Below are 115,343 nucleotides of genomic sequence, written 5' to 3' on the forward strand. Positions count from 1 at the left end.
GACGGTGTCGGGGACGAAGGACTCTGCCGGGAACTATGTGTCGAGCGCGACCGTCACGGTGACTGCTTCGGACGCGGAGTCCGGTGTGGCCGGGATCGAGTATTCCCTGGACGGTGCGTCATACGGTAGCTACACAGCGCCAGTTGTGGTGAGCAGTGTGGGCCGGCACACGCTGAGCTATCGAGCGACCGATAAGGCGGGTAATACCTCGCCGGTGAAATCGGTTGAGTTCACCGTGGTAGCGGCTCCGCCGGAGGACAGGACGCCGCCGCAGGTGTCGGCCTCCGTCTCCGGCACGAAGAACGACTCCGGTGCCTACGTCGGCAGTGCGACGGTGACGGTGACGGCTTCGGACACGGAGTCGGGTGTGGCTGGGATCGAGTACTCCCTCGACGGCGGCCCCTACCTGCAGTACTCCGCACCGGTGGTGATCGACAGGGCCGGGAGCCACACCTTGCTCTACCGGGCCACCGACAAGGCCGGCAACACGGCCACGCCGCAGTCGCTGTCCCTCACCATCGCCGACAGCAAGCCGCCGACCGACTGTCCTGAAAGGGACGACCGCTCCACCGTGTTCCTCGGCTCGATCAACACCGGTGTCCCGAACCGCGTCACGACCAACGGCTGCACGGTCAACGAGCTGATCGAGGATCACCGGGCCTGGAACAACCATGGCGCGTTCGTCTCACACGTCGGGGAGATCGTCGCGACGCTGCGGAAGGAAGGAGTCCTCGACCAGCGGGAGGCCGCGCTGATCAAGAAGGCGGCCGGCCAGTCCGACGTCGGCATGCCGAACCGCGGTCGCGCCGGTCACTGAGTCACGGCCGGGCGGTGACGCCGCCTGAGCCGTGTGCCTCGGCCGGCCTCGGCAGCGGCCCGCCGAGCGAACCGGACAGCGCACAAAACCGATGGGGTGGAGAGCTGGACGGCTCCACCCCATCGGGCCTGGCCGCCTTTGCAAGAGCATGGGCGACAACGAGACTGTGCTGCTTCGAACCGGCTTTGTCCATCTGCTGATGAAGGTCCTGTAACGGCCTGATCCACTCTCTATCGTGCACCAGGCCGTAACTCGGCGCACAGGTTTCTTTTGCCGTCGACGGCACGGTGCTACGGTCCGGTGGAAGTCGCGCCCCCAAGCACCGGGCATGCGAACGGCTCTGACCACGACGGGGGCGGCGTGAGGAGTACGACGGTTCGACCGGCCAATATGCATCAGGCCCGGCTGCTCCGCCTCCTGCGCGACCTCGGCCCGCAGTCCCGGGTTGCCCTGGGGGACCTGGTCGAGCTGTCGCGCTCCAAGCTCGCGTTCGAGATCGACCGGCTGCTGGAAACCGGCCTGGTCGTCCCGGACGGCCTCGCCGCCTCCCGCGGCGGCCGCCGCTCGCACAACGTCCGGGTCGCCCCGTCGCTGCGGTTCCTCGGCGTGGACATCGGTGCCACCTCCGTGGATGTCGCGGTCACCAATGCCGAGTTGGAGGTCCTCGGCCACGTGGCCGAGCCGCTGGACGTGCGCGACGGCCCGGTCGGGGTCTTCGAGCGGGTGCTGGAGTTGGTCCGCACGCTGCGCGAGGCCACGTCGGCGGAACACTTCGACGGCGCCGGGATCGGCGTGCCGGGACCTGTCCGGTTCCCGGAGGGTGTCCCCGTCGCGCCGCCGATCATGCCCGGGTGGAACGGCTTCCCCGTCCGCGAGGCGATGAGCCAGGAGCTCGGTTGCCCTGTCCTCGTCGACAACGACGTGAACCTGATGGCCCTGGGTGAGCAGCAGGCCGGCGTCGCCCGGTCCGTACGGGACTTCTTGTGCGTGAAGCTCGGGACCGGCATCGGCTGCGGCATCGTCGTCGGCGGCGAGGTCCACCGCGGTATCACCGGCAGTGCCGGCGACATCGGCCACATCCAGGTGGACCCGGACGGGCCGCGGTGCGCCTGCGGCAACACCGGTTGCCTGGAGGCCTACTTCGGCGGGAACGCCCTCATACGCGACGCGACCGCGCTCGCCCAGTCCGGCCGCTCGACGGAACTGGCCGGACGGCTCGCATCGGCCGGGAGGCTGACCCCCGAGGACGTGTCGGCCGCCGCGGGCGTCGGGGATGCCGCGGCCCTGGATCTGATCCGCTGGGGAGGCAACCGTACCGGTCAGGTCATCGCCGGCCTGGTCAGCTTCTTCAACCCCGGCCTGGTGGTCATCGGAGGAGGGCTCACCGGACTGGGCCACAACCTCCTGGCGAGCATCCGCACCCAGGTCTACCGTCAGTCGCTGCCATTGGCGACCGGCAACCTGCCGATCGTGCTCGGTGAACTCGGCCAGGTCGCCGGCGTCGTCGGCGCCGCCCGGCTGATCAGCAACCACGTCTTCTCACCGGCCTGACGCTTCGATACGCGGCCGGGACCCGTGGTGAGGCGGGCCCCGCGACGTACCGCGCCTTGAAAGCGGGGTCGACCGGAGCGCTACTGAATCCTGCGTTCCGCCCCGGCCCACGCCCGGTCGCGCAGGACGAACTTCTGGATCTTGCCGGCGGGGTCTTGGGCCGTTCCCCGAACACCCACCGACGATCACCGCGTGGACCCCGGACGTCTGACGGCCTCCCCCCACGACGGGGAGACCACTCCCTGTTGCGAGGAACTCCCCTCCTGGCGCCGCACCCAGCCGTTCTTCCGGAGCGCAGGAGAGCGGACTACCAGCCGCATCGTCGATTCCCAGCAGTCCGCACGCCGGCCTGACGGACGGTCGGGCACCGCAGAGCAAGTGCTGTCAGGGGCTGGGGGTCGTGGCGCTTCAGCTGCGCCGGTACCTGGCCGCCATCGTGTGGAATACCTTCTTCGGTTCCCAGCGGGCCTCGTCGAGCATTCGGACGACGCCGTAGGAGCCAAGGTCTTGCTCCCCGGGCCTGCTGTAACCGGCGAAGGTGAACCAGAGCGCGGTGTCCACGCCTTCTTCCTCGAAGATGTCCAGCAGCTCGGTGCAGTAGCGCACCTGCTCTTCCTCGTCCGGTACCGCGCCGTGCGGCACCTGCCAGGCCATGCCGCCGCGCTCTCCCGCGTCCCGGTATGCGCAGGTTCCGTACTCGGTCACCGCGACGGGCTTGCCGTGGGCAAGGTGCCCACGCAGCTCGTCCCGGAAGCTGTCGGCGTTGTAGGCGGCCCGGTAGGCATCGATACCGACGAGGTCGAACGGATGCCAGTCGACGAACTCCCAGGGAGCGGACGCGTACGTGACTTGCCCGCCGAAATGCGTGCGGACGGTCGCGGCGACTTGGGCAAGGAAGTCGTTGAGGCGCTCCTGTACGGGGCCGAGGGAGGACCACCACTCCATGTCGGCGGCAGCCATGGCCCGCAGGCGGTCGCCGTAGGTGTCGCCCGGGATGAAGCCGCCGCAGAACGCACTGATCTCGCAGCCGGCAACGAACACCACATCGGCGCCGGCGTCCCGTACGACTTCGGCCCGACGGGCGCAGTCGGCGAAGAACGGCAGCAACTGGTCAGGGGGAAGGTCCACGGGAAAGGGGGCGAACCAGATCTCAAGGCCGGCGTCTGCAGCGTGTCGGGCAGCGATGCTCAGCCGTTCAGGCTCTCGCCCGGAGATACGAACGGCGTCACAGTGAAGCTCCCGGGAGATCACCGCCATGTCGTGCTGGACCGTCTCAGGCGTGAAGCTCTTGCGGGAGAGTTCCTTCCCAGGGAGAAACCCGGTGTCGTAGTTGATACCCCGTGCGCGCACGTCATTGTCCCTTCACATAACCGTTGCCATGTTCCAGCAAGTCAAAGACCTGCTCGGCACCTTGGCCAGAGGGGGAACGGTCACCGAAGGTGTCGGCGAATCCGGAAGAACCCAGGAGCGGACCTGACAGACAATCACCCCGGCACGATCAAGACCCCACCCGCACGCCACCTGCAGCCCACACCAGACTCGTGACCAGCCACTTCAGGGTGCAACGAGCACCAGCCACCAAGGTCACCCATTCGGCCCCAGAACCTCCGTTCCCACCCCCGCCAACCCACCAGCAGGACTCACTCCCGCTCACCACAACTCACTTCAGCGCAGCAAACCGGCAACAGCTCGCCCCCTCGTCCAGGCATCCGACACCAGAACCGGCCTCCGCCTCGCCGGGACCCACACCTTCGGCAACGGAGTCGTCCTCCTCCACCACCGGCGCGCCGACCCCACCCCACCGGAAACCACCCCCCAGGACACTGACCCCGCGACCCCGCCTCGTGGAACCGCCCCACGACCCCGCGCCGCCGACCCCGCCCCGCGCACACGCACCGTCTCAGCCCTGCGAGAACCCACCTGTGCACCCCCCACCCCATGCGGCAGAGTGGATCCATGTCCGTACTGACGCGCGACGAAGCGCAGACCCGAGCCCAGTTCCTCGACGTGGACAAGTACACGATCGACCTCGACCTGACCACGGGAGAAGACACCTTCGACTCCCGCACGGTCATCCAATTCACCGCACTCGCGGCCGGAGACACCTTCGTCGAGCTCAAGCCCGCCACCCTGCGCTCCATCACCCTCGACGGACAGCCCCTCGACCCCGCCGACCTCACCGAGAACCGGTTCCCCCTCACCGCACTCACCCCCGGCGCACACGAACTCCGCATCGACGCCGCCATGCGCTATTCCCGCACCGGCGAAGGTATGCACCGCTTCACCGACCCCACCGACGGCGAAACCTACCTCTACACCCAGCTCTTCATGGGAGACGTCCAACGCGTCTTCGCCGCATTCGACCAGCCCGACCTCAAGTCCGTCTTCGCCCTCACCGTCACCGCCCCCGAAAACTGCACCGTCCTCGGCAACGGCATCGCCGAACACACCGGAAACGGCCGGTGGACCATCGCCCCCACCCCACTGATCTCCACCTACCTCGTCGCCGTCGCCGCCGGCCCCTGGCACACCGTCACCACCCAGCACGCCGGACTGCCCTTCGGTATCCACTGCCGCCGCTCCCTCGCCCCCCACCTCGACGCCGACGCCGACGAAATCCTCGACATCACCCGCGCCTGCTTCGACCGCTTCCACGAAAAATTCGACGAGCCCTACCCCTTCGACTCCTACGACCAGGCATTCGTCCCCGAATTCAACGCCGGCGCCATGGAGAACCCCGGACTCGTCACCTTCCGCGACGAATTCATCTACCGCTCCGCCGTCACCGACACCGAACGCCAAGTCCGCGGCATGGTCATCGCTCACGAAATGGCCCACATGTGGTTCGGCGACCTCGTCACCCTCGCCTGGTGGGACGACATCTGGCTCAACGAGTCATTCGCCGAGTACATGGGCTACCAGATCCTCGCCGAAGCCACCCGCTTCACCGACACCTGGGTCGACTTCGGCGTCGCCCGCAAGGGCTGGGGATACGACGCCGACCAGCGTCCCACCACCCACCCCGTCGCCCCCGACCCCGCCGCCGTCCCCGACACCGCATCCGCGATGCTCAACTTCGACGGCATCTCCTACGCCAAGGGCGCATCCGCCCTCCGCCAGCTCGTCACCTGGCTCGGCGAAAAAGACTTCCTCGCCGGCATCAACACCCACTTCGCCCGCCACAAATTCGGCAACGCCACCCTCGCCGACTTCATCGACAACCTCGCCTCCGCCACCGACCGCGACGTCCACGCCTGGGCCGACCAATGGCTCCGCACCACCGGCGTCGACACTCTCACCCCCCACGTCGAAGAAACCGACACCACCTGGTCCCTCACCGTCGACCACCACGGCACCCGCCCCCACCGCATCGCCGTCGGCGCCTACGATCACACCCTCGACACCCAGCAGGGCACCGACCAACTCGTCCTCCGCGACCGCTTCGAACTCGACATCCCCCAGGACGGCACCCGCACCACCCACCCCGGCCACCGCCCCGCCCTCCTCGTCCTCAACGACGGTGACCTCACCTACGCCAAGATCCGCCCCGACGCAACCTCCTGGAACACCGTCGTACGCAGCCTCTCCGGCATCCCCGACCCCCTCACCCGAGCCGTCATCTGGAACAGCGCCCGCGACATGGTCCGCGACGGCGAACTCGACCCCACCACCTACCTCGAAACCGCCCGCACCCACCTCCCGTACGAAACCGACCTCGCCCTCCTCCAAGGCGTCCTGACCTTCGCCGGCACCCAGATCGCCGCACGCTACGTCACCCCCGAAAACCGCCCGGCAGCCCTCGCCACCCTCACCGCCCTCTGCCGCGACCTCATCCGCCGCACAGAAGACGGCACGAACCCCGGCCTCCGCCTCACCGCCGTACGCCACCTCATCGACGCCGCCACCCAGCCCGACACCATCCGGACCTGGCTCACCGACGGCACCGTCCACGGCGGACCCGAACTCGACCCCGAACTCCGCTGGCGCATCCTCACCCGCCTCGCCACCCTCGGCGCCACCGACGAAACCACCATCGCCACCGAACTCGAGAACGACCCCAGCGCCACCGGACAGGAAGGCGCCGCCCGCTGCCGCGCCGCCCTCCCCACCCCCGAAGCCAAAGCCGCCGCCTGGGACAGCCTGTTCAACGACGACACCCTCTCCAACTACCTCTTCATCGCCACCGCACAAGGCTTCTGGCAAGCCGAACAAACCGACCTCACCAGCGACTACGTTCCCCGCTACTACACCGACGCCACCCGACTCGCCACCCGCCGAGGCTCCGCCATCGCCGAAGCCGCCGGCCGCCACGCCTTCCCCACCTTCGCCATCACCGCCGACAACCTCCACCTCGGCGAACAAGCACTGAACGGCAACACCCTCACTCCCGCCCTGCGTCGCAAACTCGCCGACCAGATCGACGACCTCCGCCGCGCCCTCGCCGTACGCAACGCCCACTGACCCCACAACCCCGCACCACCCCCACAACCACACACCGCACCACCCGTGCCCGGCCCACCCTCACCGAGGGGAGGCCGGGCACACCCATACCACCACCACCCCCCACCACCACCCCCACAGGCACCACTCGTCCCCCTTTCGAGTTCAGATCACCGAGCTCACCGGCCACGCCACCAGAAACCCGGACAAGCTGACACGTCCACCCACGCGCACCCGAAGGACCCCACCACCATGCCCACCCCACCCCTCGCCGGAGGCACCACCGGCCCCGCCGCCCTACGCCCCCTCCTCGACACCGTCCTCACCGCACTCCACGACGGAGCCCAACAACGCCACGGCCCCCTGCCCGCCGGCGGACCCCAAGCCGTCACCGACCAGATACACCACACCACCCACCCCCTCATCCCCGACCACGGCACCGGCCCCCACCACGCCCTCCGCACCCTCGTCACCGCACTCACCCAAGGCGCCGCAGACCCCGCACACCCCCACTGCACCGCCCACCTCCACACCCCACCCCTCGCCCTCGCCGCAGCCGCCGACCTCGCCGCCTCCGCCCTCAACCCCTCCATGGACTCCTGGGACCAAGCACCCGCAGCCTCAACCCTCGAAACCGACACCACCACCGCACTCGCCGCCGAGATCTACCCCCACCAACCCCACCCCGACGCCCTCATCACCACCGGCGGCACCGAAGCCAACCAACTCGCCCTCCTCCTCGCCCGCGAACGCCACGGCCCCGTACAGACCCTCACCGGCGCCAACGCCCACCACAGCATCACCCGCGCCGCCTGGCTCCTCGGCCTCCCCGAACCCCACACCATCCCCGCCCCCACCGGCGTCATGGACCTCACCGCACTCGAAGAAGCCCTCACACGGCTCCACAGCCCCCACCGTGCCCTCTTCGTAACCGCCACCGCAGGCACCACCGACACCGGCCAGATCGACCCCCTCGACGACATCGCCGACCTCTGCACCACCCACGGCGCCGAACTGCACATCGACGCCGCCTACGGCGGACCACTCCTCTTCAGCCCCACCCACCGCACCAAAATCCACGGCCTCGACCGCGCCCACAGCGTCACCCTCGACCTCCACAAACTCGGCTGGCAACCCGCATCAGCCGGCATCCTCGCCGTCCCCGACCACCACCACCTCCACCCCCTCCACCACCACGCCCCCTACCTCAACGCCCACGACGACACCCACGCCGGCCTCCCCGACCTCCTCGGCCGCTCACTGCGCACCACCCGCCGACCCGACGCACTCAAAATCGCCGTCACCCTCCAAGCCCTCGGCCGCACCGGACTCGCCGACCTCATCGACCACACCATCAACACCGCCCACCAACTCGCCGACCTCATCACCCACAACCCCACCCTCGACCTCTACCAACCACCCACCATCACCACCGTCCTCTTCCGCCCCACCAACGCCACCGACCACACCGTCGCCACCATCCGCCGCACCCTCCTCACCACCGGCCAAGCCGTCCTCGGCCGCGCCCACGCCGACAACCGCCTCTGGCTCAAAGCAACCCTCCTCAACCCCCACACCACCCGCCACGACCTCCAAACCCTCCTCGACCTCATCACCCACCTCACCCACACACTCCAGAAAGGCAACCCACCCCGATGACCGACCGACCCACCCCCGACCCCGGCCAGCCACACGACCTCGTCGGCATCGGCATCGGCCCCTTCAACCTCTCCCTCGCCGCCCTCGCCCACGGCATCCACCCCCTCGCCGCGACCTTCTACGAACAACGCCCCGCCTTCCACTGGCACCCCGGACTCCTCATCGACGGCTCCAGCCTCCAAGTCCCCTTCCTCGCCGACCTCGTCACCCTCGCCGACCCCGCAAGCCCCTGGACCTTCCTCAACTACCTACGCAGCCGTGACCGTCTCTTCCCCTTCTACTTCGCCGAGCGCTTCCACATCCAACGCGCCGAATACGACGCCTACTGCCGCTGGGTCACCGACCAACTCCCCGGACTCCACTTCAGCCACCAAGTCGACGCCATCCGCTGGAACCCCGAACGCACCCTCTACGAAGTCGACTTCACCCAACTCGACACCCAGGGCGAAGTCGAAGCCCTCGGCCGCGCCTACGCCCGCCACATCGCCCTCGGCATCGGCACCGAACCCTTCATCCCCGACCCCCTCAAACCCCTCGCCCAAGCCGAATCCGTCCCCGTCATCCACTCCGCCGACTACCTCCACCACCGCGAACAACTCCTCCAGGCCGAACACATCACCGTCATCGGCTCCGGCCAGTCAGGCGCCGAAATCTTCCTCGACCTCCTCCGCGCCCGCCCCGCCGGACACGAAAAAATCCACTGGCTCGCCCGCACCGGCGCCTTCGCCCCCATGGAGTACTCAAAACTCGGCCTCGAACACTTCACCCCCGACTACAGCCGCTACTTCCACGCACTCCCCGAATCCGTACGCGACGAACTCGTCCCCCACCAATGGCAACTCCACAAAGGCATCGACGCCGGCACCATCGCCGCCATCCACGACGAGCTCTACCGACGCACCCTCCACGGCGGCTGGCCCGACACCACCCTCACCCCCGGCGTCCACGTACGCACCGCAGGCCGCCTCGCCAACACCCGCGTCGAACTCCACCTCGAACACACCCAGCAGAACACCCGCACCCGCCTCACCACCGACGCCGTCATCCTCGCCACCGGCTACCGCGAACGCCCCCTCGACCGCCTCCTCGCCGGCCTCACCCCCCACATCCGCCGCGACGCCGCCGGACGACCCCGCATCGACAACCAGTTCCGCCTCGAACTCGACCCAGCCGTCACCGGCAACATCTACGTACAGAACGCCGAACGCCACACCCACGGCGTCGGCGCCCCCGACCTCGGACTCGCCGCCTGGCGCAGCGCCACCATCCTCAACAACCTCACCCGCACCAACGCCTACCCCCTCCCACAACGCACCGCCTTCACCACCTTCGGCCTCACCCCCCAGAACACCCCCCACATCCCCCACCAGCACCCCGCCCTCATCCCCCTCACCCACGGCAACTGACCCCCGCACCCACAACAAAAGGCGGCCGCCCCCTCAAAGAGGAGACGGCCGCCCTATTCATCCAGCCGCTAGAACACCGGCACACCATCCCGCGTCAGCCGCCAGTCCACCGAAGCGAACTGCGCACCATCCACCGAACCCTTCGCCTGCACCCAGCCAATGATCGTGTTCCGGATCTCCTCCGAATTCGCCCACAGCTGCTTCGCACCCGGCACATGCGGGAAGTTACCCCCACCGCTCGCCCGATAATTGTTCACCGCCAGCACGAACTCCGCCGCCGGATCGATCGCCTTGCCCTCGAACGACAGATTCACAATCCGCGAACCATTCGGCTTCGCAATGTCGATCTCATACGTCAGACCCGACACCGCGTCATAGTTGTAGTCCGGCGTATTGCCTGCATTCGTCAACTTCGCCGTGTCCACCGGAGCGCCCGCGGCCGTCTGCACGTAATACCGCGCCGAGAACTCCAGATAATCCTTGATCTGCGCACCCGTCAGCAACCTCGCCTCAAGCGTGTTCTCGAACGGATACAGCCCCGCAGCATCCTTGATCGTCACATTCCCCGCCGGAATCTGCGCCGTACGGGAGAAACACGACGCCTGCGACAGCACAGGCAGCGACGCATACGCGCCACCCGCCAGAGCCGCCTTCACCGTCTCCGCCTGAACCACATTGATCAGATCAATGATCGGCTCGTCCTTCCAGGCCGCCTCCGCCGTCGTCATCGCCGCCGTCGACGTACCGATCACCTGATTGACGTACGCCACAACCTTCTTGTGCTCATCCGCCAACAACCCTGTGATCTTCGGATCCTCCGCCACCGTGTTCGAGTTCAACACCCGCGAACCCGCACGCTCCACCACCCAGCGGCCCTTCTCCCACACCAGATCGAAGTCGAACAGCGTCAACCGCTGCCCCCACTTCAACGGCTCGGAGAGCACCACCTTCTTGCCCGTCTCCTTGTTCTCCACGAAGTACTCGGGGATCTCCAGGTGAGCATGACCGACCAGAATCGCATCGATACCCGGCACCTGCTCCGCCACCAGCGCCGCCGCGTTCTCCACGTACGGAACCTGATCACCGTACGACGACGTCCCACTGGTCCCCGAGTGCGCCGACACGATCACGACATCCGCCCCCATGGACCGAAGCCGCGGCACGAACTTCGCCGCCTGCTCCTCCAACCCCGGGAACACCATCCTGCCGCTGACATTCGCCTTGTCCCAGATCGCGATCCCCGGGTTCGTCAGGCCCAGAATCGCCACCTTCACATCCGGACCGTGCGGCGTACGCATCCGCTTGATCACATACGGAGCGAACGCCGGCCGCAACGTCTTCGCATCCAGCGCGTTCGCACCCAGCAGCGGAAAATCACACTGCTCCTCGAACTTCCGCAGCACCGGAATGCCGTAGTTGAACTCATGGTTGCCCAGCGCCGCCGCGTCATACCCGATCGCGTTCATCGCCTGCGCCATCGGATGCACCGGACCACGCTTCGCCGTGATCGGATCGACCTTCGCGTAGTAGTACGACAGCTGCGTGCCCTGGATCGTGTCACCCGCATCGATCATCAGGGTGTTGTGACGGCCCTTCTCCGCACGGACCTGCTCCACCAGCGTCGAGATCTTCGCCAGACCCACATCGTTGTGCGCCTTGTCGTCGAACTCCTTGTCCGTGAAGTAGTCCCAGTTGAAGACGTTCCCATGCAGATCGGTCGTCCCCATCACCGTGAACGCATACCGCTTCGGCGGACGCCCAGGACCACGACTGTCAGCCTCGGCAGGCACAGCCACACCCCCAGCCATCGCCACACCGGCACCGGCCGCAGCGGATGTGCCCAGGAACGTCCTACGGTTCAGCGGCATTTCGTCTCCCACAGATCAGATCTCGCACTACACAACGCGCGTAGATAATGACCCACCGGCCGCGCCACGCAACACCCCTTGCAGGTTTCTATCTGATGACCACACGGGTCACACCCCGATGCGACAGTGGACCCATGAGCAACACTCCAGCTCCCTACGGCACCCCCGACCACCCCCGCGTCGCCGTCCGCGGCGAAGCCCGCCTCGACGTCGACCCCGAAACCGCCCACATCGCCATCACCGTCACCGCCCGGGGCAAAGACCGCCGAACAGCCCTCGACGACCTCACCCGACGCAACACCCACGTCCTCGAACTCGCACGCACCTACGGACAAGCCGTCGAAAAACTCGAAACCGGCACCTTCTCCATCACCCCCGAACTCACCGCACGCGGACGCGACGAAAAAATCCACGCCTACCACGGCCGCGTCCACATCACCGCCGTACTGGGCGACTTCACCGCACTGGGCGAACTGACCACCCGCATCGCCGACCTCGACATGACCCACATCAACGGCCCCTGGTGGAACCTCCGCCCCGACTCACCCGCCCACGCCCAAGCCCGCCGCCAAGCCGTACAAGAAGCCCTCCAACGCGCCCGCGAATACGCCGACGCTCTCGGCACCCACCTCACCGCCCTCCTCGAAATCGCCGACCTCGGCGCCGAGAACACCGCCCCCCTCCCACCCATGCCCGCCGCACCCGGCAGCTTCCGCGGCCTTGCCGCATTCGGAGGAGCGGAACCCGAAACACCCCCCACCCTCGACCTCGAACCCCAACGGCAGACCGCCTACGCCCAGGTGAACGCCCGTTTCACCATGGCACCCCCAAAACTCTGAAAACAATGCTCATCAGAGCGCCCCGCTGCACAATTCAACACTTGTCAATAACCCTTCACCCAAAGGTTGTTGAGACGACACGCAGACCCAAATCGCTACCCGCAGGTAAGGTCTAGGGTCAAACCATGCGCCGAGCAAAAATCGTCTGCACCCTGGGCCCAGCCACCGACACATACGAGCAGATCAAGGCACTCGTCGAAGCCGGAATGGACATCGCCCGCTTCAACCTCAGCCACGGCTCCTACGTCGAACACGAACAGCGCTACCGCCACGTACGCAAAGCCTCCGACGAAACCGGACGCAGCGTCGGCATCCTCGCCGACCTTCAAGGCCCGAAGATCCGCCTCGGCCGCTTCCGCGAAGGCCCCGTACTCCTTGAACGCGGCGACACCTTCACCATCACCGTCGAACCCATCGAAGGCGACCGCGACACCTGCGGCACCACCTACGAAGGCCTCCACACCGACGTCACCACCGGCGAACGCATCCTCGTCGACGACGGCCGCGTCACCCTCGAAGTCACCGACGTCGACGGCCCCCGCGTCCACACCACCGTCATCGAAGGAGGCATGGTCTCCGACAACAAAGGCCTCAACCTCCCCGGCGTCGCCGTCTCCGTTCCCGCACTCTCCGACAAAGACATCGAAGACCTCCGCTGGGCCCTGCGCACCGGCGCCGACGTCATCGCCCTCTCCTTCGTACGCAGCGGACGCGACATCGACGACGTCCACCGCATCATGGACGAAGAAGGCCGCCGCCTCCCCGTCATCGCCAAAGTCGAAAAACCCCAGGCCGTCGAGAACATCGACGACATCGTCGCCGCATTCGACGGCATCATGGTCGCCCGCGGCGACCTCGGCGTCGAAATGCCCCTCGAACACGTCCCCATCGTCCAGAAGCGCGCCATCAAGCTCGCCAAGCGCAACGCCAAGCCGGTCATCGTCGCCACCCAGATGCTCGACTCGATGATCGACAACTCCCGGCCCACCCGAGCCGAAGCGTCCGACGTCGCCAACGCCGTCATCGACGGCACCGACGCCGTGATGCTCTCCGGCGAGACCAGCGTCGGGAAATACCCGACCGAAACGGTCAGCACGATGTCCCGCATCGTCGAAGCAGCCGAGGAAGACATCCTCGCCAAGGGCCTGCCCCCGCTCACCGACCGCAACAAGCCCCGCACCCAGGGCGGCGCGGTCGCCCGGGCGGCCGCCGAGATGGGCGACTTCCTCGGGGCGAAGTTCCTCGTCGCCTTCACCCAGAGCGGCGACACGGTCAAGCGCCTCTCTCGCTACCGCTCACCCATCCCACTCCTGGCCTTCACCCCGGACCCGGCCACCCGCTCCCAGCTGACCCTCACATGGGGCGTCGAGACCTTCCTCGGCCCGCGCGTCGACTCCACGGACGCGATGGTCGCCCAGGTCGACGAGGAACTCCTGCGGATCGGCCGCTGCGAGAAGGGCGACGTCGTGGTCATCACGGCCGGCTCCCCGCCGGGCGTCCCTGGATCGACGAACCTGGTGCGCGTGCACCACATCGGCGAGGACGACAGCCCCAAGTAGTTCGGTCGTCAGTGCTTCGGCCCGACGTGAGCGTCCATGAGAGCGACGGACGCCCGTCGGGCGACGGAGATGTTGAGCGGGCTGCTGCCTCGTGCGAGGGTCGTCCACTCGACCCCGACAGCGGTGAGCGTGTCGCTGAACAGCTTGCGGATGTCGTCCGACTTGTTGGTGAAGAAGTACCGGGGGTACTCGTAGCGCTTCCGTTCACCACCGACGAGGCGAGTGGTCCGGTTGATGATCCGGCATCCATCGGAGTGGATGAGGCCGCGGATGAATTCCCATGGGTGGGCATCCACGATCCTCTGTTGCCAGGGTTCGAGAGCGATCTTGCGGTCGTGCTTCCTGCCTGGTCCGTGCTGAGGGAAGAGGCAGGGCCAGTGCTTGCTGTGGCACGTCACGTACTGGCAGCCCTGACGCTGAACCCGGAACACCTTGTTTCCGGGACGCACGATCTGCATGGCCTCGGCACAGGCGTCGATGAGGCCGGGCCAGGCATCGGCGCAGGCGATGCGGAGGAAGTACACACCTCTTTTGGCGGAGCTGATACAGCCGTCCCCGAGATAGAGGCCCAGTAAGTAGGCGTACGCGGCGGGGTCTTCAGGATTGCTCGGCATGTCGCCGCACCGCGGACAGTCCGCAGCGCGGCTCCAGCCGAGGGGCTCTATTCGTGTCTGCCACGAACGGATGGCGGCGCGCGAGATGCCGGTCTGCTTGCTTACGGAGTTCTGGCTGAAGCCTTGGGCGAGGAGTGCCAGAGCGCGCTTGCGCGTATCAAGGTCGTACACCTGGTCGAGTCTGGCCGGATCATGGGGTCCGGAGGCGGAAATCGTGGGGTGATCACACGATCAAGTGAAGCCAAGCTATCTACCCGCGACCTTGGAATCGAAGGAAAAGTGCCCCAGGTGGGATTCGAACCCACACTGTCGGCTGTTTGAGAGCCGCCTCTCTAACCAGTTGGAGTACTGGGGCCTTAGAAAGGAAGGGCAGCGAGTGCCCCACGTAGTGACACCATATCGCAGCTAGGTAGTCTCGTGGGTAGTGCCTTCCCTGAACGAGGAGCCCCGTGACCACGCCCGAGTCGCCCCAGCCCGTCGCCGACGACGACAAGTCGCACGTCCCGCCGCTGACGACCCGCGTCGTCATCGCTGAGGACGAGGCTCTCATCCGCCTCGACCTCAAAGAGATGCTCGAGGAAGAGGGCTACGCGGTCGTCGGCGAGGCCGGTGACGGCGAGAAGGCGGTCGAGCTCGCCCGTGAGCACAGGCCCGACCTCGTCATCCTCGATGTGAAGATGCCGATCCTCGACGGCATCTCCGCCGCCGAGCGCATCTCCGAGGAGTCCATCGCGCCCGTCCTGATGCTCACCGCGTTCTCGCAGCGCGACCTGGTCGAGCGGGCCCGGGACGCCGGTGCGATGGCGTACCTCGTGAAGCCGTTCAGCAAGAGCGACGTGGTGCCGGCCATCGAGATGGCCGTGTCGCGGTTCGCGGAGCTGAAGGCGCTGGAGTCCGAGGTGGCGGACCTCGCACAGCGGCTGGAGACGCGGAAGCTGGTAGACCGGGCGAAGAGCATTCTGCAGACGGATTACGGGCTGTCGGAGCCGGCGGCGTTCCGGTGGATTCAGAAGACGTCGATGGATCGTCGTCTGTCGATGCAGCAGCTTGCCGAGGCGTTGATCGAGGATGCCGAGGAGAAGAAGCGGGCGGCGAAGGACGGCGAGTAGCCGCGTAGGTACGTAGGGATGAGGCCCGCACCCCGGATCGATCGGGGTGCGGGCCTCATCCGTATGGAGCGGTGTCGGTCAGTCCTCGCCGAGGTACGCCTTGCGGACGGATTCGTCGTGGAGGAGGTTCTGGCCGGTGCCGGAGAGGACGATCTTGCCGACCTCCATGACGTGGCCCTGGTCGGCGAGTGAGAGTGCGGCCTGGGCGTTCTGCTCGACGAGCAGGATGGTGGTGCCCTGGGCCTTCAGCTCGACGATGGTCTGCATGATCTTCTGCATCATGATCGGGGAGAGGCCCATGGAGGGTTCGTCGAGCATGAGCAGTTTGGGCTGGGACATGAGGGCGCGGCCCATGGCGAGCATTTGCTGCTCGCCGCCCGAGAGGGTTCCTGCTGCCTGCTTCCTTCGTTCTCCGAGGATGGGGAAGAGGTCGTAGGCGCGCTGGATGTCCTTTTCGATGCCTGCTTTGTCGTTGCGGAGGTAGGCGCCGAGGAGGAGGTTCTCGGTGATCGTCAGCCGGGGGAAGATGTGGCGTCCCTCGGGGGAGTGGGCGAGGCCCAGGGAGACGATCTTGTGGGCGGGGATGTTGGTGAGTGGTTTGCCCTCGAAGAGGATGTGGCCGCCGATGGGCTTGAGGAGGCCGGAGAGGGTGCGCAGGGTGGTGGTTTTGCCTGCGCCGTTGGTGCCGATGAGGGTGACGACCTGGCCGGCTTCGACGGTGAAGGAGATGCCTTTGACGGCTTCGATCTTGCCGTAGGCGACGCGGAGGTCTTCGACCTGGAGCAGTGCGGTCATTGGGTGTCCTCCTCTTCGGTGCGGGTGGTGCGGGTGGTGCTGGTGGTGCTGGTGCCGTCGTCGGTGGTGGCTTCGGCGTGTGCTTCGGCTTCCGCTGCTTCGACTTCGGCGACTTCTTCGGCGCCGGGAGCGCCTTCGAAGGGGGTGCCGAGGTAGGCGGCGACGACGCGTTCGTCGCTCTGGACGACGTCGGAGGTGCCTTCGACGAGCTTCTCGCCCTGGACGAGGACGGCGACGCGGTCGCAGAGGTTGAAGATGAACCGCATGTCGTGCTCGATGACGAGGACGGCGATGCCCTGGTCGCGGATGGCGAAGATGAGTTCTTCGGTGACGCGGGTTTCCTGCGGGTTCATGCCGGCGGTGGGCTCGTCGAGGAGCAGGAGTCCGGGGTCGCTGGCGAGGGCGCGAGCGATTTCCAGCTTGCGCTGGTCTCCGTAGGGGAGGTTGCGCGCGAGGTGGTCGGCCTTGTCCTGGAGGCCGATGAATTCCAGGAGTTCCATGGCGCGTTCCCGGCTGGCGTTCTCGGCTTTGGTGTAGCCGGGGAGGCGCAGGAGGGCGGACCAGAGGCCTTCCTTGGTGCGGGTGTGGCGTCCGACGAGGACGTTTTCCAGGACGGTCATGTTGGCGAAGAGCCGGATGTTCTGGAAGGTGCGGGCGATGCCTGCCTGGGTGACGAGGTGGGGCTTGGGCGGCAGGACGGTGCCTTTGTAGCTGACTGTGCCTTCGGTGGGGACGTAGAGCCCGGTGAGGCAGTTGAAGAAGGTGGTTTTACCGGCGCCGTTGGGTCCGATGAGGCCGACGATTTCACCTGTGTTGACGGTGAGGTCGACGTTGCGTACGGCGGTGAGGCCGCCGAAGCGCATGGTCACGCCGCTTGCGTCGAGGACGGTGGTGGCGGTTTGTGTGGTGGTGGTCATGGTGGTCACGCCCCCGCCTTGGCGATGCCGGCGCCGGTTTCTTCGGACTGCCGTGGTTCCGGTACGTCGATGGGGTCGTTCTCGTGGAACTCGAGCTGTTTCCTGCGGTCGGCGACGAGGCCTTCGGGACGGAAGCGCATCAGGAGGATGAGCGCGATGCCGAAGAGGAACAGCTGGTAGTCCTTCATGAACTGGAGTTTGGCCGGGATGAGGTAGAGCAGTGCCGCGCCGACGAAGGGTCCGCTGAGGGTTCCCATGCCGCCGAGGATGACGGCGGCGAGGAGGAAGGCGGAGTTGGGGGGTACGGAGCCGGCGAACTGGTACTGCTCGGGCGTCACGGTGTAGTTGACGTGTGCCTGGACGGTGCCGGCGAGGCCGGCGAGGGTGGCGCCGAGGGCGAAGGCGAGCAGCTTGAGCCGGAAGGCGTTGATGCCCATGGCGGTGGCGGCGGTTTCGTCTTCGCGGATGGCGACCCAGGCGCGGCCGATGCGGGATTCTCCGGAGCGGCGGAAGACGAGGACGACGACGGCGGTGACGACGAGCATCAGCAGGTAGTAGTTGGCGGGCCTGCTGAGGGTGAAGGGGCCGATGTCGTGGCTGAGTCCGAAGTCGATCCCGAGGAGGTTGAGGTCCGGGATGCTGGGGATGCCTTGGGAGCCGTTGGTGAGGTCGGGTCCGCTGTTGCCGTTGAGGTTGTTGACGGTGACGCGGAAGATCTCTCCGAAGCCGAGGGTGACGATGGCGAGGTAGTCGCCGCGCAGTCGGAGGGTCGGGGCGCCGATGAGGACGCCGAAGACGAGTGAGACTGCGGCTCCGGTGAGGACGGCGGCCCAGAAAGGGAAGTGGACGCCGATGGCGGAGAGTGGTGCGCCGGAGACGAGGGCCGCGGCGTAGGCGCCGACGCCGAGGAAGGCGACGTAGCCGAGGTCGAGGAGGCCGGCGAGGCCGACGACGACGTTGAGGCCGAGGGCGACGGTCGCGAAGATGAGGATGTTGACGCCGATGAGGGCGTATTCCGCGGTGTCCTGGGTGAAGGGGAAGCAGAGTGCGGCGACCAGGGCTGCGGTGAGGGCGACGTTGCGGTGCTTCGTGGTCAGCGCGGTGATGCGGGAGATGAGTCCGGCGCGGGTGATGGCGGTGAACGCGAAGGCCGCGGTGATGAGGAAGCCGATGAACTGTTCGGATTCGTCGGTGGGGATGTCGATGCCGTAGGTGAAGACGTACAGCATGGCGCCGAAGGCCGCGGTGATGATGAGGATTTCGGCCCAGGCGGGGAGTGCTTTGGCGCGGGGTGCCGCGGGTGCGGTGAGGCTGTTGCGGAAGCGCTGCCAGGCGCCGGGCCGGGGTTCGTGCTCGGGGAGTGGTTCGTCGCTGGGGAGTGCGAGTGCGGCGATGGTGGTGATGAGTGCGCCGATGCCGCTGACCCATGCGCCGGGTTCGAGGTTGACGACGCCGCCGAGTTCGTAGGCGATGGCTCCCATGGTGTAGCCGGTGGTGCCGAGGGTGCCGAGGGCGAGGAGTCGGACGGGGCTGTTGGTGCCGCCGGGGGTGAGCCAGCCGAGTCCTCGGATGCCGTATCCGCTGAGTACGAAGAGGAGGGTGAGGGCGGCGCTGGTGAGGGTGAGGATCTGGAGGCCGCCGGGGTAGCCGGTGACGGTGAGGTCGCCGGGGAAGTCGCTGGTCCAGGTCCAGGCGAGGAAGGTGCCGGCGAGGGCGATGGCGGCGCCTGCGGCGGTGAGGGCGCGGGCGACGGGGGTGGGCAGTGGGATGAGCGTGTCCCGGGCCGGTGTGGTGTGGGTGGTCATCCGTATCACGCCCGATCCGCGACGCGTTCGCCGAGCAGACCCTGGGGGCGGAGCAGCAGGACGACGATGAGGAGGACGAAGGCCCATACGTCCTTCCAGGCGCCGCCGCCGAAGAGGTCCATGCCGGGGACGTCGCTCATGTAGCCGGTGGCGAGGGATTCGGCGACGCCGAGTACGACTCCGCCGAGCATGGCGCCGTAGATGTTGCCGATGCCGCCGAGTACGGCTGCGGTGAACGCCTTGAGGCCCATGAGGAAGCCCATGCGGAAGCCGATCTGGCCGTTCTTGAGCCCGTAGGCGACGGCTGCGACGGCTGCGAACGCGGCGCCGATGGCGAAGGCCATGACGATGATGCGGTCGGTGTTGATGCCCATGAGCTTGGCGGTGTCGGGGTCCTGCGAGGTTGCCTGCATGCCGCGGCCGGAGCGGGTTTTGGAGACGAAGAGGCCGAGGGCGATCATGCAGACGGGTGCGGCGATGAGGACGAAGAGGTCACCGCGTTGGATGTTGGCGCCGAGGATGTCGAAGGCGTCGCCCTTGAACTGGGGGAAGGGGTGGTCCTTCGTGGCGTCGGGGTACCACTTCCAGATGGCCTGCTGGAGTGCGAGGGAGAGTCCGATCGCGGTGATCAGCGGGGCGAGTCGGGGGGCGGTGCGCAGGGGCCGGTAGGCGAAGCGTTCGGCTGCGACGCTGATGGCGACGGAGCATATGACGCCGCCGATGATCATGAGGGGGACGATTGCGAGGAGGTTGGAGCCGGCCGGCATCCAGAGGTACACGGTGAGAGCTCCGAAGCCTCCGATCATGAAGATCTCGCCGTGGGCGAAGTTGATGAGCTGGATGATTCCGTAGACCATCGTGTAGCCGATCGCGATGAGACCGTACATCGCGCCGAGGATGAGTCCATTGGCCAGCTGTTGCGGCAGTTCGTTCACCGCAGGGCCTCCGTGGAGTGGTTCGGATATGGCACCGCGCGGGAGCGCTGGTAGCGCTCCCGCGCGGTCTGGTTTGCTTTGTTCTGTGTGACCGGGAGGGCTTGGTCAGTCCTTCTTGTAGGCCTCGCTGAGCTTGGAGACCCACTTGCCGCCGTCGACCTGGTAGGCGGTCATCATGGTGTTGGTGGTGTCGCCGAATTCGTCGAAGGCGACGGGGCCGGTGACGCCGTCGAAGCTGACCTTGCCGACGGCCTCGAGGACCTTGGCGCGGGCGTCGTCGGGAAGCTTGCCGTCGTTGGCGGCGACGACGGCCTTGACGGCCTCGATGATGGCCCAGGTGGCGTCGTAGGTGCCGCCGCCGTAGGCCTCGTAGGCGTCCTTGTAGCCGGCCGCCTGGTAGTCCGCGATGAACTTCTTGGCGGAGTCGAGCTCCTCGACGGGCTTGCCGACGGAGGTGGCGATGTCGCCCTGGGCCTTCTTGTTGAGCTTGATGAAGTCGGCGCTGTACATGCCGTCGCCGCCCATGAGGGGGATCTGGACGCTGTCCTTGAGCTGCTGGCTCAGGGGTGCGCCGGCGGGGTACTCACCGCCGTAGTAGACGGCCTTGGCGCCGGACTTCTTGACCTTGGTGACGACGGCGTTGAAGTCGCGGTCGTCGGGGTTGACGTGGTCGGAGCCGACGATCTTGCCGCCGAGCTCGGTGAACGTCGCCTTGAAGGAGGCGGCGAGACCGGCGCCGTAGGGCTTCTGGTCGTCGATCAGGTAGACCTGCTTGATCTTCGCGTTGTTGAAGAGGTACTTCGCTGCGAAGGCGCCCTGGATCTGGTCCGTGGTGGCGGTGCGGAAGTAGGTCTTGTAGGGGCGCTTCTTGTCGCCGGTCTTCCAGTTGTCGCCCTGGGTCAGCTCGGTGCCCGTGTTGGCGGGGGAGATCTGGGTGAGGCCGGCGTCGTTGAGCGGCTTCTGCATCGACTGGGAGACACCGGAGTTCAGGGGGCCGACAACGCCGACGACCTTCTTGTTGTCGATGAACTTGGTGGCGTTCTGCTGGCCGACGGAGGGCTGCGCCTGGTCGTCGAGCGGCTGGACCTCGAAGGTGATGCCGGGGACGGTCTTGTCCTTGTTCGCCATCTTGGCGGCGAGGTCGGCGGAGTTCTTGATGCCGAGGCCGAGGGCGGAGAGGTCGCCGGTCAGGGGCGCGTCGACGCCGATGACGACGGTCTGGTTGTCGCCGCCGCTGCTGCTCTTCTTGCCGTCGTCGCGCGACCCGCAGGCGGTGAGCGTCAGTGCTCCTGTGGTGAGCACTGTGGTGAGGATGAGCAAAGAACGGTGTCGCACGAAAGGTCCTTTCCCTGGCGCGGCCTCCTCTGCTTGAGGTGCCGTGTCGTTCGCCGGGCCGTACTGGGTTGGTACAGGGCCGTGCTGCAGACGCGCCCGGCGGCGCGGTGACTGGCCGTGACTCTAGGCGTAGGTGGCGGAGTCGGGGATGGGTCGGCGGAGGATGTGACTGTCTTGTTATGCCGTTGAGGAAGGCTTGAGGTGGCTGTGGGGACATGTACGGCTTTTTACTGGACGACGAAGTGACCGCATTCTGAGAACGCGCAGCTCTGCTAAGGGGCTTGAGGCGATCTTGGTGCTGTCGCGTGGTCGGGGGCGTGGGAGCGCGACGGGGTGCCCGGTGTCTGCGGGGCCGGGTTCTTTGTGCTGCCCGGCGGCGCTTCGGTTTTGCGCGTTTGTTACGCAGTGTGACGCCGGGGGGTGTGTGGTCCACGCCCTGTGTTGTCGGTGGGTCGTGTGTGGCTGCTGAGTGGGCCATACAACGAGTTGTGGGGTCAAGAGTGTTGGGTGTGGAGGTTGTTCAACGTTCTTGTGTGGGTGGCTTGTTGTGGGTGGATATGGCTCTGCCCGGCCGGATTTTCCATCCGGCCGGGCAGAGGTGTGTTTTTTGGTGACGGCGGGTCAGGCGGCGGCAGTCTTGGGGGCGTCGCGGAGCAGACAGGTCAGCCGGGCGGTGCAGACCCGCTTGTCGTGCTCGTCGGTGATGACGATCTCGTAGGTGGCGGTGGAGCGGCCGCGGTGTACGGGGGTGGCGGTGCCGGTGACGAGTCCGCTCCGTACCCCTCGGTGATGGGTGCAGTTCAGGTCGACGCCGACGGCGATCTTGGTGGCGCCGCCGTGGAGCATGGTGCCGACGGAGCCGAGGGTTTCGGCAAGGACGGCGGAGGCGCCGCCGTGCAGGAGTCCGTAGGGCTGGGTGTTGCCTTCGACGGGCATGGTGCCGACGACGCGGTCCGCGGAGGCTTCGACGATCTGGATGCCCATGCGTTCGCCGAGGTGTCCGGCGGAGAAAAGTGCGGGCAGGTCGACACCGAGGGTGGCGTACTCGTCGATGATCTCCTGGGGGAACTTGGGTGCGGTGTGCTCGCCCATGGGGTCCGGCTCCGATCGTCTGCGGTGGTTCGTCGTTCTCTTGCTGTGTGCATTGTTCTTATCAGACGACTGAGCGAACGCTTAGTGGGTTGGGTGTGCGGATTGTCTCCGGACGCTCTGGTCCCGGACGTCCTACTCCTTGATGTTCTCGAAGCGGACGACGACGGACTTGCTCGCGGGGGTGTTGCTGGTGTCGGCGGTGGAATCGAGCGGGACGAGCACATTGGTCTCGGGGTAGTAGGCGGCGGCGCAGCCCCGGGCGGTGGGGTAGTGGACGATGCGGAAGCCGGGGGCGCGGCGTTCGACGCCGTCCTTCCATTCGCTGACGAGGTCGGTGTAGGCGCCGTCGGTGAGGCCGAGGGTGCGGGCGTCGTCGGGGTTGACCATGACGATGCGGCGGCCGCCCTTGATGCCGCGGTAGCGGTCGTCGAGGCCGTAGATCGTGGTGTTGTACTGGTCGTGGGAGCGCAGGGTCTGCAACAGCAGTCTGCCTTCGGGGAGTTCGGGGTATTCGACGGGTGCCGCGGTGAAGTTGGCCCTGCCGGTGGCGGTGGGGAAGCGGCGGGAGTCGCGCGGGGGGTGCGGGAGGGTGAATCCGCCGGGGTGGGCGATGCGGGCGTTGTAGTTCTCGAAGCCGGGGACGACGCGGGAGATGCGGTCGCGGATCGTTGCGTAGTCCTTCTCGAACTCTTCCCAGGGGGTGGTGGATCGGGGGCCGAGGACGGCGCGGGCGAGGCGGGCGACGATGGCGGGTTCGGAGAGCAGGTGGGGGCTTGCGGGGGTGAGGTTGCCGCGGGAGGCGTGGACCATGCTCATGGAGTCCTCGACGGTGACGAACTGTTTGCCGCTTGCCTGGACGTCCTTGTCGGTGCGGCCGAGGGTGGGCAGGATCAGGGCGCGGGTGCCGGTGACGGCGTGCGAGCGGTTGAGCTTGGTCGATACGTGGACGGTGAGGCGGGCGCGGCGCATGGCGGCCTCGGTGACGTTGGTGTCGGGGGTGGCCGCGACGAAGTTGCCGCCCATGGCGAAGAAGATCTTGGCGTCGCCGTCGCGGAGGGCCTGGATGGAGCGGACGACGTCGTAGCCGTGGTGGCGTGGTGAGGTGATGCCGAATTCCTTGTCGAGGGCGTCGAGGAATGCGGGGGCGGGGCGTTCGAAGATTCCCATGGTGCGGTCGCCCTGGACGTTGGAGTGGCCGCGGACGGGGCAGACTCCGGCGCCGGGCCGTCCGATGTTGCCGCGGAGCAGGAGGAAGTTGACGACTTCGCGGATGGTGGGGACGGAGTGTTTGTGCTGGGTGAGGCCCATGGCCCAGCAGACGATGGTGCGCTTCGAGGCGAGGATCATGGTGAGGGCCTGCTCGATGGTGGCGCGGTCGAGTCCGGTGGCGGTGAGGGTCTCGTCCCAGTCGGCGGCGCGGGCGGCGGCGGCGAATTCCTCGTACCCGTGGGTGTGTTCGCGTACGAAGGTGTCGTCGACGGCGTCTTCGGTCTCCAGGATCATCTTGTTGAGGAGCCGGAAGAGTGCCTGGTCGCCTCCGATGCGGATCTGCAGGAAGAGGTCGTTGAGGGCGGTGCCCTTGATCATGCCCTGGGGTGTCTGCGGGTTCTTGAACCGTTCCAGGCCGGCTTCGGGCAGTGGGTTCACCGAGATGATCCTGGCGCCTGCGGATTTGGCCTTCTCCAGGGCGGAGAGCATCCGGGGGTGGTTGGTGCCGGGGTTCTGTCCGGCGACGATGATCAGGTCGGCCTGGTGGAGGTCCTCGAGGGAGACGCTGCCCTTGCCGATGCCGATGGTCTCCGTGAGGGCGGAGCCGGAGGACTCGTGGCACATGTTGGAGCAGTCCGGCAGGTTGTTGGTGCCGAATTCGCGGGCGAACAGCTGGAGCAGGAACGCGGCCTCGTTGCTGGTGCGGCCGGAGGTGTAGAAGAGCGCTTCGTCGGGGGAGCGGAGGGTGCGCAGTTCCCCGGCGATGATCTCGAAGGCGTGTTCCCAGGTCACTGCCTCGTACCGGTCGGCGCCTTCGGGCAGGTACATCGGCTGGGTGATGCGGCCCTGCTGGCCGAGCCAGTAGCCGCTGCGGGTGGCCAGGTCGGCCACGGGGTGGGCGGCGAAGAAGTCGGGGGTGACGCGGCGCAGGGTGGCTTCTTCGGCGACGGCCTTGGCGCCGTTCTCGCAGAATTCGGCGGTGTGGCGTTTGTCGCCCTCGGGCCAGGCGCAGCCGGGGCAGTCGAAGCCGTCCTTCTGGTTGACCTTGAGGAGGGTCTGGGCGGTGCGGCGGATGCCCATCTGCTGGTGGGCGATGCGCAGGCTGTGGGCGACGGCGGGCAGTCCGGCGGCGGCGTGCTGGGCCGGTTCGACGTGTGGTGCGTCCTGGACCGGGTCACCGGTGGGCGGTTTGGTGGCCATGTCTGCTCCCCTTTGAGCCAGCTGCGAACCTGCGCGGTGTCGCTTCGGGTGTTTCCGTGTTCTTCTGTCTCCGGCGATCGTGTCACGCGGCGCGGGGCGGGTGCCGGGCGAGTGGTGTGCGGTCCGGATTGTCGGTGGTCCGTGGCAGGATCGGGGGCGTGGCTGAGACGGCATCGAAGAAGACGGCAGACAACCGACCGCGCCTGCTCCTGATGGACGGGCACTCCCTGGCGTACCGGGCGTTCTTTGCGCTGCCTGCGGAGAATTTCACGACAGGGGCGGGGCAGCCGACGAACGCGGTGTACGGCTTCGCATCGATGCTGGCGAACACGCTGCGTGACGAGGCGCCCACGCATTTCGCGGTGGCATTCGATGTCTCGCGCAAGACATGGCGGTCGCAGGAGTTCCCGGAGTACAAGGCGACCCGTTCGAAGACGCCGGACGAGTTCAGGGGGCAGGTCGAGCTGATCGGCGAGCTGCTGGACGCGATGCATGCCGATCGTTTCGCGGTCGACGGTTTCGAGGCGGACGATGTGATCGCCACGCTGGCGACGCAGGCAGAGGCGGCCGGGTTCGAGGTGCTGATCGTCACCGGTGACCGGGATTCGTTCCAGTTGATCACCGACAACGTCACGGTGCTGTACCCGACGAAGGGTGTGTCGGAGCTGACGCGGTTCACCCCGGCGAAGGTCGAGGAGAAGTACGGGCTGTCACCGCAGCAGTACCCGGACTTCGCGGCGCTGCGCGGGGACCCGTCGGACAATCTGCCGGGTATTCCGGGGGTCGGTGAGAAGACGGCCGCGAAGTGGATCAATCAGTTCGGTTCGTTCGACGAGCTGGTCGCGCGCGCCGACGAGGTCAAGGGGAAGGCCGGGCAGAATTTCCGGGACCATCTGGAGTCCGTGAAGCTGAACCGGCGGCTGACCGAGATGGTCCGGGATGTGGAGTTGTCGAAGGCTCCGCAGGATCTGGAGCGTGCGCCGTACGACCGCTCGGCGGTCAAGGGTGTGCTGGATGTGCTGGAGATCCGTAACCCGAGCCTGCGGGAGCGGCTGCTGGCCGTGGACCCTGGCGCTGCCGAGGACGAGTCCCCGGCTCCTGCCGCGGGCGTCGAGCTGGACGGTGCGGTGCTGGGTGCCGGTGAGCTCGCGCCGTGGCTGGCCGAGCACGGCGGGCAGCCGCTGGGTGTCGCCTCGGTGGACACGTGGGCGCTGGGCACCGGCAGTGTCACGGAGATCGCGCTGGCCGCGGGGGACGGGGCGGCGGCGTGGTTCGACCCGGCGCGGCTCGACGAGGGGGACGAGCGGGCGTTCGCCGCCTGGATCGCGGATGCCGGGCAGCCGAAGGTCATGCACAACGCGAAGAGTGCGATGCGGGTCTTCCCGGAGCACGGCTGGCAGGTCGACGGCGTCACGATGGACACGGCGCTGGCCGCGTATCTGGTCAAGCCCGGCCGGCGGTCCTTCGCGCTGGACGCCTTGTCGGTGGAGTATCTGGGCCGGGAGCTGGCCCCCGCGGCGGCGTCCGACGGGCAGCTGGCGTTCGGTGCGGACGACCAGGCGGAGGCCGAGGCGCTGATGGCGCAGGCCCGTGCGGTCCTTGATCTGGGCGAGGCGTTCACCGTGCGGCTGCAGGAGGTCGGCGCCGCCGGGCTGCTGCACGACATGGAGCTGCCGACATCCGCGCTGCTGGCCCGCCTGGAGCGGCACGGCATCGCAGCGGACCGGGAGCATCTGGAAGGCATGGAGCAGCAGTTCGCCGGTGCGGTGCAGCAGGCGGTGAAGGAGGCGCACGCCGCGGTGGGCCGTGAGTTCAACCTCGGGTCGCCCAAGCAGCTTCAGGAGGTTCTCTTCGGTGAGCTGGGGCTGCCGAAGACGAAGAAGACGAAGACGGGTTACACGACGGACGCGGATGCGCTGGCGTGGCTGGCGGTGCAGACGGAGCACGAGCTGCCGATCATCATGCTGCGCCATCGCGAGCAGGCGAAGCTGCGGGTGACGGTCGAGGGCCTGGTCAAGACGATCGCGGCGGACGGCCGCATCCACACGACGTTCAACCAGACGGTCGCGGCGACCGGCCGGCTCTCGTCGACCGACCCCAATCTGCAGAACATTCCGGTCCGCACGGACGAGGGCCGGGCGATCCGGCGCGGTTTCGTCGTCGGCGACGGGTTCGAGACGCTGATGACGGCGGACTACAGCCAGATCGAACTGCGGGTGATGGCCCACCTGTCGGAGGACGCGGGCCTGATCGAGGCGTTCACGTCCGGTGAGGACCTGCACACCACGGTGGCCTCGCAGGTTTTCGGTGTCGACAAGTCCGCTGTCGACGCGGAGATGCGCCGCAAGATCAAGGCGATGAGTTACGGGCTCGCGTACGGGCTCTCCGCGTTCGGTCTGTCGCAGCAGCTGAACATCGAGGCGGGCGAGGCGCGCGGTCTGATGGACACGTACTTCGAGCGGTTCGGCGGGGTCCGTGACTATCTGCACCGGGTGGTGGAGGAGGCCCGGGCCACCGGCTACACGGAGACGGTCTTCGGTCGCCGCCGCTACCTCCCGGACCTGAACAGCGACAACCGGCAGCGCCGCGAGACGGCTGAGCGGATGGCGCTGAACGCACCGATCCAGGGCACGGCGGCGGACATCGTCAAGGTCGCCATGCTTCAGGTCGACCGGGCGCTCACCGAGGCGCAGTTGAAATCCCGGATGCTGCTCCAGGTCCACGACGAAATCGTGCTGGAGATCGCCAAGGGCGAGCGGAAGCAGGTGGAGGAGATCCTGCGCCACGAGATGTCGACGGCGGTGCAGCTGCGTGCCCCGCTGGATGTGTCGGTCGGTGTGGGTGCGGACTGGGAGTCCGCCGCGCACTGACGTGAGCGGGACGGTCCCGACGGTCGTACGGTGCTCAGTCGCCGGGCGGGCTCGATACGAGGTCCGTCCGGCGGCCGGGATCCGCGGCCCCGGTGGGCGGCCGGTTCCGTCTCCGTTCGCGGAGACGGAACCACACCCCGTACAGCACCAGTCCGGCGGCGAGGCCGGCTCCGGCGCCGAAGCAGGCGGTGGGGATGATGTCCAGTGGTGTGTCGATGTGCCCGAAGTACGTGTACCAGCGGGTGCACCGGTGGACGATGCCGAGCAGCACGCAGAGGCTCAGCAGGGCGCCCGCGTACCACCGGTCCCGGTGGTCGAGGGCGGGTAGGGACGGCGGGGCGGGGCGGGCCCCGGTCCGTCGCAGCCCTGACACGGTGAACCAGGTGAGGACGGTCAGTGCCGCGGCCGAACTGCCGTACTGCACGTACTGGAACACCGGAAATCCGCCGATGCTCTCGCCCAGCACCGGCACCAGCCGGGTGCCCCACCGGTCGTGATGGGTGAATGCGTCCCACACCACATGGCTGCCCGCCCCGAGGATCGACGACAGCACGAACCACGCACCGTCGCGCACCCCCCACGGGCCGCGCCGCTCTCCCCGTACGAAGGTGTACACGCGCCCCTGCCGGCGTCGCGGGAGCAGTGCCACCAGTGGTTCGCGCAGCAGCAGCCACAGGGCCGTCACGGCCGCGGTGATCAGGACGTCCACCGTGAACACGCCCCCTGCCGCGTGGGTGACCGCTCCGAACTCCATCGCGCCCGGGATCGCCGTGTCCGCGTAGTACGTCATGTCAGGGGCGAACGAACCGGCGACGAGCGCCGAGGCAAGGAGCGGTCCGCGCGCGGTGCCGTTCCGGCGGATCACCGGGAGGACGGCGGCGGCATGGCTCAGGGTGAACGGCATGGCGGCAAGTATGCGTGAGCACGCCGGCGCTGATCCGGGTGTTCATGCGATGTACAGGCGACGCCCGTCGTACAACTTGCGGTCCACAACGTGAAATACCGGTAAGAAGCGGTCAGGTCACTGTGTTCGAGCGGCACAAGTTGCCGTAGGGTCGCCTGAGTCCTTGCGCTGGGGAGCGCGGGCAGCCGTCGACGGGGAGGGATCAGACGTATGGCAGCGCAATTCGGCCGCCGACTGCGCCGAGGGGCGACCACCACTGCGGTGGCCGCAGTTGCTGTGGCGGCGCTCGCCGCCTCGCAAGGCCCCGGTGCGGTACTCGCATCGGCCGGCGGTGACACCGGTGGTGACCAGCCGGCCGCCGGTTCCATACCGTCCGACGACCCCGCGGCCACCGGCAACTCGCCGTACTACACGGACCTGCCCCCGCTGGTCAGCCCCAACAAGCCCAGTGCGTCGACGAATCTGCCGATCACCGGCAGTGCGCAATCGGGCATACCGGCTTCGGTTCTGGCCGCGTACAAGAAGGCCGAGCGGTCTCTCGCGGACACCGACGCGGCCTGCCGGCTGCCGTGGCAGCTCCTCGCCGCGATCGGGAAGGTCGAGTCCGGCCAGGCCCGTGGCGGCCGGGTCGACGCGAACGGCACCACGTTCTCCCCGATTCTCGGTCCGGTCCTCAACGGTCAGGGCTTCGCCATGATCAAGGACACCGACAACGGGGTGTACGACGGGGATTCGACGCACGACCGTGCGGTCGGCCCGATGCAGTTCATCCCGTCGACGTGGGCGACGTGGGGACAGGACGGCAACGGCGACGGCCGCAAGGACCCCAACAACATCTACGACGCGGCGCTCGCCGCGGGGCACTATCTCTGCGCCGGGTCGCGCGACCTGGCGGTGGCGGCCGATCTCGACCGGGCGGTCCTCAGCTACAACCACTCCAACGAATACCTCCGTACGGTCCGTTCCTGGTTCGACTACTACAGGCGCGGCACGCACGAGGTCCCCGACGGCAGCGGCGTCGTCCCGCCGCCCCTCGGCGGTGGTACGGACCCGAGCCCGCACCCCGGCACGTCGCCGTCGCCGACCCCGCCCCCGAGCCGAAAGCCGGACCCGAAGCCTTCGAAGCCGGGCGGCGGTTCGACGAACCCCCAGCCGAGCCCCAAGCCGACACCGGCGCAGACCCTCGGCGCCGTGGAGAACGCGGGAACCGGCAAGCTGACCGCCACCGCGGGCGACGCGTTCGCCGAACGGATCAAGGTGCGGGCGAAGAACAGTCTGGGCGGCCCGCTCGCCAAGGTGTCCGTCACCTTCACCATCGCCGGTGACACCGACGCCCGCTTCGAGGGCGGGAAGAGCTCGGTCACCCTGACCACCGGGGCCGACGGCACGGTGACGGCTCCGGTGCTGCAAGCGGGCGAGAAGACGGGCCGGTTCACGGTCCGGGCCATCGCCACCGGACGGTCGCTGCCGGCCGTCCCGTACACCGCGACCGTGACGGCCCGGCAGGCCGACGCGATCGCCAGGACCGACGGCAAGGCACTGACCGCCGCCCCCGGCGCCGAGTTCGCCGACACCGTCGCGGTCAAGGCGACGTACCGGGGTGCGGTCGCGTCCGGTGTCGCCGTCACCGCGACGATGATCACCGACGGGGGCACGCCGGTGGAGAACGACAAGGGCCCGTACTTCAAGGACGCGGGCGGCAACCCGGTCCGCACCCTGACGGACCTGAAGACCGGCGCCGACGGCACGCTGACGCTCCCGAAGATCTACGCCGACGACACCACGGGCACGTACCGGCTCCGCCTGACCACCGAGGGCGGCGCCACCGTCGTCATCGAGCTCGACGTCGAGGCGCCCGCCGCCTGACGACAGCCCCGGAGCCGTACGGCGTCCTCAAGCAGCCCCTGTGCCACCACCCGGCACAGGGGCTGCTTCACGTGTTCTCATCTCGCGTCTCCGTTGCTACCGTGCCCCAACCCTGACGCCCTGTCAGATCCGCGCTCTCCGGGAGGCCGAGCATGCGTGCCGTCATCGCCGCCGCCATCGGGCTGGCCGCGGCCCTCGCCCTCGTGTTCACGGTCACCGCGATCGGTGCACCACCCGGCGAGACCTCGCCCAAACCCCTGCTGACCACCATCCCCGGACCCAAGAAGTAGAGGGAGGGCGCCATGCGCCGCCGAGCCGGACTCGTACTCCTGGCCTTCGCCGTGTTCTTCGCCGCGCTGTCGCCACTGCTGCGCTGGTACGTGTTCCCTCGGCTGGCGAAGGTACCGCCGAGCCAGTACCAGGAGATGGTTCTGGAGGCGAAGCCCGCCACGCTCCTCGACTACAACGACGGCATGAAGGTCAAGCAGGTCCCCAAGGTCACCATCGTGCAGACCCTCAAGGGCAATGTGGAGGAGGCCGAGAAGATCGAGCGCAGCGCCGGCCGCGACGTCGTCGTCTGGGACACCCTCAGCTACATGGTCGGCCCGAACGGCGCGATGGTCTCGCAGATCCCCGAGCGCTACATCTTCGACGCGCACAGCCAGGCCCCCGTCCACGCCACCGGCGAGAGCGTCGACGGCGACCCCGTCGACCGCGAGGGCATCGAGTTCAAATGGCCGTTCCTCACCGAGAAACGTGACCACGAGTACTTCGACGCCCAGACCCGCACCAGCTCGCCGATCCACTACCGGGGCACCCGGACGTTCCGCGGTATGGACGTCTACTACTTCGAGCAGACGATCCCGTGGACCAAGGTCCCGATGCCGAAGAAGATGCCGATCGAGGGCGTGACCGCCGCGCAGGTCGCCAAGACGGGCATGACCCGCTGGTACACCACCAAGCGGATGTTCTGGGTCGACCCGGTCACCGGCGCGCCCGTCAACGGCGAGGAGATCCACAAGGAGGAGCTGCGCAACGCGAAGGCGATGGGAATGCCCGAGGACACGGTCACCGCGTTCGCCGGACACGTGAAGATGCGCGAGGACTACATCGAGTCCACCGTCGCACTGGTCTCGTCCCAGCGTGTGCTGATCCTGCTGCTCACCTCGTACCTGCCCAGGGGTTTCCTGATCCTTGCCGCCGGGCTGCTGGCGCTCGCACTGTGGCTGGAGGCACGGTCCCGGCGGCCGGGAGCCGGAGGCGGCGGCCGCACCCGCCCTAGTCCCGCCTGAGCCGCGCCGAGGTGTACCGGGTCGCCGCGACCGTCGTCGGGTCCTCCGGCCACGGATGCTTCGGATAACGGCCGCGCAGCTCCGCCCGCACCGCCTGGTAGCCGTCCTGCCAGAAGGACGCCAGATCGGCGGTGACCGCCGCCGGGCGGCCGGCGGGGGAGAGCAGGTGCACGAGGACCGGCACCCCGGCCACCTCCGGTGTCTCGGTGAGACCGAACAGTTCCTGGAGCTTCACCGCGAGCACGGGCTGCGCCCCGCCGTACTCGACCCGGATCCGGGACCCGCTCGGCACCTCGATCCGCTCGGGCGCCAGCTCGTCCAGCCGGGCCGCCTCGCCCGTCGCCCACGGCAGGAGCCGCCGCAGCGCCTGCCCGGCGTCGATGCGGGCCAGGTCGGAGCGGCGGCGGGCCCGTGACAGCTCGGGCTCCAGCCATTCCTCGGTACGCGACAGCAGCGCGACGTCCGACACATCGGGCCACGGGACCCCCAGCTCCCGGTGCAGGAAGGTGAGCCGCTCGCGCAGCTGCTCGGTCTCCCGGGTCCAGCGCAGCAGGCCGAGCCCCTCGCGCCGCAATCCGTCGACGAGCGCTGCCCGCACCAGTGCGGGGTCCGGCTGCTTCAGCGCGCGCACGGACAGTTCGACAGCGCCCAGGCGTTCCACGGAGCGGGCAACCACGTCCTGGCCGTCCCACCTGACCTCCTCGCCCGCGAACCGCAGATGCCCGGCGGCCTGCCGCGCCGTGTCCTCGTCGATGACGGCTGCGAGCCGCACCCGTGCGGACGCCGCGTGCGCCGGGCGGTCAGCGACCGCGACGGCCAGCCAGGGTGCGCTGCGCAGCCGCGATCCGTCCCGAAGCTCCGCGCCCGTCCCCGACGCCATCAGGAACGTGCCTTCGCCGCGGGCCCGCGCCACCCGCTCCGGGAACGCCAGCGCGGCCACCAGGCCGACGGCGGCATCATCCGTGCCGGAACCCGTGCCGGAACCGTCGCGGGCGCCTTCCAGGGACGACGACAGCCGCCGCACTTCCTGCCGCCAGCGCGCCGCGTAGCCGTCGCCGCCCCGCCGGGCGGTACGCAGCGCCACCGCCAGGTCGTCCCCGTACTCCCGCGGCGGCTCCTCGCTCAGCAGCGCCACCACCTCCGCCGCCCGGCGCCCGCCCGCCTCGGCCGCGCCGTCCAGCAGCGCGCGGGCGAGCCGGGGATGCAGGCCGAGCCGTGACATCCGTACGCCCCGGTCGGTCACCCGGCCGGCCGCGTCCACCGCTCCGACGGCTGTCAGGACCTCGCGGGCCGCCCCCATCGCACCGGCGGGCGGGGGGTCGAGCAGCGCCAGCCCCGACGCGTCCGGATCGCCCCAGCAGGCTGCCTGCAGGGCGAACGCCGCCAGATCGGCCACCTTGATCTCCGCTGACGGGAACCGGGCGAGCCGCCCGTCCTCCGCCTGTTCCCAGCACCGGTACACCGCGCCCGGCGCCTCTCGTCCCGCCCGGCCCGCCCGCTGCCTCCCGGTGGCCTGCGAGGCCCGCACGGTCGTCAGCGCACTCAGTCCGCGGGCATGATCGGTACGCGGCTCCCTGGCCAGGCCCGAGTCGACGACGATCCGCACCCCCGGCACCGTCAGCGACGACTCCGCGACGGAGGTCGCCAGCACCACCCGGCGCCGCTCGGACGAGCCCGCCAGCACCGCGTCCTGCACCGCCGCCGGTGCCCGCCCGTGCACCTGCAGCACCTCCGCGGGCACCCCCGCCAGCTGTCCCGCCACCCGGCCGATCTCCCCGACCCCGGGCAGGAAGCAGAGCACGTCGCCGTCCCGCTCGGCGAGCGCCCGGCGCACCACCGAGGCGACATGCGTCAGCAGCGCCGGGTCGACCCGCATCCCGTGCGGCGGCCCGACCGGCCTCACCGGCGGCGCCCACACCACCTCCACCGGGTGCGACACGCCCTGCGCCTCGACCACCGGCGCATCGCCGAGCAGTCGCGCCCACCCCTGCGCGTCCGTCGTCGCCGACGCGGCGACCAGCCGCAGATCGGGCCGGATCGCCTCCCGTACGTCGAGGAGGAAGGCGGCGACCGTGTCCGCGTCCAGATGCCGTTCATGACACTCGTCGATGATCACCGCATCGACCCCGGCGAGCTCCTGGTCGCGCTGGAGCCGTTGCAGGAGCACACCGGTGGTCACCACCTCCACCACCGTGCCGCGCCCCACCACACGCTCCCCGCGGACCGTGAATCCCACCCGCTGCCCGGTCTGCTCCCCGAGGAGCCACGCCATGCGCCGCGCCGCCGCGCGGGCCGCGATCCGGCGCGGTTCGGCGACCACCACGCGGCGCGCGGGGCCGTCGCCGACCAGGCCGGCGAGGACCAGCGGGACCAGCGTCGTCTTGCCCGTGCCGGGCGGCGCGCAGAGCACCGCGACACCCCGGTCGTCGAGCGCCTGCCGGAGCGCGGGCACGGCGGTACGGACGGGCAGCCGGTCGAGGGCGTCGGTACGGATCACGCCCCCAGTGTCGTACGAAGGGTGTCCGGGGCCGTACGGCGGGAGCGGCCGGTCGCGCACGACCAGGGCTGAGAGCCTGTCGGGTGACATCCGGCCGAAGGTCACCCGACAGGCTCTCAGCCGAGCCGGCCGGAGATCAGTCCCGTACGCAGACGAAGATCGCCGTGCCCGGGATCAGGTTTCCGCGCAGCGGGGACCAGCCGCCCCACTCCTGGTGGTTCCAGGCGGGCCACTCCGGCTCGACCAGGTCGACCAGGCGGAACCCGCCGGCCACCACGTCCCGCACCCGGTCGCCCATGGTCCGGTGGTGCTCGACGTACACGGCGTTGCCCTGCTCGTCCTGCTCGACGTACGGGGTGCGGTCGAAGTAGGAGGCCGCGACGGACAGGCCCTCGGGCCCGGGCTCGTCAGGGAACGCCCAGCGGATCGGGTGCGTCACCGAGAAGACCCAGCGGCCCCCCGGGCGCAGCACCCGGTGCACCTCGCGGAAGACCCGTACGGGGTCGGCGACGAACGGCACCGCGCCGTAGGCGGAGCAGGCCAGGTCGAAGGAGCCGTCCCGGAACGGCAGCTTCCCGGCGTCCGCCTCCACCAGGGGCACTTCGCCGCCGATCCGCAGCGCGTGCTGGAGCTGGCGGTGGGAGAGGTCGAGGGCGACGGCACGGGCACCCTGGGCGGCCAGCCAGCGCGAGCACTGCGCCGCGCCCGCCCCGATCTCCAGGATGTCCAGGCCGCTCAGCGACTCCGCGGGGCCGAGCAGGCCGGCCTCGGCCTCGTCGAGACCCTCCGGGCCCCAGACGAATCGGTCGTCGCCGAGAAAGACGCCGTGGTCGCTCTGGTACTCGTCGGCGTTCCGGTCCCACCAGCCGCGACTTGCCCGGCTGCTCTCCGCTTCGCCGGCGCTGCGGCGGGTCGCTTCCGGTTCGGTGGCGCAGATCTCTTGGCTCATCGTGTCCGTCGTTGTAGTTTGCCTTCACCCCGCCGCACGCGGTACGTACCTGGGGGTACCCCTGAGTACGGAACCGTACTCACGCAACGCGGCCGGGACCGATGTGGCCTCGGAGAACAGGAATTGTGCCCGGTATGGGCCCTTGTGTCCGCCGTGTCCGCCTTCGCGCATTGACCCTGCCCGGCTGCCCCCGTATGCTACAAGTTGCGCTGCGAGCCTGCGCGCCTCAGACCTAGCAGGCCGCGCTTGCGTCTGTTGCATGTCCCCTCGGTTCACGAGGCGCCTCCCGCTCGCCGGGTCGGGTGCTTCCTCGGCTGTCCGGCTTCTGCAGAGGCGATACGGGCTCTCGGCGTAGCAGTACCTACGACTCACTGTCCGTACCGGAGCCCTTTCCCACATGACGAGCAGCACCGAGACCACCGCCACCACTCCGCAGGTTGCGGTCAACGACATCGGCGACGCCGACGCGTTCCTTGCGGCGATCGACGAGACGATCAAGTACTTCAACGACGGCGACATCGTTGACGGTGTCATCGTCAAGGTTGACCGGGACGAGGTTCTCCTCGACATCGGTTACAAGACCGAAGGCGTCATCCCGAGCCGCGAGCTCTCGATCAAGCACGACGTCGACCCGAACGAGGTCGTCAAGGTCGGCGACGAGATCGAGGCCCTGGTTCTCCAGAAGGAGGACAAGGAAGGCCGCCTGATCCTCTCGAAGAAGCGCGCTCAGTACGAGCGTGCCTGGGGCACCATCGAGAAGATCAAGGAAGAGGACGGCATCGTCACCGGTACCGTCATCGAGGTCGTCAAGGGTGGTCTCATCCTCGACATCGGCCTCCGCGGCTTCCTCCCGGCGTCGCTCGTCGAGATGCGTCGTGTCCGCGACCTCCAGCCCTACGTGGGCAAGGAGCTCGAGGCCAAGATCATCGAGCTGGACAAGAACCGCAACAACGTGGTCCTGTCCCGCCGTGCCTGGCTCGAGCAGACCCAGAGCGAGGTCCGTCAGACCTTCCTCACGACCCTGCAGAAGGGCCAGGTCCGCTCCGGCGTCGTCTCTTCGATCGTCAACTTCGGTGCCTTCGTGGACCTCGGTGGCGTCGACGGTCTCGTGCACGTCTCCGAGCTGTCCTGGAAGCACATCGACCACCCCTCCGAGGTTGTCGAGGTCGGCCAGGAAGTCACCGTCGAGGTTCTCGACGTCGACATGGACCGCGAGCGCGTCTCGCTGTCGCTCAAGGCGACGCAGGAAGACCCGTGGCAGCAGTTCGCCCGTACGCACCAGATCGGGCAGGTCGTTCCCGGTAAGGTCACGAAGCTCGTTCCGTTCGGTGCGTTCGTGCGCGTCGACGAGGGCATCGAGGGTCTGGTCCACATCTCCGAGCTGGCCGAGCGCCACGTGGAGATCCCGGAGCAGGTCGTCCAGGTCAACGACGAGATCTTCGTCAAGGTCATCGACATCGACCTCGAGCGCCGTCGCATCAGCCTCTCGCTGAAGCAGGCCAACGAGGCGTTCGGCGCCGACGCCGCCTCGGTCGAGTTCGACCCGACCCTGTACGGCATGGCCGCGTCCTACGACGACCAGGGCAACTACATCTACCCCGAGGGCTTCGACCCCGAGACCAACGACTGGCTCGAGGGCTACGAGACCCAGCGCGAGGCGTGGGAGACGCAGTACGCCGAGGCGCAGGAGCGCTTCGAGCAGCACCGCGCCCAGGTCATCAAGTCCCGCGAGGCCGACGAGGCCGCTGCTGCCGAGGGCGCTGCCGCCCCGGCCGGTGGCGCCCCGGCTGCCTCCGGCGCCGGCGGCTCGTACTCCTCGGAGTCCGCGGACAACTCCGGCGCCCTGGCGTCGGACGAGGCCCTGGCTGCCCTGCGCGAGAAGCTGGCGGGCGGCCAGAGCTGACGCTCTGACCCTCCGGCCGGTCATCGGCTGCAGTAGTTGACAGTGAGGCCCGCTCCCTTCGGGGAGCGGGCCTCACTCGTATGCGCGGCCGGGCGGAAGGCGGTCACCGCACTGCACAGGCGCGTTCTGGCGTAACCACCCTGTGAAAGGGCACAGGCCGGGAATGCCTGTGTCCCGCCGGGCGTTCTTCCCCAGGAATACGAGGAGGAGCGGTAACCGTGCCTGATCCGCAGAGTTTGTACGAATGGGAGCCGAAGGGCCTGGCCGTCGTCGACATGGCGCTCGCCCAGGAGTCGGCCGGCCTGGTCATGCTCTACCACTTCGAGGGGTACATCGACGCGGGTGAGACCGGCGAGCAGATCGTGGACGGCCTCCTCGAGACACTGCCGCACCAGGTCGTGGCCCGCTTCGACCACGACCGGCTCGTCGACTACCGCGCACGGCGCCCGCTGCTGACCTTCCGGCGTGACCGCTGGGCGGCGTACGAGACCCCGACACTGGACGTCCGGGTGGTCCAGGACGCCACCGGGGCGCCCTTCCTGCTGCTCTCCGGGCCCGAGCCGGACGTGGAGTGGGAGAGGTTCGCCTCCGCCGTCGAGCAGATCGTCGAGCGGCTGGGGGTGCGTCTCGCCGTCAACTTCCACGGCATCCCGATGGGCGTCCCGCACACCCGGCCGGTCGGCATCACGCCGCACGGCAACCGCACGGACCTGATGCCCGGCCACCGCAGCCCCTTCGACGAGGCACAGGTCCCTGGCTCCGCCGAGGCACTGGTGGAGTACCGGCTGATGGAGGCCGGACACGACGTCCTCGGCGTCGCCGCCCATGTGCCGCACTACGTCGCCCGCTCCGCGTACCCGGACGCCGCGCTCACCGCACTGGAGGCGATCACGGCCGCGACCGGCCTGGTTCTGCCGGCCATCGCGCACTCCCTGCGCACGGAGGCCCACCGCACGCAGACGGAGATCGACCGCCAGATCGACCAGGGAGACGAGGAGCTCGTCTCGCTCGTCGAGGGGCTTGAGCACCAGTACGACGCGCTCGCGGGTTCCGAGACGCGCGGCAACCTGGTCGCGGAACCGGTCGACCTGCCGTCCGCCGACGAGATCGGCCTCGAATTCGAACGGTTCCTCGCCGAGCGGGAGGGCGACGGCTGACCGCCGGCCCGGACAGCGTGACCGGGCCATGACGGCGCGCGGAGGCGGCGCTACTCTCTCGACCATGCTGAAAGTGGGCCTGACCGGCGGAATCGGCGCCGGCAAGAGCGAAGTGTCACGGCTGCTCGTCTCGTACGGAGCGGTACTGATCGACGCCGACCGGATCGCGCGCGAGGTCGTCGAGCCCGGAACCCCCGGACTCGCGGCCGTCGTCGAGGCCTTCGGCGACGGCATCCTCACCGCCGACGGCACCCTGGACCGGCCGAAGCTCGGCTCCATCGTCTTCTCCGACGCCGACGGGCTCGCCACGCTCAACGCGATCGTCCACCCGCTGGTCCGCGCCCGCTCCGCCGAACTGGAGCAGGCGGCGGGCCCCGACTCCGTCGTCGTCCACGACGTTCCCCTTCTCGCCGAGAACGGACTCGCCCCGCTCTACGACCTGGTCGTCGTCGTGGACGCCACCCCCGGGACCCAGCTCGACCGGCTCGTACGGCTGCGCGGCATGACAGAGGCCGAGGCCCGCGCCCGGATGGCCGCGCAGGCCACCCGCGAGCAGCGACGGGCCGTCGCCGATCTGATCGTCGACAACGACGGACCGCTGGAGGCGCTGGAGCCACAGGTCCGCAAGGTCTGGGAGGAACTGACGCAGCGGGCCGCTGCCGCCTCCGGGCGGGGCTGATACGGCCGGCCGCCACGGACCGGTCCACCGACCGGAATACCGGCACCCGGCCGGACGTTGGAAACGGGTTGACGAAGGGAAGGATGCGACCGTGCCCGAGAGGACCCCGGAAACCCATGTCATCGACTTCCGCGCGGCCGAACGCCTGCTGGCCGCGCGCGACCCGCGGGGCGCGGTCAAACTGCTGGACTCGGTGATCGCGGCCCATCCGGAGAACACGGCCGCCCGTCTGCTGCGCGCACGCGCCTTCTTTGCCGCCGCCCAACTGCGCCCGGCCGAGCTGGAATTCGAACTCGTCCTGGAGCGCGAACCGGCCAACGCGTTCGCGCACTTCGCGTTGGCCCGTACCTTCCAGCGCTCCGGCCGTTCGGAACAGGCCGTGCGTCACTTCCGGCTGGCCGCCGCACTCGACCCGAACCCGGAGTATCTGCGGGCGGCCCGCTTCGGCACGGACGACTGACGCCACGGTCCCGTCCATGAGGATCACGGCTCCCAGGACGGGCACTCCGCGGCTCCGACCGGGGCCGGGTCCAGTCCCGCCCGAGCGGTGACGGAGGTGCGCCCGCGCGGGCCGGGGGCTGTGTGGCATCGACGTCTGCCCTGACTGACCTGCCCACGATTCCAGTCCCTGACGACCGAGCCCCGCGCCGGGACCCGGAGCTCAGTGCCCGTACCGGCCGTGTCCACCGTGGTCCGGTTCGTACGGGGGGATGTTGCGGCCCGGCTGGTAGTGCGGGCCCTGGTGGATGTGGTGGAGGATCACTGCCATATCCACCAGCGTCAGCAGCAGGAGCAGACCGCAGGCCGCGGCCCAGCCCGGGCGGTCGACCAGGCTGAAGGCCGTCAGGCCGAAGACCGCCCAGGCCATGCCCCATAGACTCAGGCACAGCCGCAGGCGCAGCGGGCTACGTGCGGTCATCGGTTCATTGCCGGTACGCATGGTGATCGCCTCTCCTCCCAGGATGGACCCGCGACGGCGGTTTTGAGTAACGACGACGACAGAATGTGGGGCACCGTCCGTGAACGGCACACCATGGGGGCACAGCGCCACCCGCCGGGCCCGGGTCCGCGGGTCGCTGCTCGGCGGCGCGATCGGGGACGCCCTGGGAAACCCGGTGGAATTCCTGTCGCTCTCCGGTATCCGCCGGGCATACGGGGAGCAGGGCGTCCGGGAACCTGTCGGGGACGGGGACGGGGTCGCCGGCCGGGTCACCGACGACACGCAGATGACCCTGTTCACCGCGGAAGGGCTGATCAGGGCGCACTCCCGGGCCGTGTCGAAGGGGATGGGCGGCGCCGAGACCGCGATGGTCCGCAACGCCTATCTGCGCTGGCTCGACACCCAGAACCATCCGGCACCGCCCGCCCGCGGCGGAGACGACCTCGTACGGACCGGATGGCTGCGGCAGCAGCGCTTCCTGTACGCCCGCCGGGCCCCCGGCAACGCCTGCCTCACCGGACTCGCGGCCGGCCACATCCCCGACCCGACGGGACCGATCGGCCTGCCGGGTCCGGTCAACACCGGGTCCAAGGGATGCGGCACGGTGATGCGGTCCGCGCCCTTCGGCCTGATCGGCGAGGGAGCGGCGACCGGCTTCGCGCTCGCCGCCCGCTGCGCCCAGATCACCCATGGGCATCCGACCGGTGCGTTGGCCGCCGGGGCCCTCGCCGCGATCATCGCCCATCTGCTGGAGGGCGACTCGATGGCGGGCGCTGTGCTGCGCGCCATGGAGCTGCTGGCCCGCCACCCGGGGCACGAGGAGACGACGGCGGCGCTGCGCGCGGCCGTCGACCTGGCCGCGCAGGGGGCGCCGACCGCCGAGAAGGTGGAGTCGCTGGGGGCGGGCTGGGTGGCCGAGGAGGCCCTCGCCATCGCCGTGTACTGCGCCCTGGTGCTGCCCGGCGCCGACGAGGTGGCGGAGTCGCTGTTGCTGTCGGTCAACCACTCGGGCGACAGCGACTCCACCGGCTCGGTCTGCGGCAATCTGCTCGGCGCCCACCACGGTGACGTGCAACTCCCGTCTTCCTGGCTCGTGCTGACGGAGGGACGGGCCGTGATCACCGAGCTGGCGGATGATCTGTGCCTGGAGTTCGAGCAGGCGGTGGCGTGGCCGCAGGAGCGCTATCCGGTGTGCTGACGGACGCCGGGCGACGAGGAGCCCGGCGCACGAGGGCGCCGCGTGCCGGGAACCGCGCCCAACGTCCGTTCGTTCGGGTGTATATGAGCGGACGACGGGTGCGTGAAGGATATTCAGGGACGGGACCCGGCTCGATCACTCCGGACGGTTGTGCGGTCGAGCTGTACAGACGGCTTTCCGCCGATGGTGAACCGGATGTGATCCAGGCTGCGGTACCCGCCGGTGCGAGCATTCTCGAACTCGGCTGCGGGGCGGGTCGCGTGACCCATGCGCTGGTCGAGCGCGGCTTTGAGGTCACGGCCGTGGACGAGTCGCCGGAGATGCTGGAACACGTACGGGGCGCGCGTACGGTGCAGAGCCCCATCGAGTCCCTCGACCTCGGCGACGAGACCTTCGACGTGGTGATGCTGGCGTCGTTCCTGGTGCATGCGAGCGAACACCGGGTGCGCGACGGAATGCTGCGCGTCTGCCGACGGCACGTCAGGGAGGGGGGCGTCGTGCTGCTGCAGCGTGAGGGCATCGACTACCACACCGATCTGCCGCGGGAGCGTGTCGACGCGTCCGGCTGCACCGTACGGATCGTCTCGGCGGACCCCGTCGGCGACGAGGTGCGGGCGGTGCGCGCGGAGTATGTCTTCGACGATGCGCGATGGACCCAGACCTTTCTGTCGCGCCGGCTGACGAAGGAACAGTTCGAGGGGCATCTGGAGGCGGCGGGACTGACCGTCGACCGGTATCTCACGGCTGACGGGGTGTGGGTGCGGGCTCTGCCCATGTAGGGCCTCTCGTTTGGATCATGCCGGGTTCGCGGGGTCTGATCCGGCCTGTTCCAAACGAAAGGCCCCAGGCGGGGCAGGAGCGATGAGTTTCGGACGGCGGTGGGGTCTACCCCTGTGTACGCGACGCTGCTTCGAGGAGACCCCGATGTCCGAGACCACGACGGTGACGAACACGACGACCGCCGACGCCACGACGGAGAACACGGCACGCAGCCGTGGTGCGGTCGCGCTGACCGTCGCGCGGGTTGTACTTGCCCTGTTCTTCGCCTTCAGCGCGTTCGCCAAGCTGATCGCCCATGAAACCGCGGTCGAGTCCTTCGACCGCATGGGCTGGAGCCATGGTGCGATGTACCTCATCGGTGCCCTGGAGATGGCTGGCGCCATCGCCCTGCTGGTTCCCCTGCTGTCCGGCGTCGCAGCGATGGCCTTCGCCGGACTGCTGGCCGGCGCCTCCATCGTCCAACTGACGCTGCTCGACCCGGTGAACGCGATCATGCCCGCACTGCTCATCGGGCTGGTCGTCCTGATCGCGCGGGAGCGGCGGGACAGAACGGCACGACTGGTCGCGCTCATCCGCAGGCGCGCGTAGGGCGAGCGGCCTCCGTGCGTGCACCGCCGCAGCCCGGCATCGAACAGCGTCCCGCGGATGCGCCCCGGTGCCGGGCTGCGGCGGCTCGCCGCCACCGCGGTCAGTGGACCGTGCTGAAGCTGCGCCAGGGGAGGGAGGTCGCTGCGTTCACATCGGTGAACGTGGTGGCGAGATACGTCGTCCCCGGGCCCGTGCAGTCCTGTGTCCGGTACAGGATGATGTCGATCAGGGTCCCGTTACGCACTGCTTTGGCCCCGGGGAAGAGCCGGTGGCAGCCCTTCACCAAGGGGCTGTTCAACATGACCACGGCATTCCGCTCGGTGACGTAGGTGACCGGCCCGGCCGCGGTGCGACCGAGGCCGGAACAGCCGGCGACGGTGAGGGTCAGCAGCGCGGTCCCGGCTGCGATGCCGAGACGGCGGCGTCGTTGATCGATCACGGGCATGGGCGCGTCCTCGTCTGTTCGTCCGGCTCGTCCGTACATCAGGTGCTGACGATGGTCACCCTGCCCGCTCCCGGCCACCCCGGCATCCGGTGCAGGGCCTGCCGGGTGATCACCGTGCGGGTCGAGGTTCGCCCGGTGCACTTAATGGGCATAACGTGATAATAGGTGCGCAAATCGGGCGTTTCCGGCTTCAGGGGTCCGTCATGGTCGAAGAACTGGTGGTCGCGATAGCGGCGACGGCGTCCGCGGGTGTGGTCTACGCATTGGCCGCTGCGCGGATCGTGAAACAGTACGAACGGGGCGTCGTGCTGCGGCTCGGCAGGCTGCGCAACGATGTGCGCGGCCCCGGATTCACCATGATCCTTCCCGGCATCGAGCATATGCGGAAGGTCAATATGCAGATCGTGACGATGCCCGTGCCCGCACAGGACGGCATCACGAGGGACAACGTGACGGTGCGGGTGGATGCGGTCATCTACTTCAAGGTGGTCGACGCCGCGAGCGCGGTCGTGGAGGTCGAGGACTACCGGTTCGCGGTGTCGCAGATGGCACAGACATCCCTGCGGTCGATCATCGGCAAGAGTGACCTCGACGACCTGCTGTCCAACCGGGAGAAGCTGAACCAGGGACTGGAGCTCATGATCGACAGCCCTGCGGTGGGCTGGGGCGTCCAGATCGACCGGGTGGAGATCAAGGACGTATCGCTGCCGGAGACGATGAAGCGCTCCATGGCGCGCCAGGCCGAGGCCGACCGCGAGCGGCGCGCGCGGGTCATCAACGCGGACGCGGAGCTGCAGGCATCGAAGAAACTGGCCGAAGCGGCCGGCCAGATGTCCGCCCAGCCGGCCGCGCTGCAGCTGCGACTGCTGCAGACCGTGGTCGCGGTCGCGGCGGAGAAGAACTCCACACTGGTGCTGCCGTTCCCGGTGGAACTGCTCCGCTTCCTGGAGCGGGCGCAGCAGCCCGGACAGCTGCAGCAGCAACCGGAGCCGCAGCCGCAACAGATCCCGCCCGCGGTGCCTGCGGCCGCGCCTCCGCCTGCACCGGCCGCCGCGCCGGTGGCCTCCGGGCCCACGCGGGTCACCCGCCCGAAGCCACTCGCCAGGCACTGACCGGAGCGAATGCCGGCCGAGGACCGGTTGTCAGACCCCCCGCCTAGACTCGCGGAGTCAGTGAGATCAGACGATCGAGCGCGGGACGGGAGGGGTGCGATGACCTCGGCAGGACGTGCGCAACAGGACGCGCAGGACGCGGCCACGGCTCGCTTCCTGCGGTGCGCTGCCGTCTTCCTGCCCGCCTCGCTGCCGCGGGACGGGCGAGTCGCCTTCTGGGACCCGGACGGCGGTCCGCTTCCGGAGGCCGCGCCGGCCGAGGGTTCTGAGATCACCGTCGTGCGACGTCACGGGCAGCAGGGCGAGGTTCGTGTCCGTGCCGTGCCCGCCGTCCTGCTGCCCGTCGCCGACGCCCTGCCCCTGCTGGTCCGGGCCCGGCACCGGCAGTCCGCCCATCCGGCCGCCCGCTGCTGGGGAGCGGCCGCACTCCATGGGCTCAACCTGGTGGCGCGCGGCCGGCTGGTCCCCGGTCTGACGGCCGAGGACCACGACGCCTGGCGGGCCGGTCCGCGCGACGCCGAGGACATCGCTCATCTGCGCGCGATCGCCGCGGCCATGCCGCCCGAGGCACATGCCGTCCCGCTCCCGGACCGCACACCGCTTCAGCTCCCGGACCCCGAGTCGCTGCTCGGTGCGTTCCTCGACGCGGTCGCCGACACCCTGCCCCGGACACCCGCGGCGGCGTACGCGATGGGGGCCCCTTTCGCGGCCTGCGAGGCCCAGCATCTGCCCCGCGCCCGCGACTGGGCCGCCGAGGTCGCTGCCGGTCTGGACGCGGGGGTGCGGGTGTCGCTCCGGCTCGACCTGTCGGCGTACGAACTCTTCGACACCGCCGACACCTACGGCGGCCCCGACGCCGGCGATTCCACCGAAGACGCCGCGGACATCCACCGCGGCGCCGCGCGGCATGCCGCCGCGGCGATCACGCAGGTGCACAGCCTGGCCGACCCGACGTACGTCATCGACGCCGCCGCACTGTGGGACGGCGGTGGCGGAGAACCGTTCGGGCCGCGGGCCAGGATCGACGCCGTGCTCGCACTGCGCCGCGCCGCCCGGGTCTGGGCGCCGCTGGACCGGCTGCTGGACCAGCCGGTCCCCGACGTGCTCGCCCTCACCGAGGACGAGTTGTACGAGCTGCTGAGCGACGCCGGGGCGCGGCTGGCGGCGGCAGGCGTGAGCGTCCACTGGCCGCGCGAACTCGTCCGCTCCCTCACGGCCGCCGCTGTCGTACGGCCCGCGCCCGACTCGGCCACCGACGGCACCTCGTTCTTCGACGCCGAGCAGCTCTTCTCCTTCAACTGGCAGCTGTCGCTGGGCGACGAGCAGCTCACCGAGCGGGAGATGGACATCCTCGCGGAGGCCCACCGCCCGGTGGTGCGCCTGCGGGACCAGTGGGTCGTCGTCGACCCCGCGCTCGTACGCAAGGCACGCAAGCGTGAACTCGGCCTGCTCGACCCGGTGGACGCCCTCGCCGTCGCGCTGACCGGCAGCGCGGAGGTGGACGGCGAACAGGTCGAGGCGGTGCCCGCCGGTGCCCTCGCCGAACTCCGCACCCGCATCCTCGCCGACGACGACGCCATCGAGCCGCCGCCCGGGCTGGAGGCCACGCTCCGCGACTACCAACTGCGCGGCCTGGCCTGGCTCGACCGGATGACATCGCTCGGCCTCGGCGGCTGCCTCGCCGACGACATGGGACTCGGCAAGACCATCACCGTCATCGCCCTGCATCTGCGCCGCGCGCACCCCGCACCCACCCTGGTGATCTGCCCCACCTCCCTCCTGGGCAACTGGCACCGGGAGATCAACCGCTTCGCCCCGGGTGTTCCCGTCCGCCGTTTCCACGGCACCGACCGCACGCTCGACGACCCCGACGACGGCTTCGTCCTCACCACGTACGGAACGATGCGGTCCAGCGCCGCCGAACTCGCCCGGCACAGCTGGGGACTTGTCGTCGCCGACGAGGCGCAGCATGTGAAGAATCCGCACTCGTCCACCGCGAAGGCGCTGCGCACCATCCCGGCCCCGGCCAGGATCGCCCTCACCGGCACCCCCGTGGAGAACAACCTCTCCGAGCTCTGGGCCCTGCTCGACTGGACCACCCCCGGGCTGCTCGGCCCCCTCAAGGCGTTCCGTGCCCGGCACGCTCGGATCGTCGAGAGCACCGGCACCGCGGCAGGACTCGGGAACGAGGAAGCGGTCGAGCGTCTCTCCCGGCTGGTCAGGCCGTTCCTGCTGCGCCGCAAGAAGTCCGATCCGGGCATCGCCCCGGAGCTGCCGCCCAAGACGGAGACCGACCACCCCGTCTTCCTCACCCGCGAACAGGCCACGCTGTACGAGGCGGCGGTACGCGAGACCATGGCGTTCATCGAGGCCTCCGAAGGCATCGCCCGCCGCGGACTGATCATGAAGCTGCTGGCCTCGCTCAAGCAGATCTGCAACCACCCCGCGCAGTACCTGAAGGAGGAGCCGACCCGCCTCGTCGGCCGCTCCGGCAAGCTCGCCCTGCTGGACGAACTCCTCGACACGATCCTCGCCGAGGACGGCTCCGTGCTGATCTTCACCCAGTACGTGACGATGGCCCGGATCCTCTCCGCCCACCTCGCCTCGCGCGCCGTCCCGTCCCAGCTCCTGCACGGCGGTACGCCGGTGGCCGAACGGGAACGGATGGTGGACCGCTTCCAGTCCGGCGAGGTACCCGTCTTCCTGCTCTCCCTCAAGGCGGCGGGCACCGGACTGAACCTCACCCGCGCCGCCCACGTCATCCACTACGACCGCTGGTGGAACCCGGCGGTCGAGGAGCAGGCCACCGACCGCGCGTACCGCATCGGCCAGACCCAGCCCGTTCAGGTGCACCGGCTGATCGCGGAAGGCACCGTCGAGGACCGGATCGGCGACATGCTGGCGGCCAAGCAGGCCCTGGCCGACGCGGTGCTCGGCACCGGAGAGACCGCGCTGACCGAACTCAGTGACCGTGACCTTGCCGATCTCGTCTCGCTCCGGAGGCCGTCATGAGCCCCCGCTCCCGGCCCCCGTCGTATGTCCGCGTCCGCCCGGGCCCCGACGACCTGCGGCGCACCTTCGACGCCGTGCCGCCCCGCACGCACGACGGCGGCGCACCGTTCGCGGACAGTTGGTGGGGCCGGTCCTGGGTGGCGGCGCTGGAGTCCCTGTCGATGGACGAGGGGCGCCTCGCCCGCGGCCGTACGTACGCCGACAGCGGCCATGTCGCCGCGATCACCGTGACTCCCGGCCGCGTCGTCGCCTACGTCCAGGGCAGCCGCCCTCGCCCGTACCGGACCGAACTGCGGCTGCGGACCCTCAGCGACACCGGCTGGGACACCTTCCTCGATGCCGTCGCCGAGCGGCCCGGCCATCTCTCCGCGCTGCTCGCCAAGGAGATGCCGCACGGACTGGTCGACACGGCGGCCGAGGCCGGCGTCGGACTGCTGCCCGCCGCGGACGACCTCGAACCGAGCTGCTCCTGCCCCGACCACGGCTGGCCCTGCAAGCACGTGGCCGCCCTCTGCTATCAGATGGCCCGCCTGCTCGACACCGACCCGTTCGTCCTCCTGCTGCTGCGCGGCCGGGGCGAGCGCGAACTCGTCGAGGAACTGGGACGGCGCAACGCCGCGCACTCCGCCCGGGAACGGCCCGCGGCTGCCGCCACCCCTTCCGTGCCGGCGCGTGACGCGTTCGCCGACCGATTCCTGCCGCCGCTGCCCTCCCCGCTCCCGGAACCCGCGCATCCCGGCCAGCCGCCCTCGTACCCCGAACTGCCCGGCGCCCGCGACCCGCTCGCCCTCGACCACCTCGCCACCGACGCGGCGGCCCGCGCGCTGACGCTCCTCACCACCGGACACGATCCGCTCGCCGGGCTCACCGCCTGGCAGGACGCCGTCCGGCTGGCCGCCGCCCGCCCCACCGCCGGGCTCACCGCCACCACCCGCGCCCTCTACCGCGAGCTCGCCTACGCCACCGGCCGTACCACCACCGACCTGGCCCGCGCCGTCGCCGCCTGGCGCCAGGGCGGTGCCGAAGGGCTGGACGTCCTGGAGACTCCCTGGGACCCCCCGGCCGGTCCCTTCGACCGGGCTCGCCCCGCGCTCGCAGCCACCGACTTCCCCCGCTTCCACCCCTGGCGCAACCGCCTCACCCACCCCGGCGGTACCCTTCAGCTCCGCTTCGGGCACGACGGCCGTTGGTACGGCTACGAATCGGACCGGGACAAGGACGACTGGTGGCCACGCGCGATGCCGGACACCGACCCGGTGGGCGCAGTCATGGCTCTGCTCGGTCGCTGACACCGTGCCGGGACCGCACTCAGCGAGGCAGTACGGCATCGACGGCATCGCGGGCGAAGTCCGGCGGTACCGGTTCGCGGCGGAGCAGCACCCGCATCCAGACCGCCCCCGCGATCAGGTCCATCAGCAGCATCGGGTCGGCGTCCTCCGGGAGTTCACCACGGGCGATGGCGCGGGCGAAGACCGGCTGCTCGCGGGAGAACCGGTCGGCGAAGAAGTCGCGGGTGAGCGCGGCGAGTTCGTCGTCCGGCAGGCCGGTGCCCGCGGTCATGGCGCGGGCGACCGGTTCCGTACGCCCGTCGGTGAGCAGGCCGACGATCTGTTCGGTGAGGGCGATCAGGTCACCGCGGAGACTGCCCGTATCGGGGATGTCGAAGTCGAGGACCCGGGCATGGAGCATGGCCGCCCGCAGCAGTGCTGGTTTCGAGGGCCACCAACGGTAGATCGTCGTCTTGTTGACCCCGGAGTCCTGAGCGACGGCCTCCATGGTGAGACGGGCGTATCCGCGTTCCGCGAGATGGCGCAGTGTGGTGTCGAAGATCGCTTCGGCGGCACGGGGGCCCTTGCCCGGGCGGCGGTTCACGGTCTGATCGGCGGCCATGGGCACTCCAGAGAAAAGCAACGCAACGTTGCGTTGTGTTGTAAGGTGCTGTCATCGTACTGCGACGCTGGGGGCTGGTATGGCGGAGACCGAGGTTTCCAAGGCGGTGACCTGGGGGCTGCTCGCCGCCTGGGTGGCCAACGATCTGGAGGAGCTGGCCACCATGGCCGGCTGGGCGCAGTCCGCCCGGCCGCGGCTCCAGAAGCGATTCCCGAGAGTGCCCGAACGGGTCTGGGCGCGAATGGAGCTCTCGCAGCGGGATGTCAATGTCGCCATCGGCCTCATGGGCACAGTCATGGCGGCAGCGTCGGCGGACGGGGCGCGCACCGGCGGTCGCAGCCCGTTCTTCCGGACCGTACTGGTCGGATTCGGGGTGCACGGCGTCGTGCACATGGCGCAGGCAGTGGCGTACCGCGGCTACACACCGGGGGTCGCCACGGCGCCGACCGTTGTCGTCCCGTACTCGCTGTGGGCCCTGCGGCGGTTGAAGGCGGCCGGTATCGACAGTGGCGGCGCCGGCACGGCGGCTGCGGCGCTGGCGTTCCTCCCGGTGGCCGTCGCGGGAGTGCACGGGCTGGCGCGCCGGATCAATCGACCGCACGGGCGCGGGGCCCGTACGGCCACCTGAGCGGGGTGCGGCGCGGCAGGGTGTCGGGGCGGGGTCAGAAGTCGGCGTTCGCGCGCTCCTCGATCCGGGCCACCGATTCCTGGGCGTACGCCTTCTCGTAGGCGTTCCGGATCCGCTCGATCTGCACGTCGCGCACGCGTGCCTCGGACGCCGGGTAGAGCAGGGTCAGTTCGTAACTGCGTTCACGTTCGATCACCCCGTGGGAATCCCGCCACTGGCCCCGGCCGTCCTGGATGGTCAGCCCGTTCGGGAAGCGCGGCGTGACTTCCTCGTCGATGAACACCAGAAATTGTCTGTCCGTCACATCAGGTCCGCCGTCGGGGCGTTCGGTGCCGAAGAACAACCGGGTCTCGATGTACGCCTTCCCGCGCGTTGCGCCGACCGATGTCGACGCCTGCGGGACGGATGGGGCGCCGTTGCCGAGTGTGGCGTAAGCGACGGGTGTGCCCACGGCCAGTACGGCCAGGGCCACGGCGGCCGCGGTGAGTCCAGAGTGCTGCTTCGGGCCGGTGAGGCCCTTCGTACTGGTGAAGTGAGGGAAGCGAGGCACGGCGGTGTCCTCCGTTCGGAGCCTGTGAAGGCGGAGCCTGTGTAGCCGGTGTCTGCGTGGGCCTGCGACGCGGATGCGCGCGGCCCACTGTGGCAAGCGGCCCCCGCCGGACAGCGGCAGGACATGGGCATCCGCCGGAAACCACCCGTACGGATCGGCCTGCGGGCCTGCCGAATTCCCGGTGAGCCCCGTGGCCCGGGCCGTCAGACTCATCCACATGACTGGGGAGATCAGACGGATCGATCCGGACCAGCTGCACCCCACACCCGGCTGTCACCACATCACTGTGGTGGAGGCGGGCCGGACCGCGTACCTGGCCGGGCAGTGTCCGCTCGACCGTTCCGGCGTGCTGGTGGGACCGGGCGACCTCGACGCCCAGATCGATCAGATGGCGGCCAATGCGCTCGTCGCCCTGGCGGCCGTGGGCGCCGAGCCCTCCTGGGTCGTCAGGTCGGTCATCTACGTGGTCAGCGACGACGTCACGGACCTTGGAGCCACCTGGCGCCGGCTCACCGGCTCGGTCATCGGGACCGCGTTCACCACCGCGAGCATGCTGCTCGGCGTCGCGCGGCTCGGTTTCCCCGGACAGCTGATCGAGGTCGACCTCACCGCGGCACTGCCCGGCTGAATTCCGCTGCGCCCCGTGGCTCGGGCGTCTGCTGCGGCGGCGTCCGGCGCACGTCGTGACGACTCGTCCAGCGGGTCTTTCTTTGGCTGGCTACGCCCCCCGGGCCTGCTTCCGTCCGTGGCCCCGGTCGAGCGCTGTTGGCGAGCGATACCCCGCGCCCGGCGAAGAACCGCTCGAAGTCGGTCAGGGGCAGTTCCGCGGCCCGCGTCGTGGCCGTCGTGCCCGACGGGTTGTGGAAATGGACTCCCCTGCCGTCCGGCGTGCGGGATGTCAGCAGCACCAGATGGCCGCCCCGCCCCGGAGCGGGCTGCTCCGGATGCCGGATCGCGTAGTGCACCGACGCCATCACCGTCCACCCCTCGTCCAGCAGGGCCACGATCCCGTCCGTCGACAAGTGGCGGTGGACGGTGGCATCGAGGCCGTGCACTTCCCGCACGTACTGTGCGAAGGGCGCGTAGACCAGGCCCCGGATCGCCCCCTCGGCATCCTCCGTGTACGCGCCGTACGCGAGCGCTCCGTCACGCAGGGCGAACAGCGGCGGGGCGCCGGCACCGAGCGCCATGCGCAGACAGGTCACACCGCACAGGTGACCTGCCCAGCGCGCGTACTCGGCGGGCGATTGCGCCCCCGAGTCCGCCCAGCCCGGGTCGGCGGCCGGATCGAATCCGCCCTCGACGATCGGGCCCACGAGTTCGGGCGAGGCGAACTGCGTATGGACGGCGAACCGGCAGGCGGGGCAGGTCACTGGCGGTATCCGTTCAGGAAGCGGCCGATGCGGCTGATCGCCGCGTCGAGATCGTCGGCGTACGGGAGGGTCAGGATCCGGAAGTGGTCGGGACGCGGCCAGTTGAAGCCCGTGCCCTGAACCACCTGGATCTTCTCCCGCAGCAGCAGGTCGAGAACGAACTTCTCGTCGTCGACGATCGCATGCACCTTCGGGTCGATGCGCGGGAACGCGTACAGCGCTCCCTTCGGCTTCACGCACGACACTCCGGGGATCTCGTTGAGCTTCTCCCAGGCCCGGTTGCGCTGCTCGTACAGCGTCTCAGATTGGCTTGGGTTTCCTGGGTGATCCTGGTGTTGCGGGATCGCCCGGGAGATGACTCGGTTGTCCCCGGGTGGGGGTGGTGTGGGCGTGGCGGTGGAAGCCTGCCCCGAGTCGTGCCCCGTCCGGCTGGTGCCGGGCGGGGGTGCCGATCGTGGTCGGTTCCTGCTGCCGTCGTCGCCGCTGGGTGCGGTGGGTCGGGTGCGTGGGGTGCCGCCCCGCCGGACGCTTTCCTCCCGGTGTGGACGCGGGTGGGGCGGGGGCCTGGTGCCGCTTCCCGGGCACCGGGCGTCTTCTCAGGGTGGGACCGCTCTTGGTGCGGTCCGCCCTCTGGTACTGGACCGGACGGTCCAGAGCCGCGACCACGCTGCGCACCACGAGGGTGCTACTGGTGCGGTCGGGGCTGGTCTTGGTCTGGTGGGACAGGCCGCGGGCGCCGATCCGCTGCCAGGCGGCGTTGTCCCGTCCCGTGCCGTACCCGCACGCGGGGTTCGGGCAGGTGGCCCACGCCCACCCCGATGTGCGGTCGTCGGGCGCCTTGTGGTGGCGGAACGCGGTCAGGCAGCGCGGGCAGTACTTGGAGGTGCCCCGGGGCGGGACGATCACCACGGCGATCCTGGAGGCTGCGGCCTGGTGGCGGGTGTGGGTGACGATCTGGCCGCGGACTGTCTGGGAGAGCCGGAGGTTGAGGGTGCGGCCCTTGCCGCGGGCCTCCATGTCCCGCAGGTCCTCCAGGTAGATCACCGTCGCCCCGGCCGCCACGGCGTGATCGACCATGAACCGGGCTGCAGCCCGGGCCAGGCCCGCGTTCAGCCGGGACCGCCGACTGGCCACCCGTACGCGTTCCTGTTCCAGGACGGCGAGCTTCGCCACCACCCACGGGTCCGGGCGGAGCCCGCGGGCGCGGCGGGAGTTGACAAGGGTCTGGAGGCGGTCGATGCGTGCGCTGATCCGCTCCCCGTTAAGGCGGAGCCGGTCGGCCTTGGCGAGGGCGCCGTTCACCCGCAGGAACAGGGGCTGTCCGTCCGTCAGGGCGCGGGGCTGGGGTTCGTCGGTGAGGCGGAGGGTGCCGCCGGTCAGCAGGGTGTTCAGGCCCCAGTCGAACGCGACCGCCACGCGATGCCCCGTCCTCGCGGGCTTCGGCACACTGACCGCGTACGGGACGTCGAGCAGGAGGCGGCTCTCGCGGACGCGGAGGGTGGGTGCGCACAGTGCGGCGTGGGCGGGTATGTGGTCGGGCAGCCGGAACCGGACGTGTACCTCGTGCCAGTCCTTACGGGAGGCCGGGTTGGGCCGGACGGGCAGTTTCACCGTCAACGCCGCGTACCGATGCGGGTCTTCGGGGCAGCGGGTCAGGGTGGCGAGCTGCCGGTCCACCGCCGCGAGTACCACCTGCCCACCCACCCCGGGCGTCGGCTCCAGTTCCGTCACCCCGGCCGGGAACCGGCCACGCACACGGCGGAAGTCCGCGATCTGTTTCGTGCGGGCCCGCAGTACAGACGCCACGGCCCCGCTTCCGCCGTCGGGCAGCGCGGCTCGCAACGCCTCCCACTCCGCTTCGGTCCGCCGCACGGGGTCGGCGGGCCAGGTGACCAGGACCGCGTCCACGACCTGGGCCCGCCACCAGGCCGAGCGCAGCACCCGCCCCGCCTGCTCTTCCGCGATCCGCCCCACCCGATCGGGGACGTACACACCCGCAGGCGTCTTTGTCCGCCAGCCCAGACGTCGTAGCGCCATCCACGCCTGCGACGGCAACGACACCCCGGCCGCGTCCACCCCGGACGCCAACCGGGCCAGATCCGGCCCGCTCCAGTGCCCCCGCACCACACCCGACGCCAAGCCCTCCACCAGCGAGGCCAGCCATCGCACCCGCTCCACCAACTCCGTCTCCGGCAACGCCTGTCCGGTCACGGTGTCGACACCCCGGAACGCGCGGGCACACGCGGCAGCGACCTGCTGCACCTCACCCTCACCCAGCATGATCCTCCGCCGCACACCCCTCACCCCCTCCAGCGTTCCAGCCCGACGACCACATCAACGAGCGAACCAGCATCCGAGTTACGCACGCACACACGACTGCGGTGCGGGCGCACTGGTTCGCGCTGCCGCTGCTGCGCGCGCTGGACGGGTTGACCCACGCGGGAGTCGTCGAAGTCCGCCTCGATGAGGGGGAGTTCCACGTGCGCGTGGGCGGATCGAGTGGACCGGCCGACGGTACGGGGGTGTACGGGGACGGGCCGGCCGCTCACGCGGACGCCCGGATCGTGCTCGACGACGAGGTCTGTCTCGCGCTCGGGCGAGGTGAATTCACGCTCGCCGAGGCCGTGAAGGACGGACGCATCGAGGTCACGGGCGAGGGGGCGCTGGCCGCTGAGCTGCGCGGCGCGTGACCATCACGAGGGCCATCGCGGCGACCTTGGTGAGGACCTTCGTGGCGGCCTTCTCGAAGACCGCTGCGTCCGGGTGATTCCGAGGATCAACTCCCGGGTAGCGTCGGGTTATTTGGGATGTCCGGGGCACCGAGGCGGAGGGAATTCGCGTGAGGATCGGCAGACGGCAGGGGCAGCAGGAACAGCTGGAATGGCAGGAACAGCAAGGGCCGCAGGGGCGAGTGGGTAAGGCTCTGGTCATCGGCGGCTGTGTGGCGGCGCTCGGCCTCGTGCCGTCGGCGGCACTCGCCACCCCCGGGAGCGGGGTGAGCGGCACGGTTGTCGCGAAGGGCACATCGGTCGGCAAACTGAAGGTGAAGACGCCGAAGGGCCGTACGGACGTGACCTTCCGGACGATCACCCTGGAGCCGGGAGGCTCCACCGGCTGGCACACCCACAGCGGCCAGCTGATCGCCGTCGTCAAGTCGGGGACGCTGACGCGCACACTGGACGACTGCTCGGTCGAAGTGACGCCTGCGGGTACCTCCTTCATCGAACCGTCCGGGGCCAAGCACCGCCACATCGGACGGAATCTGGGCACCGAGCCGGTCGTGCTCTGGGTGACCTATCTGCTGCCCGAGGGAAGCGCGCTCTCCGACGACGCCGAAGCGGTGGACTGCGGCGCGCAGAAGTGACGTAGCGCGTGACGCCCGCCCGCGACGACGCCGGCCCGGCGAGCACTGGCGGTCTCCTCCCGGCGCGCCGTGCGGCCCTCGCGCAGCACTTGGTGCGGGCGCTCGGCGCAGGGTGCCCCGGCTCCCGCTCCGGACCAGAGGGAAGGCATGCCGCCCCCGCCCGGCGATGACGAGGTAACCCGCTGGCGGGACGGCCGACGCCGACGCGCCGACGCCGGGGCGATGATGGTCGGGTGCGATTCGAAGCGATCACCTGGGAACGGCTGGCCGAAACCGTTGCCGCGTACGCCGACGGGCTGAAGCCGTCTGACGGTGGACCGTGGCTCAAGATCGGCATCGACGGCGCTCCGGCCGCCCGCACCGGGGAGCCCGCCGAGCGTGTCGCGCAGGAGCTGAGGATCCGCGGCCGTGCCGTGCTCGTCGTGTCCACCGCGGGGTTCCTGCGCCCCGCGAGCCTGCGCTACGAGTACGGCAAGCGGGACCCCGACTCGTACGTCGACAGCTGGTTCGACACGGGAGCTCTCTGGCGTGAGGTCTTCGGGCCGCTGGAGCTGGGCGGCAGCGGGCGGGTGCTGCCGGACCTGTGGGACCCGGTGACGGACCGGGCCACCCGCAGCCCGTATCAACACCTTCCTGAGGGCGGCGTGCTGGTGATGCACGGGCCGTTGCTGCTCGGGCACTGGTTCCCGTTCGACCTGAGTCTCCATCTGCGGCTCTCGCCGGGTGCGCTGCGGCGGCGCACCGAGGAGAGCGAGCGGTGGACTCTGCCCGCTTTCGCGCGGTACGAGGAGGAGGTGGAGCCCACTGGGCGTGCGGACGCGGTCGTCCGGGCCGACGATCCGCTCCACCCCGCCTGGACCGGGTTGCCCAGGGGCGGGTAGATCACCCACCGGGCCGGCCGCCGACCGTTGCGACCGCCTCGGCCCCCGACCGGCAGCCCGCCGCCGCGGCCGTGGCCTCGTCCGCCCCCGCCAGCCGCGCCGCGAGGAACCCTCCGGTGAACGCGTCGCCCGCCCCGGTGGAGTCCACCGCTGCGCGCACCGGAACGGCCGGAACGTGTCCGGTCACCGTGCCACCCGCGGCGAGCAGGGCGCCCTCCTCGCCCAGGGTGACGACGACCTGAGGGAACATCAGGCTCAACTTGGCGGCGGCGTCAGCCGGTTCGGGGAGTCCGGTGAGCAGCCGGGCCTCGTCCGCGTTCGGCAGCAGCAGCTCCGCTCCCTCCACGGCCGTCAGGAAGGTGTCGGCGCCGAGTTCGGCGAGGAAGCCCGCGGAGGCTGGATCCACGCTCGCCGGGATGTGCCGCCGCCGGGCCTCCCGCAGGGCGAGCAGGGCCGTCGCGCGGCTCGTCGCGGCGAAGAGGAGATAGCCGGAGAGATGCAGATGTGCGATGCCGTCGAGCAGCGACGGCGACCAGTCGGCGGGGGAGAGGCGCAGCACGGCGCCGCTGTCGGTGAGGAAGGTACGTTCGGTCGCGGAGTCGACGAGTGCGACGACCGTGGCGGTCGGCGCCCCGTCGTCCACCACCAGCAGAGGACGCACCCCCGCCCGCCGCAGCGCATCCTCGTGCCAGGCCGCGGAGTCCGCGCCCACCCGCGCCACCAGTCGTACGTTCCGGCAGCCCGAACGCGCCGCCCAGCAGGCGGCATTGGCGCCGGCCCCGCCCGGCAGCGTGCTGATCCGGGCCACCGTGTCCGTGCCATGGACGAGTGGCGAGACATGCCGGGCCACCACATCCGTGACCACGTCCCCGACGACGAGAAGGCCGCCGCCGGTCACTGGGATCCTGCCGGGTCCCGCTCCAGCGGTCCCTCGTGGATCGTGGCCCAGGCGACGGCGATCCGCGCCGCAAGCGATACGTTTCCGCGCACCGCCGCCACGTTGGCCTCCAGCGACGCCCCTTCGGTCTGCCGCATCAGATGGCCGAGCAGGAAGGGCGTGACGGCCTGGCCCACGATGCCGTGCTCCCGGCACGCGTCCAGCGCCTCCGCCAGTACGCGGTCATGCAGCGCGGGATCCAGCTGGTCCTTCTGCGGTACGGGGTTGGCGACGATCAGCGCCGCGGGGGGACCGCCGAGCGTGTCCCCGGCCCGCATCACTTCCGCGACCTCCTCGGGCGTGCGCACCGTCCAGTCCACCGGCTCCCCCGAGCTGCTGAGATAGAAGCCGGGGAAGTGCTCCGTGCGGTAGCCGAGCACTCCGACCCCGAGTGTCTCCAGGCGCTGCAGCGTCGCGGGGACGTCCAGGATCGACTTCACGCCCGCGCACACCACGGTGATGTCGGTCCGTGCGAGCAGCCGGAGATCCGCGGACTCGTCCTGGGTCTCGGCCCACCCCCGGTGCACACCGCCGAGGCCGCCCGTTGCGAAGACGCGCAGCCCCGCGCGGGCCGCGAGGAACGCCGTCGCGGACACGGTCGTCGCCCCGCTCGCTCCCGTCGCCAGCGCCGGCGCGAGGTCCCGGTGCCCTAGCTTCCGCATCGTCGGATCTCCGGCGACCCGCTCCAACTCGGACGCGTCCAGGCCGACATGGGCCCTGCCGTCCAGTACGGCGATGGTCGCGGGGACGGCCCCCGCGGACCGTACGAGCTCTTCCAGCTCTTCCGCGACCCGTAGATTCCGGGGTCGCGGCAGACCGTGCGCGATGATCGTCGACTCCAGTGCCACGACGGGGCGGTGCGCGGCGAGAGCTTTCCGTACCTCGGTGGAGAGGGTCGGTTCGTACGGGTGGGGGCGCTGCGGCGTGTTGGGTGACATGTCCACATCCCTGTCGCGGGCGGTCCGGCCTCAAACGTGTCCCGGGAGCCGAACAGCCGCCGACTGTGGGCTCTTCCCTTCCGCGACGCGTCGCCCGACGCCGTCGTCCGCGCCACGAGCACCACACCGACGCCATCGCGGCAACCGGACCGCGCACCCGCACGAGAACGACGGGCCGGGCTTCCTCCAGCCGGTCCTGGTGGCACGATGTCCCGACGCGGTCGCTAGGGTGACCGACCATGACCACAATTGATCAAATTCCCGCTTCCTTCGCTGTGCACATCCCGGACGCCGACCTCGAACCGGAACCGCTCGACCCCGCTCAGATCGTCTCGGGCGAGCCCGTGGTGACCGGCAAGGTGCTCTGGGAGTCGCCGGACGGCAAGCAGTTGCGGGGCATCTGGCAGATCACGCCGGGCGTGGTCACCGACACCGAGGCCAACGAGCTGTTCGTGGTCGTCAGCGGGCGCGCGACCGTCGTGGTCGAGGACGGCGAGACGCTGGAGATCGGCCCGGGTGACGCCTGCGTCCTGCGCGAGGGCGACCGTACGACGTGGACCGTGCATGAGACGCTGCGCAAGGCGTACCACATCAGCCTCTGAGTACCCGGCGCCTGCCCGGCGGGCGCTTGCGGTCCGGCGCCGCTCCCGGTTCGCGCGGTCCGGTCACGTTCCGGTCCCGCGGCCCGGTCAGGTGGTGGCGGGCCGGGACAGCGCCCGGCGCAGCGCCAGTGCCGCTATCGGCAGCAGCAGGCAGGCGCCGGCCGCGTTCAGCCAGCCGTAACCCGCCTGGGAGACGACCACCCCGGCGACCGCACCGCCGATGCCCGCCGCCGCGTTCATGGTCAGGTCCGACAGGCCCTGCACGGCGGCGCGGGCGGGCTGCGGCACGGAGTCGGTGAGGAGCGCCGAACCGGCCACCAGGCCCGCCGACCAGCCGAGCCCGAGCACGAACAGACCGGCGGCCGTCTGGCCATGACTGGGACCGGCGGTGCCGGCCAGTAGCGCGGCGCAGGACAGCAGCCCGACGGCCAGACCGATCACGGCGAGCCGTCCGAAGCGGTCGGAGAGCCAGCCCATCACCGGTGAGAACGCGTACATGCCCGCGATGTGGCCGCTGATGACCAGGCCGATCAGCTGCAGGTCCGCGCCGTGGTGGCCCAGATCGACCGGGGTCATCACCATGATCGACACCATCGCTGTGTGCGATCCGGCCACCGTCACCAGCGCCAGCCGGGCCATCGGCGAGGCCCGCACCGCCGCGATGCCCGACCGCAGCGAACGGCCGCCCTCGGACGGGCTGTCCTGCGGGGCCAGCGCACGCGCGGTGAGCAGCGGATCGGGCCGTAGCAGCACCGCGACCACCACCGCGGCGATCAGGAAGATCCCGGCAGCCCAGAGGAACGGTCCGGCCGTCTCGGGTATGGGCGTGGACCGGAAGACCCGGCCCGCCGGAGCCGCAATGTTGGGGCCGAGGACCGAACCGATCGTGGTGGCCCAGATGACGGTGGAGATCGCCCGACCGCGACGGTCCGGCTCGGCCAGGTCGGCGGCGGCGAACCGCGCCTGCAGATTGGCCGACGAACCGGCACCGAACCCGGCCATGCCGAGCAGCAGCAACGGGAAGCTGCCCACGACGGAGGCCACGACCACCAGCCCCGCGCCCAGCGCGCCGATCAGATACGCGAGAACGAGGCCGGGGCGTCGGCCCCGCGAGGTCATCAGTGCGGCCAGCGGCAACGACAGCAGCGCCGTGCCGGTCACCGACGCGGTCGGCGCGAGACCGGACAGCGCCTCGGAGCCGCTCACCTGTGTTGCCAGCACGGGGGCCAGGGCGATACCGATGGGCACACCGAGGCCGCCGAGGATCTGAGAGGCGATCAGCACCGCGGACGTCCTGCGCCGAAGAGCGGGCAGCTCTGCTGCGGTGACGGGTGCGGCCGCTGTGGGCCCGCCTGGTTCTCCGGGTCCGGTGGGTTCGTTGGGTGAGTCAGGTGCATCGAGGGTGTTGGTCACTGACGGAGTGTGCCAGCTCGCCCGTGGGTACGAAAATGGGTTCCATGCCGGACGGGGCACACGGGGTCAGAACAGCGGCTGTGGCAGAACCCCTTCCAGCGCCAGCAGTTGCCGCTTGGTCTCCAGACCGCCGCCGAACCCGCCGAGTCCGCCGTCGCTTTCCACCACCCGGTGGCAGGGCACCACCACGGGCAGCGGGTTGGACCCCATGGCCGCCCCGACCGCCTGCGCCGCGCCCGGCTGCCCAGCCCGCTCGGCGAGGTCCCCGTACCCGACGACTGTTCCGTACGGCACACCCGTCGCCAGCTCGCGGAGCACCTGGCGGTTGAAACCCGTGGTCAGCGACCAGTCCAGGTCGAGCGAGAACTTCCGCAACGAGCCGGCGAAGTACTCCGCGAGCTGGCGTATCGGCTCGGCGAGGCGCCCGGAACCGGGCGCCTCCACCGGCTCCGTCCCGAGACGCGTGCGCAACTGCCCGACTGCCCTGTCCCGCACGGCGGGCCCGGCGTGGAAGACCACGCTCACCAGCCCCGCGTCGGTCGCGGCAAGCAGCAGCGGCCCGATGTCGCTCCCGACGACGGCCCACTCGACCTTGCCGCCGGCATCGCCTCCGCCGGCACCCCCGTTGCTGTTCATGGAGTCCACCGTACGGCCGGCCACTGACAACGGGGGGCGGGATGCTCCCTCCGGTCGTCAGCCGGTCGCCTTGCGCACCACATCAGGGGTGTTGGTGATGATCCCGTCCACGCCGAGGCGGTCCACCTTCGCGGCGGTCGCCGCATTGTTGACCGTCCAGGTGTTGATCCTGAGCTTCTTGCCGTGCACGCCCTTCAGCGTGTGCACAGCGGCGACGTAGTCGGCGCCGATCGACGTGTACGACGGGTTGATCTGGTCGGTGAACGCCGCGTACGACGTCAGATCGGCGATCGCAGGGGTGCCGAGGAAGGCGGTGGTGACGTCCGGACGCTGCTGATGGATCTTCTTCAGACTGCCTGCGGCGAAGCTCTGGATCACGAGTCGGCTCCTGACGTGATCGCGGTCGAGCCACCCCGCCCGGCGCAGTACCCGCAGGGTCTCCTTCTCGATGCCCGGATAGAGCTCCGGGCTCTTGATCTCCAGCAGCAGCTTCTGCCGGTTGCGCCCGATCCGGTCCAGGTACTGCGTGAGCGTGGGGACCCGGGTCCCGGTGTACCGCGCACCGAACCAGCTGCCCGCGTCGAGCCGGGCGATCTCCGCGGCCGTGAAGTCCTTGACCGCCCACGGCGCACGGTCCGGGAAGACGTCCTCGACGTCGGTGGTCCGCTTCAGATCGGTGTCGTGGATGACGACCGGCACTCCGTCCCTGGTGAGCTGGACGTCGTTCTCCACCCAGTCGAAGCCGAGGCGGTCGGCCCTGTCGACGGCGGCCAGGGTGTTCTCCGGCGCGTACGCCGAGGCGCCGCGGTGGGCGAAGACGACCGGGGCCGCGGCAGGCGCCCCGGTGGCCCGCGCACCGACCGTCCGGATGCTGGTCACTGTCTCCGTTCCCGTGGCCGAGCCGGTGTCCGTGGCCGGTGAACGGAGGGTGGGAAACAGCAGCGCGCCGACGCCCAGCAGGGCGGCGGCAGTGAGGAAGACGGTTGCGGTACGTGCGTGCACGTGTACTCCTTGCGGCAGAGTGACGGACGGGCCCAGCGTGGCAGCCGCCACCGGACGAGGGGCGGGCGAAGGGTGGCCATCACGTGAACGCGGCAGGCAGGACGGAGTCACGGGCCGGTTTCCGGGCCGATAAAATGCAGCACTTCTGTCTGTTTGCCGGGACGTGCGCCTTAGGGTCACCCCGAACCCGGGCCTCCTCGAAGGGCGTACGAGCATGCAGGGCACAATCGACGGTTTCAGCTATGGAGTGGTGACGCCCATTGCGGCGTTCCTCATGGCGTGCCTCGGGGCGGCCCTCGGGCTGCGCTGTACGACGCGGTCGCTGCGCACCGAGCGTTCCTTCAAGGCCGGCTGGCTCGCCCTCGGGGCCACTTCAATCGGCTCCGGCATATGGACGATGCACTTTATCGCGATGATGGGCTTCAGCGTCGAGGACACCACGATCGGCTACGACACCCCGATCACGTTCGCCAGCCTGGCCATCGCGATCGTCATGGTCGGTATCGGCATCTTCATCGTCGGCTACCGCGGCGCCACCCCCATGGCCCTGGTCACCGGCGGCACCATCACCGGACTCGGCGTGGCCACCATGCACTATCTCGGCATGGCCGGCATGTGCCTCCAGGGAACGCTCGAGTACGACACGCTCACCGTTTCGCTCTCCGTCGTGATCGCCGTGATCGCCTCCACGACCGCACTGTGGTCGGCCGTCTCCATCCACGGCTTCCTGCCCAGCCTCGGCGCCAGCGTGGTGATGGGCGTGGCCGTGAGCGGGATGCACTACACGGGCATGGCCGCGCTCAGCGTCCATCTGCACCCCGCGGCCGTCGCGGATTCCGTGACCGGCAGCGGGCCGATCCCGGCTCTGATCCCGCTGATGATCGGCCCGGCCTGCTTCCTCCTGCTTGCCGCGGTGGTCGTCATATTCGATCCCCTGGTGGTGATGGGTTCCCCGGACTGGGACGACCCCCGGAACGGATTCGGTGCCGGCCGGCCCCCCGGCATCCCCGCTCAGCGCCAGGTCCCGCGCTTCGGTACCCACGCCGACCCGGCGTCGTTCCAGTCGCAGCACCGGGACTCCCCGCCGCCCCCGGACTGGTGACCGGGCCCGGTTGTCAGTGGGGGGTCGTACCGTGGTTGCATGCGGCCCGTTTCGAAGATCGAACGTTCGGTGGCGCCTTTCGAGGTCGTCAGTCCCTACCAGCCCAGCGGTGACCAGCCCACTGCCATCGCCGACCTGGAGCGGCGTATCCGGGCAGGTGAGAAGGATGTCGTGCTGCTCGGCGCGACCGGCACCGGTAAGTCGGCGACCACCGCCTGGATGATCGAGAAGTTGCAGCGCCCCACCCTGGTGATGGCGCCGAACAAGACCCTCGCCGCCCAGCTGGCCAACGAGTTCCGCGAGCTGCTCCCCAACAACGCCGTCGAGTACTTCGTCTCGTACTACGACTACTACCAGCCCGAGGCGTACATCCCGCAGTCGGACACCTACATCGAGAAGGACTCGTCGATCAACGACGAGGTCGAGCGACTGCGCCACTCCGCCACGAACTCGCTGCTCACCCGCCGCGACGTCGTCGTGGTCGCCTCGGTCTCCTGCATCTACGGCCTCGGTACGCCGCAGGAGTACGTGGACCGCATGGTCCCGCTCACGGTGGGGGAGGAGATCGACCGCGACCAGCTGCTGCGCCGCTTCGTCGAGATCCAGTACACGCGCAACGACGTCGCGTTCACCCGTGGCACCTTCCGGGTGCGCGGCGACACCATCGAGATCTTCCCGGTCTACGAGGAGCTCGCCGTCCGCATCGAGATGTTCGGCGACGAGATCGAGGCGCTGTCCACCCTCCATCCGCTCACCGGCGAGGTGATCAGCGAGGACCGCGAGCTCTACGTCTTCCCCGCCAGCCACTACGTGGCGGGCCCGGAGCGCATGGAGAAGGCGGTCAACGGCATCGAGCAGGAGCTGCAGGAGCGCCTCGACGAGCTGGAGAAGCAGGGCAAGCTGCTGGAGGCCCAGCGGCTGCGGATGCGCACCACGTACGACATCGAGATGATGCGCCAGATCGGCACCTGCTCGGGCATCGAGAACTACTCGATGCACATGGACGGCCGCGAGCCCGGCACCGCCCCCAACACCCTCCTCGACTACTTCCCCGAGGACTTCCTGCTCGTCATCGACGAGTCGCATGTCACCGTGCCGCAGATCGGCGCGATGTACGAGGGCGACGCCTCCCGCAAGCGCAGCCTCGTCGACCACGGCTTCCGGCTGCCGTCCGCCCTCGACAACCGCCCCCTGAGGTGGGAGGAGTTCACGGAGCGGATCGGTCAGACCGTCTATCTCTCCGCCACCCCGGGCAAGTACGAGCTGTCCCGCGGCGACGGGTTCGTGGAGCAGATCATCCGCCCCACCGGCCTCGTCGACCCGGAGGTCGTCGTCAAGCCCACCGAGGGACAGATCGACGACCTGGTGCACGAGATCCGCAAGCGCACCGAGAAGGACGAGCGGGTCCTGGTCACCACCCTCACCAAGAAAATGGCCGAGGACCTCACGGACTACTTCCTGGAGCTGGGCATCCAGGTCCGTTATCTCCACAGCGACGTCGACACGCTCCGCCGCGTCGAACTGCTCCGCGAACTGCGGTCCGGGGAATACGACGTCCTGGTCGGCATCAACCTGCTCCGCGAGGGTCTCGACCTGCCCGAGGTGTCCCTGGTGGCCATCCTCGACGCCGACAAGGAGGGCTTCCTGCGCTCCGGGACATCCCTCATCCAGACCATCGGCCGCGCGGCCCGCAATGTGTCCGGCCAGGTCCATATGTACGCGGACAAGATCACCCCGGCGATGGAGAAGGCCATCGACGAGACCAACCGGCGCCGGGAGAAGCAGATCGCGTACAACACCGAGCGCGGGATCGATCCGCAGCCGCTGCGAAAGAAGATCAACGACATCGTCGCGACGATCACCCGCGAGGAGATCGACACCGAGGAGCTGCTCGGCACCGGCTACCGCCAGGGGAAGGCCGCCAAGGCGCCCGTTCCCGCGCTCAGCGGCAAGGCGGGCAAGGCGGGAAAGGCGGCCGGAGCCAAGAAGGCCGGCGCGGTGGTCACGGACCGGCCCGCGGCCGAGCTCGCCGGGATCATCGAGGAGATGACCGACCGGATGCGGGCAGCCGCCGCGGACCTGCAGTTCGAGGTGGCCGCCCGACTGCGCGACGAAGTGGGCGAGTTGAAGAAGGAGCTGCGCCAGATGCGGGAGGCGGGCCTCGCCTGACCTATCGCAGCCGGTGTGTTGCAAGACCGACACAAAAACGCCCGGAAGCTGCTGCGTCTTCGGCGTGACTGCGTAGTGTGCTGGACAGCCGCACGGACGGGTGCGGGGGGAGCGGAGAGGGGACAGCGCGTGACGGTCAACATGACCAAGGGTCAGGCCATCAGCCTGCAGAAGAGCGACGGGGGGACCCTGACCGCGGTACGGATGGGGCTCGGCTGGCAGGCGGCGCCACGCCGCGGTCTGTTCGGGTCGCGCACACGGGAGATCGACCTGGACGCCTCGGCCGTGCTGTTCGCCGACAAGCAGCCGGTCGACGTGGTCTTCTTCCGTCACCTCGTCAGCGACGACGGCTCGGTGAAGCACACCGGCGACAACCTGGTCGGCGGCGCCGGTTCCGGTGGCGACGACGAGGCGATCCTCGTCGACCTGCAGCGGGTGCCGGTCCACATCGACCAGATCGTCTTCACGGTGAACTCCTTCACCGGCCAGACGTTCCAGGAGGTGCAGAACGCCTTCTGCCGCATCGTTGACGAGACCAACGGCCAGGAACTCGCCCGCTACACGCTGGACGGCGGCGGCCAGTACACCGCCCAGATCATGGCCAAGGTGCACCGCGTGGGCGCCGGATGGCAGATGACCGCCCTCGGCAACCCGGCCAACGGCCGCACCTTCCAGGACCTGATGCCGGCGATCCTGCCGCACCTGTAGGCACAGCCGGACCGCTCGGGTCCGTATCGGCAGGGGCAGCTCCCGGAGGCGACGCCGCCGGGAGCTGCCCCTGCATGGCACCGCACCACGGCATCACGCCGGCAGACAGCGCACCGCGCCACGCAGCATCAACTCGTCGAGGGGACAGGGCAATGACGGCCGAGCTGGTCCGGGGGCAGAACCACACCTTGCCCCAGACCCGTCTGGAGATCCGGGTATCGGCCGGTACGCCTGTCGTGGCCGGTGCCACGCTCGGCGACGAGCAGGGCACGGTGCACGGCGTCGAGTGGATCGCCCACCCGGGCTCGCCCCAGCTGCCCGGACTCGAAGTGTCCAAGCAGGCCGCGGCCGGGCACCGGCTCGCCGTCGACCTCGACGCCCTGCCCGCCTCGGTGCACCGCGTCACCGTGCTGCTGGCGTTGCCCATGGGCGTCGGCGGCCCGGTCAGGTTCGGCGCGGTCGCCGCCCCCTTCGTCGCTGTCACGGGCCTCGAAGGCACCGAGATCGCCACCTTCACCCTCACCGGCCTCGACAGCGAGTCCGCGGTCGCCGCCCTGGAGCTCTACCGCCGCCAGGGCGCCTGGAAGGTCCGCGCGGTCGGCCAGGGCTATGCGGGCGGTCTCGCCGCGATGCTCGCCGACCAGGGGGTGTCCGGTGCGCAGGAGCTGGCCCGGTCGGTCCATGAGGCGGTCGCCCGGGGCATGGCCCGCTCGGTGGCGCCGCCCCCGCCCCGCACCCCGGAAGGCGACCGGGTCCGCCACGCCGGCACGGCCTCCGGCCAGCAGGCGCCCGCGACATCTCCCGCCGCACCGATCGGCGACCCGGCCCCGGCAGACACCCCGCTGCCCGACCCCGCACAGCCCCGGCCGGCAGGCGGGGCGGTCCCCACCGCGGGGCCCGCCCCGCGTCCCGCCACCAGCGGCCCCATCAACTACGCGCACCCGCGCCGCCAGTCCGCGGCGCCCCCGCCGCCCCCGCCCACCGCACCGCCCGCCGAACCCGGCCGGCCCGCTCAGCCCGTTGCCGGGGACGCGACCGGCTGGTCCATGGAGGAGCGCCTCTACAACCAGGTCTGGGGCATGTTCGAGGACCTGGCCCGCACCACCGCCGCGTACCGCAGCGCCGTCGACTTCGCTGAGTCCCGCATGGAACAGGAGCTGGACCGGGCCCTGTCCGACCCGCGCAACCGGATCGGAGGTGCGGGCGGCCGGGCCCGCGAGGAGGCCCGCGCCAGGCGCGACCAGCTCACCGACCGGGCCCGCGAGGCGCTCGACCGCGATCTTGCCCAGCTCGCAGCCGAGTCCGCCGTCGTCGAACCCGCACTCCCCGCCGCGTACGCGGGCTGGGACAACCCCGTCTGGCACGCCTACCGCGTCCCGATGGAGATCCCCATGGCCCTGCGGATCGGCGACCTCCATCTGCCCGAGAGCGCCGACCTGCGCATCCCGCTGCTCGTACGGCTGCCGCTGGAGCGCGGAATCTGGGTCGACAGCGGGCGTACGGCCTCCGAGGCGGCGGCCCTGACCGGTCCGGACCAGCTTTGCCGCCTCGCCATGGAGAACGCCGTCGCGCACGCGGCCCGGCTGCTCGCCGTCTACCCGGAGGGCGAGTTCTCCGTCCATGTCATCGACCCCGCGGGCTCGGCCACAGCGGCGCTCGCGCCCCTGGTCGAGTCCGGGGTGCTTGCCGCGCCCCCCGCCGCCGGTGCCGGGGGAGTGGCCTCGGTCCTCGCCCACCTCACCCGGCGCGTCGACCTCGTGCAGATGGCGATCCGGGCCGGCGCCTCCGATGCTCTCCCGCCGGACCTGGACACCGCCGAGCAGTTGTTGATCGTCAACGACTTCCCGCACGGCTTCGACGACCGGGCCGTCACCCAGCTGCGCTACCTCGCGGACGAGGGCCCCTCGGTCGGTGTCCACCTGCTGATGGTCGCGGACCGGGAGGACGCGAGCGCGTACGGGCCGGTGCTCGACCCGCTCTGGCGCTCCCTGCTGCGGATCACCCCGGTCGCCGACGACCATCTGGCCGATCCCTGGGTCGGCCACGCCTGGACGTACGAGCCGCTGAGGACCCCGCCCGGTAGCCAGGTCCTGCAGAACGTGCTCGCCCAGGTGGCCGCCGCCCGTCGTAGCGGGCGGTCTTGAACCCATCGAACTATCTCTGACCTGCACTCTTGGAAGATCTTTTCCCTGATCTTTACCTTTTCTTGGTACTCCCTGTACAGTTCTTCGAACGGAGGGGAGTACTCCCATACGCGACGTGCCCGTCAGTACGGACCGTGACCGGTCCCGGGGCGTCGGCCCGTGATGCGCACTCCGTGCACCCGGGTGGAGGAGACCTCCGGCAGCGACGACGCTGATCAGTAGCCGTAGCGAACTGCCGGAGGCGCAGTGGACGTTTCATGGACCCTCTGGGTGCTGACCATTCTTGGTCTGTCAGCCCTTATCGCCGTCGACTTCTTCATCGGGCGCAAGCCTCATGACGTGACGACGAAGGAAGCCGGAATCTGGACGATCTTCTGGATCGCGCTGGCCGTGCTCTTCGGACTCGGCCTGCTCGTGTTCGGCGAGAGCCAGGCATCGGGCGAGTTCTTCGCCGGATTCATCACCGAGAAGTCGCTCAGCGTGGACAACCTCTTCGTCTTCGTCCTGATCATGGCGAAGTTCTCGGTGCCGTCCCATCTCCAGCAGCGCGTGCTGCTGGTCGGCGTGCTGATCGCGCTGGTTCTGCGAGCGATCTTCATCGCCGCGGGCGCCGCGGTCATCGCCAACTTCTCGTGGGTCTTCTACATCTTCGGCGCGTTCCTGATCTACACCGCCTGGAAGCTCATCCAGGAGGCGCGGGCCGGTGAGGAGGAGGACGAGTTCGAGGAGAACCGCCTCCTCAAGTCGATCGAACGCCGCTTCGGTGTCGCAGACAGGTATCACGGCACCAAGCTCTTCATCAGGATCAACGGCAAGCGCGTCCTGACTCCGTTGATGGTCGTCATGCTCGCCATCGGCACCACCGATGTGCTGTTCGCGCTGGACTCCATCCCCGCGATCTTCGGGCTGACCCAGGCCCCGTACATCGTCTTCACCGCCAACGCCTTCGCCCTGATGGGGCTGCGGCAGCTGTACTTCCTCATCGGCGGTCTGCTGAAGAAGCTGGTCCACCTCAGCTACGGGCTCTCGGTCATCCTCGGCTTCATCGGCGTCAAGCTGGTGCTGCACGCCCTGCACGAGTCCGGGGTGCATGTCCCCGAGATCTCGATCCCGGTCTCCCTCGGCGTCATCTGCGGCGTGCTGGTGATCACCACGATCACCAGCCTCCGCGCCAACAAGAGGCAGGCCGCCGCCGAGGCCGGCCGCGAGACGGAGAAGAGTTCCCGCATCGAGGCCTGATGCGGCGGTGCGGGTGGGCGGTGCGACCGCTCACCCGCACTCTCATGTCACCAGCCGCGGGCGCGCCACTCGGGCAGCTGCGGACGCTCGTCGCCGAGCGTCGTGTCGTGGCCGTGGCCCGGATAGACCCAGGTCTCGTCGGGCAGCACGCCGAAGAGCTTGGTCTCCACGTCGTGGAGCAGGCTCGCGAACGCCTCGGGGTCCTTGTGGGTATTGCCGACCCCGCCGGGGAAGAGGCAGTCCCCGGTGAACAGGTGCGGGGCGCCGTGCGGGTCGTCGTAGACCAGCGCGATGGAGCCAGGGGTGTGACCGACCAGATGGCGCGCGGTCAGCGTGACCTGCCCCACCTGGATCGTGTCGTCGTCGTCGACCAGTACGTCGGTCGGGACCGGGATGCCCTCGGCGTCGTACCGCCCCGCATAGGTACGCGCACCGGTGGCCGCCACCACCTCGCCCAGCGCCTGCCAGTGGTCGCCGTGCCGATGGGTGGTGACGACGGACGTGATCGAGTCGTCACCGATCAGCCGCAGCAGGGTGGGGGCCTCGGCGGCCGCGTCGATCAGGAGCTGCTCGCCGGTGGCCCGGCAGCGCAGCAGATACGCGTTGTTGTTCATCGGGCCGACGGCGACCTTGGAGATCATCAGGTCCGTCAACTCGTGTACATCCGCAGGTCCGCCGACCTTGACCGTTCCGCTGTACGTCATACGTCTCAGCCTATAGCGGCGGCAGTACGGGGAGAGGGCCGCCGTCGACCTCCAGCACCGAGCCGTCGCGGCGCCCGGCGAGCCAGCCGAGCAGCTCCGGCGCCGGGCCGCGGACCGCGACGGCCGGGCCCTCGGCGCTGCCACCCGTGGTCCAGAACCGGCCGTCGTCGTCGGCCAGACCCGTGGAGACGACCTCCGGGTGACGGCCGAATCGCTCCGCGAGGAAGTCGATCTCGCGGGTCACGAATTCGTCCGGAAGGTCCTCGAGCTCGTAGCCGATCCCCAGGTCGACATGGTGCAGCTCGATCTCGATCCAGCGACGGAAGGGGACCCGGGAGGCGGAGTCGGTGACGCCGTTGCGCATCGTGATGGTGCGGGACCAGTCGGCCGGCTCGGCGGCGGCGGCCAGGAAGCGGGCCGCGCTCTCGCGCAGGTCGGCCAGCTGTTCGGTGAGAGGCCGGGATGCGTCGCGCTCGATGTCCCGGTCGCGGGTTTCGCTGTCTGCGTACATGGGACGGCCCTGGAGAACGTTTACGAGCGCGTCGGCGTTACGGGAAAGGTGTGCAAGGACATGGCCCCGGCTCCAGCCGGGCAGCCGTGACGGTTCGACGGCGGTGACGTCGTCCAGTTTCACCGTCGCGCCGAGCAGTCGGTCCGTCGCTTCACGTACGGCTGCCAGGTCATGCGCGTGATCAATCATGCGGCCGAGCCTAGCCTCGGCACTCGTTCGGGTGAAGGAGTCGCCGACCGCCCATAAATCGAATGCGCGTGCTATACGCTCGGAGTCGAAAAAGCTTCGTACACCGCTGTGGCGCCCCCCATACCCTGGGACAGGGGCTCAGTTCCCCCATTTCTCTCTAGAAAGGTGCGGACCGGCGTGACCGACCGTCTCATCGTCCGTGGCGCTCGCGAGCACAACCTCAAGAACGTCTCGCTCGACCTTCCCCGCGACTCCCTCATCGTCTTCACCGGGCTCTCCGGGTCGGGCAAGTCGTCTCTCGCGTTCGACACGATCTTCGCCGAGGGCCAGCGCCGGTACGTGGAGTCGCTTTCCTCGTACGCCCGGCAGTTCCTCGGCCAGATGGACAAGCCGGACGTCGATTTCATCGAGGGCCTGTCGCCCGCCGTCTCCATCGACCAGAAGTCGACCTCACGCAACCCGCGCTCGACGGTCGGCACGATCACCGAGGTGTACGACTACCTCCGGCTGCTCTTCGCCCGGATCGGCAAGCCGCACTGCCCCGAGTGCTCTCGCCCCATCTCCCGCCAGTCGCCGCAGGCCATCGTCGACAAGGTGCTCGGTCTGCCCGAGGGCAGCCGCTTCCAGGTGCTGTCGCCGCTGGTGCGCGAGCGCAAGGGCGAGTTCGTCGACCTCTTCGCAGATCTGCAGACCAAGGGCTACAGCAGGGCCCGGGTCGACGGCGAGACCATCCACCTCTCCGAGCCGCCCGCGCTGAAGAAGCAGGAGAAGCACACCATCGAGGTGGTCATCGACCGTCTCACGGTCAAGGACAGCGCCAAGCGCCGGCTGACCGACTCGGTCGAGACCGCGCTCGGGCTCTCCGGCGGCATGGTCGTGCTCGACTTCGTCGACCTCCCCGAGGACGACCCGGAGCGTGAGCGGATGTATTCCGAACACCTCTACTGCCCGTACGACGACCTCTCCTTCGAAGAGCTGGAGCCGCGCTCCTTCTCCTTCAACTCCCCCTTCGGCGCCTGTCCCGACTGCACGGGCATCGGCATGCGGATGGAGGTCGACCCGGAGCTGATCGTCCCCGACGAGGAGAAGTCCCTCGACGAGGGCGCGATCCACCCCTGGTCGCACGGACATACCAAGGACTACTTCGGGCGGCAGATCGACGCGCTCGCCGCGGCCCTCGGATTCCGTACGGACATTCCGTGGGCGGGGCTGCCTCAGCGAGCCAGGAAGGCCCTGCTCTTCGGCCACAAGATCCAGACCGAGGTCCGCTACCGCAACCGGTACGGGCGTGAGCGCGCGTACACCACCCCGGCCTTCGAGGGCGCGGTGCAGTTCGTCAAGCGGCGGCACTCCGACGCCGAGAGCGACTCCAGCAGGGAGCGCTTCGAGGGTTATATGCGCGAGGTGCCCTGCCCGACCTGTGAGGGCACCAGGCTGAAGCCGATCGTCCTCGCGGTCACGGTGATGGAGAAGTCCATCGCCGAGGTCGCCGCGATGTCCATCAGCGAGTGCGCCGAATTCCTCGGCCGGATGAAGCTGAACGCCCGCGACAAGAAGATCGCCGAGCGGGTGCTCAAGGAGGTCAACGAGCGGCTGAAGTTCCTCGTCGACGTCGGCCTCGACTATCTCTCGCTGAACCGCGCGGCAGGCACTCTGTCCGGCGGCGAGGCGCAGCGCATCCGGCTCGCCACCCAGATCGGCTCCGGACTCGTCGGCGTGCTGTACGTGCTGGACGAGCCGTCCATCGGCCTGCACCAGCGCGACAACCACCGGCTGATCGAGACGCTGGTCCGGCTCCGTGACATGGGCAACACGCTCATCGTCGTCGAGCACGACGAAGACACCATCAAGGTCGCCGACTGGGTCGTCGACATCGGCCCCGGCGCCGGTGAGCACGGCGGCAAGGTGGTCCACTCCGGCTCGCTCAAGGAGCTGCTCGGCAACGACGAGTCGATCACCGGCCAGTATCTGGTCGGCAAGAAGGCCATCGCGATGCCCGACATCCGGCGTCCGGTCGATCCGACGCGCAGGCTCACGGTGCACGGAGCCCGGGAGAACAACCTCCAGGACATCGACGTCTCCTTCCCGCTCGGGGTGCTCACGGCCGTCACCGGAGTGTCGGGGTCGGGGAAGTCGACCCTGGTCAACGACATCCTCTACACCCACCTGGCGCGCGAGCTGAACGGCGCCAAGTCAGTCCCCGGGCGGCACACCCGGGTCGACGGCGACGACCTGGTCGACAAGGTGGTACACGTCGACCAGTCGCCCATCGGCCGTACGCCCCGGTCCAACCCGGCGACGTACACCGGCGTCTTCGACCATGTCCGCAAGCTGTTCGCCGAGACGATGGAGGCGAAGGTACGCGGCTATCTGCCGGGCCGCTTCTCCTTCAACGTCAAGGGCGGCCGCTGCGAGAACTGCTCCGGCGACGGCACGATCAAGATCGAGATGAACTTCCTGCCGGACGTGTACGTCCCGTGCGAGGTCTGCCACGGGGCGCGGTACAACCGGGAGACGCTGGAGGTCCACTACAAGGGCAAGTCGATCGCCGAGGTGCTGGACATGCCGATCGAGGAGGGCCTGGAGTTCTTCGAGGCCGTCCCGACGATCGCCCGCCATCTCCGTACGCTCCACGACGTGGGCCTCGGATACGTCAGGCTCGGCCAGTCCGCGCCGACGCTCTCCGGCGGTGAGGCGCAGCGCGTGAAGCTCGCGAGCGAGCTCCAGAAGCGCTCCACCGGCCGCACGGTCTACGTCCTGGACGAGCCGACCACCGGACTGCACTTCGAGGACATCAGCAAGCTCATCAAGGTGCTGTCCGGACTGGTCGACAAGGGCAACTCGGTGATCGTCATCGAGCACAACCTCGATGTCATCAAGACCGCGGACTGGGTCATCGACATGGGTCCCGAGGGCGGCAGCGGCGGTGGCCTGGTGGTCGCCGAGGGCACGCCGGAGCTGGTCGCGACGGTCCCGGCGAGCCACACGGGCAAGTTCCTCCAGGGCATCCTGGACGCGGACCGGGTGAGCGAGGCGGCGGTGCCCGCAGCGCGGAAGCCGGTGCGGAGGACGGCCGCGAAGAAGACGGTGGCCGCGAAGTCGTCCCCTGCGCGGAAGACGGCGACGGCCAAGACGGATGCCGGCGGGAGCGCGGCGGCCAAGCCGGCCAAGACGGCTGTGGCGAAGAAGACGACCCGCGCGCGCAAGGCCTGACCCGCGGCGCGTCGAGGTGACGGCTCCCGGCCGACGGGCAGGCAGCCGTCACCTTGCGGGCGGCCACAACCGGCCACAACCGGCCGCATCGGGCCACGCTCGGCTGCCGTCCGGTCACGGCCGGGCGCGGGCGGCCACAACAGGCGACGGTCTTCCACCGCCTGGCCGACTGCTGCCGCGCGGCGCGGGTGGCCCGGCCCACCACCACTGCGGCCCGCACCGGCTGTTGTGGGTCGGTCATGCCTGCTCAGAGCCTGTCGGGCGACCTCTGATCGGGCGGCCACGGCGTGGTGCGTCTGCTCTCCGGGCGAAGGTCACCCGACAGGCTCTCAGGCGTGGTCGCGACCGGTCCTGACCAGGCATGACCGTCTACGACCGGCCCGGCCGCAGGGCCACCCGTCTCCGCCGGTATCGTCGGTTCCGTCACTGATGCCGGTGGTGCCCCGGGTGCCTTCTGGTACCCCTGGCGCACCCGGTGTCACTCCGACGCCCCCTCCTCGTCCCGCCCCTCTCACCCCGTGGAGTCCGCATGTCCGGCCAGCCCGCCGCCCGCCGTACCGTGCTCAAGGGTGCCGCTCTCGCCGGTGTCGCCGGGCTGGGAGTGGCCGCCTGTTCGACCGAATCGAAGCTCGGGCACGCCCAGACACCGACCCCCACCGCCCCCGTCGAGCTCGGCTACCCGCACGAGGTGCCGGTCGGCGGGTCCAAGCTCTACCGCGAGCAGCGGGTCGTCGTCAGCTGCCCGGCCAAGGGCGAGTTCAAGGCGTTCAGCGCCCAGTGCACTCACGCGGGCTGCCTGCTGGACAAGGTCGAGGACAACGAGGGGAACTGCCCCTGCCACGGCAGCCGCTTCGACACGACCACCGGCAAGGCGGTGCGCGGTCCGGCGACCGTGCCGCTGCCCTCCGTCCCGGTCAGGGTCGAGGGCGGAAAGTTGATCGCCGGTCCCGACGCCTGACGCCCGACGCCCTGGGCCGGGTCACTCCCGAGGCGTCCCTCCGGACCTCCCCGAGGCGGAGACGTCCGGCGCCCGGGCAGGTGGTGAACATCGCCACCGGCGACGAGGGGGCGCAGTAACGGCCTGGTGCACGATAGCCAGCGGGCTCCCGGCGTCATGCGACTCCGCCTCCGGCGTTGTCGTCAGTCGACGACTCCCCCATAGCCCTGAGGCATGGGGGGACCCCCTTCGCGTCGCCTCCCTCCTCCGCCTTGGATTCGAAGCCGCATGACGCCGCTCGCTGATCCACTCTCTATCGTGCACCAGGCCGTAAGCCACCAGGGGAGCCCGTAAGCTCCCCGGCGGCACGGGCGTCCTCGCCGTGCTGGTCCTGTGGCGGCGGGGGCGCGCCGCGCAGCCGCCGCCACAGGCCGGCCATCGGCACCACCACCGTCCCGGGTGCCCGCTGCCCCCGTGCTCCGGGGCGCACTCCCTCAACCCGGGCCCGGAGCACGGCATCACCCCGGACGTCACCGCACTGTCACTGCCCGCAAGTAGGGTGGGAGTCATGGCAGACCCCTCCAGCTACCGCCCCAAGCCGGGACAGATCCCCGACTCCCCGGGGGTCTACAGATTCCGCGACGAGCACCGCCGGGTGATCTACGTCGGGAAGGCGAAGAGCCTGCGCCAGCGCCTGGCCAACTACTTCCAGGACCTGGCCAGTCTCCACCCTCGTACGCGCACGATGGTCACCACGGCCGCCTCCGTCGAGTGGACCGTCGTCGCCACCGAGGTCGAGGCGCTCCAGCTGGAGTACTCCTGGATCAAGGAGTACGACCCCCGGTTCAACGTCAAGTACCGGGACGACAAGAGCTATCCGTACCTCGCGGTCACGCTCAACGAGGAGTTCCCGCGCGTGCAGGTCATGCGCGGTGCCAAGAAGAAGGGCGTGCGCTACTTCGGTCCGTACGGGCACGCTTGGGCGATCCGCGAGACCGTCGACCTGATGCTCCGGGTCTTTCCCGTGCGCACGTGCTCCGCAGGTGTCTTCAGGAACGCCGCACGGACCGGCCGCCCCTGCCTCCTCGGCTACATCGGCAAGTGCTCGGCGCCCTGCGTCGGTCGGGTCACCCCCGAGGAACACCGCGAACTCGCGGACGATTTCTGCGACTTCATGGTCGGCCGCACGGGCACGTACATCCGCCGCCTGGAGAAGGACATGATGGCGGCAGCCGAGGAGATGGAGTACGAGCGGGCGGCCCGGCTCCGCGACGACGTGGAGGCCCTCAAGCGGGCCATGGAGAAGAGCGCCGTCGTCCTCGCCGACGCCACCGACGCCGACCTGATCGCTCTCGCCGAGGACGAGCTGGAGGCCGCCGTGCAGATCTTCCATGTCCGCGGCGGCCGGGTGCGCGGCCAGCGCGGCTGGGTCACCGACAAGGTCGAGGCGGTCGACACCTCGAACCTGGTCGAGCACGCCCTGCAGCAGCTGTACGGGGAGGAGACGGGTGACTCCGTCCCCAAGGAGGTCCTCGTCCCGGCCCTACCGGAGGACCCGGAAGCGGTCTCCCAGTGGCTCGCCGACCGCCGGGGCTCCCAGGTCAGCCTGCGCATCCCGCAGCGCGGCGACAAGAAGGACCTGATGGTGACGGTCCAGCGCAACGCCCAGCAGGCCCTGGGGCTGCACAAGACCAAGCGCGCCTCCGATCTGACGACCCGCTCCCGCGCCCTGGAGGAGATCACCGAGGCGCTCGGCCTCGATACGGCCCCGCTGCGCATCGAGTGCTTCGACATCTCCCATCTCCAGGGCGACGACGTGGTCGCCTCCATGGTCGTCTTCGAGGACGGTCTGGCCCGCAAGAGCGAGTACCGCCGCTTCCAGATCAAGGGCTTCGAGGGCCAGGACGACGTCCGCTCGATGCACGAGGTGATCGGCCGCCGCTTCAAGCGGTACCTGCAGGAGAAGGAACGGACGGGGGAGTGGGAGGAGATCCCTGCCCCCTCCGGAGCCGTCCCGGACCCGGAGGCCTCCGGGTCCGGCCCCTTCGAGAACGAGTCCCGCGAGGACGACGGCCGCCCCAAGCGGTTCGCCTACCCTCCGCAGCTCGTGGTGGTCGACGGCGGCCAGCCGCAGGTCGCCGCGGCCAAGCGGGCCCTCGACGAGCTGGGGATCGACGACATCGCCGTCTGCGGCCTCGCCAAGCGTCTCGAAGAGGTCTGGCTGCCCGACGACGACGACCCCGTGGTCCTGCCCCGCTCCAGCGAGGGCCTCTACCTCCTGCAGCGCGTCCGCGACGAGGCCCACCGCTTCGCCATCACCTACCAGCGCGCCAAGCGGGCCAAGCGCATCCGCTCCAGCCCTCTCGATGCGGTCGCCGGACTCGGCGAGACCAGGAAGCAGGCGTTGATCAAGCATTTCGGCTCTGTGAAGAAGCTGAAGCACGCGACAATCGACGAGATCTGCGAGGTTCCGGGAATAGGCCGCAGGACGGCGGCATCAGTGGCTGTCGCCCTCGCCTCGGCCGCCCCGGCCGCGCCTGCCGTGAACACGGCGACAGGAGAGATCATTGAAGAGGACGACGGGGGCAGCGCAACATGACTGAGCACGAGCAGAAACAAGAGCACAATCAGCAGAACCAGCACGAGCAGCGGCACGAGCAAGAGCGCGCGCACGACAGCACAGACCGAGCAGACGGAGCAGGACACGTGAGTACGGGCACCACGATCGAGATGGGCGATGCCACTGCGGCCATCCCCGAGCTGGTGATCATCTCCGGTATGTCGGGCGCCGGGCGGTCCACCGCAGCCAAATGTCTGGAGGACCTCGGCTGGTTCGTCGTCGACAACCTGCCGCCCGCGCTGATCCCCACCATGGTGGAGCTGGGTGCCCGGTCGCAGGGCAATGTGGCCCGGATCGCCGTCGTCGTCGATGTGCGTGGCCGCCGCTTCTTCGACAACCTCCGGGAATCCCTCGCCGACCTCGAGGCCAAGCACGTCACCCGGCGGATCGTCTTCCTGGAGTCCTCCGACGACGCGCTGGTCCGCCGCTTCGAATCGGTCCGCCGCCCGCACCCCCTCCAGGGTGACGGCCGCATCGTCGACGGCATCGCGGCCGAGCGCGACCTGCTGCGCGAGCTGCGCGGCGACGCCGACCTGGTGATCGACACCTCCAGCCTCAACGTGCACGAACTGCGCGCCAAGATGGACGCCCAGTTCGCCGGTGACGAGGAGCCGGAGCTGCGCGCCACGGTGATGTCGTTCGGTTTCAAATACGGCCTGCCGGTTGACGCCGACCTGGTGGTGGACTGCCGTTTCCTGCCCAATCCGCACTGGGTTCCGGAGCTGCGCCCGTTCACCGGGCTCAACGAGGAGGTGTCGGCGTACGTCTTCGACCAGCCGGGCGCCAAGGAGTTTCTCAACCAGTACACCGAGCTGCTGCAGCTCGTCGCCGCGGGCTACCGCCGTGAGGGCAAGCGCTATGTGACGATCGCCGTCGGCTGCACGGGGGGCAAGCACCGCTCCGTCGCGATGTCGGAGAAGCTCGCCGCGCGGCTTGCCACCGAAGGCATCGAGACCGTCCTCGTCCACCGGGACATGGGGCGCGAGTGACCAGTCGTAATCTGCGCCTGCGACGGCTGCGCAGGGCCACCTCTGTGCTGTCCGCCCGCAAGCGGGGCGGACAGCAACCCAAGGTCGTCGCCCTCGGTGGCGGCATGGGCCTGTCCGCTTCGCTCGCGGCGCTGCGCCGGATCACCGGTGATCTCACCGCCGTGGTCACCGTCGCCGACGACGGCGGCTCCAGCGGCCGGCTCCGCGAGGAGCTCGGCGTCCTGCCGCCCGGCGACCTCCGGAAGGCGCTCGCCGCGCTCTGCGGCGACGACGACTGGGGCCAGACCTGGGCCCAGGTCATCCAGCACCGCTTCCAGTCCAAGGGCGATCTGCACGAGCACGCGGTCGGCAATCTGCTGATCGTCGCCCTGTGGGAGCAGCTCGGCGACCATGTGCAGGCGCTGGACCTGGTCGGCAAGCTCCTCGGCGCGCACGGCCGGGTGCTGCCCATGTCCGCCGTGCCGCTGGAGCTCCAGGCGCTCGTACGGGGCCACGACCCGGCCCGGCCGGACGACGTGGACACGGTGCGCGGCCAGGCGACGGTGGCGCTCACCCCCGGCGAGGTGCAGTCCGTGCACCTCGTCCCGAACGACCCGCCGGCCGTCCCGGAGGCGGTCGAGGCGGTCCTGGACGCGGACTGGGTGGTGCTCGGCCCGGGGTCGTGGTTCTCCTCGGTGATCCCGCATCTGCTTGTACCGGAACTGCTCGACGCGCTCGTCGTGACGAAGGCCCGCAAGGTCCTCTCGCTCAACCTCGCACCGCAGCCCGGTGAAACTGATGGCTTCTCTCCGCAGCGTCATTTGGAGGTTTTGGGACGACACGCCCCTAAACTCGCCCTGGACGTGGTGCTGGCCGACGAAGCCGCCGTGCCCGATCGCGAGTCCCTTGCCGAAGCCGCCAAGCGGCTCGGTGCCGCGGTCGAGCTGGCGCCGGTGGCCTCACCCGACGGCATTCCGATCCATGATCCGGAGCTGTTGGCCGCCGCGTACGACCGTATTTTTCGGATGCATGGAAGGATCGGCCCATGGCGATGACGCCAGCGGTGAAGGACGAAATCTCTCGGCTTCCCGTGACCCGGACCTGCTGCAGGAAGGCAGAGGTTTCGGCGATTCTTCGGTTCGCGGGCGGGCTGCACCTGGTAAGTGGCCGGATTGTGATCGAGGCGGAGCTGGACACCGCTATGGCGGCACGCCGGCTGAAGCGGGACATTCTCGAGATCTTCGGGCACAGCTCGGAGCTGATCGTGATGGCCCCCGGCGGTCTGCGGCGCGGCTCCCGCTATGTCGTACGGGTGGTGGCGGGCGGCGACCAGCTGGCCCGCCAGACCGGCCTGGTGGACGGCCGCGGCCGCCCGATCCGCGGTCTGCCCCCGCAGGTGGTCTCGGGGGCCACCTGCGATGCCGAGGCCGCCTGGCGCGGGGCTTTCCTGGCCCACGGCTCGCTCACCGAGCCGGGCCGCTCCTCCTCGCTGGAGGTGACCTGCCCGGGCCCGGAGGCGGCGCTCGCGCTGGTCGGCGCGGCCCGCAGGCTCTCCATCGCGGCGAAGGCACGCGAGGTGCGTGGCGTCGACCGGGTCGTCGTCCGCGACGGCGACGCGATCGGTGCGCTGCTCACCCGGCTCGGCGCCCATGAGTCGGTGCTGGCCTGGGAGGAGCGGCGGATGCGCCGCGAGGTCCGCGCCACGGCCAACCGGCTGGCCAACTTCGACGATGCCAACCTGCGCCGCTCCGCGCGGGCCGCGGTGGCCGCGGGTGCCCGCGTGGGGCGCGCCCTGGAGATCCTGGGCGAAGAGGTGCCCGAGCACCTTGCGGCGGCCGGACGGCTGCGCATGGAGCACAAGCAGGCATCTCTGGAGGAACTGGGCGCGCTCGCCGACCCGCCACTGACGAAGGACGCGGTCGCCGGCCGGATCCGCCGGCTGCTGGCCATGGCCGACAAGCGGGCCCAGGACCTCGGTATCCCGGGGACGGAATCCACCCTCAGTGAAGAGCTCGCCGACGGCCTGGTGGGCTGAATGTGACGGTCCAGGTCAACTGGCCGCTGCCGGCGCCCCGTCGGGGTACCGGCAGCGGCTTTTACGGACCCTGTCACGACCCTTGACTTGATCATGGGGTTGTCATGAGCCTTGCGTCGGTTCACTCATGTGGCAGCCAACAGCAAGGGGGGCTTATGAGACGCAGGGCGAGATCGATGCTCGCAGCGGCTTCACTGCTGATAGCGGGTCTGGCGGCGGCACCCGTCGCCCAGGCGCAGGACGGACAGGCATCCGACGCGGGCGCCGACGCCGTGAAGGTCTACAACGCCGATGTCACCAAGGAGCAGATTCCGCTGCTTCTCGCGGCCGGCCAGGACGCACACGAACTGGGCGAGCGCGCGCCCGACAAGGGCACAGCGAAGGTCGAGCTCTTCCTCACCGACGCCGAGGTGGCCGGTCTGAAGGCGAAGGGCGTCGAACTCACCGAGCGCAAGGTCTCGGCCCGGACGCAGCGAGGGCTGGCCGCCGCTGGGGACGGCGTCTTCCGCCCGTACAGCGGCAAGGGCAACATCCAGGAAGAGATCATCGCGACCGGAAAGGCCCACCCGGGCCTCACCAAGGTCATCTCGATCGGCAAGACGCTCCAGGGCCAGGACATCCTCGCTCTCAAGCTCACCAAGGGCGCCAAGACCTCCGGGGACGGCTCCAAGCCCCCGGTGCTGTACATGTCCAACCAGCACGCCCGCGAGTGGATCACGCCCGAGATGACCCGGCGGCTGATGCACTACTACCTCGACAACTACGGCAAGGACCCGCGGATCACCAAGATCGTGGACTCCACCGAGCTGTGGTTCGTGCTCTCCGCCAACCCGGACGGCTACGACTTCACCCACAGCCCCGACGGCGATCGGCTGTGGCGCAAGAACATGCGCGACAACAACGGCGACGGCGCCTACACCGCCACCGACGGCGTCGACCTCAACCGTAACTTCGCCTACAAGTGGGGCTACGACAACGAGGGTTCGTCCGCCAACCCGGCGAGTCAGACCTTCCGCGGCGCGGGCCCCAACTCCGAGCCGGAGACCGTCGCCCTGGACCGCTTCGAGAAGCGGATCGGCTTTGAATACGGCATCAACTACCACTCCGCCGCCGAGCTGCTCCTCTACGGCGTGGGATGGCAGGTCGCCACCCCGACCCCCGACGACATCCTGTACAAGGCTCTCGCCGGTACGCCCGAGAACTCAGCCGTCCCCGGCTACTACCCGCAGGTCTCCTCCGAGCTCTACACCACCAACGGCGAGGCCGACGGACACGCGGCGAACGTCAACGGGATGATGATGTTCACTCCGGAGATGACCACCTGCCAGACGGCTTCCGCCATCGACCCCGATGACGCCTGGCGCGCCGAGGACTGCCAGTCCGGGTTCAACTTCCCGGACGACGAGAAGCTGATCCAGCAGGAGTTCGCCAAGAACATCCCGTTCGCCCTCTCGGTCGCCGAGACCGCCGCCCACCCCGACCAGCCCTCCTCCTCGGTCGGCCTGACCGCCCCCGACTTCACCCCCGACACCTTCACCACTTCCTACGCCCGCGGTGGCGACCAGGAGGTCTCCGTCGTGGCCCGCAAGTCGCTGCGCGACAAGGAGCTGAACTACCGCGTCAACGGGGGCCGCACGCACAAGGAGGACCTCGAAGCCTGGAAGGGCGGCAAGTTCTACGGCGGCAAGGACAACATCCACTTCGACGACTACCGGGCCGAGGTCGAGGACGCGGAGCCGGGTGACCGGGTCGAGGTCTGGTTCACCGGCCGCACGAAGGGCGGCCAGCGCACCTCCAGTGAGCCCTTCACCTACACCGTCGCCGAGCGCGCCAAGGCGAACACCCTGGTGATCGCCGAGGAGGGTGCCGCCGCCCAGAACGCCCAGCTGTACGCCGACGCTCTGAAGGCCAACGGCCGCAGCGCGGTCGTCTGGGACGTCGCCACCCAGGGTGTACCGCACCCGCTCGGGGTCCTCAGCCACTTCTCCACCGTCGTGCACTACGCCGGAACCAGGACGCCCGGCGGACCCACGCAGATGGCGCTCCGTGAATTCCTCAACGGAGGCGGCAAGCTGATCGAGGCCGGCACCCGGGCCGGCGGCAACGTCCAGATCGGCCGGGCCGTGACGGATGACTTCAGCCAGTACTACCTGGGAGCGTACGGCCGTACGAACGCCAACGGCGCCACCGGGTTCAACGGCAGCGGAGTCCTCGCCGGCGCCACCGGCGGACTCAGCGGCAGCGCCGGCGGTCCGCTGAATGCGGCCGGCGCGTACACGGTCACCTCGGACAGCCTGCCCGCGACGGAGTTCCCGCAGTTCAAGAGCGCCGAGGCGGGCCGGTACGCCGGAATCGTCAATCCGTACGCCCCCTACGCCGGCCAGTGGATGGCGGCCGCCACGCATACGGACAACGACTGGAAGCGGCTGACCCGTACCGTCGATCTGACGGGAGTCAGCGCGGCCGACAAGCCCGAGCTGCGCTTCGCGGTCAACTGGAACACCGAGCAGGGCTACGACCACGCCGTGCTGGAGGCGCACACCACCGGGGCCGAGGACTGGACCACGCTGCCGGAGGCCGGCGGTGCCACCAGGACCGCGGTGCCCACGGAGTGCGGAGCCGGTTACTTCATCAACGGCCACCCGTTCCTTCGGCACTACCTGACCCTCACCGCGGCCGGCTGCGTGGCCAACGGCACCAGCGGAGCCTGGAACAGCTTCACCGGCTCCTCCGCCGGCTGGAAGCAGGTCGCCTTCGACCTCAGCGGCTACGCGGGCAAGAAGGTCGAACTGTCCCTGAGCTACATCACCGACCCCGGCTCCGGCGGCCGCGGTGTGTTCGCGGACAACGCCGCCCTGTTCGTCGGAGGGACGGAGAAGGAGTCCGAGGACTTCGAGACCTCCCTCGGCGTCTGGACCGTGCAGGGCGCGCCGGCCGGCAGCCCGGCCGTCGACGGAGACTGGGCCCGCGCGGGTGAGCTCTTCAAGTCGTACGCGTCGGTCGCCACCCGCGACACCGTGCTGCTGGGCTTCGGGCTCGAGAACCTCGTGAACCCGGACGAGCGCACGCGGCTCGTCGGAAAGGCACTCGCCGCCCTGCGTCGTTGACGCCGAGCAGCCACAGGATTGCGGCGGTCCGTGCCCCTAACCGGGGGGTACGGACCGCCGCGCCGTATATACGGCTGCTTGATGCCATGCCTGGGCATTGGGGGAGGTAGGGTCGTAGGCGGTCGGGGACATCTCATGAAGCTAGCCGGCGTCGAAACCCGGCTTATCAACGAGGAGATCGGTTCGTGACGATCCGCGTAGGCATCAACGGCTTTGGCCGCATCGGTCGTAACTACTTCCGCGCGCTGCTGGAGCAGGGTGCGGACATTGAGATCGTGGCTGTCAACGACCTGGGTGACACTGCGACCACGGCCCACCTTCTGAAGTACGACACCATTCTGGGGCGTCTGAAGGCCGAGGTCAGCCACACCGCCGACAGCATCACCGTCGACGGCCACACCATCAAGGTGCTCTCCGAGCGCAACCCGGTCGACATTCCCTGGGGTGAGCTGGGCGTCGACATCGTCATCGAGTCGACCGGCATCTTCACCAAGAAGGCGGACGCCGAGAAGCACATCGCCGGTGGTGCCAAGAAGGTCCTCATCTCGGCTCCGGCCAAGGGCGAGGACATCACCATCGTGATGGGCGTCAACGAGGACAAGTACGACGCGGCCAACCACCACGTCATCTCCAACGCCTCCTGCACCACCAACTGTGTTGCGCCGATGGCCAAGGTTCTCGACGAGAGCTTCGGCATTGTCAAGGGCCTCATGACGACGGTTCACGCGTACACGAACGACCAGCGCATCCTGGACTTCCCGCACTCCGACCTGCGTCGCGCCCGCGCCGCCGCGCAGAACATCATCCCGACCACGACCGGTGCCGCCAAGGCCACCGCTCTGGTGCTCCCTCAGCTCAAGGGCAAGCTCGACGGCATCGCGATGCGCGTTCCGGTCCCGACCGGCTCGGTCACCGACCTGGTCATCACGCTGGAGCGCGAGGTCACCCGCGACGAGGTCAACGCCGCCTTCCAGAAGGCCGCCGAGGGCCCGCTCAAGGGCAAGCTCGTCTACACCCAGGATCCGATCGTGTCCTCGGACATCGTCTCGACCCCGGCGTCCTGCACCTTCGACTCCCTGCTGACCATGGCAGAGGGCACGCAGGTCAAGGTCATCGGCTGGTACGACAATGAGTGGGGCTACTCCAACCGCCTCGTCGACCTGACCGTGTTCGTCGGCAACCAGCTCTGACCGTCGAATCGGCAGGCACCTCGATGTGAGCACGGGGCTCGGACAGCGCAACGCAGCGCCGTTCGAGCCTCGTTGCATGCTCTCTCCCGCCCTCCAAGGAGTCCAGCAAGATGAAGACCATCGACGAACTTCTCGCCGAAGGGGTCACCGGCAAGCGCGTATTCGTCCGCGCCGACCTCAACGTGCCGCTGAGCGGCACCACCATCACCGACGACGGCCGCATCCGCGCCGTCCAGCCGACCGTGCAGAAGCTCGCCGCGGCCGGTGCGAAGGTCATCGTCGCCTCGCACCTGGGCCGCCCCAAGGGCGCCCCGGACCCGGCCTTCTCCCTGGCCCCCGCCGCCGCCCGGCTCGGCGAGCTGATCGGCGCCGACGTCGCCTTCGCGACCGACACGGTCGGCGAGTCCGCCCGCGCCACGGTCGCAGCCCTCACCGACGGCCGGGTCGCCGTCATCGAGAACCTCCGCTTCAACCCCGGCGAGACGTCGAAGGACGACGCCGAGCGCGGCGCGTTCGCCGACCAGCTCGCCGAGCTCGCCGATGTGTACGTGGGCGACGGCTTCGGAGCCGTCCACCGCAAGCACGCCTCGGTCTTCGACCTCCCGGCCCGGCTGCCGCACGCCGCGGGCGACCTGATCGCCACCGAGGTCGGCGTCCTGAAGAAGCTCACCGAGGACGTCGCGCGTCCGTACGCCGTCGTGCTCGGCGGCTCCAAGGTCTCCGACAAGCTCGGCGTCATCGACCACCTGCTGGAGCGGGCCGACCGCATCCTCATCGGCGGTGGCATGGCGTACACCTTCCTCAGGGCCCAGGGCCACGAGGTAGGCAGTTCCCTCCTGCAGGAGGACCAGATCCCGGCGGTGCTGGAGTATCTGAAGCGCGCCGAGGAGAAGGGCGTGGAGTTCGTGCTCCCCGTCGACGTCGTGGTCTCCGAGCAGTTCCCGGACCTCAAGACCAAGGCGCCGACCCAGCACAGCACCGTGCCCGCGCACGCCATCCCGGCCGGCGTGATGGGTCTGGACAACGGACCCGAGACCAACAAGCTGTACGCCTCGAAGCTCGCCGACGCCGTCACCGTCTTCTGGAACGGCCCGATGGGCGTCTTCGAGCACCCCGACTACGCCGAGGGCACCCGGGCGGTCGCCCAGGCCCTCGTCGACTCCTCGGGCTTCAGTGTCGTCGGTGGTGGCGACTCCGCCGCTGCCGTCCGCATCCTGGGCTTCGACGAGAACGCATTCGGCCACATTTCGACCGGTGGCGGCGCCAGCCTCGAATACCTCGAGGGCAAGACGCTTCCCGGCCTTGCAGCACTGGAGGACTGACCTTTCATGAGCACCCGTACCCCGCTGATGGCGGGCAACTGGAAGATGAACCTCAACCACCTCGAGGCCATCGCACACGTCCAGAAGCTCGCCTTCGCCCTGGCCGACAAGGACTACGACGCCGTCGAGGTCGCCGTCCTGCCGCCCTTCACCGACCTGCGCTCGGTGCAGACGCTGGTCGACGGCGACAAACTGAAGATCAAGTACGGCGCCCAGGACCTGTCGGCGCACGACTCCGGCGCGTACACCGGTGAGGTCTCCGGCCCCATGCTCGCCAAGCTGAAGTGCACCTATGTCGCGGTCGGCCACAGCGAGCGCCGCCAGTACCACGGCGAGAACGACGAGATCTGCAACGCCAAGGTGAAGGCCGCGTACCGGCACGGCCTGACCCCGATCCTCTGCGTCGGTGAGGGCCTGGACATCCGCAAGGCCGGTGACCAGGTCGCGTACACCCTCGCGCAGCTCGACGGCGGCCTGAAGGACATCCCGGCCGAGCAGGCCGAGTCCATCGTGATCGCCTACGAGCCGGTCTGGGCCATCGGCACCGGTGAGGTCGCCACCCCCGAGGACGCACAGGAGGTCTGCGGTGCGATCCGCCGCCGGCTCGCCGAGCTGTACTCGCAGGAGCTGGCCGACGCCGTCCGTATCCAGTACGGCGGCTCGGTGAAGTCCGGGAACGTCGCGGCGATCATGGCGCAGCCCGACGTGGACGGCGCCCTGATCGGCGGCGCCGCACTGGACACCGACGAATTCGTCAAGATCGTCCGCTTCCGCGACCAGTGAGTATGCGGTAGCGCCGATCCGTCGTACCCTTGCGGGGGCCGTGGGGGGCATTGTCCCCCCGGCCCCCGTTGTCCGTTAGAGCAGTCCAAGGGAATTCCGGAAAGTAGGGACCAGCCGTGGTTATGGGGTTCTCGATCGCCCTGATCGTCTTCAGCCTGCTGCTGATGCTGCTGGTGCTGATGCACAAGGGAAAGGGCGGCGGCCTCTCCGACATGTTCGGTGGCGGTATGCAGTCGTCCGTCGGTGGCTCCTCGGTCGCCGAGCGAAACCTCGACCGGATCACCGTGGTGGTCGGTCTGGGATGGTTCGCGTGCATTGTCGTGCTTGGTCTGCTGATGAAGCTGGACAACTGACCCGGCGTCCGCGATTCCCGGTGAGGGTGTAACTCCTTTCACTGGACGCGCGTTGGGCCTTACGTAGACTGGGGCATCTTCGAGCACCATCACGCAGGGAGTTACGACCGTGGCAAGTGGCAACGCGATCCGGGGAAGCCGGGTCGGAGCGGGGCCGATGGGTGAGGCCGAGCGGGGCGAGTCCGCGCCGCGTCTCCGCATCTCCTTCTGGTGCTCGAACGGGCACGAGACGCAGCCGAGCTTCGCCAGTGACGCGCAGACACCGGACACGTGGGACTGCCCGCGCTGTGGCTTCCCGGCCGGTCAGGACCGGGACAACCCGCCGGACCCGCCGCGCACCGAGCCGTACAAGACGCACCTCGCGTACGTACGTGAGCGTCGCAGCGATGCGGACGGCGAGGCCATCCTCGCCGAGGCCCTGGCCAAACTCCGGGGCGAAATCTAGTTTTGGTTCACCGGCCGGTCACCCCGTGGGTGCCCGGCCGGAGTGCATTTGCCGGCGCCGCAGCTCTCCGTCGCCTCGTCAATCCCCCCTGATCAATTAAGTTGGAGGGGCAGCGGGGCATGTGCACGTACGAGAAGAAGTGGGCTGATATCCGGGATGAACGCACGAAGCCGAACCAAGCTGAATCAGACGCCCGAGTGGACCGCTCTCGGCAAGCACCGCGAGCAGTTCGGGCAGACGCATCTGCGGCAGCTGTTCGCCGACGATCCGGAGCGCGGGGCCGGATATACCCTCCGGGTCGGCGATCTGTATCTGGACTACTCCAAGCACCTGGTCACCGACGAGACGCTCCGACTGCTGCGCGAGCTCGCCGGCGCCACCGGAGTCGCCGAGCTGCGTGACGCCATGTTCCGCGGCGAGAAGATCAATACCACCGAGGACCGCGCCGTCCTGCACACCGCGCTGCGCGCCCCGCGCGACGCCGTGATCGAGGTCGACGGCGAGAACGTGGTACCCGCCGTGCACGCCGTGCTCGACAGGATGGCGGCCTTCGCCGACCGCGTCAGGTCGGGGGAGTGGACCGGCCACACCGGCAAGCCGATCAAGAACATCGTCAACGTCGGCATCGGCGGCTCCGACCTCGGCCCCGCCATGGCGTACGAGGTGCTGCGCTCCTTCACGGACCGCTCGCTCACCGTCCGCTTCGTGTCGAACGTCGACGGCGCCGACCTGCACGAGGCCGTTCGCGACCTCGACCCCGCCGAGACGCTGTTCATCGTCGCGTCGAAGACCTTCACAACGATCGAGACGATCACCAACGCCACCTCCGCCCGCAACTGGCTGCTGACCGGCCTTCGGGCCGAGCAGGACGCGGTCGCCAAGCACTTCGTGGCGCTCTCGACCAACGCCGGGAAGGTCGCGGACTTCGGCATCGACACCGCCAACATGTTCGAGTTCTGGGACTGGGTGGGCGGCCGCTACTCGTACGACTCCGCCATCGGTCTCTCGCTGATGATCGCCATCGGACCGGACCGGTTCCGCGAGATGCTCGACGGCTTCCACCTCGTCGACGAACACTTCCGCACCGCACCGGCGGAGGCCAACGCCCCTCTGCTGCTCGGCCTGTTGGGCATCTGGTACGGCGCGTTCTTCGACGCCCAGTCGCATGCCGTACTGCCGTACAGCCACTATCTGTCCAAGTTCACCGCCTACTTGCAGCAGCTGGACATGGAGTCCAACGGCAAGTCCGTGGACCGGGACGGCAGTCCGGTCGAGTGGCAGACCGGACCGGTCGTCTGGGGCACGCCCGGCACCAACGGGCAGCACGCCTACTACCAGTTGATCCACCAGGGCACCAAGGTCATCCCGGCTGACTTCATCGGCTTCGCCGAGCCGGTCGCCGACCTGCTGCCCGGGCTCGTCGCCCAGCACGATCTGCTGATGGCCAACTTCTTCGCCCAGACCCAGGCGCTGGCCTTCGGCAAGACGCCGGACGAGGTCCGCGCCGAGGGCGTCGCCGAGGAACTGGTGCCGCACAAGACGTTCCGGGGCAACCACCCCACGACGACGATCCTCGCGGACCGGCTGACGCCGTCCGTCCTCGGCCAGCTCATCGCGCTGTACGAGCACAAGGTCTTCGTCCAGGGCGCCGTCTGGAACATCGACTCCTTCGACCAGTGGGGCGTCGAGCTCGGCAAGGTTCTCGCCAAGAAGATCGAGCCGGTGCTGACCGAGGGCACAGGGGGCGAGCAGCTGGACAGCTCGACCGCCGCCCTCGTCGCCGCGTACCGCACGCGGCGGGGCCGCTGACCCGATGACCGCGGGGGAGGGGACGGTGCGGCTCCGGCCGCCCGGTACGAGCGACGGCCTCGGCTTCGCCTCCGAGGCCGTCCCCGGCCTGCTGGCGCCCTTCCTGGAGCGTACGCCGCAGAACACCTGACCCCGCTCCGCCTGCGGACCCTTCGGGCCGTTGACGACCGGGATTCGACGCGCTCGCCCCCGGCGACGGTCCGGCCGTCCCAGTGCCCTCGTCGTCGCACGACAGGCTCTGAGCCAGGTCTGTCTCCGGGTGGGACCGAGTGCGCCGATGCGGTACCGCGGACGTGCCCGTGGCGCGGCCCCGGCTCGGCGGTTCGCTCCCGCAGGTGCCGGACACAGACAGGCCCGGCCCGCTCCTGGGAGCGAACCGGGCCTGTTGTCAGCGGTACTGACGACCGCTCAGGGAGAGGCCGGCGGATACAGCGCGCGCGGCAGCTGCGAGGCCGCCGCCGAATCCAGCAGCCACAGCGTGCGGCTGCGTCCGTACGCGCCCGCCGCCGGGGCCTGGATCTCCCCGGCGCCCGACAGTGCGATGGCCGCGGCCTCCGCCTTGTCCTCGCCCGCCGCGAGCAGCCACACCTCGCGCGCGGCCCGGATCGCGGGCAGCGTCAGCGAGATGCGGGTGGGTGGCGGCTTGGGAGCGCCGTGCACACCGACGACGGTGCGCTCGGTCTCCCGTACCGCGGGCAGCTCCGGGAAAAGCGACGCGACATGAGTGTCCGGGCCCACGCCCAGCATCAGCACATCGAACGTCGGGACCGGGCCGTGGTCCTCCGGGCGGGCCGCGCTGGCCAGTTCGGCGGCGTACGTGGCCGCAGCGGTGTCGGCGTCGTTGCCGCAGGGACCGTCCGAAGCGGGCATCGCATGGACCCGGGACGGGTCGAGCGGCACCGAGTCCAGCAGGGCCTCACGGGCCTGCGTGACATTGCGCTCCGGATCGCCGTCCGGCAGGAACCGCTCGTCGCCCCACCACAGGTCGAGCCGCGACCAGTCGATCGCGTCCCGGGCGGGCGCGGCGGCGAGCGCGGCCAGCAGGCCGTTGCCGTTGCGCCCACCGGTGAGGACCACCGAGGCGTAGCCGCGCGCGGCCTGGGCGTCCACGATCTTCGTGATCAGCCGGGCCGCGGCGGCCTGCGCCATCAGCTCCTTGTCGCGGTGCACGACAAGTTGAGGGGCACTCACTTCGCTGCCGCCCTCTTCGCCGCGGTCTTCTTCGCCGGGGTCGGGGCAGCGGCGGGCTCGGACGCCTTCGCTGCGGCGGGCTCGGGCGCTGCCGCGCCGGCCAGATTCTCCGCACCGAACTTCACCGTGGCCTCGTAGGTGTTGTCCGGGTCCAGACGGCGCAGCTCCTCGGCGAGCAGCTCGGCGGTCTCCCGCCGCTTGAGCGCCACCGCACGGTTCGGCTGCCCCTCCATGGAGAGCGTGGCCAGCGAACCGTCCGGGCGGTCCAGGATGATGGTGCCGTCCTTGGTCTCCATCCGTACGGCCGTCAGACCGGGACCGCCGGACACCGTGCGCTGCACCGGTACCTTGAGCCGGTCCGCGAGCCACATGGCGAGCAGCTCGCAGCTGGGGTTCTCCGACTCGCCCTCGACCGTCGCCGACAGCACCTCGACCGGCTTCTGGTCGAGCGCGGCCGCCAGCATCGAGCGCCATGGGGTGATGCGGGTCCAGGACAGATCCGTGTCTCCCGGGGTGTACGACTGGGCGCGCGCCGCGAGTTCGGCGCTCGGCTCCTCCGCCGAGTAGGCGTCCGTGATCCGGCGCTGGGCGAGCGCGCCCAGCGGGTCCTTCGCCGGGTCGGACGGCGCGTCCTCGGGCCACCACAGCACGACCGGGGCGTCCGGCAGCAGCAGCGGCAGGACCACCGACTGGGCGTGGTTGGCCAGTTCACCGTGGAGGCGCAGGACGATGGTCTCGCCGGAGCCCGAGTCGGAACCGACCCGTACCTCGGCGTCGAGCCGCGCGTCGCGCCGGCTGCGCGGCGAGCGGCTGACCCGCTTGATCACCGCGATGATCCGCGAGGGGTGCTCGCGGGAGGAATCGCTCGCCGCCTTGAGGGCGTCGTACGCGTTCTCCTCGTCGGTGACGATGACCAGGGTCAGCACCATGCCGATGGCCGGCGTGCCGACGGCACGCCGAGCCGACACCAGCGCCTGGTTGATCTTGCTGGAGGTGGTTTCCGTAAGGTCGATCTTCATGGCCGACGCCAGCTCCGTCCGTCTCGTGCGAGCATCTCGTCCGCCTCGGCCGGACCCCAGGTGCCCGCCGGGTACTGCGCGGGCTTGCCGTGCTTGTCCCAGTACTCCTCGATCGGGTCGAGGATGTTCCAGGAGAGCTCGACCTCCTGGTGGCGGGGGAAGAGGTTGGCGTCGCCCAGCAGCACATCGAGGATGAGCCGCTCGTACGCCTCCGGGCTGGACTCGGTGAAGGACTCGCCGTAGGCGAAGTCCATCGTGACGTCCCGGACTTCCATGGAGGTGCCGGGCACCTTGGAGCCGAACCGCACGGTCACGCCCTCGTCCGGCTGTACCCGGATGACCAGCGCGTTGCCGCCCAGTTCTTCCGTGGCCCCCGACTCGAACGGCAGGTACGGGGCGCGCTTGAAGACCACCGCGATCTCCGTGACCCGGCGGCCGAGCCGCTTTCCGGTACGCAGGTAGAACGGCACGCCCGCCCAGCGGCGGTTGTTGATCGTCAGCTTGATCGCGGCGAAGGTGTCGGTCTTCGACTTGGGGTCGATGCCGTCCTCCTCCAGATAGCCGAGGACCTCTTCGCCGCCCTGCCAGGCGTGGGCGTACTGGCCGCGCACGGTGTGCTTGCCCAGGTCCTCCGGCAGTTCGACCGCCGTGAGCACCTTGAGCTTCTCGGCGACCAGGGCCTTCGGGTGGAAGGAGCCGGGCTCCTCCATCGCGGTCAGCGCCAGCAGCTGCAGCAGGTGGTTCTGGATGACGTCACGGGCGGCGCCGATGCCGTCGTAGTAGCCGGCCCGGCCGCCGATGCCGATGTCCTCGGCCATCGTGATCTGGACGTGGTCGACGTAGCTCCGGTTCCAGATCGGCTCGAACATCGTGTTGGCGAACCGCAGCGCCAGGATGTTCTGGACCGTCTCCTTGCCCAGGTAGTGGTCGATCCGGAAGACCTCGTTGGGCGGGAACACGTCGTGCACGATCTGGTTGAGATCCTGGGCACTGGTGAGGTCGTGACCGAACGGCTTCTCGATGACGGCGCGCCGCCAGGAACCCTCCGTCTGGTCCGCCAGTCCGTGCTTCTTCAGCTGCTGGACGACCTTCGGGAAGAACTTCGGTGGCACGGACAGGTAGAAGGCGAAGTTGCCGCCCGTGCCCTGTTCCTTGTCGAGCTCCTCGATGGTGGCCTTGAGGGTTTCGAAGGCCTCGTCGTCGTCGAAGTTGCCCTGGACGAAGCGCATCCCCTGGATGAGCTGCTGCCAGACCTCCTCACGGAACGGCGTGCGGGCGTGCTGCTTGACGGCGTCGTGGACCTCCTGGGTGAAGTCCTCGTCATGCCACTCGCGGCGCGCGAAGCCGACGAGCGAGAAGCCCGGTGGCAGCAGGCCGCGATTGGCCAGGTCATAGACGGCAGGCATCAGCTTTTTGCGGGACAAATCGCCCGTGACGCCAAAGATGACCAGACCCGACGGCCCCGCGATACGCGGGAGCCGGCGGTCCTGGGCGTCACGGAGCGGGTTGGCTCCGGGAACACCAGACAATGTGGTCAGCCCTCCGAAGGAGCGAGGCGCTTGAGCTCCGCCTCGGTGGAGTTGAGCAGATCGATCCAGGACGCCTCGAACTTCTCGACGCCCTCGTCCTCGAGGAGCTGCACGACGTCGTCGTAGGAGATCCCGAGCTTCGCGACGGCGTCGAGCTCGGCCCTCGCCTGCTCGTAGGTGCCGGCGACGGTGTTGCCGGTGACCTGCCCGTGGTCGGCCGTGGCCTCCAGGGTTGCCTCGGGCATGGTGTTCACCGTGCCGGGGGCGACCAGGTCGACGACGTACAGCGTGTCCTTGTACGCGGGGTCCTTGACACCGGTGGAGGCCCACAGCGGACGCTGCTTGTTGGCCTGCGCCTTGTCCAGAGCCGCCCAGCGGTCGGAGGAGAAGACCTCCTCGTACGCCTGGTACGCCAGCCGGGCGTTGGCGAGCGCCGCCTTGCCCTTCAGCGCCTTGGCCTCGTCGGTGCCGATCGCGTCGAGGCGCTTGTCGATCTCGGAGTCCACACGGGACACGAAGAACGACGCCACCGAGTGGATCCTGGAGAGGTCCAGGCCGGCGGCCTGCGCCTTCTCCAGGCCGGCCAGGTAGGCGTTCATGACCTCGCGGTAGCGCTCCAGCGAGAAGATCAGCGTGACATTGACGCTGATGCCCTTGCCGATGACCTCGGTGATCGCCGGCAGACCGGCCTTCGTCGCCGGGATCTTGATGAGCGTGTTCGGCCGGTCGACCAGCCAGGCCAGCTGCTTGGCCTCGGCGATCGTGGCGTGGGTGTGGTGGGCCAGACGCGGGTCGACCTCGATGGAGACCCGGCCGTCCTGGCCGCCCGTGGCGTCGAAGACCGGGCGCAGGATGTCGGCGGCGTCGCGGACGTCCGCCGTCGTGATCATGCGGATGGCCTCGTCGACCGTGACCTTGCGGGTCGCCAGGTCGGTGAGCTGCTGCTCGTAACCCTCTCCGTGCGAGATCGCCTTCTGGAAGATGGACGGGTTGGTGGTGACGCCCACGACGTGCTGCTGGTCGATCAGCTCGGCGAGGTTGCCGGAGGTGATCCGCCTGCGCGACAGGTCATCGAGCCAGATCGCCACGCCCTCGTCGGAGAGGCGCTTGAGTGCGTCTGTCATGAGAATTGCATCTCCTACTAGTCGTATAACGGCGTCAGCGCGCGGCGGCGGCGAGAGATTCCCGCGCTGCGGCGGCAACGTGCGCACCGGTGAAACCGAACTCGCGGAAGAGGACCTTGGCGTCGGCCGAGGCGCCGAAGTGCTCCAGCGAGACGATCCGGCCGGCGTCTCCGACGTACCGGTACCAGGTCAGCCCGATGCCCGCCTCGACGGCGACGCGGGCCTTCACGGACGGCGGCAGAACACTGTCCTTGTACGCCTGGTCCTGCTCCTCGAACCACTCGACCGACGGCATCGAGACCACCCGGGTCGGGATGCCGGCCGCCTGCAGTTCCTCGCGCGCCTCGACGGCGAGGTGGACCTCGGAACCCGTGCCGATCAGGAGGACCTGCGGCGCTGTGTTCCGCCCTTCGGGCCCTTCGGCCTCGAACAGCACGTAGCCGCCCTTGGCCGCGTCCTCGTTCGCCTCGTACGTCGGCACGCCCTGACGGGTCAGCGCCAGGCCGTGCGGGGCGCCCTTGCCGAACACCTTGGTGTAGCGGCGCAGGATCTCGCGCCAGGCGACGGAGGTCTCGTTGGCGTCGGCCGGGCGGACGATGTTCAGGCCCGGGATGGCACGCAGCGAGGCCAGGTGCTCGACCGGCTGGTGGGTCGGGCCGTCCTCGCCGAGGCCGATCGAGTCGTGCGTCCACACATACGTCACCGGCAGGTGCATCAGCGCGGACAGCCGCACGGCGTTGCGCATGTAGTCGGAGAACACCAGGAAGGTGCCGCCGTAGATGCGGGTGTGGCCGTGCAGTGCGATGCCGTTCATGGCCGCGGCCATGGCGTGCTCGCGGATACCGAAGTGGATCGTGCGGCCGTACGGATCCGCGCCCGGCAGCGGGTTGCCCACCGGGAGGAACGACGACGTCTTGTCGATCGTCGTGTTGTTCGAGCCCGCGAGGTCGGCGGAGCCGCCCCACAGCTCGGGGATGATCTCGCCGAGAGCCTGGAGCACCTTGCCGGAGGCGGCGCGGGTGGCGACGCTCTTCCCCGGCTCGAAGACCGGAATGCTGTCCTCCCAGCCCTCCGGCAGCTCGCCCGCGGAGATCCGGTCGAACTCGGCGGCGCGCTCCGGGTTGGCGGTGCGCCACGCGGCGAACGTCTTCTCCCACTCGCCCTTGGCCTCGCGGCCGCGGTCCAGCGCCTCACGGGTGTGCGCGATGACCTCGTCGGAGACCTCGAAGGTCTTCTCCGGGTCGAAACCCAGGACCTTCTTGGTCGCCGCGACCTCGTCCTCGCCGAGCGCCGAGCCGTGCGAGGCCTCGGTGTTCTGGGCGTGCGGGGCCGGCCAGGCGATGATCGAGCGGGCCGCGATGAACGAGGGGCGCTCGGTCTCGGCCTTGGCCGCCTGGAGCGCCTGGTAGAGACCCGCGGGGTCCAGGTCGCCGTTCGGCAGCTGCTCGACGCGCTGGACGTGCCAGCCGTACGCCTCGTACCGCTTCAGGGTGTCCTCGGAGACCGCGGTCTCCGTGTCGCCCTCGATGGAGATGTGGTTGTCGTCCCACAGCAGGACCAGGTTGCCGAGCTTCTGGTGCCCGGCCAGCGAGGAGGCCTCCGCGGAGATGCCCTCCTGGAGGCAGCCGTCACCGGCGATGACCCAGACCATGTGGTCGAACGGGGAGGTGCCGGGGGCGGCCTCCGGGTCGAACAGGCCGCGCTCGTAGCGGGCGGCCATGGCCATGCCCACGGCATTGGCCACGCCCTGGCCCAGCGGGCCCGTCGTCGTCTCGACACCGGTGGTGTGGCCGTACTCCGGGTGACCGGGGGTCTTCGAGCCCCAGGTGCGGAACGCCTTGAGGTCATCGAGTTCCAGGCCGTACCCGGCGAGGTAGAGCTGGATGTAGAGGGTCAGGCTCGTGTGACCCGCCGAGAGCACGAACCGGTCGCGACCGGTCCAGTTCGCGTCGGCGGGGTCGTGCCGCATCACCTTCTGGAAGAGCGTGTACGCGGCGGGAGCGAGGCTCATCGCCGTACCCGGGTGGCCGTTTCCGACCTTCTGTACGGCGTCAGCGGCAAGGACGCGGACAGTGTCCACGGCCCGCTGGTCCAATTCGGTCCACTGGAGGTCTGTGGTGGTCGGCTTGGTGCTCACCCTGAGTCAGGGCTCCTCTCCACTGTTGTAAACCGGTGGCTGGTGACCGCACCGGGCGTCGTCGAGCCTACCCCTGACACAACACGCATTTTCCGGGTCCATTCCAGGGTGCGGGCGACCTGTGGAGTTCGCCTCCCGTATGAGCGCAGCGGCTCACTTCTGCGCTACTCCGATGAGCGCCACTCCTTACTTATGCGCTCATCGGACACCGTGCTTCTGCGCCACTCCAACACGACGCCACCCCCGCGAAGAACGGCCTGTCGTCAACGTCTACAGTGGTCTGGTTCGCGCAAGTCTTTACTGGGCCTTCACGTCCGGAGCTTGCTGGGATTTCTCTGTCAGGGGTGTGCGTGACGGCCGTCGAGTCCCGACCCGCAGGGGTCGCCTTGACTCCGAGCCCAGGGGGCCATCGCCCGTTCGGGGCCCGTATCAAGGCATTCGTGGCACTGACCAAGCCGCGGATCATCGAGCTGTTGCTGATCACCACTGTTCCGGTGATGTTCCTGGCCGCTCAGGGTGTGCCCGACCTGTGGCTCGTACTCACCACCACCATCGGGGGATATCTCTCCGCGGGTGGTGCCAATGCGCTCAACATGTACATCGACCGCGACATCGACGCGTTGATGGACCGTACGTCGCAGCGCCCGCTGGTCACCGGCATGGTGAGCCCGCGCGAGTGCCTGGCCTTCGGTATTGCCCTCGCGGTGATCTCGACGGTCTGGTTCGGGCTGCTCGTCAACTGGCTGTCGGCGGCACTGTCGCTGGGCGCGCTGCTCTTCTACGTCGTCGTCTACACGATGCTGCTGAAGCGGCGCACCGCGCAGAACATCGTCTGGGGCGGCATCGCGGGCTGCATGCCGGTCCTCATCGGCTGGTCCGCCGTGACCGACTCGATGTCCTGGGCCGCGGTCATCCTCTTCGCCGTCATCTTCTTCTGGACGCCGCCGCACTACTGGCCGCTGTCCATGAAGGTCAAGGACGACTACGCCCGTGTCGGCGTACCGATGCTCCCGGTCATCGCGTCCAACCGGGTGGTGGCCCGCCAGATCGTCATCTACAGCTGGGTGATGGTGGCCGTGTCGCTGCTGCTGACCCCGCTCGGCTACACCGGCTGGTTCTACACGGCTGTGGCGCTGCTGACCGGCGGGTTCTGGCTCTGGGAGGCGCACAGCCTGCAGAACCGGACGAAGGCCGGGGTGTCCGGTGCCAAGCTCAAGGAAATGCGACTGTTCCACTGGTCGATCACCTATGTGTCACTGCTGTTCGTCGCCGTCGCGGTCGACCCGTTCCTGCGCTGACACCGTTTCGTTCCTGCCGACGGGGGGGGGGGGGGGGGGGGGGGGGGGGGGGCCCCCCCCCGCGGGGGGGGGGGGGGGGGGGGGCCGCGGGGGGGGGGGGGGGGGGGGGCGGCGCCCCCCCCCCCCCCCCCCCCCCCCGTCGCCAGTTGATCTACCCATCGGTAGCATCCGTTGCATGGCAGACACGGCAGAGACCCAGCAGGTTGACGACAGGAAGCAGGCCGCCCGCGCGGAGCGCAGGGCAGCCAGGCTCGCCAAGCAGATCGGCGCCTTCGCCAAGGCGCACGGCGGCGCCGAGGGGCAGCTCGCCTACATCGGGCAGATGGGTACCCGCATCGTGCTGGTCGGCGAGGACGGCGCCTGGGGTGACCTGGTCGCACCCTCGTACGCGGTCGCCGAGAGTGCCACCACGAAGGCCGGGATCACCATGCACGAGTCCTTCGACGGCGAGTTCGCCGCCAAGGTCCGCACCGGCCCGTACGAGTGGACGCGGATGGCCGGGATCCAGGTCGGAGGCCCCTCCAACAAGGGCTGAGCCGCCGCGCGGGACGTCTCCGGGCGCATCCCACGGGGTCCTCCGCACCGAGCCGGTCGCCGACAGCTCGGGCACCCTCGAGAGCTTCCTCGCCAATCTCGCGGCGGCCGTGCACACCGCGGCCGCCTCCACCGTCGCCTTCATCTCCACCGCGGCCGTACGCCAGGGCCTGAACCCCGATCCGGGCCCGCCCGGACCGGGCGAGGTGCGCGGCGCGGCCGGACGGTGACCGGCCGGGCGGGAGGCGGAACGCCGAGCGGCACGGACCGGTGCCGACGGCCGCGCACGCCGTACGCGCCCCTGACGACCCGGTGCTGCTGCGGCATCTGGGGTGGACCGCGATCGCTCGCGGGCGCCCGCTGCAGCTGCGCACCACCGGCCCCGGTGGACGGCCGGATTCGCCGCCGCGACGGCCGGGCCCGGCAGCGGTCTCGTACTGCCGCACAACTGTCCGGGCGAACCGGCTGGACCGGCGGCCCTCGTAGCGGGCTGAGAGCCTGTCGGGCGACCTCTGATCGGGCGGACGTCACCCGACAGGCTCTCAGCCGGCGGCTGCGGGCTCCGGGGTCTGCGCGCTGGGGGCGGGCACCGGGGCGGTCGCCACCGGGCGCTCGCGCAGCGAGAGCAGCACCCGCACGACGGCGATCCACACCAGGCACGAACCGAGCATGTGCAGCCCGACCAGGATCTCCGGGGTGTCGGTGAAGTACTGCACGTACCCGATCACACCCTGCGCCATCAGCACCAGGAAGAGATCACGGGTGCGGCGCAGCGGACCGACCGGCGCGTCGACGGCCTTCAGTACGAACCAGAGCGCGACCGTCAGCGCCACCACGGCCCAGGCCAGGTCGGCGTGGAGCTGCGCGATCATCTTCCAGTCGAGCGGGATGCGGTGCACCTCGCTGGAGTCGCCCGCATGCCGTCCGGCACCCGTCACGACCGTACCGACGGCGATCAGCAGGCCGGCCGCGGTCACCAGCAGCCAGGTCAGCTGCGAGACCGCCTTGCCGACCAGCGGACGCGGCTCCGCGTCGCCCTCCCGAGCCCGCTGCCAGGTCACGACGGCGACCGTGAGCAGGGCGGTGGAGAGCAGGAAGTGCGCCGCGACGGTGTACGGGTTGAGGCCGACCAGCACGACGATGCCGCCGAGCACGGCGTTACCCATGACCACCCAGAACTGCGCCCAGCCGAGCCGGGTGAGGCTGCGCCGCCAGGGCTGCGCGGAGCGGGCCGTGATGATCGCCCAGCCGACCGCCGCGCACAGCACGTAGGTGAGCATCCGGTTGCCGAACTCGATGGCGCCGTGGATGCCCATCGCGCTCGTCGCCGTCAGGGACTCGTCGGTGCACTTGGGCCAGGTGGGGCAGCCGAGACCGGAGCCGGTCAGCCGCACCGCACCGCCGGTGACCACGATGACGACGGCCATCACGACGGCTGACATCGCCGCGCGACGGACCGTCCGGGGGGACGGGGTCCAGCGTTCGGCGATGTAGAGGAGCGGGTTCCGCGCGGCTTGAGCGATTTCGGCTCGGGTCAGCTTGGGCACGCGCACCATCGTAAGCGGCGGCTTGTGCAAGCTTTCACGAGGGGGACGAGTTACCTCGAAACGTCATGCCGTACGTTGCCGCGGGTCATTCCCAGCGGAAGAACTTTGCCGCCGCGCCCAGCCCGAGCACCGCCCAGACCGCGAGGATCCCGAGATCGCCCCACGGCATCGAGGCACCGTGCTGGAGCACGTCCCGCAGCCCGTCGGACAGGGCCGCGATCGGCAGCAGCCCCAGCACGGACTGCGCCGCGTCCGGAAACCTGTCCAGCGGCACGATGACCCCGCCGCCGACCAGCAGCAGCAGAAAGACGAGGTTGGCGGCGGCGAGCGTCGCCTCCGCCTTCAGCGTCCCGGACATCAGCAGGCCGAGCCCGGAGAACGCGGCGGTGCCGAGCGCGAGCAGCAGCAGGACGGCGAGCGGGTTGCCGTGCGGCGACCAGCCCAGCGCGAACGCGATCACCGTCAGCAGCACGACCTGCAGCACCTCGGTGACCAGTACTGCGAGGGTCTTCGCGGTCATCAGCCCCCAGCGGGGCAGCGGTGAGGCACCGAGGCGCTTGAGCACGCCGTACCGCCGCTCGAAGCCGGTCGCGATGGCCTGGCCGGTGAAGGCGGTGGACATCACGGCGAGCGCGAGAATGCCCGGCGCCAGGAAGTCGACGGACCTGCCCGCGCCGGTGTCCACGATGTCGACGGCGCTGAACAGCACCAGCAGCAGCGTCGGAATGATCACCGTCAGGAGCAGCTGCTCGCCGTTGCGCAGCAGCATCCGCGTCTCCAGCGCGGTCTGCGCACCGATCATGCGGGGCAGCGGGGCGGCACCGGGCCGCGGGGCGTACGTACCGGCGCTCATGCGCGCAGCTCCTTGCCGGTCAGTTCCAGGAAGACGTCCTCCAGGGTGTGACGCTCGACGGAGATGCCCTCGGGCATCACGCCGTGCTGCGCGCACCAGGAGGTGACGGTGGCCAGCAGTTGTGGGCCGACCTGGCCGGTGATGCGGTACGTGCCGGTGGTGGGCTCGGCCGCCTGCGTGCCGTCGGGCAGCGCCTTCAGCAGCGAGCCGAGGTCGAGACCGGGGCGGCCGGTGAAGCGCAGGGTGTTCTCGGCGCCGCCGCGGCACAGCAGGTCCGGGCTGCCCTGGGCGATGACCCGGCCCGCGTCGATGATGGCGACATCGTCGGCGAGCGCCTCGGCCTCGTCCATGAAGTGGGTGGTGAGGACGACCGATACGCCGTCGGCGCGCAGTTCCCGTACGAGATCCCAGGTGGAGCGGCGGGCCTGCGGGTCGAGGCCCGCGGTCGGCTCGTCCAGGAACACCAGCTCGGGACGGCCGACGACGGCCATCGCCAGGGCGAGGCGCTGCTGCTGGCCGCCGGAGAGCCGGCGGTACGTCGTCCGGCCGCAGCTGCCGAGACCGAGACGCTCGATCAGCGCGTCGACGTCGAGCGGATGGGCGTGCAGCTTCGCCATGTGGCGGAGCATCTCGTCGGCGCGCGCTCCGGAGTAGACGCCACCCGACTGCAGCATCACCCCGATCCGGGGGCGGAGCTCCGCGGCGTCGGCGACCGGGTCGAGGCCGAGGACGCGTACGGTTCCGGCGTCGGGGCGGCGGTAGCCCTCGCAGGTCTCGATGGTGGTGGTCTTGCCGGCGCCGTTGGGGCCGAGGACGGCGGTGACCGCGCCGGTGCGTACGCCCAGGTCGAGGCCGTTCACCGCGGTCTTGGTGCCGTACCGCTTCACCAGGCCACGGATCTGCACGACCGGCTCGTTCTTCATGGCCGGTAAGTCTAGGCAGCGGCCCGGCGGGCAAGTCTCCGGGGGCCGGATTAGGTAACCCTTAGTGACGAACTCCACCGTTGATCGTTTCGGACCGTGGTTGTCAGGGCCGGAGGAATTACGCAACAATGGCGTTGTGAAATACCAGGGCGAGGCTCGGCAGGAGGAACTCGCGACTGGGGAGCGCTCGACGCGCAACCGGGTCGCGCGCTCCATCCTGGACCATGGCCCGTCCACCGTCGCCGACCTGGCGAAGCGGCTCGGACTGACTCAGGCCGCCGTCCGCCGCCATCTGGACGCCCTCCTCTCCGACAATGTCGTCGAGGCCCGCGAGCAGCGGGTGTACGGGGCGCGGACCCGCGGCCGCCCGGCCAAGGTGTTCGCTCTGACCGACTGCGGCCGGGACGCCTTCGACCAGTCCTACGACAAGCTTGCCGCCGACGCTCTTCGCTGGATCGCCGAGACCGCGGGCGACGAAGCGGTCGCCGTCTTCGCCCGTGCCAGGACCGCTGCCCAGTCAGTGGCCTACCGCAAGGCGGTCGAGGCCGCGGACCCCGAGGAGCGCACCGAGGCGCTGGCCAAGGCCTTGTCCGCCGACGGGTACGCTGCTACGGCGCGCAGCGCGCCGGGCCCCCGACAGGGCGAGCAGTTGTGCCAGCACCACTGCCCGGTCGCCCATGTCGCCGAACAGTTCCCGCAGCTGTGCGAGGCGGAGACGGAAATCTTCTCCAGCCTGCTCGGGACCCATGTGCAGCGTCTGGCCACCATCGCCCACGGCGACGGGGTGTGCACGACGTTCGTACCGCGCGGCGGACCCCCAACCGCACAGACCACCACATCAGCATCTGCAAGCACGGCCGGGAGGAACCCCGCATGACGCTCCCCACGGAGACTGCCCACCCTGAGCTCGAGGGTCTGGGTACGTACGAATTCGGCTGGGCCGACTCCGACGCGGCAGGCGCGGCGGCCAAGCGCGGCCTCTCCGAGGCTGTCGTACGTGACATCTCGGCGAAGAAGAACGAGCCCGAGTGGATGCTGAAGCTCCGCCTCAAGGGCCTGCGGCTGTTCGACAAGAAGCCCCTGCCGAACTGGGGCTCGGACCTGTCGGGCATCGACTTCGACAACATCAAGTACTTCGTGCGGTCCACCGAGAAGCAGGCGGAGTCCTGGGAGGACCTGCCCGAGGACATCAAGAACACGTACGACAAGCTCGGCATCCCGGAGGCGGAGAAGCAGCGCCTGGTCGCCGGTGTCGCCGCGCAGTACGAGTCCGAGGTCGTCTACCACCAGATCCGTGAGGACCTGGAGGAGCAGGGCGTCATCTTCCTCGACACGGACACCGCGCTGAAGGAGCACCCGGAGCTCTTCAAGGAGTACTTCGGCACCGTCATCCCGGTCGGCGACAACAAGTTCGCCTCGCTGAACTCGGCCGTGTGGTCCGGTGGCTCGTTCATCTACGTGCCGAAGGGTGTCCACGTCGACATCCCGCTGCAGGCCTACTTCCGTATCAACACGGAGAACATGGGCCAGTTCGAGCGGACGCTGATCATCGTCGACGAGGACGCCTACGTCCACTACGTCGAGGGCTGCACCGCGCCGATCTACTCCTCGGACTCGCTGCACTCCGCCGTTGTCGAGATCATCGTGAAGAAGGGCGGCCGCTGCCGCTACACGACGATCCAGAACTGGTCGAACAACGTCTACAACCTGGTCACCAAGCGCGCCGTGGCGTACGAGGGCGCGACCATGGAGTGGGTCGACGGCAACATCGGCTCCAAGGTCACCATGAAGTACCCGGCCGTCTACCTGATGGGCGAGCACGCCAAGGGCGAGACGCTCTCCATCGCCTTCGCCGGCGAGGGTCAGCACCAGGACGCCGGATCCAAGATGGTCCACATGGCGCCGAACACCTCCTCCAACATCGTCTCCAAGTCGGTGGCGCGAGGCGGCGGCCGTACCTCGTACCGCGGCCTGGTCGAGATCGGCGAGGGCGCCGCGGGCTCCAAGTCCAACGTGCTGTGCGACGCGCTCCTGGTCGACACGATCTCCCGCTCCGACACGTACCCGTACGTGGACGTCCGTGAGGACGATGTGTCCATGGGTCACGAGGCCACTGTCTCCAAGGTCTCCGAGGACCAGCTCTTCTACCTGATGAGCCGCGGTCTGACCGAGTTCGAGGCCATGGCCATGATCGTGCGCGGCTTCGTCGAGCCGATCGCGCGCGAGCTGCCCATGGAGTACGCGCTTGAGCTCAACCGGCTGATCGAGCTGCAGATGGAGGGTTCGGTCGGCTAGCACAGCCTGACGACCGAATCCCCCGACTTTTGACAGAGAAAGCGAGCACTACGACAGCCATGGCTGAGGCTCAGAACATTCCGGCGGGGTCCACCACCACCGGGTCCATCGCGGTGGCCGCCGAGTCGACCGTCGCCACGCGCATGAGTGCGCCCCCGTCCTACGACGTCGCGGACTTCCCGGTCCCGCACGGCCGCGAGGAGGAGTGGCGGTTCACGCCGCTGGAGCGACTGCGCGGCCTGCACGACGGCACGGCCGTCGCGACCGGTGGCGCCGTCAAGGTCGAGGTCGACGTCCCCGAGGGCGTCACCGTCGAGACCGTCGGCCGCGACGACGCGCGGCTCGGCCGGGCGGGCACCCCGGTGGACCGCGTCGCCGCCCAGGCGTACTCGTCCTTCGAGAAGGCCTCGGTCATCACGGTCGACAAGGAGGCCGTGCTCGCCGAGCCGATCCGGATCGCGGTGCACGGCGAGGGCGGCGTGGCCTACGCCCACCAGGTCATCGAGCTGGGAGCCTTCGCCGAGGCCGTGGTCGTCATCGACCACACCGGTGACGCGGTCCTCGGGGGCAACGTCGACTACGTCCTCGGTGACGGTGCGAAGCTGACCGTCGTCTCCGTCCAGGACTGGGACGACACCGCCGTCCACGCCGCTCAGCACAACGCGCTGATCGGCCGGGACGCCACCTTCAAGTCGATCGTCGTCACCTTCGGCGGCGACCTGGTCCGCCTCCACCCGCGGGTCTCCTACGCGGGCACCGGCGGCGAGGCGGAGCTCTTCGGGCTGTACTTCACCGACAGGAGCCAGCACCAGGAGCACCGTCTCTTCGTCGACCACAACACCCCGCACTGCAAGTCCAACGCCGTCTACAAGGGCGCGCTCCAGGGCGACGGCGCGCACGCGGTGTGGATCGGTGACGTGCTCATCCAGGCCAAGGCCGAGGGCACCGACACCTACGAGATGAACCGCAACCTCGTCCTCACGGACGGCGCGCGGGTCGACTCGGTGCCGAACCTGGAGATCGAGACCGGCGAGATCGTCGGCGCCGGTCACGCCTCCGCGACCGGCCGCTTCGACGACGAGCAGCTCTTCTACCTGATGTCCCGAGGCATCCCGGCCGAGGAGGCCCGCCGGCTCGTCGTGCGCGGCTTCTTCGCCGAGCTGGTCCAGCAGATCGGTCTGCCGGACGTCGAGGCCCGTCTGCTCGACAAGATCGAGGCCGAGCTGAAGGCTTCCGTCTGATGGCCTTCGTCAGAGTCTGTGCGCTGAGCGAGCTGGAAGAGGACACCCCGAAGCGGGTGGAACTCGACGGAACGCCGGTCTCTCTCGTCCGTACCGAGGGGGAGGTGTTCGCGATCAACGACATCTGCTCGCACGCGAACGTCTCACTGTCCGAGGGAGAGGTCGAGGACTGCATGATCGAGTGCTGGCTGCACGGCTCCAGTTTCGACCTGCGCACCGGCAAGCCGTCCGGCCTTCCCGCGACGCGCCCCGTCCCCGTATACCCCGTCAAGATCGAAGGGGACGATGTGCTCGTCTCCGTCACCCAGGAGTCCTGAGTCACCCATGGCAACGCTTGAAATCCGCGACCTGCACGTCTCCGTCGAGGCCGACAACGCCACGAAGGAGATCCTCAAGGGCGTCGACCTGATCGTGAAGCAGGGCGAGACGCACGCCATCATGGGCCCCAACGGGTCCGGCAAGTCGACCCTCGCGTACTCCCTCGCAGGTCACCCCAAGTACACGATCACCAGCGGCACGGTGACCCTGGACGGCGAGGACGTCCTCGCCATGACCGTCGACGAGCGCGCCCGCGCCGGCCTGTTCCTGGCCATGCAGTACCCGGTCGAGGTTCCCGGTGTCTCGGTCTCCAACTTCCTGCGTACCTCCGCCACCGCCGTCCGCGGCGAGGCGCCCAAGCTGCGTACGTGGGTGAAGGAGGTCAAGGAGACGATGGCCGACCTCCAGATGGACCCCGCCTTCGCCGAGCGCAACGTCAACGAGGGCTTCTCCGGCGGTGAGAAGAAGCGTCACGAAATCCTTCAGCTGGAGCTTCTCAAGCCGAAGGTCGCGATCCTCGACGAGACCGACTCCGGCCTCGACGTCGACGCCCTGCGCGTCGTCTCCGAGGGCGTCAACCGGGTGCGCGAGACCGGCGAGGTCGGCACGCTGCTGATCACGCACTACACGCGGATCCTCCGTTACATCAAGCCCGACTTCGTGCACGTCTTCGCCAACGGCCGTATTGCCGAGTCCGGCGGCGCCGAGCTCGCCGACAAGCTGGAGAACGAGGGCTACGAGGCATATGTGAAGGGTGGCGCTTCCGCGTGACACAGCTGCCGGGCCTCCTCGACACCGAGGCGATCCGCAAGGACTTCCCCCTGCTGGATCGTACGGTCCACGACGGGAAGAAGATCGTTTACCTGGACAGTGCGGCGACGTCGCAGAAGCCGCGCCAGGTCCTCGACGCACTCAGCGAGTACTACGAGCGGCACAACGCCAATGTCCACCGCGGCGTGTACACGATCGCGGAGGAGGCCACGGCGCTGTATGAAGGCGCCCGCGACAAGGTCGCCGCCTTCATCAACGCGCCGAGCCGCAACGAGGTGATCTTCACCAAGAACGCCTCGGAGTCGCTCAACCTCGTGGCCAACATGCTCGGCTGGGCCGACGAGCCCTACCGGGTGGACCACGAGACCGAGATCGTCACCACGGAGATGGAGCACCACTCCAACATCGTGCCGTGGCAGCTGCTCGCGCAGCGCACCGGTGCGAAGCTGAAGTGGTTCGGCATCACCGACGACGGCCGCCTCGACCTGTCGAACATAGATGAGATCATCACGGAGAAGACGAAGATCGTCACCTTCACGCTGGTCTCCAACATCATGGGCACGATCAACCCGGTCGAGAAGATCGTCCGCCGCGCCCAGCAGGTCGGTGCGCTGGTCTGCATCGACGCGTCGCAGGCCGCCCCGCACATGGTGCTCGACGTGCAGGCGCTGCAGGCCGACTTCGTGGCCTTCACGGGCCATAAGATGGTCGGCCCGACCGGCATCGGCGTGCTCTGGGGACGGCAGGAGCTCCTGGAGGACCTGCCGCCGTTCCTCGGTGGCGGCGAGATGATCGAGACCGTGTCGATGCACTCGTCGACATACGCGCCGGCGCCGCACAAGTTCGAGGCGGGTACGCCCCCGATCGCGCAGGCCGTCGGCCTCGGCGCAGCCGTGGACTACCTCTCGGCGATCGGCATGGACAAGATCTTCCGGCATGAGCACGCGATCACCGAGTACGCGGTGAAGCGCCTCCTGGAGGTCCCGGACCTGAGGATCATCGGACCGTCCACCGCGGAGGACCGCGGCGCCACGATCTCCTTCACGCTCGGCGACATCCACCCGCACGACGTGGGCCAGGTCCTCGACGAGCAGGGCATCGCGGTCCGCGTCGGACACCACTGCGCACGGCCGGTCTGCCTGCGCTACGGAATTCCTGCGACGACGCGAGCGTCGTTCTATCTGTACTCCACGCCCGCCGAGGTCGACGCCCTGGTGGACGGTCTGGAGCACGTACGGAACTTCTTCGGCTGAGGGTTGACTGGTGAAGCTTGATTCGATGTACCAGGAAGTGATCCTGGACCACTACAAGCACCCCCACGGGCGCGGTCTGCGGGACGGCGACGCCGAGGTGCACCACGTCAACCCGACGTGCGGAGACGAGATCACGCTCCGGGTGAAGTACGACGGCGAGACCATCGCCGATGTGTCGTACGAGGGCCAGGGCTGTTCCATCAGTCAGGCCAGCGCCTCCGTGATGAACGAGCTGCTGGTCGGCAAGGAGCTGGGCGAGGCGCAGAAGATCCAGGAGACCTTCCTGGAGCTGATGCAGTCGAAGGGCCAGCTCGAGCCGGACGACGCGATGGAGGAGGTGCTGGAGGACGCGGTCGCGTTCGCCGGTGTCTCGAAGTACCCGGCCCGGGTCAAGTGCGCGCTGCTGAGCTGGATGGCGTGGAAGGACGCGACGGCGAAGGCGCTGTCCGAAGGGAACATGGCATGAGCGATCACGGTACGCCAGAAGTACTGACCACCAAGCCGGCCTCCGAGGAGGAGGTCCGCGAGGCGCTGTACGACGTCGTCGACCCCGAGTTGGGCATCGATGTCGTCAACCTGGGCCTGATCTACGGCATCCACATCGACGACGCGAACATCGCCACCCTCGACATGACCCTGACGTCCGCGGCCTGCCCGCTGACCGATGTCATCGAGGACCAGGCGAAGTCCGCGACCGACGGCCTTGTCAACGAGCTGCGGATCAACTGGGTCTGGATGCCGCCGTGGGGCCCGGACAAGATCACGGACGACGGACGCGAGCAGCTGCGCGCGCTCGGCTTCAACGTCTGATCCTCTGCGCTTCCGAACGGCCTCCGGCTCGAGCCGGAGGCCGTTCGGCGTTGTTCGTCCGCCGGTTGCGACTCCCGCTCCGTCTGGTACACCGTCAACGGTCGGCGGACCAGCGCGGCTTCGCGATGAGGTGTGGCGGACGGCCATGACCGCCGGGCAGACCATCGTCGACGCCCACGATCTGCCGTCTCAGGCCCGGTTCTGGTGCCGGGTGCTCGACGCGGCGGCTGCTTCGGCGAGGACCGGGCCCAGGTTCTCGTTGCGCATCCGCCGGTCCACGTACAGCAGCCCGATCACCAGCTGCGGGAACGTCGCCGAGACGAGCTGGCCGACCAGCTGGCCCAGGAGCATGGCCACCAGGTAGCCGCTCACGGCGACGATGACGGCCGCGACGCTCGGGTCCGAGTCCATGCTCGCTGTGCTGAGCATGCCCGGGAACAGGCCGAGGAACGAGAACGGCGTCTGGATGATGTAGCTCGCCACCGCCGCCATGATCAGCGCCAGCAGTGAGATGCCGAAGATCCGCCACCAGTCGCCGCGCACCAGCTGCGAGGAGCGGCGCAGCGCCGAGATCGGGCTCTGTCCCTCGAAGACGGCGGCGGAAGGGGCCAGGGAGAACTTCACCCAGAGCCAGGCCGCCAGCGGGAACGTCGCCAGGGCGCCGAGGAAGCTGAACGGGATCAGTGCCGCGGCGCCGGACCCGGCATCCAGGGTGACGGCCGCGACGACGGCGGACACCATGGTGACCATCATGAAGACCAGTGGGATCAAGGTGATCAGTCCGGTCAGGATCACCGTGCCGATGACCGCCGGTACGCGGGCCCAGGCCCGGCGCCAGATGATGCCGAACGTGGTCCGCCGCCCCAGGACGGCGTCCTGCAGGACCGCCGGTACGGTCGCGTACATCATGGCGGTGCCGATCATGAGCGACAGAAGGGCGACCAGCCAGACGGCACCGAAGGCGATCACCAGCGGGGTGATGTCCTCCGTGGGCGCGCTCTCCTCGGCGGAGAGCGCGACGACCCGGTGCAGATGGTCGCTGACGGCGGAGTACGCGATCGCGACCGCCGCGCCGACCACGACGACGGCCCCGCCGTACACGGCCGCACCGATGCCGAAGAGCTGCTTCCAGTAGCGGCCCATCGTGGAGAACGCGCCGCTGAGGATGTCCCCGAGGCTCAGCGGCGCGAGCGGTATCACCCCTGGCTTCGGCGGCGGCATCCAGCCGCCCCATCCCGGCGGTCCGGGGGGTCCTCCGTACGGCGCTCCTCCGTACGGCGGGCCCCCGGGCCCGCCGCCCCACCCTGCGTCCTGCGCCACTGCTGCTCCGTTGTGTCGGGGTCCATGTGCTGGTCGGGACACGGTAGCGCTCCTGGTGGGGCAGTGGATCTCTTCTGCGCACCACGTTATGTGTACGGGCGTACGCAACGATGCGTACACTCGTACACATGGGATACGGACTGCTGGCCGCGGCCATTGCGGCGGAGGTGGCCGGGACGACGGCCATGAAGTACAGCGAGGGCTTCACCCGGCTCTGGCCCTCGCTCATCACCGTCCTCGGCTATCTGCTTGCCTTCTCGCTGCTCGCACAGACCCTGAAGACGGTGTCCATGGGCACCGCCTATGCCATCTGGGCCGGGATCGGCACGGCGGCGGTCGCCACCATAGGGGTCCTCTTCATGGGCGAGTCCGGAAACCTGGTCAAGATGGCAGGCATCGCGCTGATCATCGCCGGTGTGGTCGTGCTCAACCTGGGCGGAGCGCACTGATGATCCGTCGGTACGACCCCGAGCGGCGCGGCCGCATCATCGATGCGGCGATCCGGGTGGTCGGTACCAAGGGCATCGCGGGGCTCAGTCACCGTTCCGTCGCCGCGGAGGCGGATGTACCGCTCGGCTCGACGACGTATCACTTCGCCTCGCTCGACGAGCTGCTGGTCGCCGCGCTGCGCCGCTCGAACGAGAATTTCTCCCGGGCCATGCGGGAGAGCGAGGCCCTCCTCGCCCCGGACGCCGATCTCGCCGAGGCGCTGGCCCGGCTGCTGGGGGAGTGGTTCTCCGGCGGCCGCGGGCGCCTGGAGCTGGAGTACGAGCTCTACCTCGCGGCGCTGCGCCGACCCGTGCTGCAGCCGGTCGCCGCCGAGTGGACGGATGTCACCGCCGAGTTGCTGGCCGGGCGCACCGACCCGGCCACCGCGCGGGCACTGATCGCGCTGATGGACGGGATCTGTCTGCAGGTGCTGCTGACGGGCGGGAGCTACGACGCGGCGTACGCGCGGGAGATGCTGGCGCGCATCATCGGCTGACCGCGTCGGCCGCCCCGGGGCGGCCGACGGGTCCGGCCCGGGCGGCCGTCGGGATGTCAGCGGCGGACCGCCGCCAGGGCCGCCTGCACGCTCGCCGCGATGTCCGTGATCGGATACAGCGCCTCGCGGACCGTCCGGTCCCGGTCCACCACCAGGGTCAGCCGCTTCAGCCGGCTGACTCCCGCCGCCCGGAACGTGGGCAGTCGCAGCGCCGCCGCCAGCTCCAGTTCCGCGTCGGACAGCAGCGGGAAGCGCAGCCCCTCCGCGTCCGCGAACGCCCGCTGCTCGTCGGGGCGTTGGGTGGACACTCCGTGCACCGTCGCCCCCGCCGCGGTGAACTCGGCCAACTGGTCGCGGTACGTGCAGGATTCGAGGGTGCAGCCGCGCGCGCCCGGGATCTCGGCCCAGCCCGGCGGGTAGGCGTCCCGGCGGGCGTACGCGCCGGGGAAGCAGTACAGGACGGTGTACGGGGCGCCGGCGACCGGATCGCGCAACACGCCTTCGTAGTCGAGGAGTTGCAGCTCCGGCAGACGGGTGCCCACCAGGGCGCGCACCCGCGCCGCCTCCCTGGACGCCTCCGCGGCCGTCGCCATCGTCTCCCCGTCTCCCATCACCCAGGTGTCGCCCCAGTCCTGGAGCGCGATCAGTACCGGCAACAGCGCGCGGCCGCGCGGGGTGAGCCGGTACTCGTACCGGACGGGGCGGTCCTGGTACGGATCCCGGGACAGCACGCCCGCGTCCACCAGCATCCGAAGCCGTTCGGTGAGCACCTTGCGGGACATGCCCAGCTCGTGCTGGAGCGCGTCGAAGCGGTGCACCCCGCGCGCGGTGTCGCGCACGATCAGCAGGGTCCACCAGTCGCCGACGACATCGAGGGCCTGGGCGATCGCACAGTCGGCGTCGGACAGGCTGGTGCGCTGCGGCATGACTTCGTCTTCTTCCGTTCTTGTTCGCGCCGAGGCCACCCCCTACCGGATTGACCCGCAGAAAGCATGCTGTCATAGTCAGTTCCCAAAAGGAACTCGCTGGGGGAGGCGCTGCGGATGAGGATCTTCGGGATGGTGCGGGATGTACCACGGACGGTACGGCTGCTGGCCTTGGGAGCCTTCCTCAACGGAGTCGTCAGCTTCACCTTCTTCTATTTCTTCATCTATCTGACCGGACCCCGCGGACTCACCGTGCCGCAGGCCGGAGTGATCGCGGGCATCGGCGGCATCGGCCTGGTTGCCGGTAACTTCACCGGCGGATGGTTCGGCGACCACTACGGTCACCGCCGGATGCTTCTGATGGGCGCGCTGGTGAGCGGCGCGGCGCTCGTCACCCTGCCGGTCCTGCCGGTCGTGGCGGTGTACGGGGTGCTGCCGCTCGCACAGTACGCAGCAGGCGTCGTACGCGCCGCCAACGCGGCCCTCGTCGCCGTCTCCGTTCCCGAGGGCGGCAGGCGCCAGAGCTTCGCCCTGATGCGCGCCGCGAGCAACGCCGCCTTCGCCGTCGGCCCACCGCTCGGCGCGCTGATCGCCGATCGCTTCTCGTACGGCCCGCTGTTCGTCGCCGACGGCCTCGGGACGCTGCTCTTCGCCGCGTACGCATCGAAGGTGCTCCCGGCGCGCGGCACCGTACACACCCGGCCGGCGCACGACCCCGGCGCGCCCGGGCTCTGGCGGGAGCTGCGGGTCAGACCCGCGGTGCCGGTGCTGCTCGCCGCCATCCTCTGCGTCGACTTCGTCTACCGGCAGCAGTACTCCACCCTGCCCGTGTTCCTCGGCGATCACGGCCACAGCGCCCAGTTCTACGGGTGGCTGCTCGCCATCAACGGCGGCGTCATCCTCTGTCTCGAACTCCCGGTGGCGCACGCGCTGCGCCGACGGGCTCCGCTGAGCATCGTGGGCACCGGGCTGCTGCTGGTGGGGCTGGGATTCGCGGCACTGATCCCGGGGGCCGGCGTGCTGCTCGCCGTCACCATGATGGTGTCGCTGACCGCGGGCGAGGTCCTGTACAAGTCCACCGCCACGGCGTACGTCGCCGACCAGGCACCCGGCCATGTGCAGGGCCGCTTCCAGAGCCTGTACGCGGGGGCGTCCATCAGCGGCCAGGTGCTGGCCCCGCCGCTCGGCGGCGCGCTCTACGCGGCCGCGCCCGAGCTGCTCTGGCCGGTGTGCGCGGTGCTGGCCGGCGGTGCGGGCGTGGCGGTGCTGGCGGCGCGGCGGCTGCGGGGGCCGGTGCGCGTGGTGGCGCCGGCGCGGACTCCGGTGCCCGAGCGGCAGGTGCAGCCCGGCTGACCGGGTGGTCCGGGCGGATGGGGCCCCGCCGCGACCATCCGGCGAGACCGGTTGGCTCCGGCGGGTCCCTGCCGGTTAGGTTCGTGTCATGACCGACACGACTTCCCGCACCACCGGCGCCGTCGCCGCCGGCCTCGCCACCATCGCCGGCGACGGTTCCGTTCTCGACACCTGGTTCCCCGCCCCCGAGCTCTCCGCCGGGCCCGGCCCGGCCGGAACCGAACGGCTCACCCCCGACCAGGCCGTGAACCTTCTCGGCGAGGGCGCGGCCAAGGCTGTCGGCGTGGACGCCCGCCGTGGTGTCGAGGTCGTCGCCGTGCGCACGGTCATCGCCTCGCTCGACGACAAGCCGCTCGACGCCCACGACGCGTACCTGCGCCTGCACCTCCTCTCGCACCGTCTCGTCCAGCCGCACGGCCAGAGCCTGGACGGCGTCTTCGGCCTCCTGGCCAACGTCGCCTGGACGTCGCTCGGTCCGGTCGCCGTCGACGACCTGGAGAAGGTGCGGCTGAACGCCCGCGCCGACGGCCTGCACCTCCAGGTCACCTCGGTCGACAAGTTCCCCCGGATGACGGACTATGTCGCCCCGCAGGGCGTCCGGATCGCCGACGCCGACCGGGTCAGGCTCGGCGCGCACCTCGCCGCCGGTACGACGGTCATGCACGAGGGCTTCGTCAACTTCAACGCCGGCACGCTCGGCACGTCGATGATCGAGGGCCGCATCTCCGCGGGCGTCGTCGTCGGCAACGGCTCCGACATCGGTGGCGGTGCCTCGACGATGGGCACCCTCTCCGGCGGCGGCAAGGAGCGCATCGTCATCGGTGAGCGCTGCCTGATCGGCGCCGAGGCGGGCGTCGGGATCGCGCTCGGCGACGAGTGCGTCGTCGAAGCGGGGCTGTATGTCACCGCGGGTACGCGCATCACCCTGCCGGACGGCCAGATCGTCAAGGCGCGGGAGCTCTCCGGCGCCTCGAACATTCTCTTCCGCCGCAACTCGGTCACCGGCGCCGTCGAGGCCCGCCCGAACAATGCGGTGTGGGACGGTCTCAACGCTGTCCTGCACAGCCACAACTAGGAGGGCACTGAAGATCTTGGCCGGGCTCCCGACGCCTTGCACGCACATCTGCGGCGTTGCCAAAACGGCCTGACAGCTCCGCTATGAGGCCGCTTCGGCGCCTTGCAGCCGCACGCACCAGACGCCGCTCGCTGATCCGGCCAAGATCTTCAGCACCCTCCTGGTGCTTTTTTCCGGCAGGGGCAAACGCTGCCGGTCACGGCATCAGCGTGTAGCGGCGAGGAGTTCCTCGTACGCCTTCCGCAGCCCGTCGGCCGCCTCGCGCCCGGCGGGCTGCAGCGGTTCCCGGACCGGTCCGGCGCCGAGCAGCGCCTTGGCCGTCACGGTGCCGGGCAGCCCGGACGACATCATCAGCTCGGCCAGCGGAACGGTCAGCCGGTTGAGCCGGGCCGCCTCGGCGGTGTCCCCGGCGTCGAAAGCGTCCAGGACCGCCCGCAGCTGCCGGGGCGCCACATTCGCGACCGTACTCACATAGCCCGCCGCGCCCACCGCGTACAGCGGCAGGTTGAGCTCCTCGCAGCCCGAGTAGTACGAGAGCGAGCCCGCGCCGATCACCTTCGTCGAGCCGAGCAGGTCGTACGCGCAGTCCTTCACCGCAACGATGCGCGGATGGTCCGCGAGCCGCAGCAGGGTCTCCGGCTCGATGCGGGTGCCGGTGCGGCCGGGGATGTCGTACAGCATCAGAGGAACGCCGGTCGCGTCGGCGACGCGCCTGAAGTGTGCCTCGACGGCGGGCTGCGGCGGTCTGCTGTAGTAGGGCGTCACGACCAACAGGCCGTCCGCGCTTGCCCGTTCGGCCTGCCGGGCCAGCTCGATGGTGTGCCGGGTGTCCGCACTGCCTACCCCGGCGACCAGTGGCACATCTGCGCCGACCGCCTCACGGACCGCGCGCAGCAGCGCGGTCTTCTCGGCGTCGGTGGTGGTCGGGGACTCACCGGTGGTGCCGCTGAGTACCAGGCCGTCGCAGCCGTCGGCGACGAGACCGGCGGCGTGGGCCCCGGCAGCGTCCAGATCCAGCTCGCCGTCGGCGGTGAACGGCGTGATCATGGCGCAGAGGGCGCGGCCGAAGGGGGCTGCGGGGGTGGCTGGGGCTTCAGGGGGTCTCATGTCCGAAGTGTCCGCCGCCCTGACCGTGAAGGTCTACTTAGTTCTGCTTGAGGTGAAGGGGTAGAAATGCTCAACCATTGGTGTGGGGGCCGGGACCGCGGTCTGGCATGATCGAACGCCTACGCGGCAGGCTGATGCGGGGGCGGGTGCACGGGTATGCGGGGACCGGCGGGTATCAGGACGGGCACCGGCGCGCGGAGAGGGGTCGTGGCCGCCTGCTTCGCCGGGGCGCTTGCTGTGACGCTGTCGGGATGCGCCGGATTTCTCGTACCGGCGGGCGAGGGTGAGCCGGAGCCGACTCCGAGCTCGTCGTACACGCCGGGCGTGCACGCGGACAAGCTGGATCCGTCCGACCTGGCCATCGCCCCGTCTCCCGACCGGCCGTCCCCGGGGGGCGTTCCCGGCTCCACCCCCACCCCGAGCGCCATCGTCACCGGTGACTGCCCGTCCTCCGGCGTCGTTGTGGACATGGGTGAGGTGCAAGCGGCGCTGGGCCACCGGGCCGTGTCGCTCACCCTCACCAACTGCGGCAGCAAGCCGTTCCGGGTGGACGGCTACCCGTCCGTGCGGGCCCTGGACGACAAGGGCGATCCGCTGCCGGTTCCGGTGAACCCGGGCTCCTCGTACATG

Annotated in this window: 97 protein-coding genes, 1 tRNA gene and 3 pseudogenes (1 of these 101 running past the window's edge); 62 read left to right on the top strand and 39 right to left on the bottom strand. The window is 69.5% G+C overall.

Annotated elements, in window-relative coordinates; all coding sequences use genetic code 11:
- The first annotated feature begins 37 nt into the window (after positions 1-37).
- Positions 38-817 (top strand): OmpL47-type beta-barrel domain-containing protein, encoded by a 780-nt coding sequence (locus ACIBB8_RS02605; protein ID WP_398948726.1) that lies wholly within the window; start codon positions 38-40, stop codon positions 815-817.
- Between the two features lie 390 nt (positions 818-1,207).
- Entirely contained in the window at positions 1,208-2,368 is a 1,161-nt protein-coding gene (locus ACIBB8_RS02610) for an ROK family protein (RefSeq protein WP_398948727.1), read from the top strand.
- Positions 2,369-2,776: 408 nt separating this feature from the next.
- Here the strand turns inward: ACIBB8_RS02610 and ACIBB8_RS02615 are convergent, their stop codons facing one another.
- Positions 2,777-3,718: a hypothetical protein gene (locus tag ACIBB8_RS02615; protein WP_398948564.1), complete on the bottom strand. Its 942-nt coding sequence runs from the start codon at positions 3,716-3,718 to the stop codon at positions 2,777-2,779.
- 606 nt (positions 3,719-4,324) lie between these two features.
- On the opposite strand from ACIBB8_RS02615, the gene pepN reads away from it, so the two are divergent.
- From pepN to ACIBB8_RS02630, 3 genes are all read left to right on the top strand, one after another.
- Complete coding sequence (pepN, locus tag ACIBB8_RS02620) at positions 4,325-6,829, top strand: aminopeptidase N (RefSeq protein ID WP_398948565.1); 2,505 nt, start codon at positions 4,325-4,327, stop codon at positions 6,827-6,829.
- A gap of 231 nt (positions 6,830-7,060) precedes the next feature.
- Positions 7,061-8,467: a pyridoxal phosphate-dependent decarboxylase family protein gene (locus tag ACIBB8_RS02625; protein WP_398948566.1), complete on the top strand. Its 1,407-nt coding sequence runs from the start codon at positions 7,061-7,063 to the stop codon at positions 8,465-8,467.
- The gene (locus ACIBB8_RS02630) at positions 8,464-9,873 is read left to right on the top strand and encodes a lysine N(6)-hydroxylase/L-ornithine N(5)-oxygenase family protein (protein WP_398948568.1); all 1,410 of its coding nucleotides are present in this window, start codon (positions 8,464-8,466) and stop codon (positions 9,871-9,873) included. The genes ACIBB8_RS02625 and ACIBB8_RS02630 overlap by 4 nt, the downstream gene beginning before the upstream one ends.
- Positions 9,874-9,941: 68 nt before the next feature.
- Here ACIBB8_RS02630 and ACIBB8_RS02635 read toward each other — a convergent pair whose 3' ends face one another.
- Positions 9,942-11,741 carry a bifunctional metallophosphatase/5'-nucleotidase gene (locus ACIBB8_RS02635; RefSeq protein ID WP_398948570.1) on the bottom strand — a complete coding sequence of 600 codons (1,800 nt, stop codon included), beginning with the start codon at positions 11,739-11,741 and terminating at the stop codon, positions 9,942-9,944.
- Positions 11,742-11,875: 134 nt separating this feature from the next.
- On the opposite strand from ACIBB8_RS02635, the gene ACIBB8_RS02640 reads away from it, so the two are divergent.
- Both ACIBB8_RS02640 and pyk read left to right on the top strand, forming a co-directional pair.
- Entirely contained in the window at positions 11,876-12,580 is a 705-nt protein-coding gene (locus tag ACIBB8_RS02640) for an SIMPL domain-containing protein (RefSeq protein ID WP_398948571.1), read from the top strand.
- A gap of 125 nt (positions 12,581-12,705) precedes the next feature.
- On the top strand, positions 12,706-14,139 hold the full coding sequence (gene pyk / locus ACIBB8_RS02645; RefSeq protein WP_398948572.1) for a pyruvate kinase: 1,434 nt from the start codon (positions 12,706-12,708) through the stop codon (positions 14,137-14,139).
- Between the two features lie 8 nt (positions 14,140-14,147).
- Here the strand turns inward: pyk and ACIBB8_RS02650 are convergent, their stop codons facing one another.
- Together ACIBB8_RS02650 and ACIBB8_RS02655 are read right to left on the bottom strand one after the other, a co-directional pair.
- Positions 14,148-14,924 (bottom strand): transcriptional regulator, encoded by a 777-nt coding sequence (locus tag ACIBB8_RS02650; RefSeq protein WP_398948573.1) that lies wholly within the window; start codon positions 14,922-14,924, stop codon positions 14,148-14,150.
- 109 nt (positions 14,925-15,033) lie between these two features.
- Positions 15,034-15,108: transfer RNA gene (locus ACIBB8_RS02655), tRNA-Leu, on the bottom strand.
- 94 nt (positions 15,109-15,202) lie between these two features.
- Here ACIBB8_RS02655 and ACIBB8_RS02660 point away from each other — a divergent pair.
- Positions 15,203-15,862, top strand: coding sequence for a response regulator (locus tag ACIBB8_RS02660; protein ID WP_359108752.1), 660 nt, complete (start codon positions 15,203-15,205; stop codon positions 15,860-15,862).
- A gap of 78 nt (positions 15,863-15,940) precedes the next feature.
- Here ACIBB8_RS02660 and ACIBB8_RS02665 read toward each other — a convergent pair whose 3' ends face one another.
- The 7 genes from ACIBB8_RS02665 to ACIBB8_RS02695 form a co-directional block, all read right to left on the bottom strand.
- Positions 15,941-16,657 carry an ABC transporter ATP-binding protein gene (locus tag ACIBB8_RS02665; RefSeq protein WP_398948575.1) on the bottom strand — a complete coding sequence of 239 codons (717 nt, stop codon included), beginning with the start codon at positions 16,655-16,657 and terminating at the stop codon, positions 15,941-15,943.
- On the bottom strand, positions 16,654-17,574 hold the full coding sequence (locus ACIBB8_RS02670; RefSeq protein WP_398948728.1) for an ABC transporter ATP-binding protein: 921 nt from the start codon (positions 17,572-17,574) through the stop codon (positions 16,654-16,656). Before ACIBB8_RS02670 ends, ACIBB8_RS02665 begins: the two co-directional genes overlap by 4 nt.
- Positions 17,575-17,579: 5 nt before the next feature.
- The gene (locus ACIBB8_RS02675; protein ID WP_398948576.1) at positions 17,580-19,379 is read right to left on the bottom strand and encodes a branched-chain amino acid ABC transporter permease; all 1,800 of its coding nucleotides are present in this window, start codon (positions 19,377-19,379) and stop codon (positions 17,580-17,582) included.
- 5 nt (positions 19,380-19,384) lie between these two features.
- The gene (locus ACIBB8_RS02680) at positions 19,385-20,314 is read right to left on the bottom strand and encodes a branched-chain amino acid ABC transporter permease (protein ID WP_398948578.1); all 930 of its coding nucleotides are present in this window, start codon (positions 20,312-20,314) and stop codon (positions 19,385-19,387) included.
- 105 nt (positions 20,315-20,419) lie between these two features.
- Positions 20,420-21,634, bottom strand: coding sequence for a branched-chain amino acid ABC transporter substrate-binding protein (locus tag ACIBB8_RS02685; protein WP_398948729.1), 1,215 nt, complete (start codon positions 21,632-21,634; stop codon positions 20,420-20,422).
- 636 nt (positions 21,635-22,270) lie between these two features.
- Entirely contained in the window at positions 22,271-22,741 is a 471-nt protein-coding gene (locus ACIBB8_RS02690) for a PaaI family thioesterase (protein WP_398948579.1), read from the bottom strand.
- 132 nt (positions 22,742-22,873) lie between these two features.
- On the bottom strand, positions 22,874-25,150 hold the full coding sequence (locus ACIBB8_RS02695; protein ID WP_398948580.1) for an FdhF/YdeP family oxidoreductase: 2,277 nt from the start codon (positions 25,148-25,150) through the stop codon (positions 22,874-22,876).
- Between the two features lie 158 nt (positions 25,151-25,308).
- Here ACIBB8_RS02695 and polA point away from each other — a divergent pair, with 158 nt between their 5' ends.
- The gene (gene polA, locus ACIBB8_RS02700) at positions 25,309-28,020 is read left to right on the top strand and encodes a DNA polymerase I (RefSeq protein WP_398948582.1); all 2,712 of its coding nucleotides are present in this window, start codon (positions 25,309-25,311) and stop codon (positions 28,018-28,020) included.
- A 34-nt stretch (positions 28,021-28,054) separates the two neighbouring features.
- Here polA and ACIBB8_RS02705 read toward each other — a convergent pair whose 3' ends face one another.
- A complete protein-coding gene (locus ACIBB8_RS02705) occupies positions 28,055-28,924 on the bottom strand; it encodes a DUF4184 family protein (protein ID WP_398948584.1) in 870 nt (289 codons plus the stop codon).
- 210 nt (positions 28,925-29,134) lie between these two features.
- On the opposite strand from ACIBB8_RS02705, the gene ACIBB8_RS02710 reads away from it, so the two are divergent.
- The 3 genes from ACIBB8_RS02710 (at position 29,135) to ACIBB8_RS02720 (ending at position 32,082) form a co-directional block, all read left to right on the top strand.
- Positions 29,135-30,790 carry a lytic transglycosylase domain-containing protein gene (locus tag ACIBB8_RS02710; protein ID WP_398948585.1) on the top strand — a complete coding sequence of 552 codons (1,656 nt, stop codon included), beginning with the start codon at positions 29,135-29,137 and terminating at the stop codon, positions 30,788-30,790.
- A gap of 152 nt (positions 30,791-30,942) precedes the next feature.
- Positions 30,943-31,080, top strand: a complete 138-nt coding sequence (locus tag ACIBB8_RS02715; RefSeq protein WP_398948587.1) for an SPW_0924 family protein — start codon at positions 30,943-30,945, stop codon at positions 31,078-31,080.
- A gap of 12 nt (positions 31,081-31,092) precedes the next feature.
- On the top strand, positions 31,093-32,082 hold the full coding sequence (locus ACIBB8_RS02720) for a DUF3068 domain-containing protein (RefSeq protein WP_398948588.1): 990 nt from the start codon (positions 31,093-31,095) through the stop codon (positions 32,080-32,082).
- Here the strand turns inward: ACIBB8_RS02720 and hrpB are convergent.
- Positions 32,069-34,579, bottom strand: coding sequence for an ATP-dependent helicase HrpB (gene hrpB, locus ACIBB8_RS02725; protein WP_398948589.1), 2,511 nt, complete (start codon positions 34,577-34,579; stop codon positions 32,069-32,071). The genes ACIBB8_RS02720 and hrpB overlap by 14 nt on opposite strands.
- A gap of 136 nt (positions 34,580-34,715) precedes the next feature.
- The gene (locus ACIBB8_RS02730) at positions 34,716-35,528 is read right to left on the bottom strand and encodes a class I SAM-dependent methyltransferase (RefSeq protein ID WP_398948591.1); all 813 of its coding nucleotides are present in this window, start codon (positions 35,526-35,528) and stop codon (positions 34,716-34,718) included.
- Positions 35,529-35,925: 397 nt separating this feature from the next.
- Here ACIBB8_RS02730 and rpsA point away from each other — a divergent pair, with 397 nt between their 5' ends.
- The 4 genes from rpsA (at position 35,926) to ACIBB8_RS02750 (ending at position 39,727) form a co-directional block, all read left to right on the top strand.
- A complete protein-coding gene (rpsA, locus tag ACIBB8_RS02735) occupies positions 35,926-37,431 on the top strand; it encodes a 30S ribosomal protein S1 (protein WP_358860801.1) in 1,506 nt (501 codons plus the stop codon).
- A gap of 218 nt (positions 37,432-37,649) precedes the next feature.
- Entirely contained in the window at positions 37,650-38,588 is a 939-nt protein-coding gene (locus tag ACIBB8_RS02740; RefSeq protein ID WP_398948593.1) for a PAC2 family protein, read from the top strand.
- A 64-nt stretch (positions 38,589-38,652) separates the two neighbouring features.
- Complete coding sequence (coaE, locus tag ACIBB8_RS02745) at positions 38,653-39,267, top strand: dephospho-CoA kinase (RefSeq protein WP_398948594.1); 615 nt, start codon at positions 38,653-38,655, stop codon at positions 39,265-39,267.
- Positions 39,268-39,358: 91 nt separating this feature from the next.
- Positions 39,359-39,727, top strand: coding sequence for a tetratricopeptide repeat protein (locus ACIBB8_RS02750; protein ID WP_398948596.1), 369 nt, complete (start codon positions 39,359-39,361; stop codon positions 39,725-39,727).
- Between the two features lie 201 nt (positions 39,728-39,928).
- Here the strand turns inward: ACIBB8_RS02750 and ACIBB8_RS02755 are convergent, their stop codons facing one another.
- Positions 39,929-40,207 carry a DUF6343 family protein gene (locus tag ACIBB8_RS02755; protein ID WP_398948599.1) on the bottom strand — a complete coding sequence of 93 codons (279 nt, stop codon included), beginning with the start codon at positions 40,205-40,207 and terminating at the stop codon, positions 39,929-39,931.
- A 79-nt stretch (positions 40,208-40,286) separates the two neighbouring features.
- On the opposite strand from ACIBB8_RS02755, the gene ACIBB8_RS02760 reads away from it, so the two are divergent.
- From ACIBB8_RS02760 to ACIBB8_RS02770, 3 genes are all read left to right on the top strand, one after another.
- Positions 40,287-41,405 (top strand): ADP-ribosylglycohydrolase family protein, encoded by a 1,119-nt coding sequence (locus tag ACIBB8_RS02760; RefSeq protein WP_398948600.1) that lies wholly within the window; start codon positions 40,287-40,289, stop codon positions 41,403-41,405.
- An 83-nt stretch (positions 41,406-41,488) separates the two neighbouring features.
- Positions 41,489-42,184: a class I SAM-dependent methyltransferase gene (locus ACIBB8_RS02765; protein ID WP_398948601.1), complete on the top strand. Its 696-nt coding sequence runs from the start codon at positions 41,489-41,491 to the stop codon at positions 42,182-42,184.
- A 145-nt stretch (positions 42,185-42,329) separates the two neighbouring features.
- Positions 42,330-42,773 carry a DoxX family protein gene (locus tag ACIBB8_RS02770; RefSeq protein ID WP_398948603.1) on the top strand — a complete coding sequence of 148 codons (444 nt, stop codon included), beginning with the start codon at positions 42,330-42,332 and terminating at the stop codon, positions 42,771-42,773.
- 100 nt (positions 42,774-42,873) lie between these two features.
- On the opposite strand, the gene ACIBB8_RS02775 is transcribed toward ACIBB8_RS02770, so the two are convergent.
- Positions 42,874-43,218: a hypothetical protein gene (locus tag ACIBB8_RS02775; protein WP_398948604.1), complete on the bottom strand. Its 345-nt coding sequence runs from the start codon at positions 43,216-43,218 to the stop codon at positions 42,874-42,876.
- A 203-nt stretch (positions 43,219-43,421) separates the two neighbouring features.
- On the opposite strand from ACIBB8_RS02775, the gene ACIBB8_RS02780 reads away from it, so the two are divergent.
- The 3 genes from ACIBB8_RS02780 to ACIBB8_RS02790 all read left to right on the top strand — a co-directional run bounded on the left by ACIBB8_RS02780 (position 43,422) and on the right by ACIBB8_RS02790 (position 48,631).
- Positions 43,422-44,330 (top strand): slipin family protein, encoded by a 909-nt coding sequence (locus ACIBB8_RS02780; RefSeq protein ID WP_398948605.1) that lies wholly within the window; start codon positions 43,422-43,424, stop codon positions 44,328-44,330.
- Positions 44,331-44,429: 99 nt separating this feature from the next.
- Positions 44,430-47,342, top strand: a complete 2,913-nt coding sequence (locus ACIBB8_RS02785) for a DEAD/DEAH box helicase (RefSeq protein WP_398948606.1) — start codon at positions 44,430-44,432, stop codon at positions 47,340-47,342.
- Positions 47,339-48,631, top strand: a complete 1,293-nt coding sequence (locus tag ACIBB8_RS02790) for an SWIM zinc finger family protein (RefSeq protein WP_398948608.1) — start codon at positions 47,339-47,341, stop codon at positions 48,629-48,631. The genes ACIBB8_RS02785 and ACIBB8_RS02790 overlap by 4 nt, the downstream gene beginning before the upstream one ends.
- A 19-nt stretch (positions 48,632-48,650) precedes the next feature.
- Here the strand turns inward: ACIBB8_RS02790 and ACIBB8_RS02795 are convergent, their stop codons facing one another.
- Positions 48,651-49,232 carry a TetR/AcrR family transcriptional regulator gene (locus tag ACIBB8_RS02795; protein WP_398948610.1) on the bottom strand — a complete coding sequence of 194 codons (582 nt, stop codon included), beginning with the start codon at positions 49,230-49,232 and terminating at the stop codon, positions 48,651-48,653.
- Between the two features lie 79 nt (positions 49,233-49,311).
- Here ACIBB8_RS02795 and ACIBB8_RS02800 point away from each other — a divergent pair, with 79 nt between their 5' ends.
- Positions 49,312-49,860 carry an HXXEE domain-containing protein gene (locus ACIBB8_RS02800; protein ID WP_398948611.1) on the top strand — a complete coding sequence of 183 codons (549 nt, stop codon included), beginning with the start codon at positions 49,312-49,314 and terminating at the stop codon, positions 49,858-49,860.
- A gap of 34 nt (positions 49,861-49,894) precedes the next feature.
- On the opposite strand, the gene ACIBB8_RS02805 is transcribed toward ACIBB8_RS02800, so the two are convergent.
- Complete coding sequence (locus ACIBB8_RS02805; RefSeq protein ID WP_398948730.1) at positions 49,895-50,332, bottom strand: DUF3574 domain-containing protein; 438 nt, start codon at positions 50,330-50,332, stop codon at positions 49,895-49,897.
- Positions 50,333-50,627: 295 nt separating this feature from the next.
- On the opposite strand from ACIBB8_RS02805, the gene ACIBB8_RS02810 reads away from it, so the two are divergent.
- Positions 50,628-51,038, top strand: a complete 411-nt coding sequence (locus tag ACIBB8_RS02810; RefSeq protein ID WP_398948613.1) for a RidA family protein — start codon at positions 50,628-50,630, stop codon at positions 51,036-51,038.
- 139 nt (positions 51,039-51,177) lie between these two features.
- Here the strand turns inward: ACIBB8_RS02810 and ACIBB8_RS02815 are convergent.
- The 3 genes and pseudogenes from ACIBB8_RS02815 to ACIBB8_RS02825 form a co-directional block, all read right to left on the bottom strand.
- Positions 51,178-51,783: pseudogene (locus tag ACIBB8_RS02815) on the bottom strand (peptidase); the annotation flags it as partial.
- Positions 51,780-52,079 (bottom strand): annotated as a pseudogene (locus ACIBB8_RS02820) (aminotransferase class I/II-fold pyridoxal phosphate-dependent enzyme); the annotation flags it as partial. The pseudogenes ACIBB8_RS02815 and ACIBB8_RS02820, both read right to left, overlap by 4 nt.
- Before the next feature lie 4 nt (positions 52,080-52,083).
- Positions 52,084-54,063 carry a transposase gene (locus ACIBB8_RS02825; protein ID WP_398948616.1) on the bottom strand — a complete coding sequence of 660 codons (1,980 nt, stop codon included), beginning with the start codon at positions 54,061-54,063 and terminating at the stop codon, positions 52,084-52,086.
- A gap of 92 nt (positions 54,064-54,155) precedes the next feature.
- Between ACIBB8_RS02825 and ACIBB8_RS02830 the strand changes: the two are divergent.
- The 3 genes and pseudogenes from ACIBB8_RS02830 to ACIBB8_RS02840 form a co-directional block, all read left to right on the top strand.
- Positions 54,156-54,473: pseudogene (locus tag ACIBB8_RS02830) on the top strand (transcriptional regulator); the annotation flags it as partial.
- A 185-nt stretch (positions 54,474-54,658) separates the two neighbouring features.
- The gene (locus tag ACIBB8_RS02835) at positions 54,659-55,147 is read left to right on the top strand and encodes a cupin domain-containing protein (RefSeq protein WP_398948731.1); all 489 of its coding nucleotides are present in this window, start codon (positions 54,659-54,661) and stop codon (positions 55,145-55,147) included.
- Positions 55,148-55,380: 233 nt separating this feature from the next.
- Positions 55,381-56,028 (top strand): uridine kinase, encoded by a 648-nt coding sequence (locus ACIBB8_RS02840; protein ID WP_398948618.1) that lies wholly within the window; start codon positions 55,381-55,383, stop codon positions 56,026-56,028.
- A 1-nt stretch (position 56,029) separates the two neighbouring features.
- On the opposite strand, the gene ACIBB8_RS02845 is transcribed toward ACIBB8_RS02840, so the two are convergent.
- A complete protein-coding gene (locus ACIBB8_RS02845) occupies positions 56,030-56,926 on the bottom strand; it encodes a carbohydrate kinase family protein (RefSeq protein ID WP_398948619.1) in 897 nt (298 codons plus the stop codon).
- A complete protein-coding gene (locus ACIBB8_RS02850; RefSeq protein ID WP_398948620.1) occupies positions 56,923-57,903 on the bottom strand; it encodes a pseudouridine-5'-phosphate glycosidase in 981 nt (326 codons plus the stop codon). The genes ACIBB8_RS02845 and ACIBB8_RS02850 overlap by 4 nt, the downstream gene beginning before the upstream one ends.
- A 239-nt stretch (positions 57,904-58,142) precedes the next feature.
- On the opposite strand from ACIBB8_RS02850, the gene ACIBB8_RS02855 reads away from it, so the two are divergent.
- Complete coding sequence (locus ACIBB8_RS02855; protein ID WP_398948621.1) at positions 58,143-58,505, top strand: cupin domain-containing protein; 363 nt, start codon at positions 58,143-58,145, stop codon at positions 58,503-58,505.
- Between the two features lie 87 nt (positions 58,506-58,592).
- Here ACIBB8_RS02855 and ACIBB8_RS02860 read toward each other — a convergent pair whose 3' ends face one another.
- The 3 genes from ACIBB8_RS02860 to ACIBB8_RS02870 all read right to left on the bottom strand — a co-directional run bounded on the left by ACIBB8_RS02860 (position 58,593) and on the right by ACIBB8_RS02870 (position 61,556).
- On the bottom strand, positions 58,593-59,789 hold the full coding sequence (locus tag ACIBB8_RS02860; RefSeq protein WP_398948622.1) for an MFS transporter: 1,197 nt from the start codon (positions 59,787-59,789) through the stop codon (positions 58,593-58,595).
- A 195-nt stretch (positions 59,790-59,984) separates the two neighbouring features.
- Positions 59,985-60,554 carry a methylated-DNA--[protein]-cysteine S-methyltransferase gene (locus ACIBB8_RS02865; RefSeq protein ID WP_398948624.1) on the bottom strand — a complete coding sequence of 190 codons (570 nt, stop codon included), beginning with the start codon at positions 60,552-60,554 and terminating at the stop codon, positions 59,985-59,987.
- A 57-nt stretch (positions 60,555-60,611) separates the two neighbouring features.
- The gene (locus ACIBB8_RS02870; protein WP_398948626.1) at positions 60,612-61,556 is read right to left on the bottom strand and encodes a glycerophosphodiester phosphodiesterase; all 945 of its coding nucleotides are present in this window, start codon (positions 61,554-61,556) and stop codon (positions 60,612-60,614) included.
- Positions 61,557-61,770: 214 nt separating this feature from the next.
- On the opposite strand from ACIBB8_RS02870, the gene ACIBB8_RS02875 reads away from it, so the two are divergent.
- From ACIBB8_RS02875 to ACIBB8_RS02895, 5 genes are all read left to right on the top strand, one after another.
- Positions 61,771-62,658, top strand: a complete 888-nt coding sequence (locus ACIBB8_RS02875; RefSeq protein ID WP_398948627.1) for an MHYT domain-containing protein — start codon at positions 61,771-61,773, stop codon at positions 62,656-62,658.
- 39 nt (positions 62,659-62,697) lie between these two features.
- Positions 62,698-64,827 carry an excinuclease ABC subunit UvrB gene (gene uvrB / locus ACIBB8_RS02880; protein WP_398948629.1) on the top strand — a complete coding sequence of 710 codons (2,130 nt, stop codon included), beginning with the start codon at positions 62,698-62,700 and terminating at the stop codon, positions 64,825-64,827.
- 129 nt (positions 64,828-64,956) lie between these two features.
- Entirely contained in the window at positions 64,957-65,535 is a 579-nt protein-coding gene (locus tag ACIBB8_RS02885) for a TerD family protein (RefSeq protein WP_030919738.1), read from the top strand.
- Between the two features lie 152 nt (positions 65,536-65,687).
- A complete protein-coding gene (locus tag ACIBB8_RS02890) occupies positions 65,688-67,679 on the top strand; it encodes a TerD family protein (RefSeq protein ID WP_398948630.1) in 1,992 nt (663 codons plus the stop codon).
- Between the two features lie 246 nt (positions 67,680-67,925).
- Entirely contained in the window at positions 67,926-68,918 is a 993-nt protein-coding gene (locus ACIBB8_RS02895; protein WP_398948633.1) for a TerC family protein, read from the top strand.
- Positions 68,919-68,965: 47 nt separating this feature from the next.
- Here ACIBB8_RS02895 and ACIBB8_RS02900 read toward each other — a convergent pair whose 3' ends face one another.
- Complete coding sequence (locus tag ACIBB8_RS02900) at positions 68,966-69,622, bottom strand: MBL fold metallo-hydrolase (protein ID WP_398948634.1); 657 nt, start codon at positions 69,620-69,622, stop codon at positions 68,966-68,968.
- Positions 69,623-69,632: 10 nt separating this feature from the next.
- Positions 69,633-70,322 (bottom strand): maleylpyruvate isomerase family mycothiol-dependent enzyme, encoded by a 690-nt coding sequence (locus tag ACIBB8_RS02905; protein ID WP_398948636.1) that lies wholly within the window; start codon positions 70,320-70,322, stop codon positions 69,633-69,635.
- A 177-nt stretch (positions 70,323-70,499) separates the two neighbouring features.
- Here ACIBB8_RS02905 and uvrA point away from each other — a divergent pair, with 177 nt between their 5' ends.
- The 14 genes from uvrA (at position 70,500) to ACIBB8_RS02975 (ending at position 89,234) form a co-directional block, all read left to right on the top strand.
- On the top strand, positions 70,500-73,535 hold the full coding sequence (uvrA, locus tag ACIBB8_RS02910; protein ID WP_398948638.1) for an excinuclease ABC subunit UvrA: 3,036 nt from the start codon (positions 70,500-70,502) through the stop codon (positions 73,533-73,535).
- 529 nt (positions 73,536-74,064) lie between these two features.
- Entirely contained in the window at positions 74,065-74,493 is a 429-nt protein-coding gene (locus ACIBB8_RS02915; RefSeq protein WP_398948639.1) for a Rieske (2Fe-2S) protein, read from the top strand.
- 547 nt (positions 74,494-75,040) lie between these two features.
- On the top strand, positions 75,041-77,071 hold the full coding sequence (gene uvrC / locus ACIBB8_RS02920) for an excinuclease ABC subunit UvrC (protein ID WP_398948641.1): 2,031 nt from the start codon (positions 75,041-75,043) through the stop codon (positions 77,069-77,071).
- Positions 77,068-78,081 carry an RNase adapter RapZ gene (gene rapZ / locus ACIBB8_RS02925; protein ID WP_398948643.1) on the top strand — a complete coding sequence of 338 codons (1,014 nt, stop codon included), beginning with the start codon at positions 77,068-77,070 and terminating at the stop codon, positions 78,079-78,081. The genes uvrC and rapZ overlap by 4 nt, the downstream gene beginning before the upstream one ends.
- Positions 78,078-79,115: a uridine diphosphate-N-acetylglucosamine-binding protein YvcK gene (gene yvcK, locus ACIBB8_RS02930; RefSeq protein WP_398948645.1), complete on the top strand. Its 1,038-nt coding sequence runs from the start codon at positions 78,078-78,080 to the stop codon at positions 79,113-79,115. Before rapZ ends, yvcK begins: the two co-directional genes overlap by 4 nt.
- Complete coding sequence (whiA, locus tag ACIBB8_RS02935) at positions 79,106-80,095, top strand: DNA-binding protein WhiA (protein ID WP_030919772.1); 990 nt, start codon at positions 79,106-79,108, stop codon at positions 80,093-80,095. The genes yvcK and whiA overlap by 10 nt, the downstream gene beginning before the upstream one ends.
- Before the next feature lie 155 nt (positions 80,096-80,250).
- Positions 80,251-83,202 (top strand): M14 family zinc carboxypeptidase, encoded by a 2,952-nt coding sequence (locus ACIBB8_RS02940; protein WP_398948647.1) that lies wholly within the window; start codon positions 80,251-80,253, stop codon positions 83,200-83,202.
- 185 nt (positions 83,203-83,387) lie between these two features.
- Positions 83,388-84,392 (top strand): type I glyceraldehyde-3-phosphate dehydrogenase, encoded by a 1,005-nt coding sequence (gene gap, locus ACIBB8_RS02945; protein WP_398948649.1) that lies wholly within the window; start codon positions 83,388-83,390, stop codon positions 84,390-84,392.
- Positions 84,393-84,502: 110 nt separating this feature from the next.
- Positions 84,503-85,714: a phosphoglycerate kinase gene (locus ACIBB8_RS02950; RefSeq protein WP_398948650.1), complete on the top strand. Its 1,212-nt coding sequence runs from the start codon at positions 84,503-84,505 to the stop codon at positions 85,712-85,714.
- A gap of 6 nt (positions 85,715-85,720) precedes the next feature.
- Entirely contained in the window at positions 85,721-86,497 is a 777-nt protein-coding gene (gene tpiA, locus ACIBB8_RS02955) for a triose-phosphate isomerase (protein WP_398948651.1), read from the top strand.
- 116 nt (positions 86,498-86,613) lie between these two features.
- A complete protein-coding gene (secG, locus tag ACIBB8_RS02960) occupies positions 86,614-86,850 on the top strand; it encodes a preprotein translocase subunit SecG (RefSeq protein ID WP_078839980.1) in 237 nt (78 codons plus the stop codon).
- A 109-nt stretch (positions 86,851-86,959) separates the two neighbouring features.
- Positions 86,960-87,295 carry an RNA polymerase-binding protein RbpA gene (locus ACIBB8_RS02965; RefSeq protein WP_078839979.1) on the top strand — a complete coding sequence of 112 codons (336 nt, stop codon included), beginning with the start codon at positions 86,960-86,962 and terminating at the stop codon, positions 87,293-87,295.
- A 156-nt stretch (positions 87,296-87,451) separates the two neighbouring features.
- A complete protein-coding gene (pgi, locus tag ACIBB8_RS02970) occupies positions 87,452-89,104 on the top strand; it encodes a glucose-6-phosphate isomerase (protein WP_398948653.1) in 1,653 nt (550 codons plus the stop codon).
- A gap of 4 nt (positions 89,105-89,108) precedes the next feature.
- Positions 89,109-89,234, top strand: coding sequence for a hypothetical protein (locus tag ACIBB8_RS02975; RefSeq protein WP_398948654.1), 126 nt, complete (start codon positions 89,109-89,111; stop codon positions 89,232-89,234).
- Between the two features lie 278 nt (positions 89,235-89,512).
- Here the strand turns inward: ACIBB8_RS02975 and pgl are convergent, their stop codons facing one another.
- The 5 genes from pgl to tkt are packed head-to-tail and all read right to left on the bottom strand — an operon-like array spanning position 89,513 to position 96,104.
- On the bottom strand, positions 89,513-90,295 hold the full coding sequence (pgl, locus tag ACIBB8_RS02980) for a 6-phosphogluconolactonase (protein WP_398948656.1): 783 nt from the start codon (positions 90,293-90,295) through the stop codon (positions 89,513-89,515).
- Positions 90,292-91,314, bottom strand: coding sequence for a glucose-6-phosphate dehydrogenase assembly protein OpcA (gene opcA / locus ACIBB8_RS02985; protein ID WP_398948658.1), 1,023 nt, complete (start codon positions 91,312-91,314; stop codon positions 90,292-90,294). The genes pgl and opcA overlap by 4 nt, the downstream gene beginning before the upstream one ends.
- Positions 91,311-92,843: a glucose-6-phosphate dehydrogenase gene (gene zwf, locus ACIBB8_RS02990; protein ID WP_398948660.1), complete on the bottom strand. Its 1,533-nt coding sequence runs from the start codon at positions 92,841-92,843 to the stop codon at positions 91,311-91,313. The genes opcA and zwf overlap by 4 nt, the downstream gene beginning before the upstream one ends.
- Positions 92,844-92,848: 5 nt before the next feature.
- On the bottom strand, positions 92,849-93,967 hold the full coding sequence (gene tal, locus ACIBB8_RS02995) for a transaldolase (RefSeq protein WP_398948661.1): 1,119 nt from the start codon (positions 93,965-93,967) through the stop codon (positions 92,849-92,851).
- Positions 93,968-94,001: 34 nt separating this feature from the next.
- The gene (gene tkt / locus ACIBB8_RS03000) at positions 94,002-96,104 is read right to left on the bottom strand and encodes a transketolase (protein ID WP_398948662.1); all 2,103 of its coding nucleotides are present in this window, start codon (positions 96,102-96,104) and stop codon (positions 94,002-94,004) included.
- Between the two features lie 344 nt (positions 96,105-96,448).
- Here tkt and ACIBB8_RS03005 point away from each other — a divergent pair, with 344 nt between their 5' ends.
- Positions 96,449-97,402, top strand: a complete 954-nt coding sequence (locus ACIBB8_RS03005; protein ID WP_398948663.1) for a heme o synthase — start codon at positions 96,449-96,451, stop codon at positions 97,400-97,402.
- Between the two features lie 175 nt (positions 97,403-97,577).
- Complete coding sequence (locus ACIBB8_RS03010; RefSeq protein ID WP_398948664.1) at positions 97,578-97,937, top strand: hypothetical protein; 360 nt, start codon at positions 97,578-97,580, stop codon at positions 97,935-97,937.
- A 541-nt stretch (positions 97,938-98,478) separates the two neighbouring features.
- On the opposite strand, the gene ACIBB8_RS03015 is transcribed toward ACIBB8_RS03010, so the two are convergent.
- The 3 genes from ACIBB8_RS03015 to ACIBB8_RS03025 form a co-directional block, all read right to left on the bottom strand.
- Positions 98,479-99,492 carry a heme A synthase gene (locus tag ACIBB8_RS03015; protein ID WP_398948665.1) on the bottom strand — a complete coding sequence of 338 codons (1,014 nt, stop codon included), beginning with the start codon at positions 99,490-99,492 and terminating at the stop codon, positions 98,479-98,481.
- A 76-nt stretch (positions 99,493-99,568) separates the two neighbouring features.
- A complete protein-coding gene (locus tag ACIBB8_RS03020) occupies positions 99,569-100,336 on the bottom strand; it encodes an ABC transporter permease (protein ID WP_398948666.1) in 768 nt (255 codons plus the stop codon).
- Positions 100,333-101,259, bottom strand: coding sequence for an ABC transporter ATP-binding protein (locus ACIBB8_RS03025; RefSeq protein ID WP_398948667.1), 927 nt, complete (start codon positions 101,257-101,259; stop codon positions 100,333-100,335). Before ACIBB8_RS03025 ends, ACIBB8_RS03020 begins: the two co-directional genes overlap by 4 nt.
- Positions 101,260-101,395: 136 nt before the next feature.
- Here ACIBB8_RS03025 and ACIBB8_RS03030 point away from each other — a divergent pair, with 136 nt between their 5' ends.
- From ACIBB8_RS03030 to ACIBB8_RS03065, 8 genes are read left to right on the top strand one after another with little or no spacing between them, the layout of a single operon-like run.
- Complete coding sequence (locus tag ACIBB8_RS03030; protein ID WP_398948668.1) at positions 101,396-102,136, top strand: helix-turn-helix transcriptional regulator; 741 nt, start codon at positions 101,396-101,398, stop codon at positions 102,134-102,136.
- Entirely contained in the window at positions 102,133-103,554 is a 1,422-nt protein-coding gene (sufB, locus tag ACIBB8_RS03035) for a Fe-S cluster assembly protein SufB (RefSeq protein ID WP_345514753.1), read from the top strand. The genes ACIBB8_RS03030 and sufB overlap by 4 nt, the downstream gene beginning before the upstream one ends.
- Positions 103,555-103,613: 59 nt before the next feature.
- Positions 103,614-104,795 carry a Fe-S cluster assembly protein SufD gene (sufD, locus tag ACIBB8_RS03040; RefSeq protein ID WP_398948669.1) on the top strand — a complete coding sequence of 394 codons (1,182 nt, stop codon included), beginning with the start codon at positions 103,614-103,616 and terminating at the stop codon, positions 104,793-104,795.
- Positions 104,795-105,112, top strand: a complete 318-nt coding sequence (locus tag ACIBB8_RS03045) for a bifunctional 3-phenylpropionate/cinnamic acid dioxygenase ferredoxin subunit (RefSeq protein WP_358860180.1) — start codon at positions 104,795-104,797, stop codon at positions 105,110-105,112. The genes sufD and ACIBB8_RS03045 overlap by 1 nt, the downstream gene beginning before the upstream one ends.
- A gap of 7 nt (positions 105,113-105,119) precedes the next feature.
- The gene (gene sufC, locus ACIBB8_RS03050) at positions 105,120-105,884 is read left to right on the top strand and encodes a Fe-S cluster assembly ATPase SufC (protein ID WP_037691717.1); all 765 of its coding nucleotides are present in this window, start codon (positions 105,120-105,122) and stop codon (positions 105,882-105,884) included.
- A complete protein-coding gene (locus ACIBB8_RS03055; protein ID WP_398948670.1) occupies positions 105,881-107,137 on the top strand; it encodes a cysteine desulfurase in 1,257 nt (418 codons plus the stop codon). The genes sufC and ACIBB8_RS03055 overlap by 4 nt, the downstream gene beginning before the upstream one ends.
- 10 nt (positions 107,138-107,147) lie before the next feature.
- Entirely contained in the window at positions 107,148-107,603 is a 456-nt protein-coding gene (gene sufU, locus ACIBB8_RS03060) for a Fe-S cluster assembly sulfur transfer protein SufU (RefSeq protein ID WP_358860178.1), read from the top strand.
- Complete coding sequence (locus ACIBB8_RS03065; protein WP_037691711.1) at positions 107,600-107,947, top strand: metal-sulfur cluster assembly factor; 348 nt, start codon at positions 107,600-107,602, stop codon at positions 107,945-107,947. The genes sufU and ACIBB8_RS03065 overlap by 4 nt, the downstream gene beginning before the upstream one ends.
- 189 nt (positions 107,948-108,136) lie before the next feature.
- Here the strand turns inward: ACIBB8_RS03065 and ACIBB8_RS03070 are convergent, their stop codons facing one another.
- The gene (locus tag ACIBB8_RS03070; RefSeq protein ID WP_398948672.1) at positions 108,137-109,168 is read right to left on the bottom strand and encodes a hypothetical protein; all 1,032 of its coding nucleotides are present in this window, start codon (positions 109,166-109,168) and stop codon (positions 108,137-108,139) included.
- A 227-nt stretch (positions 109,169-109,395) separates the two neighbouring features.
- Here ACIBB8_RS03070 and ACIBB8_RS03075 point away from each other — a divergent pair, with 227 nt between their 5' ends.
- Entirely contained in the window at positions 109,396-109,716 is a 321-nt protein-coding gene (locus tag ACIBB8_RS03075; RefSeq protein WP_398948673.1) for a DMT family transporter, read from the top strand.
- Complete coding sequence (locus ACIBB8_RS03080) at positions 109,716-110,252, top strand: TetR family transcriptional regulator (protein ID WP_366692925.1); 537 nt, start codon at positions 109,716-109,718, stop codon at positions 110,250-110,252. The genes ACIBB8_RS03075 and ACIBB8_RS03080 overlap by 1 nt, the downstream gene beginning before the upstream one ends.
- A gap of 56 nt (positions 110,253-110,308) precedes the next feature.
- Here the strand turns inward: ACIBB8_RS03080 and ACIBB8_RS03085 are convergent, their stop codons facing one another.
- A complete protein-coding gene (locus tag ACIBB8_RS03085) occupies positions 110,309-111,178 on the bottom strand; it encodes a winged helix-turn-helix transcriptional regulator (RefSeq protein ID WP_398948674.1) in 870 nt (289 codons plus the stop codon).
- Between the two features lie 117 nt (positions 111,179-111,295).
- On the opposite strand from ACIBB8_RS03085, the gene ACIBB8_RS03090 reads away from it, so the two are divergent.
- Both ACIBB8_RS03090 and dapD read left to right on the top strand, forming a co-directional pair.
- Complete coding sequence (locus ACIBB8_RS03090) at positions 111,296-112,531, top strand: MFS transporter (RefSeq protein WP_398948675.1); 1,236 nt, start codon at positions 111,296-111,298, stop codon at positions 112,529-112,531.
- Between the two features lie 88 nt (positions 112,532-112,619).
- Positions 112,620-113,606, top strand: coding sequence for a 2,3,4,5-tetrahydropyridine-2,6-dicarboxylate N-succinyltransferase (dapD, locus tag ACIBB8_RS03095; RefSeq protein WP_398948676.1), 987 nt, complete (start codon positions 112,620-112,622; stop codon positions 113,604-113,606).
- 204 nt (positions 113,607-113,810) lie between these two features.
- Here the strand turns inward: dapD and dapA are convergent, their stop codons facing one another.
- Positions 113,811-114,713 carry a 4-hydroxy-tetrahydrodipicolinate synthase gene (gene dapA / locus ACIBB8_RS03100; RefSeq protein WP_398948677.1) on the bottom strand — a complete coding sequence of 301 codons (903 nt, stop codon included), beginning with the start codon at positions 114,711-114,713 and terminating at the stop codon, positions 113,811-113,813.
- Positions 114,714-114,920: 207 nt separating this feature from the next.
- On the opposite strand from dapA, the gene ACIBB8_RS03105 reads away from it, so the two are divergent.
- A protein-coding gene (locus tag ACIBB8_RS03105; RefSeq protein WP_398948679.1) for a DUF4232 domain-containing protein crosses the window boundary here: on the top strand, positions 114,921-115,343 show its 5' portion. It continues 228 nt past the right edge of the window; only the first 423 of its 651 coding nucleotides appear in the window; its start codon is at positions 114,921-114,923; the stop codon falls past the right edge of the window.

The sequence above is a fragment of the Streptomyces sp. NPDC051286 genome, from assembly GCF_044455345.1.
Lineage (GTDB): Bacteria > Actinomycetota > Actinomycetes > Streptomycetales > Streptomycetaceae > Streptomyces.

Excerpts from the sequence above, each read along its gene's own strand:
- dapA (WP_398948677.1), bottom strand. The coding sequence starts at position 114,713 with ATGAGACCCCCTGAAGCCCCAGCCACCCCCGCAGCCCCCTTCGGCCGC.
- ACIBB8_RS03025 (WP_398948667.1), bottom strand. The coding sequence starts at position 101,259 with ATGAAGAACGAGCCGGTCGTGCAGATCCGTGGCCTGGTGAAGCGGTAC.
- ACIBB8_RS02675 (WP_398948576.1), bottom strand. The coding sequence starts at position 19,379 with ATGACCACCCACACCACACCGGCCCGGGACACGCTCATCCCACTGCCC.
- whiA (WP_030919772.1), top strand. The coding sequence starts at position 79,106 with ATGGCGATGACGCCAGCGGTGAAGGACGAAATCTCTCGGCTTCCCGTG.
- ACIBB8_RS02875 (WP_398948627.1), top strand. The coding sequence starts at position 61,771 with ATGCAGGGCACAATCGACGGTTTCAGCTATGGAGTGGTGACGCCCATT.
- ACIBB8_RS02765 (WP_398948601.1), top strand. The coding sequence starts at position 41,489 with ATGAGCGGACGACGGGTGCGTGAAGGATATTCAGGGACGGGACCCGGC.
- ACIBB8_RS02795 (WP_398948610.1), bottom strand. The coding sequence starts at position 49,232 with ATGGCCGCCGATCAGACCGTGAACCGCCGCCCGGGCAAGGGCCCCCGT.
- ACIBB8_RS03085 (WP_398948674.1), bottom strand. The coding sequence starts at position 111,178 with ATGCCGCAGCGCACCAGCCTGTCCGACGCCGACTGTGCGATCGCCCAG.
- ACIBB8_RS02850 (WP_398948620.1), bottom strand. The coding sequence starts at position 57,903 with ATGTCACCCAACACGCCGCAGCGCCCCCACCCGTACGAACCGACCCTC.
- ACIBB8_RS02695 (WP_398948580.1), bottom strand. The coding sequence starts at position 25,150 with ATGGCCACCAAACCGCCCACCGGTGACCCGGTCCAGGACGCACCACAC.
- ACIBB8_RS02630 (WP_398948568.1), top strand. The coding sequence starts at position 8,464 with ATGACCGACCGACCCACCCCCGACCCCGGCCAGCCACACGACCTCGTC.
- ACIBB8_RS02975 (WP_398948654.1), top strand. The coding sequence starts at position 89,109 with ATGACCGCGGGGGAGGGGACGGTGCGGCTCCGGCCGCCCGGTACGAGC.
- ACIBB8_RS02865 (WP_398948624.1), bottom strand. The coding sequence starts at position 60,554 with ATGAACAGCAACGGGGGTGCCGGCGGAGGCGATGCCGGCGGCAAGGTC.
- ACIBB8_RS02720 (WP_398948588.1), top strand. The coding sequence starts at position 31,093 with ATGCGCCGCCGAGCCGGACTCGTACTCCTGGCCTTCGCCGTGTTCTTC.
- ACIBB8_RS02775 (WP_398948604.1), bottom strand. The coding sequence starts at position 43,218 with ATGCCCGTGATCGATCAACGACGCCGCCGTCTCGGCATCGCAGCCGGG.
- ACIBB8_RS02825 (WP_398948616.1), bottom strand. The coding sequence starts at position 54,063 with ATGCTGGGTGAGGGTGAGGTGCAGCAGGTCGCTGCCGCGTGTGCCCGC.
- ACIBB8_RS02690 (WP_398948579.1), bottom strand. The coding sequence starts at position 22,741 with ATGGGCGAGCACACCGCACCCAAGTTCCCCCAGGAGATCATCGACGAG.
- tpiA (WP_398948651.1), top strand. The coding sequence starts at position 85,721 with ATGAGCACCCGTACCCCGCTGATGGCGGGCAACTGGAAGATGAACCTC.
- sufB (WP_345514753.1), top strand. The coding sequence starts at position 102,133 with ATGACGCTCCCCACGGAGACTGCCCACCCTGAGCTCGAGGGTCTGGGT.
- ACIBB8_RS02890 (WP_398948630.1), top strand. The coding sequence starts at position 65,688 with ATGACGGCCGAGCTGGTCCGGGGGCAGAACCACACCTTGCCCCAGACC.
- ACIBB8_RS02915 (WP_398948639.1), top strand. The coding sequence starts at position 74,065 with ATGTCCGGCCAGCCCGCCGCCCGCCGTACCGTGCTCAAGGGTGCCGCT.
- ACIBB8_RS02610 (WP_398948727.1), top strand. The coding sequence starts at position 1,208 with ATGCATCAGGCCCGGCTGCTCCGCCTCCTGCGCGACCTCGGCCCGCAG.
- uvrB (WP_398948629.1), top strand. The coding sequence starts at position 62,698 with ATGCGGCCCGTTTCGAAGATCGAACGTTCGGTGGCGCCTTTCGAGGTC.
- pepN (WP_398948565.1), top strand. The coding sequence starts at position 4,325 with ATGTCCGTACTGACGCGCGACGAAGCGCAGACCCGAGCCCAGTTCCTC.
- dapD (WP_398948676.1), top strand. The coding sequence starts at position 112,620 with ATGACCGACACGACTTCCCGCACCACCGGCGCCGTCGCCGCCGGCCTC.
- ACIBB8_RS03065 (WP_037691711.1), top strand. The coding sequence starts at position 107,600 with ATGAGCGATCACGGTACGCCAGAAGTACTGACCACCAAGCCGGCCTCC.
- ACIBB8_RS02785 (WP_398948606.1), top strand. The coding sequence starts at position 44,430 with ATGACCTCGGCAGGACGTGCGCAACAGGACGCGCAGGACGCGGCCACG.
- sufD (WP_398948669.1), top strand. The coding sequence starts at position 103,614 with ATGGCTGAGGCTCAGAACATTCCGGCGGGGTCCACCACCACCGGGTCC.
- tal (WP_398948661.1), bottom strand. The coding sequence starts at position 93,967 with ATGACAGACGCACTCAAGCGCCTCTCCGACGAGGGCGTGGCGATCTGG.
- ACIBB8_RS02625 (WP_398948566.1), top strand. The coding sequence starts at position 7,061 with ATGCCCACCCCACCCCTCGCCGGAGGCACCACCGGCCCCGCCGCCCTA.
- ACIBB8_RS02715 (WP_398948587.1), top strand. The coding sequence starts at position 30,943 with ATGCGTGCCGTCATCGCCGCCGCCATCGGGCTGGCCGCGGCCCTCGCC.
- ACIBB8_RS02800 (WP_398948611.1), top strand. The coding sequence starts at position 49,312 with ATGGCGGAGACCGAGGTTTCCAAGGCGGTGACCTGGGGGCTGCTCGCC.
- uvrC (WP_398948641.1), top strand. The coding sequence starts at position 75,041 with ATGGCAGACCCCTCCAGCTACCGCCCCAAGCCGGGACAGATCCCCGAC.
- ACIBB8_RS03075 (WP_398948673.1), top strand. The coding sequence starts at position 109,396 with ATGGGATACGGACTGCTGGCCGCGGCCATTGCGGCGGAGGTGGCCGGG.
- ACIBB8_RS02940 (WP_398948647.1), top strand. The coding sequence starts at position 80,251 with ATGAGACGCAGGGCGAGATCGATGCTCGCAGCGGCTTCACTGCTGATA.
- ACIBB8_RS03010 (WP_398948664.1), top strand. The coding sequence starts at position 97,578 with ATGGCAGACACGGCAGAGACCCAGCAGGTTGACGACAGGAAGCAGGCC.
- ACIBB8_RS02755 (WP_398948599.1), bottom strand. The coding sequence starts at position 40,207 with ATGCGTACCGGCAATGAACCGATGACCGCACGTAGCCCGCTGCGCCTG.
- ACIBB8_RS02665 (WP_398948575.1), bottom strand. The coding sequence starts at position 16,657 with ATGACCGCACTGCTCCAGGTCGAAGACCTCCGCGTCGCCTACGGCAAG.
- ACIBB8_RS02710 (WP_398948585.1), top strand. The coding sequence starts at position 29,135 with ATGGCAGCGCAATTCGGCCGCCGACTGCGCCGAGGGGCGACCACCACT.
- opcA (WP_398948658.1), bottom strand. The coding sequence starts at position 91,314 with ATGAAGATCGACCTTACGGAAACCACCTCCAGCAAGATCAACCAGGCG.
- ACIBB8_RS02900 (WP_398948634.1), bottom strand. The coding sequence starts at position 69,622 with ATGACGTACAGCGGAACGGTCAAGGTCGGCGGACCTGCGGATGTACAC.
- ACIBB8_RS03045 (WP_358860180.1), top strand. The coding sequence starts at position 104,795 with ATGGCCTTCGTCAGAGTCTGTGCGCTGAGCGAGCTGGAAGAGGACACC.
- ACIBB8_RS02730 (WP_398948591.1), bottom strand. The coding sequence starts at position 35,528 with ATGAGCCAAGAGATCTGCGCCACCGAACCGGAAGCGACCCGCCGCAGC.
- ACIBB8_RS02770 (WP_398948603.1), top strand. The coding sequence starts at position 42,330 with ATGTCCGAGACCACGACGGTGACGAACACGACGACCGCCGACGCCACG.
- ACIBB8_RS02640 (WP_398948571.1), top strand. The coding sequence starts at position 11,876 with ATGAGCAACACTCCAGCTCCCTACGGCACCCCCGACCACCCCCGCGTC.
- ACIBB8_RS02635 (WP_398948570.1), bottom strand. The coding sequence starts at position 11,741 with ATGCCGCTGAACCGTAGGACGTTCCTGGGCACATCCGCTGCGGCCGGT.
- ACIBB8_RS03080 (WP_366692925.1), top strand. The coding sequence starts at position 109,716 with ATGATCCGTCGGTACGACCCCGAGCGGCGCGGCCGCATCATCGATGCG.
- rpsA (WP_358860801.1), top strand. The coding sequence starts at position 35,926 with ATGACGAGCAGCACCGAGACCACCGCCACCACTCCGCAGGTTGCGGTC.
- coaE (WP_398948594.1), top strand. The coding sequence starts at position 38,653 with ATGCTGAAAGTGGGCCTGACCGGCGGAATCGGCGCCGGCAAGAGCGAA.
- ACIBB8_RS02950 (WP_398948650.1), top strand. The coding sequence starts at position 84,503 with ATGAAGACCATCGACGAACTTCTCGCCGAAGGGGTCACCGGCAAGCGC.
- pgi (WP_398948653.1), top strand. The coding sequence starts at position 87,452 with ATGAACGCACGAAGCCGAACCAAGCTGAATCAGACGCCCGAGTGGACC.
- ACIBB8_RS02790 (WP_398948608.1), top strand. The coding sequence starts at position 47,339 with ATGAGCCCCCGCTCCCGGCCCCCGTCGTATGTCCGCGTCCGCCCGGGC.
- ACIBB8_RS03070 (WP_398948672.1), bottom strand. The coding sequence starts at position 109,168 with ATGCCGCCGCCGAAGCCAGGGGTGATACCGCTCGCGCCGCTGAGCCTC.
- ACIBB8_RS02705 (WP_398948584.1), bottom strand. The coding sequence starts at position 28,924 with ATGCCGTTCACCCTGAGCCATGCCGCCGCCGTCCTCCCGGTGATCCGC.
- ACIBB8_RS02905 (WP_398948636.1), bottom strand. The coding sequence starts at position 70,322 with ATGATTGATCACGCGCATGACCTGGCAGCCGTACGTGAAGCGACGGAC.
- ACIBB8_RS03090 (WP_398948675.1), top strand. The coding sequence starts at position 111,296 with ATGAGGATCTTCGGGATGGTGCGGGATGTACCACGGACGGTACGGCTG.
- ACIBB8_RS02855 (WP_398948621.1), top strand. The coding sequence starts at position 58,143 with ATGACCACAATTGATCAAATTCCCGCTTCCTTCGCTGTGCACATCCCG.
- pyk (WP_398948572.1), top strand. The coding sequence starts at position 12,706 with ATGCGCCGAGCAAAAATCGTCTGCACCCTGGGCCCAGCCACCGACACA.
- ACIBB8_RS03015 (WP_398948665.1), bottom strand. The coding sequence starts at position 99,492 with ATGGTGCGCGTGCCCAAGCTGACCCGAGCCGAAATCGCTCAAGCCGCG.
- ACIBB8_RS02810 (WP_398948613.1), top strand. The coding sequence starts at position 50,628 with ATGACTGGGGAGATCAGACGGATCGATCCGGACCAGCTGCACCCCACA.
- sufC (WP_037691717.1), top strand. The coding sequence starts at position 105,120 with ATGGCAACGCTTGAAATCCGCGACCTGCACGTCTCCGTCGAGGCCGAC.
- ACIBB8_RS03020 (WP_398948666.1), bottom strand. The coding sequence starts at position 100,336 with ATGAGCGCCGGTACGTACGCCCCGCGGCCCGGTGCCGCCCCGCTGCCC.
- rapZ (WP_398948643.1), top strand. The coding sequence starts at position 77,068 with ATGACTGAGCACGAGCAGAAACAAGAGCACAATCAGCAGAACCAGCAC.
- ACIBB8_RS02670 (WP_398948728.1), bottom strand. The coding sequence starts at position 17,574 with ATGACCACCACCACACAAACCGCCACCACCGTCCTCGACGCAAGCGGC.
- ACIBB8_RS02780 (WP_398948605.1), top strand. The coding sequence starts at position 43,422 with ATGGTCGAAGAACTGGTGGTCGCGATAGCGGCGACGGCGTCCGCGGGT.